The following is a 115343-nucleotide window of genomic DNA, read 5'->3' as shown; positions in this document are numbered from 1 at the left end:
AAGATGCGATCCCGGCCTGCTGGGCCTGGCTGGACTGCCCGGCCACCCTTTCGGGGTGACCGGGCAGGCTCCGTGGCAGGCGCCCCGCTCAGCCGTCGTGCCTGGGTGAGTGGCCGCGCCCGGCCAGGTCGCCGGAGAGCAGCAGGTCCGCCGGAACCGTGTCCGGGATGGTCAGCTCCGGCTCGTCGCCGCCGGCCGTGCGCAGGTCGAGGCCGGCCGGGCGCGGAGCCGGGGCGATCGTCGCGCCGGTCGAGGTCCGCGGCCGGCCATCCCCGGCCGTGGCGAGCGGGCCGGTCGTCGCGCCGACCAGCACGGCGTCGGTCGTCGCGCTGACCAGCACGGCGTCGGCCGCCGCGCCGACCAGGGTGGCGTCGGCCGCCGCGGTGGCCTCGGCGCGGGCGTCGAGACCGCTGCTGCGGCGCATGCGCAGCTCGGGCAGCAGCCAGGCGGTCAGGAACCCCAGGAACGCGATCGGCACCGCGACCAGGAAGACGACCTGCAGCGAGTCGGTGTAGGTCTGGATGAAGCCGGTGCGCAGGGCCTCGGGCAGGCCGGCGATGAGCTTGGGGCTCACATCCGAGCCGGTGACCCCGCCCGGCAGCGGGGTGCCGCCGGTCAGGTGCGCCAGCTTGCCGGCGAGCACGTTCGCGAAGATCGTGCCGAACACCGCGGTGCCGAACGAGCCGCCGATCGAGCGGAAGAACGTCGAGCCCGACGTCGCGGCGCCCAGGTCCCGCGGGTCCACCGCGTTCTGCACCGACAGGGTGAGGACCGGCATGACCAGGCCCATCCCGGCGCCGAAGACGAACATCGACAGGCTCAGCCGCAGGGTCGAGACGTCCGGGGTGAGCAGCGAGAACAGCGCCGTGCCGATCGTCATCAGGCCGGTTCCGAGGATCGGGAAGACCTTGTACCGGCCGAAGGCGGAGATCAGGCGCCCGGTCGTCATCGAGGCGATCATCAGGCCGAGGCTCATCGGCAGCATCTGCAGGCCGGACACGGTCGGGTCGATGCCCTTGACGACCTGCAGGAACAGCGGCAGGAAGATGATCGAGCCGAACATCGCGAAGCCGCACACGAAGCTCATCAGGCTGGCGACGTTGAACACCCTGAGCTTGAACAGCCGCGGCGGCAGCACCGGCTCGGCCGCCCGCCGCTCGACCAGCGCGAACAGCCCGAGCAGCGCGACGCCGCCGACCGCGAGGCCGATGCTCGTCGCCGAGCTCCACGCGATCGAGGAGCCGCCGAGGCTGGTGAACAGGACCAGGCAGGTCGTGGYGGCCGCGAGGACGGCGACGCCCAGGTAGTCGATCGAGGCCTTCGCCCGGTTGCGGATCGCGGGCAGCACCGCGGTGACGACGGCGAACGCGGCCACGCCGATCGGAACGTTGATGTAGAAGATCCAGTGCCACGACAGGTGGTCGACGAACAGGCCGCCCAGCAGCGGGCCGAGCACCGACGAGACGGCGAACAGCGCGCTGAACACGCCCTGGTAGCGGCCGCGCTCACGGGGCGAGACCATGTCGCTGATGATCGTCATCGCGCCGACCACGAGGCCGCCGCCGCCCAGGCCCTGCAGCGCGCGGAACGCGATGACCTGCGTCATCGACTGGCTGAGGCCCGCGAGCATGGACGCGGCCACGAAGATCACGATGGCCGCCTGGAAGAAGCGCTTGCGGCCGTAGAGGTCGCCGAGCTTGCCCCAGATCGGTGTCGAGACCGTCGAGGCCAGCAGGTACGCGGTCACCACCCAGGACAGGTGCGAGGCGCCGCCCAGGTCGCCGACGATCGTCGGCAGCGCCGTCGACACGATCGTCTGGTCGAGCGAGGCCAGCAGCAGGCCGGTGCCGAGGGCGGCGACGATCAGCCAGATCCGGCGGCCGTTGTCGGCCGTACCGGCCGCCGTGCCGCTGGTGAGGTTCGAGGCCCGGTAGTCGGGCGTCGAGGTACGGCGGCCGTCCTTCGTCCGGGTTGCCCGAGTGGTCATGGCTCGGGCGGCGCTACGTGGCGAGTTCATCTGCGTGTCTCCAAAGGGTGCGCCTTCGGGCCTCTCGGGTCCGTCGCTCGCGACTCTCGTTTCGGGATAGCCCTGCGCGGTCGCCGGCCGCGGCGGCGGGATCAGGGGCCGCGTCGGGGCTGGACGCGGTGCCRGGCCGGTCGATCGTGCGTGCACTACAACTTTGCCTCTCCTACAAGTTTGCAGTCAACGCAAAAATTCCGAGACTGCAGAGATCTGGGTCACCTCCGCGTGGTGGCCTCCCCCACGGAGCCGGCGGCGGTGGCGCGACGTGCGGGAACACGCGGACACGGGAGACACCGGGGAGGGCGGAGCGGTCATGGCGGGACCGGCTGGGACACTTGACGACGATGGCGACCCCGCTTGACCAGTCGGTCACGACCGTGACGACGCACCCGGTCGTCGGTTCGACGACCCCTCCCGGCCGGCTGGGCCTCTGGGCGCGGCGACATGCCGTGTTCGGCGTGGTCGCCCTGGTGGCGCTCGTCGCCAGGGTGCTCGTCGTGGTCACCTACCGGCCGGCGCTGATGTACCTGGGCGACTCGGGCGCCTACCTGGACCAGGCGTGGCACGGCCTGTGGCCCGAGGACTGGCGGCCGTCCGGCTACCCGATGTTCCTGCGGCTGGTCGACGGCCAGGCCCACCTCACCCGGCTGGTGATCATCCAGCACGCGCTGACGTTCGCCGCCGGCATCGTGCTGTACGCGGTGGCCGTCCGGGTGACCAGGCGGCCATGGGTGGCCGCGTTGTGCGCCGTGCCCATGCTGCTGTCGCCCTGGGTGCTCGATCTCGGCCAGTTCGTGCTCGCGGAGACGCTGTTCAGCGTGCTCACGGGCGTCGGGCTCCTGCTGCTCGCGATGCCCGGCCGGCCGCGGGTGTGGGCCGCGGCGCTCGCCGGCGTGCTGCTCGGCGCGAGCCTCACCGTCCGGACCGTCGGCTACGGACCGCTCGTCGTCGCGTTCGCCGTCCTGGTCGTGACCGCGACGGCCGCCGCCGTCCGGGGCCGCCGCGAGCAGGGCACGGACAAGGTCCACGCGATCATGCGGGTACTCGCCGTGGTCCTCTCGTTCGTCGGCGCGGCGGCGGCGCCGATGTGCGCGTACAGCGGCTGGAGCCTCTCGCAGGGCAAGCACTTCAACGTCTCGGCGCACTCCGGGTACTTCCTGTACGGCCGGGTCGCGCCGTTCGCCGACTGCGCCGCGCTGCCCGCGGACCGTCCCGTGCTGCGTACCCTGTGCGACCCGCGGCCCGTGGCGGAGCGCACCCAGCCCGACACCTACCTGTGGCTGGCGAAGTCGCCGCTGCGCCAGGGCCACACCCGCATCCCCAAGGGCCGGGAGGAGCTCGCCGGCGAGTTCGCGAACGACATCGTCCGGGCGCAGCCATGGATGATGCTGCGGACGTCAGGCGACTACCTGGTGGGCTACTTCTCCCCGGTCCGGCACGAGAACGCCACGACGTCCCGCGCCGACACCTGGGAGCTGCCGGGCACGGCCACCAACGTCCTGCCGGAAAGCGATCCGCGCTCGGCCGACGGCTACTACGTCGTGACATCCCTGCGGACGGGGCTCGCGCAGCGGCTCGCCGACTACTCGCGGCTCGGCTACGCGCCGATGCCCCTCGTCGGCGCCGGCCTGGTCGCCGGGCTGCTCGCCGTCCCGGTGGCTCGCCGGCGCCGCCAGCCCGGCCCCCCGCCGATGTACTGGCTCGCGGGCGGCGGTGGTCTGTCGGTGCTCGCGATCAGCGCGCTGACCGCCGGCTTCGACTACCGCTATCTCTCGTCCGTCATCGGCGTCCTCGGCGCCGGCGCGGTCCTTGGCGCCGCGAGCCTCGCGCGCGCCCTGCGGCCCGCCCCCGGCCCAACCGCGCCCCTGATGGCCACCGCCGGTGCGGTTGGTGGGGCCGGTGCTGTCAGCGGTGCCGGCGGGAACGACGCCCGCGTGCCGGCACCGGCGGGTGCCGTCCCCGCGTTGGTCCTGGCGGTTCCGGCGCCCAGCCCCTCCGAACCGGCCAGTGCCGGCTCGTCCGATGCCTCCGGCCCATCCGACGCCTCCGGCTCGTCCGATCCCCTCGGCCCGTCCGATGCCCCCGATGCCATCGAGCAGAGCCGGCCGGTGCGGTCGTCCGGGTCCCGATGAAAAGCGAACGACCGACATCCGGAAGGCTGACATATGGCGCCACGTCGGGCCTGGCGCGGTGACAGGGTGGTCCGGGGGGATGAGACGGGCGTCGTGGGCGGTTCGTGACGACAACGCTCCTGGCGACCGTGCCATGGCCTGGATCCGTGCTGGTTGGCGGGCGAGGCCGGTTGAGCCGGGTAGGCCGTGGTTCGTGGCGGCAATCGCGTAGCGATGGGAGGCCGAACGTGCGGGTGGCATTTCTCGGAATGGGCAAGATGGGGCGGCTGATGGCGGCCCGGGCGCTGACCGGCGGGCATGAGCTCACGGTCTGGAACCGGACGCCCGGCCGGGCCTCCGAGCTGGTCACGGCCGGCGCCCGCGAGGCCGGCTCCGTCGCGGACGCCGTCGCCGACGCCGACGTGGCCGTCCTGATGCTGTTCGGGCCGGAGTCGGCCGGCGAGGTGATGGAGTCGGTTCACGTCGCCGCGCCCGCCGGGCTGTTGGTGATCAACGCGACGACGGTCGGGCCGGAGTCGGCTCGCGAGCTGGGCCGGGCCGCGGCCGCCGCCGGGCTGCGGTACGTGGACGCGCCGGTCCTCGGCACCCTCGGACCGGCCCGGGAGGGCAAGCTGAAGATCCTCGTCGGCGCGAGCGAGGCCGACCTCGCCGCCGCCCGGCCGACCCTGGAGCTGTTCGGGGATCCGGAGCGGATCGTCCGGGTGGGCGAGGTGGGCGCGGGCAGTGCCCTGAAGCTCGTGGTCAACCTCAGCCTCGCCGAGGCGATGGCCGCCATCGCCGAGACCGTCGCGCTCGGCGTCGACCTGGGCCTCGACCGCGAGGTCGTGCTCGACGAGCTGGCCGGCGGGTTCCTGGGCGGAGTCCTCGGCTACAAGCGGTCGATGATCGACTCCGGGGACTTCACCCCGCCCGCGTTCACCGTCGAGGCCCTGGCGAAGGACGTCAGGCTGGCCGCGCGCGCGACCCCGCGTCACCTCGGCCTCGCCCAGGCGGTTCTCGGCCTCACCGCCGAGGCCGCCCGCCGCGGTCAGGGCGAGGAGGACTTCTCCGCGATCGCGGACCTCGCCCCGCTGCCGCCGGCCGCCGAGCCCGGCACCGCCGACCCGTCGCGCCGCCCCTACTCCGCGCCTCGCGGGTCGGCCGCCCAGACGTGACAGCCGAGTTGCTCCAGGGCATGACGGTTTGACGTAATCGCCTGGCTCCACCGGGTGCGTGCACGGTCGTCGAAGGTGGCCCGCTAACGTCTTCCTCGGGCGTATTGGCCGACGAAGGCCCGGCCGCCCGCGATGATCGGGATGCCAGGTGGGGACGGCGGGGAAGCGGCGGTCGGGGTACGACCACGACCACCGCGAGATCGATCACCGCGAGATCGACGACGGCGAGACCGGCGCCCGCGAGAAGACGCACGGCATCGGTGCCAGGGGTGCCCTCCGCGTCCGCATCGCCGTCCCGCGTCGTGGCGGGGTGGAGGCCATCGGTAGGCGTGTCGGTAGGCGCACCGGTTCTAGCGATGACCCAGGTCCGGGTGATGACGCCGGTCCGGGCGATGACCGGGATGCCGGTCGCTCGGCGACGCGGCGGTGGGTAGTGGTCGGAGTCGCCGGTGCGAGTCTGGTGTTCGCCGTGCTTGCGACGCTGACGGCATTCGCCATTCCGCCCTTCACCAGCGCCGACGAGGCCCAGCACACCTCCTACGCCCTGGAGATCGGCAGCGGGAGCCTGCCGATGATCGACACGCCGGTCCGCTCCCTCCTCCCCGGAATGCCGGGTATCCCCGCCGACTGCGTCGTCACCTCCGAACAGGCCAGGGCCGGCCTCGAAGCGGCCCGCGCGCGGTTGGCCCACGAGAGCGGCTCAGGACATGGATCAGCCGCCGCCCCCGGTGCCGGAACGCGGGAAGAGCCGCGCCCGGGCGAGACCGGCCGCCCCGCGACATCCAGCCCGCCACTGGTGGTGCCTGTGGTCGCTGAAACCGGTGCCACCCAACCAGGCCGCCCGACAAACGGCGGCACCGGAACGGCCTCCCAGCCGACGACCGGCGGCGCTGGAGCCGCCCCCGGGCCGGCCAGCGGCACCGGAACCGTCCCTCGGCCGACGGCCGGCGGTGCCAGGAGCGCACGGCCGCTGTCGGTGGCCGTCGAGATGGCGTCCGCCGGCGGAATGCCCGCCTGCGCCCACGGGCCGCGGGGAGTTCACAGCAACACCCAGCTGACCTACACGGCCAACCATCCGCCGTTGTTCTACGCCATCCAGTCGGTCCCGCTCACGACCGGCATTCACAGCGGCCACCCGATCGCCGGTTTCCACGCGGCCCGGCTTCTGAACGTCGGGTTCGGAATCGCGGCGCTCGCCGCGCTCGCCTGGCTGGTACGCGAGCTGGTACCCGCGCGCCCGGACCTGGCCGTCGGCGCGGCGGCGGTCATGGGCACGGTCGGAATGTTCGTCAACTCCTGCGGCCAGCTCTACAACGACGGATTATCCCTGGTGACGATCATCGCGAGTCTGGCGGCGACGGTCGCGCTGTTGCGGCGCGGCCCGTCCGCGACGCGCCTGCTCTGCCTGGCGGTAGCGGTGCTCGCGGCGGCGGCGACCCGAGCGAGCGGCCTGGTCGAGGCGGGGCTTCTCCTGCCGGTCGCCGGAATCGCCGTCGCCCTTCACACCCGCGGGAGGTGGCGCCGGCTTGGATTCGGGATCGCCACTGTGGCGGGCGGCGCGGCGGTCGTCTGCGCGGGAGTCGGCTGGTTCTACTGGAGAAACATCCAGCTTTACGGCGATCTCACGGCGAGCGGCCTGATCGCCAAGATGTTCCCGATATCGGAAAAGCCGATGACGGCCGACGAGATCCTGCACTCGCGCGTCTTCGCCTGGGCCATCTACCGGGGCTTCTACGGCCGGCCGCGCCTGCTGTCCGATGGCCGTGACCTGACGGACGGGCCGAAGCTGGTCCTGCTGGTGCTCGCCGCGGGCCTCACGCTGGCGGCGCTGCGCTGGGCCGCCCGCCAGTGCGTCGCCCTGTGGGCGCGCGCCACGCGGCTGCTCGCGGCCCGGCGGGCCCCGGCTGCCCGGTCACCCCAGCTCGTCCCGGCCGCCCAGCTACCCGCGCCGCTGCTCGCCCTGCCGCCCGCCCGCGAGGCGCCGGACGACAGCGCTCCTGGTCTGGCACCCGAGCCCGATCCGGGGTCCGATCCGCGGCCAGCACCCGAGCCTTGTCCGGCGCGCGAGTCCGCGCTACCTGGGACGCGAGACCTCACGGCGCGCCTTCTCCGCGTGGGCCGCCGCCGGGCGCCGGGCGTGGTCGCCTGGGTGCTGATCATGCTGCACGTCGCCGTCGCGGGCGCCACGCTGGTCGGCTATGTCGCCGCCGGCGGCGCGTGGTTCGCCCGTTACCTCCTGCCGGCCGTACCGGTCGCGACGCTGCTCCTCGCCGCCGCGCTCGCCGCGCTGCCAGGCGCGCGCCGCGGCCTGCCCACCGTCGTCGCGGTCGCCGCGCTCGCCGCCATGACCGCCGTCATGACGGGACGAGAGCTGGCGTTCAAGCTCCCAGCACTGCACCAGTACGACACGGTCAACCGCCTCCGGTCGGCGCTGATAGTGAGCGGAGTCCACGTACCCACGTTCACGCTCTGGACGCTGGGCCTGGCCGCGCTGACCGGCCTGGCCCTCCTCGCCGCCGCCATGTGGTCCCTCTCCACCGCCGTCGTCCCCACCTGGCCCGTCCCACGGCCACGGCTGAACCGTCGTCCGGCCCCCACCTCGGCCTCGGCCCCCGCCTCCGCCTTGGCCTCGCCCCCCGCTCGCCCGCCGATGCCCCGACCGGTCGTGGCCGCCGCCCCAGCCACCGCTGACCTGACCCCAAGTCCCTGACCCGTCGTCAGCGGACGTAGGCGGCGCCGCCGTCTACCGGGAGGATCGCGCCGGTGATGTAGGCGGCGGCGGGGCTGGCCAGGAAGACGGCGGCCTGGCCGATGTCGGATTCGGGGTCGCCGGTGCGGCGCAGCGGGATGGTGGCGAGGACGTCGGCCATGGCCGCGGGCTCGTCGGCGGCGAAGCGGTCCAGCGCGGGTGACGACGCGAACGGCATGATCGTGTTGACGCGGATGCCGTCGGGGCCCCATTCGGTGGCGGCGCCGCGCGAGATCGAGTTCAGCGCGGCCTTCGTCGCCGCGTAGACGGCGCGGTCGTGGGTCATCGGTGCGATCGAGGCGCCAGAGGAGATGTTGACGACCGAACCGCCGCCCCGCAGATGCGGATGGCACAGGCGCATCAGGCGGAGCGCGGCGAGCGGGCCCGACTCCCACCCGGCCGCGATCGTCTCGTCGCTGATGTCCAGCAGTGTCCCGTGTGGCACGATCATGGCGCTGTTGACAAGGATGTCGATGGTCCCGAACGCCTCGGCCGTCCGCTCCACGAGCCGGGTGAGGTCRGCGGGCACGGTGACGTCGCAGCGGATGGTCAGGGCCATGCCGCCGCGTGTCTCGATCTCCTCGCGAACCGCGTCGAGCGTCGTCTCGGTACGGCCGCAGACGACCACCCGCGCTCCAGCGCCAGCCAACGCGAGCGCGATGCCTCGGCCGACTCCCTGCCCCCCGCCGGTCACAACCGCGACCTTGCCCGCTAACGCGCCCGCGGGCCCRCTGCCTTCCGTCACCATGCTCACGCCTCTCAACATCCGGATCCGCCCCGACCAGATTCCAAGGAACACCGGGTACAGGCTCGAAGCGTCGTAGGACGACACGTCGGCCGCAAGGGGCGGACGGGCGGGGGCTGTTCATGATCTGGTGGGATCTTCGGAGCCCCAGTTCCTGAAAATCCACCAGATCATGAAGGCGGCGCCGAATGTGAAAGGGCCAAGTCCTTGTGCGCGCACATCCTCGTCAGGGAGTCAGGCCGCGTAGGAGGAGGGTCACACCGCCCACGAACTCCTCGTCGCGGGTGACGCCGGCCGCCGTGGCGGCGCTGTCCGCCAGAAACGGGAACTCCGGCGAGACGGCGGAGTTGGCGACGGTGGCCAGGGCGTCGAGGCCGGACGGGCCGCCGAGGTGTTCGAGCTGGATGGCGCCGATCGCGTAGGCCAGGAGGCTGCGCAACGCGATCACGCGCTTCTCGCCGTCGATGCCGGCACCGGCCAGGATGGCGAGCACCGTCTCCGACCAGCGCGTGATCGCCGTCGAACGGTACCGGCGGGTGAGGGCCAGGGGGACCGTCGACGGGTGGGTGCCCACCGCGTCGCGCAGCCGTCTGGCCATCACCGTGAGCTGCTCTCGCCAGGACGCGGCATCRCCCGGCCCAGGCGGATCCGTGTCGATCTCGCCGAGCACCGTCTCGACGACCAGTTCCTCCAGCTCGTCCCGGTCCTGGACGTACCGGTAGAGCCCCATCGTGCTCACGCCGAGCTGGGCGGCGACGGCCCGCATCGTCAGCCCGGCGAGTCCGTCCCGGTCGACGACGTCAAGAGCCGCCGACGCCAGCTGCAGATGGGTGAGCGAGGGGCGGCGCGGCATCGGGATCGTCCATCGGGTAGTCGGCTTCAACGGGTTGACAGCGTACAAGGTACGCCTACGCTGGTAAGCGTACCTCGTACGCCTACGATGGGAGTGAGTTCCTGATGTACACCCCGCGCAACCCGGTGCGGCCCGGTGCCGTGGTCACCGCCCGCGAGCTCGTGCCTGTCGCCGGCCCGCCGGTGCCGGTCCCCGACCCGGCTGGACGGCTCGTTCACCTGCAGTTCCGGCGGTTCGCCGGCTGCCCCATCTGCAACCTGCACCTTCGCTCGATCACCCGTCGGATCGCCGAGATCGAGGGCGCGGGGGTGCGGGAGGTCGTCGTCTTCCACTCGCTGGCGGCCGAACTCGCCCGCTACGCCGACGAGCTGCCCCTGACGCTGATCGCCGACCCGGAGAGGCGGCTCTACGCGGAGTTCGGCGTCGAGTCGGCCGCCCGCGCGCTGCTCGACCCGCGGGCGTGGGGCGGGGTCATTCGCGGGGTCGCCCGCAGCACCTGGGCGGTCCTGCGGCGCCGGGACCGGCCACCGGCGCGGCGCCAGCCGAACGGCCGCCTCGGCCTGCCCGGCGACTTCCTGATCGCGCCCGACGGCAAGGTGCTCGCCGCCAGGTACGGTGAGCACGCCTACGACCAGTGGTCCGTCGACGAGCTGCTCGCCCTGGCCACCGCCCCGCGCGAGCTGGCCCCGGCCGGCTGACGGCCCGCCCTCGCCGCCGTGGCTTCCTGTGACCACCGCGCCGCCCGCGGACCGCCGGGGTCTCATGAGGTCTCAGGGCTGGTCGAGCTGGCGGAGGCGGGTGGTGAGGAAGTCGCGCTCGACGGAGTTGTCGGTGAGGGCCAGGGCCTCCTCGTAGGCGAGGCGGGCCTTGCCCAAGCGGCCGAGCTGGCGCAGGAAGTCGGCCCGGGCGGCCGGGAGGTAGCCGTAGCCGACGAGCTGGGGCTCGGTGGCGAGGTCGTCCAGCGCGGCGAGGCCGGCGGCCGGCCCGTCCGCGAAACCGATCGCGACCGCCCGGTTCAGAGCGACGACCGGCGACGGCCAGCGCTCGGCCAGCAGGCCGTAGAGTCCGACGATCTCCCGCCAGTCGGTGTCGGCCCAGCTGGGCGAGCCGGAATGCACCGCCGCGATCGCGGCCATCAGCGGGTACCGGCCGGGCAGCCGCCCCGGGCCGTGGCCCGGCCCGCGCCGCCGCAGCCCCTGCCGAACCAGGGCGATGCCCTCGTCGATCGCGGCCCGGTCCCACTGGGCCCGGTCCTGCTCGGCGAGCAGCAGCAGCCGCCCGTCGGGGCCGACCCGGCCGGCCGCGCGGGCGTCGGTGAGCAGGATGAGGGCGAGCAGGGAGGCGACGTCCGGGTCGTCGGGCAGGAGCAGGCGCAGCATCCGGGCCAGGTCCAGCGCCCGCTCGACGAGGTCACGGCGGACCAGGTCCGCGCCGGCGGGCGCGGTGTGGCCGGTCGTGAAGAGCAGATGGACGACGGTGAGCACCGCGTCGACCCGCTCGGGCAGCTCGGCGGGCGGCGGCACCCGGTACGGGATCCGGGCTGCGGTGATCTTCTTCTTGGCGCGGGTGATCCGGGCGGCCATCGTCGGCTCGCTCACGAGGAACGCCCGGGCCACCTCGGCTGTCGTCAGCCCGCACAGCAGCCGCAGGGTCAGCGCCACCCGCGTTTCGGGCGCCAGCGCCGGGTGGCAGCAGGTGAAGATCAGCCGAAGACGGTCGTCGGCGGCACCCTCGACCACCGGCAGGTCGGTGAGGTCCAGCGCCGGCATCCCGGGACCTGGCCGTGCCCAGGTGCCAGGCCCGCAGGACGAGGCCGCCTCGTCCTCCGGGCCTGGCGCGGCCTCGTCCTCGATCAGCAGGGGCAGGCTGCGGCGCAGGGCCGCGTCCCGGCGGAGCAGGTCGATGGCGCGGCGCCGGGCGACCGTCGTCAGCCAGCCGCCCGGCCGCGCGGGAATCCCCTCGGCCGCCCAGGCCGTCAGCGCGCGGGCGTAGGCCTCCTGGACGCACTCCTCGGCGACGTCGAGGTCACGGGTGACCCGCACCGTCGCCGCGAGAACGTATGCCCACTCGCGCCGGTGCGCGTCGGCGACCGCGGCGGCCACCTCGGCTGAGCGCATCTCGGACCTCCGGAATCCCTCGGAACAGATCCGCGCCGACCGGACGCGTACGTGCTGGCGGGCGAACGCCGGCGGGGTGGCCCCGCTCGAGGTCGGTCTACTCGAAGGTCATGATCGGGCGGACCTCGACGCCGCCGTACGGTGCCGGGACCTCCTTCGCGATCGCGATCGCCTCGTCGAGGTCGGCGGCCTCGACGAGGTAGTAGCCGCCGAGAGCCTCCTTCGTCTCGGCGAACGGGCCGTCGGTGACGGTGAACCCGCCAGCGTGCTCGGAGCGGACCGACGTCGCCGTGCCGACCGGCTGGAGGGCGTTGCCGCCGCGCAGCGACGGCCCGTTCTTCTCCGAGAACGCCGCGTGCTCGCGCATCGCCCGGTCGGCGGCGGCCGCGCCACCGGTGACATAGCCGGCCTCGTCCTCGTAGATCAGGATCAGGTACTGCGCCATCGCGTGTCCCCTGTCGTCTCGCGGCCCGTATCTCGGGCCGCTCGCAGATCCGACGGACGGCTGCTGGCCGGATCGACACCGTCCGGGAAAAATTCTGCCCGACTTCGCGCAACCAGCCGATCATCACCGGCTCTGTGTCTGCTCCCGAACGCCGCGTGACGTTGGTTGTAACGCCTCGGGAGTCGATCAGTTACGTGAACGTCAGATTTTGGGATGCACGGAGATGTCGATCGTTAGCTTGTGTTAAGCAAGTATGTGCCRCCGACACGTCGGGCCTGCTCGGCGGCGTATGTCCACGGACCTGTCTCCGAAGGCACCGATGCCGGCCCGGAGGGGAGCAGCACCGACGATGACCCCGAGGCCGCCCTCACCACCGACCCCGGCCGCGTCCGGCGCCGACCCCACCAGGCCCKCCGCCGTCGACGACGACGCCATGGCGGCCGGCCGTGGGCGGCACTACGGCATGATCGCGCTGTCGAACACGACAGTGGGCGTGTTGATGGCGTCGATCGACGCGTCCATCGTGATCATCTCTCTGCCGGCGATCTTCCGGGGAATCGGTCTCGACCCGTTGGAGCCGGGCAACGTCAGCTACCTGCTTTGGATGCTGATGGGGTACATGGTCACGGTCGCGGTGCTGGTCGTCACGCTCGGGCGGCTCGGCGACATGTTCGGCCGGGTACGGATCTACAACGCCGGCTTCGCCGTCTTCACCGTCGCTTCCGCGGCGTTGGCGATCACTCCGTGGACGGGTTCGAAGGCCGCGATGTGGCTGATCGTGATGCGGATCATCCAGGGGATCGGCGGCGCGATGCTGATGGCCAACTCGACGGCGATCCTCACCGACGCGTTCCCCGCGAACCGTCGGGGCATGGCGCTCGGCATCAACCAGGTCGCCGCGCTCGCCGGCTCGTTCCTCGGCCTCGTCCTGGGCGGTGTGCTGTCGGAGTGGAACTGGCGGGCGATCTTCTGGGTGAACGTCCCGATCGGCCTGGCGGRCACGGTGTGGGCCTACGTCAGCCTGCGGGACAACGGTCGCCGTACCGCGTCGAAGATCGACTGGCTGGGCAACCTGACGTTCGCCGTCGGCCTGACCGCGCTGCTCGCCGCCGTCACCTACGGCATTCAGCCGTACGGCGGCCACATGATGGGCTGGACGAACCCCAAGGTGCTCACGGGGCTGATCGGCGGTGTGGCCGTGCTCTGGGCGTTCGCCGTCATCGAGACGAGGGTCGCCCACCCGATGTTCCGGCTGCAGCTGTTCCGGATCCGTTCCTTCGCGGCGGGCAACATCGCCCTGCTGTTGACGGCGATCGCCCGGGGCGGCCTGCAGTTCATGCTGATCATCTGGCTTCAGGGGATCTGGCTGCCGCTACACGGCTACGACTACGAACAGACACCGCTGTGGGCAGGCATCTACATGCTGCCGTTGACGATTGGCTTCCTCGTCGCGGGGCCGGTGTCCGGGGCGCTGTCCGACCGGTTCGGCGCCAGGGCCTTCTCCACGGGCGGGCTGGTGCTGTGCGCGTGCTCGCTCGCCGGTCTGCTCCTGATCCCGACGAACTTCCACTACGTGYCGTTCGCGTTGTTGCTGTTGCTGAACGGCGTCGGCTCCGGCCTGTTCACCGCGCCCAACTCGGCGGCGATCATGAACTCGGTACCGGCCGACCTGCGCGGGAGCGCGTCCGGCATGCGGTCGACGTTCATGAACTCCGGYAGCGTGCTGTCCATCGGCGTGTTCTTCTCGCTGATGATCGCGGGTCTCGCCTCGGTGCTACCGCGGACTCTGACCGACGGTCTCGCCTCGCACGGCGTGCCGGCGGACGTGGCGTCCCAGGTCGGCTCGCTGCCCCCGGTCGGGAGCCTGTTCGCCGCGTTCCTCGGCTACAACCCCATCGAGCACCTCGTCGGCCAGGACACGCTGGCGAACCTCTCACCGGGTGACGCCCAGGCGCTGACCGGCAAGGAGTTCTTCCCCTCCCTGATCACCGGCCCGTTCCACCACGGCCTGACGATCGTCTTCACGATGTCGATCGTCATGACGCTGATCGCCGCCGCCGCGTCCCTCCTGCGCGGTGGCCGCTATGTCCACGACGACGTGCCCGCCACACCCGTGTCGTCTGTGTCGTCCGTCCGGCCCGTGGAGGCCGCCGTCGGCGGCCCGGAGGTCGTCGCCGCCGCGGCCGAGTCAGCCACGCTGCCCGCCCCCGCTTCCAGCCCTTCGGGCGGCTAGCCCACCCGGCTCAGGACGCCACGGCGCGGCGGTGAGGCGGCGGTAGACCTTGGTGGTCAGCGTCGGGGACGCGGCGGCCCGATTGTGGATCTTGGTGGTCAGCGTCAGGACTCAGTGGCGCGGCGGTAGACCTCGGCGGTCAGCGCGGCGGTGCGGCGCCAGGTGTAGGTGCGGGCATGGTCGCGGCCCGCGCGGCGCGGATCGGTCGTCGGGCCAGCCGCGCCGGCCGCGGTCGCGCGCGAGGGGTGCGCCGAGCCGTCGGCCAGGCCGCGGTGACCGCCGTCGATCACGTCGAGCAGGGCGTCGGCCAGCCGGTCGGCGTCCGCGGGCGGGACGAGACGGACCGCGACGCCGACGACCGGGCCGGTCACCTCGCGTATCGCCGGGATGTCCGCGGCGATGACCGGCGTCCCGGCGGCGAGCGCCTCCAGCGGCGGCAGGCCGAAACCCTCATAGCGGGACGGGAAGCACAGCGCGACCGCCCCGGCGACCGCGGTGCGCAGGTCCGCCTCGTCCAGGTAGCCGGCGCTGACGATCGCCCCGGCGGGCAGCCCCGCGGTGTCGAGCGCCGCCCCCCAGCCCGGCGGGCCGGCCAGCACCAGCGGCGGAATGTCCGGGTAGGTGCCGTGCAGGCCGCGTAGCGCGGACAGCAGCGTCCGCAGGTTCTTGCGCGGCTCGGCGGTGCCGACGAACAGCAGGTAGCGCTCAGGGAGGCCGTGCGCCTCGAGCCAGCCTGGCTTGAGAGGGGTCGCGTCGAACCAGGCGTCGTCCACGCCGAGGGGAGTGGCGGTGACCCGGTCGCGGTCGATCCGGTAGGCCGCGATCACCTCCTCGGCTACCGACTGGCTCGGGGTGATCACCGCCGCCGCCCGGCGCAGCCCGCGCGGGACCAGCGAGGTGTAGCGGGCGGAGGCGGCGCTGACCGTGTCCGGGGTGCGCAGGTAGGACAGGTCATGGATGGTCAGCACACCGCGCGCGGCGCGCAGGGGCGGCAGCACGAAGTTCGTGCCGTGGACGACGTCGGCCCGCCCGGTGAGCAGCTCGACGGGCAGCCGCTCGCCGTTCGCCCAGATCTCCTGCAGGAGCCGGGCCGGCACCCGCCGCGCCGTGGGAGCGATGCCCGGCGGCAGAGCCTCGGCCAGGCCCGCGAGGCCTCGCCAGGTGAACGCCGTGGCGGCGAGCTCCAGCGGCCGCGCCGATGGGGCGAAGGTCGCTCTGCCGGGGGAGCGACCGTTCGCCGCGCGGGTGGCCAGCGCCGGCTCGGCCGGCTCGGTGGCCTCACCGGCTGAGCGCCGCTCGCTCGTGCCTCGGCCCGCTCCGGCGCTGGGTGTCACCGCGCCGCCGGGCCGGCCGGAGCCGCCACGGCTGGCGAGGTCGGCGGCACCTAGACCGAGGGCGATCGTCTCGGCGTTCAGGCCAAGGGTCTCGTCGCCGACCAGGTCGGCGAGCCCGACCAGCAGGCTCTCGACATAGCGCCCGACACCGGTCCGCCGGCCCAGCAACGGGGTGCCGTCGAGCACCACCCGCAGCGGCGACACCTGGCCGTTCGTCTTCAGGGCGCGTCAGCCTTCATAGAGGTGGTGGCGCGCGGCGATCGTGCGCCAGCGCTCGGCGAACGCCGCGTCGGAGAAGTGCTGGGCCTGGCCGACCGCCTCGGTGGCCAGCCGCGTGCGCAGCTCCTCCTCGGTGGCGAGCCGGCGGGTGAACGACATCAGCTGGTCGGGCTCCGTCCAGCGGAAGCCGTCGATGCTGTGCCGGACGATCTCGCGCTGGCCGGCGCGGTCGATGACGACCGGCACGCAGCCGCCGGCCATCGCCTCGACCGTCGTCATCCCGAAGTGCTCGGCAGTCCAGGGCTTACGCCGTTCGTCCTCGCCCCACCCGGTCGCCGACCAGAACACCGAGCCCGTGGACAGGAGCCGCTCGACGTCGCCGCGGGCCGCGTTCGGGTGCACCTCGACCGGCAGGCCGACCGCGGCTTTCTTGATCTGCTCGACGTAGGGCTTCTGCGAGTCCTCCATGCCGCCGACGACGTGCATCGTCCAGCCGGGCAGCGCCCCGCTGGCGTGCAGTTCGCCGAACCACTGGACCATCTCCAGCTGGCGCTTCGCGTGCCCGAGCCCGGGCGAGAAGAACCGCCCGACGGTGATGATGGACTTCTCCCGCCTGGCCGCCGGGTGCAGCCGGTCGACCTGGATCGGCGGGTAGAGGACGTCGGCCTCCTGCCGCCACAGCCGCCGGATCCAGCCGCGGGTGTAGTCGGAGTTGGCCATCACCGCGTCGTAGCGGTCGATCCAGGCCAGGTCGTGCGGGTCGCGCAGCAGCCAGGGGAAGCGCAGGGCCACCTTGGCGCGGGGGCTCTCGTCCGCGTCGGTCACCCGCGGCCGGCTGATGGCGATGCCGAGCTCGCGCACGTCGGCCGGGCCGGGGGTGAACGGCTCGCAGACCAGGGTGATCTCGGTGCCGGTCGGCGACTCGGGCAGCGGGATCTCGTGCGCGACGAACTCCGCGCCCACGTCGATCTTGGCGAGCGTCTCGCCGCCGGCGTCGAGGATCCGCAGCGACGTGCCGGTCGGAGCGCCGGGCCGGCCGAAGTCGCCGCGCAGCACACGCTCGCTGCCGGGGGAGATCGAGAGCACCGCGCTCCCGGACGACCAGCGCCACTGGCGCACCCGGCCGCCCTCCGGCGGATACCAGCCGATGCCGAAGTCGACCGCCGGGCGCACCCCCCGCAGCAGCGGCCCGGCGGAGCGCACCGCCGCCTTGCGCCACGCGGCCATGTCGTGGTCGAACGGCGTCGGGAAGAAGCACAGGTAGGCGGCCTTGCGCGACCGGGCCGGCACACGGCTCATGTAGGAGCCGTTGACGAACAGGTCGTACTCACCGGACCGGACCGACAGGTCCTCCTCGCCGCGGTCCGGGATCCGGACGTAGCGGCAGCCCGACAGGTCCAGGCCGAGGTGCGCGCCGAGATCAGCGAGATTGACGTCCGAGTGGCCGAGGATGTCAACCTCGACGCCATCCGCGGCCATCACCTGGGCGATCATGCCGTTATGGCGCTCGCCGCCGCCCATGGAGTGCCAGAACCGGTTGTAGACGGCCGCCCTCACGGCCCGGCCCGCCGGGATGCTCAGCGGCCAGGTCGCCGGGGCCTCACCCGCCGTCCCGGTGGCGGCGGTCCCCGGCGTCACAACGGCGGCGCTCGCGCCCTCGACCGCGCCGGTGGTCTCCGCCGGCTTCGTCGGGACGTCCTCGTCCTGGGCCACCTGGTGAGCGTCGGCCAGCTCGTCCCCGGCCGCGAACCGGGCCCGCAGCGGGACGGCGCCACCGCTGGAGACGGGCGCCAAGGCGCCGGACTCGGCGGCCAGGGGCGACCGCGCGGCCAGGCTGGGTACCGAGCGCTCCGGAATCGCCGGCTCCGGCAGCGTCCCGATCTGGAAACCCACGTGTCTGCGCTCGCCGGAGAAGCCGGAATACAGCATGAACGCCCGCTCGGTCGGTTGGTCCGGATGCACCGGCCCCGGTGGGTTCGGCGGTTCCTCGCCGTCCTCGCCGGAGCGGTCCGTGTCGTCCGCCAGGACGGTCTCGACGGGTTCGGCGGTCTCGACCGGTTCGAGGATCTCGGCCGGTTCGGCGGTCTCGACCGGTTCGAGATCCTCGACCGGTTCGGCGGTCTCAACCGGTTCGGCGGTCTCAACCGGTTCGGCGGTCTCAACCCGTTCGAGGATCTCGGCCGGTTCGGCGGCGCCGTTCCACGTCGCTGGTTCCGGCTCGCTCGCGGGAAGTTCGTCGGCGAGCTCGAAGACGCCTTCATCCATGGAGATGTCGACGTCCGAGAGGGCACCGGCGTTGTCGGCGAGGGCGGTCTCCTCGGCCCTGGTGAGGCCGTGCGCCGCCGCGTCGGCCAGGCCGCCGTCGGTGGGCTCGAAGGCGTCGCCGCCGACCGGGCCCGGAATCGCGTCGTCGAGCACGGCCCCCAGCGCGTCGCCGGGGAGATCCTCCCCGTAGCCGCCGCCCAGGCCACCGACGAAGCCGAGCCGCTCGTCGAACGAGTCGGGGGCCGGGAATGCCGGGATGTCGTCGAACGAGCCGGGCGCGGGGAATGCTGGACCGTCGTCGAGAACCGCACCGCTGTCGAAGACCCGGCCGTCATCGAACATCGGGCCGMCGAACGCGGCGGAACGGGGCGCGAGGGCGTCGTCGAAGACCCGGCCGTCGTCGAAGGCAAGCCCACCATCGGAGACGGGTCCGTGGGCTGGGGCGAACCCACCATCCGGGGCGAACTCGCTGTCCGGGGCCGTGGCGCTATCGGTGACGTCGGCGAGGACGTCCCCGAAGGGGGAGGTGTAGCCGTCGGCGACGGCCGGGATCTCGGTCCCGTCATCGCCGGAGGTCTCGTTGACGTTGTCCAGGCCAAGGCCGTCCGGGTCGACGCTGTCGAGGCCGTCCAACCCGAGGTTGGGCAATACGAGGCTGGGCAACCCGAGGCCGGCATTGCTGGGGCCGACGAGATCAGAGTCGACGCTGTCGGGGTCGAGGCCGTCCGACCACGGCGGTCGGCGGCCCAGCAGGTCGTCGGCCGTCGTCGATTCGGTGGTGAGGCCCACAGCCAGCTCCTCCGGCAGGTCGTCGGAGAGTGGGTCCCAGCGCGGCAGATCGTCGAGCGGCTCCCGCAGGTCCACATCGAGCACCGGATCGACGTCGATCACCTGGTCCGAGTCGAGGGCAGCGCCGTCGAGCACCTGACCCGCGCCGTCGAGCACCTGACCCGCGCCATCGAGCAGCGGGCCCGCGTCATCGTCCAGCTCGGGAGACAGGCCGGAGAACGCGATGCCGCGGTCACCAGCACGGTCGAGGTTGTGGCCATTCCGCGCGGCGGCCGTGCGCGTGCGCGGGTCGCCATCGGTGCCATCGCTGACGAAGGGGCCAGAGCCGAAGTACGACGGGCCGGTCAGACGGGCGTTCCGGCTGGGGACGTCGACCGGACGACCGGTGGCGCGGTCGATGACCTGCCCCTCCAACGCCTCGACGTCGCCATGACCCGTAAGCGACTCCAGGCCGGATGTGCCGAACGGTTCCACCGGTCCAGCCGGCTCCGGCTGCCCGGCCGGCTCCGGCTGCCCGGCCGGCTCCGGCGACGCAAGCGGCTCACGAGCCGATCGCGGCTGGGGCGACGACGCGGGCTCCAGCGGCTCCAGCGAGGACAGCGGCTCCGGGCGCGAGCGCGGCGGTGTCGGCCTGGTGCCCTCGTCCGGCCGGGTGGGAATGCCCAGCGGCGGCAGCGGCTCGAGCCCCGCCAGCGGGTCCAGCCTGCCCGGTCGGTCCAGTCTGCCTGGCGAGTCCAGCGAGTCCAGCGAGTCCAGCGAGTCCAGCGAGTCCAGCGGGTCGCGCGGTCCCGGGTAGGCGTTGCCGTCGGACGTGGCGGCTCGGTCCCGGAAGTCGAACGACGGGTCGAAGGACGAGCCAAGCGGCGCAGGCCGCGCGCTCTCGTCGTACCGGGTCGGAAGGTCCAGCGGGTCGGCCCGGCCCACTTCGTCCAGCGAGCCCAGCCGGCTCAGGCCGAGCGGGTCGAGCGGGTCGAAGTCGATGGGCGTCGGGGCGGGCGGCGGGCCGAACGAGTCCTGCCCCCGCGCCGACCACTCCTCACCGGACCAGCCGCCGCCCGGGAAGCCGCCGGCCCCCACCCGCGCACCGAAACCGTCGCCACCGGGGCGGGCCGTGCCACCGTCCGGGCCACCAGGGTCGGCTGTCTCGAAGGGGCTGTCCCCGTAGGTGTTCTCGTCGGGATGGTCTGTCATCGTGACACCAGCCAGTCCTGCAGCGCGCGGCGCCGTTCGCTCGCGGTGCGCCCGATCTCCCGGCGGCGCCCGACCATGCTCGGGAACAGCCGCAGGTAGGACGCGATCACCTTCAGTCGCAGCAGCGTGGGCCGCACTGCCGGCCGGCTGCGCGCCCGCCACCCCTGGCGCAGCGTCCGTATCGCGATGGACGCGGTGGTCAGGGGGTAGCGCGCCACCGCGGCCGCCGCGAGGGGCAGCGTGGCGTCCTTCGTCAGCATGAGCAGCCGGTTGCGATCGGTGTGGAAGACGAACAGCGGCGACCATTCGACGCTCGACGCCGAGTGCACGTGCCGCAGCACGGCGCCGGGGACGTAACGAATGCTGTACCCGCGGGAGCGGATCCGCCAGGAGAGATCCGTGTCCTCGTAGTAGAGGAAGAAGTCGTCGTCGAACCAACCCAGGTCGTGGCCGAGCTCCGCGCGCATGGCCATCCCGTTCCCGCAGGCCGTGAAGACCTCCTCCGGGTTGGAGAACTGGCCGGTGTCGACCTCCTGGTAGCCACGGTCGGCGCCGTAGCCGTCGCGCAGCACGATCCCGCCGACGTTGTTGATGACGTCGACGCGCGGCGCGGTGTCGTCGATCGTCACCGAGACGGCGTTCGGCTCGGTGCCAGTGACCGGCAGCGCGGCGAAGCGGGCGGCGCCGCCGTCGGCCGCCGCCCAGCCGGGGCCGCCGTCGGCCGGGCCCGAGTGCCCGTCCCAGCTGAGCATGACCGTCTTCGCGGCCTCGGCCGCCCAGGTGAGCCCGAGCGTGACCGTCCCGCTCTCAGGCACGGGCACGAGCATCTCGCCGTTGCCGCGCGTCCAGAAGAACGGCGCGGTCGGCGGCCCTTCGGCCCCGAAGGTGAGCTTCTCCCAGAGGACGTCGCGCAGCACGTCGCGGCCGTTGACCGTCACCGACGAGATCCGCGCGCCGAGCGAGCGCGAGTCGTGCGGGCCGGGGGAGAAGGTCGGGGTCTCCAGGCGCAGCCGGAGGAACCGCGGCAGGAACACCACCTTGCCGGTGACCGCGCCCAGCTTGTCCCCGCCGGGCTGGTCGAAGGGGGCCAGCAGGTTGGCCAGCCAGTCCGGCTCCGGGATGGCGTCGTTGTTCAGCAGCACCGCGTAGGTCGTGCTCACCTGGCGCAGTGCCAGGTTGTTGCCGCCCGCGAAGCCGAGGTTCCTCGACGACTCGATCACCCGTACCCAGGGGTAGCGCTCGGCGAGCATCGCCCGCGAGTGGTCGCTGGACGCGTTGTCGACGACCCAGGTCTGGAACCCGAAGCCGGTGACCTGCTTGGCGACCGCGTCCAGGCACGGTGGCAGCAGGTGGGCGCCGTTCCAGTTGACGATGACGATGGTCGCCAGCGGCCGCTCGCCCCAGCCGGAGCCMGACCCGCCCCCGTCGGGGTGCCCGGCGGCTGGCACCGCGCCGCCCGTGTCCTGGGCGTCGGAGATGCCGCCGACTCCCGGGGCACCAGGCGTGGCCTTGGTCAGCGAGCCCGGGGCCGCCACACCGGGTGCCGCCACACCGAGTGCCGCCATGGCGGGCGGCGCCGCGGCGGCGGCACTCGTCAGGTCGTTGCTGGTCAGGTTGGTGATGTGGCTCATGCCCGCGGCCTTGCCTCGTAGTCGACGTGGATCAGACCCTCGGCGTGCGAGCTGTTGATCCCGAACAGCTCGTGGAAGCGACGTGAGGTGATGGATATGCCGGTCGCCGCGTCGGCGACCTCGACCCGCACGGCGAACGCGCCGCGCAGCGCCGGCAGCGCGTCGACGGTGAAATCCAGGACGGTGAAGCCCTGGCCGACCGGGATGCCTCCCGCCGGGGTCTCCATCACCCAGATCGGGATCTCCTGCGGGCCGACGACGACGCAACGCGCGCTGATCCGTTCGGGTGCGCCCTCGGTGACCTCGATGCCCACGCTCACCGTCATCCGATCGCCGGGATCGTAGGAGATCTGCGGCGCCGCGCCGGGAGACGAGCTGAAACCGACGGTCTCCGGCCGGACCGTCGCCGCGCTGTAGGCGCCGGCCCCCTCGGTCGGTGAGCTGCCGAGCCGCTGGCGCAGCAGCTTCGTGCCGATGTCCGGCGCACCGTCGTGGATCACCTTGCCGGCCTCGAGCACGACGACCCGGTCGCACATGTTCTCGATGAGGTCGAGCGAGTGCGTGACGAACAGGATCGTGCGGCCCTGGTTCCGGAACTCGTCGATCTTGGCGAGGCACTTGCGCTGGAAGGCCTCGTCGCCGACGGCGAGGACCTCGTCCACGAGCAGGATGTCCGGGTCGACGTGCACGGCGACGGCGAAGCCGAGCCGGACGTACTGGCCGGACGAGTAGTGCTTCACCTCGTCGTCGATCTTGTGTGACAGCTCGGCGAAGTCGACGATCGAGTCGAACAGCTTGTCGATCTCCCGCTTGGACAGGCCGAGCAGGGAGGCGTTCAGGTAGACGTTGTCCCGGCCGGACAGCTCGCCGTTGAACCCTGCGCCGAGCTCCAGCAGCGAGGCGATCCGGCCCTGCACCTCGACCTTGCCGCTGGTCGGGCGCAGGATGCCGGCGAGCACCTTGAGCGTCGTCGACTTGCCGGAGCCGTTCGCGCCGGCGAGGCCCACGGTCTGGCCGCGAGCGATCTCGATGTTGATGTCGCGCAGCGCCCAGAAGTCCTCGCCGGCCAGGCCGCCGCGGCGGACGAACGCCTCCTTCAGGCTCGTCGCCCGCTTGTGGTACGAGACGAACCTCTTGCTCACGCTGGTAGCGCGGATCACGGTCGGGCCGGTCCCCGCCGCGGAGGCGCCGCCCCTCGCGCTCGTGCCCCCGGTCGGCAGCACCCCGGCGCTGACGCTGGCGGTCGCGCCACCGCCGGCGGGCCGGCCGAGCGCCGGCGTCGCGGCCGCGCCGGCGGGGAGGGGCGGGGAGGTCTGGCTCACTAGAGGTCCTCGGCGAAGTCGGCCTGCAGCTTGCGGAACACCCAGACGCCGAGCGCCAGCACGGCCAGGGAGATCGCCCCGGCCATGGCCAGACGTTCGAGGTAGTAGAGGTACCCCGGGTCGGCGAGGACCTGCAGCTGGGTGCCGTCGGGCTTGGTGGCGGTGGCGTCGACGTAGATGGCCCGCTGGAACGCYATGACCACCACGGCCATCGGGTTCAGCTCGTAGACCCAGGTGTACTCGTGCAGCTTCTGCTGGATCATCCCGAACGCGTAGACCATCGGGTTCAGCCAGATCCAGGCCATCAGGGCCACCTCGACCAGGTGCGGCACGTCCTTGAACCGCACCGACAGCGCCGAGACCAGCATCGACATCCCGATGGTGAACACCAACGCCACCGCACCGGCCGGGACGAGCAGCAGCAGCCCGCCTCCGATCAGCGGGTAGCCGAGCGCCAGCGTGAGCACCAGCAGCACCAGCAGCTGCAACACGAAGTGCACCGCGGCGAAGCCGACCGCGGACAGCGGTAGCACCTGCAGCGGGAAACGGACCTTCTTCACCAGGTTKGCGTTGCCGATGACGCTGCCGCAGGCGGTCGACACGCTGCCCGCGAACGCGTTCCAGATGAGCAGGCCGGACAGGAAGTAGATGCCGAACCGCGGCACACCCGACCTGAACACGACCTGGAAGACGAACGTGTACACCACCAGCAGCAGCAGCGGGTTCGCCAGGGACCAGGCGAAGCCGAGGGTCGAGCCCTTGTACTTGACCTTGATGTCCTTGCGGATCAGGTTGCGCAGCAGCTCCCAGCGGACCCTGCTCTGCGCGCGCGACCGCTTGGCCAGCGCTCCCGGGGCCCTGCCGGGACCAGCGGAGCCCGGTGCCCCCGCCGGACCGGTGGAGCCCGGCGTCTGCCGGGGGGTCTGCTGTGAGTTCCTCGCCGCGTGCCGCGGCCCGGCACCGGACCTGCGCGCCGGCGCCGGGCGCGGCGTCGGGGAGATCGGAGAGGCGGACGGTGGCACGGCCTGCGCCGACGGGGACGCCGCCTGCGAGGACATGGGCGACGACGACTGGTCGGGAGCCGTCGACGCGGACGGCGAGGTCGACGCGGACGCGGACGGCAACGATGACGCCGTCGCGTTCGTCGGCGTGGGCGGCAACGGTATCGGGGACGCTCCCGTCGCGCCGCCCGGGTCGGCGGCGGGGCCAGCACCTGCGAGCTGCACTCCTCGGCTCCTTCTCGACCCTGTACGACGCCGGACCCCGGGACGTCGCGGGACCGCCGCGCGCCTTGGCGCGGCCCCGGTTGTTGTCCCGATCGTGCCATGGTCCCGGTTAGGCCCACCGAGGCGGGTGAGGTCCGGATTCGGCAACGGTGGTGTCCTTACCCGTGCCGGGCCGCGGACCTTCCGGATCGCCTTCGCTGACCCGGTGGGAACCCGGCCACCATCGCCGCACAGGAGATGAGCACGGTGGGCCACAGCCACCCCACCGCCCGCGTCGCCGTTGACGCCGGTGCCCGCCACCCGGGAGGCGGTTCATAGTATCGGCCAGCCTGCTCCGGCACCGGTCGGCGCCTTGCCCCGCCCTGGCTGAAGGAGGCGCGACGGTGCAGTCCACTTCGCCTCCGGTGCGGTGGCCGGCTCCTCCCTCGCTACTTGTCGGAGGCGACCGCACGCGGTGGCGCGGACATCTGGGGCTTCCCTGGAGGTCGTTCGCCGTTTCCCCCGCCGTCGCACGGCCGACGGCGTTGGAACGGGGGTGACCGCGGTGTTCACCGACGCGAGGCTGGGGGACGCGTGGTCGCACCTCGACTCGGGCGGGGCGGACGTACTCGTCGTCGACGTCTTCGAGACGCTGCTGTGGCGCCTGGTACCGCGGCCCGCGCACGTGTTCCTGCTGCTCGGTGAGCGGCTCGCCGCCGCCGGCCGGCTGCCGGCCGGCATCACCCCCGGCCAGTTCGCGCACCTGAGGATCCTCGCCGAGCGGCAGGCCAGGCGCCGCGTGCTGGCCACCCGTGAGGGCGTGGCCGCCGCCGGGGACGGAGGCGGCCCCCCGCCGCGGCTGGACGAGATCTGGGCGCTGCTGCGGCCCGCGCTGCCCGGCGCCGGCGAGCTCGCCGCCCTGATGGAGGCGGAGGTCGCCGCGCTGCGGGCGGCCTGCCGGGTCGACCTCGCCGCCGTCGAGCTCGCCGAGCTCGCCGCTCTCAAACTGGGCCTGCCGGTCTACCTCGTCGCCGACACCTGCCTGTCAGCGGCGCAGCTGGAGCGCCTGCTGGCGCGCCCGGAGCTCGCGGGCATCCCGTTCGCCGGCCCGTTCACCTCGGCCGACATCGGTGTCGGGACGGCCGAGGGCCTGCTCGGCCATGTGCTCGCGGCGACCGGTGCCCCCACGTCCAGGCTGCTGTACCTGGCCGGCGACCCGACCGGCGAGCACCCCGATCCCGCGGGCTCGGAACCGGCAGCTGGTCGCGGTGCGCAGAACAGCCGCGGTGCGCAGGTCAGCCGCGGTGGGCAGGACGGCCGCGGTGGGCAGGACAGCCGTGGTGGGCAGGACAGCCGTGGTGGGCGGAACGTCACGACCATGCGCAGGGGCGGCCCCGCGCGCGACCTGCGCGCGACGTTCGCGATGGAGGGACTGCTCGACGAACCGGACGACGCGGCCCCCGTCGACCTCGAGTACGGCGACTTCGGGCTGACCGCCCTGCGCGCCCGCGTCCTGCACCAGGCCGACGCCGCCACGGTCCCCCGGGCACTGCGCCGCTTCTGGGACACCGGGGCGACCGTGTTCGGCCCGGTGTTCACCGGCTTCGCCGAATGGGTCGTCGAGCGCACCCGGGAGCTCGGCGCCGATGAGGCGTTCTGCCTGATGCGATCCGGCCGGTTCGTCGCGAGCCTGCTCGAGAGCCCGGGCCGCGACGCCGGCGTCGCGGCCAGGCCGCTGTGGGCGTCGCGTGAGGTGTGTGCCCTGGCGAACGTGTTCGAGGCCTCACCCCAGGAGCTGCGCGCCTTCCTGCGGCACGCCGGCACCGGCCCCGCGCACGCCGGTGCTGGCGGTCCGGCCCCCGGTACCGGGGGCGCTGTGGGCACCGTCGGGGCGCTGCTGCGCCGGCTACGGGTCGATCTCGCCGCCGTGCCGGGGATCTCCGCGCTCGCCGGCCGCCGGCTCGACGTGCCGGCCGGGCTGCTCGACGAGATCCTCGACGAGCTGCTGGAGACGCTCAGCCGCGACGACCGCGTCCGCGGCGAGATCGTGCTGGCCGCCGAGCGGCTGCGCGAACGATTCCTGCGCTACCTGGACGAACGGCTGCCCGAGCGTGGCCCGGCCGTACTGGTCGATCTTGGTTGGGACGGGACCACCCAGGCGCTGCTCGCCCGGCTGCTCACCGCCACCGGCCGCGAGGTCATCCCCGTGGGGCTCTACCTGGGGACCGGCCCCGCCGCTCTCGAGTACCAGCTCGCCGGCCACCGGATGGAGGGCTACCTCGTCTCCGGCGGCCAGCCGGCGCGCCTCGCCGGCCAGCTGCTGCGCGCCCCGGCGGTCGTCGAGCAGGTCGCCATGGCGGACACGGGCCGGCTCGCCTCGTTCGACGAGATGTCCACCCCGCTGCTGGGCCTTGCCCGGACCAGCCGTACGCAGCTGGCGCAGCGGGCCGCCGCCCAGGACGGTGCCCGCGCCTTTCAGCGGGAGTGGCTGCGCTACCGGCGGGCGGAGAGCCCGGACAGCCCCGACAGCGCGCTGCCGTCACTGGGCGGCGACAGCGCCCGGCTAGCGCTGCTACGCATGCTTGCCCGGTTCGTCGCCCGGCCGACGACGGCGGAGGCCGCGACCTTCGGTTCCTGGCGACACGACGGCGATGACGACGAGCCGATCGGCATCGAGGCGACGAGTACCCCGGCGGTCGGCTCGCTCGCCGACGCGGCCGGTGCGGCTGGTCTGGTCGGCGTGGCTGGCCCAGTCGGCGTGGCTAGCCCGGCCGGTGCGGCTGGCTCGGCCGACATGGCTGGTCCGGTCGGCGCGGTGCTGGCTGGCGCGGAGCCCGCCGAGCCCGCCGAGCAGGATGGCCGGGGTCTGTTGCCCGCCGAGCTGATCAGGCGGATGCCCTACCTGAGCCCGGTGGGCCTGGCGGAGCTGCCGCTGCGCGAGGCGACCTGGCCCGCGGCCGTCGCCGCCGTCGCGAACCGGCCGCTGGCGGTCGTCACCGAGCTCGCGGCCGCCGCGGGAATCGACCCGCGGGAACTGTCGGCGCCGGCCGCGGCCGGCCCCGTCGAGGTGTACGTCGACACCGGCGCGGACTTCGCCCGCGGCCCCAAGGCCACCGCGGTGCCCTACGCGGGCCGGGACGGGCTGTCGCTGGTGCGGCTGCGGGTCGTCGACGCCGTCGGCGTCCGCCGCGTCCGGATCGACCCCGCCGGCCGGCGGGGCCTGCTTCGGCTCGACTGGCTGACCCTCGCCTTTCACATCGTCGGCGCGGGCGAGCCCCGGCAGGTCACGATCACCGCGTTCGACGGGCCGGGTTCGCTTCCGGACGTGATGGGCCGCAGTATCCCTGCTGGGACGCCCGGCGACACCGGATTGGCTGACCGTAGGCGCGGCATTGTTCTCGGTCTGGTGGGGCTGAGAATACTGCAGCCCAACTTGGTGGAAATCCTCGACGACGACCCTCAACTCGTCTACAACCTGGATCTGCCCGACATGCCAGAGTTGGGCGGCACGTACGCAATTGACGTCGAGTTCGCTTYTGGTTGGATAGGGATCCGGGGGGACCCAGTGGCCGCTCCCGCGCCTGCCGCGGCAGGCCCGGTGTCGGGGCCGCAGCTGCCGCGCCGGGCCGCCCGCCGGGTGATGCGACAGCTGGGAGGCCTGCGGTGACAGCTGGAAGACTCCGGGTGGGCGACTCGCCTCGCGGGATCCGGCGGCAGGCCTGGACAGGTCGAGACGGCCGGCTGGGAGGCCCACGGTGAGCGACACGCCGAGCACTGCCCCGGCCGGGCTGTCGGGCAACGATGGGCGGGACGAGCAGCCCATCTCGCACACCGCCCGCCCCTACGTCCGCTCCGCCGCTTCCGCGAACACCGGCCCGCTGCGCACCCCCGGCGCTGGCGGTGCCGCGGGAGCTGGCGGTGCCGCCGATGCCGCCGGTGCCGCCGGTGCCGGTGAGGGTGCCCTGCGGGAGAGCTTCGCCGACCTGGCGGCCGCCGTCGCGGCCGAGCCCGGTTCAGCCGCTGAGCTCGCTGTATACGGCCAGGGCGGCCGTGGCGCGGTCGAGGGCTACGACCCGAGCGCCGCGAACCGTACGGGCGGCCAGCCGCTGCTGCTGCGATCGCTCATCGACCTGCGGGAGGTCTGGCTGCCGTTGCTGGGCGCGGCCAGCGTCCGCAGCGTCACCGTCCTCGGCGCCGAGAACGGCTCCACGACCGGCCTCGTCGTCGAGCTGCTGCGCGCCGGCGGGGGTGGCCGGCTGCTCATCGTCGACCCCGAGCCGGGTCGTGTACCGAGCGCCGGCCGCGGCCTGGACATCGACGTGGTTCGTGACCACGGCGCCGCCGGGCTCGACGGGCACACCCCGACCGACGCCTACCTGATCGACGGCGACGCGAACTACGCCACCGTCGCCGCCACGCTCGCCGCGGTCGACGACGCCGTCCACGAGTTCGGCCGGAACACGTTCCCGCTGGTCATCGTCCACGACGTCGGCTGGCCCACCGGCCGGCGCGACCAGTACCGGGCCCCCGACCGGCTGACCGACGCCGACCTCCAGCCCCACTCCTGGGACGTCGGTGTGACCCTCGACACGTCCGATGCCGTCCTCGGCCGCGGAATGCGCGGCGACGGCGCCTACGCGTGGGCGCTCGCCGAGGGCGGCCCGCGCAACGGGGTGCGCACCGCCGTCGAGGAGTTCGTCGCCGGCCACCCCGAGCTTCGGTTCTTCACCGTCGCGCCGATCCTCGGCCTCGGCGTCGTCGTCGACCGCCGCGCGCCGTTCGCGACCAGGGTCGCCGAGCTGCTGTCGCCCTGGGTGGCCAACCCGCTGCTGGCCCGGTTGGAGCGCAACCGGCTCGAGCTGTACCTGCGGGTGGTCGCGATGCGTGACGAGGGCATGGCCGCCGCCCGGCTGCATCAGCAGGAATGGGCGAAACTCGACGCCGAACGCATGCGGCTGGTCGCGCTCGACATGGAGAAGTCGGACCGGATCGCCCAGCTCGAGCGGGAGCTCGCCGCCGAACGGGCTATGGCCGCCGAGGCGCTGGGCGCCAGGCTGGAAGAACCGCGCCTGGTGGCTGCCGCCCGTTCCGCCGACTCCCGGCTGCGGGCAAGGCTCCGCCGCGGCCCCAGCCGCTACGAGCAGGCCAGGGCCCGGCTCGCCGAGGAGGAGCAGCGCCGCCTCGCCCAGCTCGCCGACCCGGACACGGCCGGCGCCCTTGAGCTGGGTGGCACGACGAGCAGGCTGGCCCTGCCACCCGGCGCCGGCGCGGCCGTCGACGGCTCGCCGGGCGGCGATCTCGGCACGAGCGGGGACGGCGGTCTTGACCGTGGGCCCCATGCGCTGCCCGCGCTTCCGGCAGGTTCGCCCGGCGGGCCGGCGGCCGGCGGCCCGGCCGCCGACATGGCCGCGAGCAGGGGCACAGACCCCGGCAGGGGCGTGGGTGCGGGCAGGGGCGCGGACCCCGGCAGGGGCGTGGGTGCGGCCAGGGGCGCGGACGCCGGAAGGGTCACCGAGGAGCGTCTGCGCGGCCGCCACCGGCCGCACCATCGCGTCGGCGAACCGGACATCGTGGCTGGCGGTCCGGGCCATCAGGAGCCCTCCCTGTGGACACCGGGGCAGCAGGCCTCGGCCGACCCGCCGCGCCGCGCCCGCGCCGCGCGGTCGGTGCCACCGCTTCCTCCGGTGCCGCCCCCGGGGGAGCCGCCCCCGCTGCCGGTACCGCTGGGCGCGGGTTCCGGCGCCGTCCTGCTGACCCCGTCGCCTTCGTCGCCTCCGCTTCCTCCGCTGCCCCCGTTGTCTCCTTCGCCCCTGTCCTTGCCCGACCCGTCCTCGACCGGCGGCGTGTCAGGCCCGCCGCGGGCGTCGTCGCCGCTTCTCCCACCACCGGCCAGCGGGGCCTCGGCTAGCGGGGCGTCGGCCAGCGGGGCGTTGATCGGCGGGGCGTCGACCAGCGGGGCGTCGACCAGCGGGGCACCGGCCAGCGGGGCACCGGCCAGCGGGGTGTCGGTCGGCGGGGTGTCGGTCGGCGGGGCAACGCCGAGCCTGGCGCCGCCGGTGACGCCGATCCAGTCTGGCCGGCCGATTCCCGCCGGCCAGCCCATCCCGCCCGGCTCGGCGGTCCACCCGCCGGACCCGGGCCGGCCCGCCGAACTCGGCGCGCCCGGTCAGCCGCCCCTGTTCGACCGCTCTGGCGTCCCCCGCCGCCGCCGCATGGCCGGCACCTCCGCCATCGATCGGCACGAGCCCCGCCACCGAGCCTCCGGCCGCAACCACAACCCCGAGCGCAACCAGAAGCCCGACCGGCCCTCCTGACCCATCGCCAGGTCCGGTCTCGGGGGATCGGCGAGGACTTGACAGGGCCTGCGAGCGCCAACGTTTCGCCTCACGGAAACTGGGTTAGAAGGGGTCTCTACCCGGTCGTTTCTTGTCGGCGGTGCTGAAGGCTGGCGGTGCTGGGCCGGTCGCTAGCCCACCGGTGTGGTGACCGTCCGCGTTTCGCGTCCGAGAAAAGTGTCAGAAGGGGCATAGGTCTTCCCTGCGCGGTCGCTTCTTGCCGTTGCCGCTGCCGTTGGGGCTGAGATTGGTCGGTCTGTCGACGCATATGGTGGCCCAGTTGCTGGTGTCTTCGTCGGGGAGCGTGCCTTCCTCGTCGTTTGCGGTGGTGTTGACTCGGTAGGTCCGAGCGGTTGGGCTTGTCCAGATGAAGATGCCTGGTTCGGGTTGGTTGAGTGTCCAGCCGCCTCGGTGTTTTGCGGAGTGGTGGTGGCGGCAAAGTAGGCCAAGGTTGTCGAGGGCGGTTGAGCCGCCTTTGGCGTGGGCGATGGTGTGGTCGAGGTCGCAGCGGGTGGCGGGCATTCCACAGCCGGGAAAGACGCATCGGGTATCTCGATGGCGGATGAGGCGGGCGAGTGCCGGGGTCGGGATCCGGCGGTGCCCCAGGTCCAGAACGGTGCCGTTATCCGGGTCAGTCAGGACGCGGCGCCAGTTCGCGTCGGCTGCCAGTCGGCGGCCGATGGTGGCCGGGATCGGGCCGTGGCCGACGAGTTCGGCGGGGTTGTCGTCCAGCCCGGCGAGGGTGCCGACGGCAGCACAGGTCGCATATGTACCTTCCTGTGCATGACGAACGTAGGCCCCGAGGGGGGCGGTAAGCCGGTCATCGATCTGTACGCGCGGCTGTCGTTCGCGGCGGACGGGTCGACGATCAACGTCGATGAGCAGGTCGAGATCGGGACCGAGGACATCAAGCGGCGCGGGGGTGTCCTCGGGCGGGTCTTTAGCCGGGACAACTCCAAGTCGGCGTGGAACCCGAAGGTGGTTCGGCCGGACTGGTTGGAGTTGATGGCCGGGCTGGAGTCCGGTGTTTCCGACGGTGTGTGGGTGCTGGACCTTACTCGGTTCACCCGTAAGCCGATCGAGGGTGAGCGGCTGATCGAGGCGGCGCAGTCGGGTGTTCTCGTCTGGTCCCAGTCGGTTGACTACAACCTGTTGACGGCGGACGGGCGCGCGGCGTTTCGCGACGCGATGAACAAGGCGGCGCACGAGTCCGACAAGACTTCCGAGCGTAGTCGCCGTGGGAAGCGTCGGAAGGCGCGCAGGGGCGTGTGGGTTTTCGGTTCGCGCGGTTACGCGATGCCGAGGTTCGCGCCGGTGCCGCCGGGCTGGGAACCGGGCGATCCGCGATCGATGGTCGAGGATGCGGTGATCGAGGCGGAGAAGGAGATTGTCCGCGAGTGCTATCGGCGGTTGCTCGCGGGCGAAACCAGTGTCTCGGCGCTTGCGGGTGAGTTGAACGAGCGGGGTGTTCCCACGGCGACGGRCGAGCTGTGGGAACGGACCACGCTTCGCCGGACGTTGATCCGCCCCGGACACGCCGGGTTGATCATGTTTGATGGTGTGGCCCATGGGCAGCGTAAGCATTTCGTTCCGACCGTGAGCGAGGACGAATGGAAGCGGCTTTGTGCGCTGCTCTCGGCGCGCGGCCCCGGGCGTCCACTCGGCAGGGTCCATGTTCTGTCTGGGCTCATACGGTGCGGCGAGTGCGGTCGGAAGATGTACGGAACGAAGAACCTGGGCGGGCAGTACCGGTGCAGGCAGCAGCCCGGTAATCATCGGAATCACTGCCCGGGAAATTCCATCGACGCGGGCGTGACGATGGCCGCTGTGGGGACGGCGGTGAAAGCCCGTCTGAGTGATCCGCGCTGGGCTGGGCTGATCGCCCAGCGGACCGCGACCGTGGGTGCGAAGCGGGCGGCACTTCGGACGGAACTCGAATACCTGGAGTCCGAAGCGGACAGCATCGCGGAGAAGTCAAAGCAGTGGGGTTCCAAGCGGGTCGACATAGCGCTGAAACCGATCCTCGCGCGCGTCGAGGAGATCACGGTCGAACTCGACGAGATCGCCGAGGATCAGGCGGTGGTGGTTCCGGCGGATATCGCCGCGCAGGAGTGGGACCGCGCGTATGAAGCCGACGATGTCGACGCTCTGCGAACGATGATTCGACTGGCGTTGCCGAGTCTGACGGTCCGGCGTGCGCTGCGGTGGGGTGACCATTCGGTGTCGCGGTTCGACTGGGACGGCACGGGCGCGGTGGACGTGGCGTTGACACCGTCCACGCGCGACGCGGTGTTGGCCGCCGTGCCGGCCAGCCCGCAGACCATCACCATGAACGAGATCGCTGCGACGGTCGGGCAGTCGCGGACCTCGGTGGACCGGTATCTGCGCGAGCTGCACGCCGAGGGTCTGGTGGTGAAGCGCAACGGCCGCAGCGCGGCCAACCGGTGGGCCCTCGTGTTCAGCCGTCCGCCGCAGGCCTGACGTCCCGGTAACCGTCTCAACGCACGCGGCCCCGTCTCCCTCCTCGGGAGACGGGGCCGCGTCGTTTCCGGCCGGGAGCCGGTCGTAGCGATGGCTACCGGTCGGGTGGTGCCGGGCGTTGTCGCCGCTCGCGGATGACCGTGATCAGGGTGACGATCGCGTCCGTCTGCTCGTCGGTCAGCGGTGGCATCGCGCGCACGGCCGCGCGGATCAAGGCACGGTCAGCGTCGCCGAGGACCACGGCGGAGGCGGCCGGGACTGGCGTGGGCAGGGTTTCGGGCGGGTCCTGGGCGTGTGGTGCGGGTGCATCAGGGCTCCTCGGGGACGTGGACGAACGGGCGGGGGACGGCGGGCGGCGGCTGGTGGTGGTGGGCGGCGGGGCGTGGTCCAAGCAGCCTCCAACGCGGATGTCCGGCCGGCACCGGACGAGCGCAGCGGGGGCAAGGCAAAACAGGCCCTACAACCAATACAACGCCCAGCCGCCACCGATCGTTCCAAACAGAGCTAAACAGCCGTAAACGAACGTCACCGGCGGGACGAGTGCCCGCTCGGCCAGCGGGCGGCGGGTGCGGCATGGGAGGTAACCGGTAACCGCCCCGCCCACTCGGCGCGGGGCCGTAGGGCCGGTTTCGGGGGTGCGGTGGCCACGGCCGTTACTGGTTACACGTCGGCATCGGTGCAGCTCGCCGGCGGTGGCGACGGTAACCACGCAGGTAACCGCCCGGTTACCCCCCAGCCCGGTGGTTACAGCGCTGCGCGTGCCGAGCGGTGTAGCGGGTAGCGGCGGCATCGGGGACGTCACGCCCGGTTGGGCCGGTTTCGAGCCTCGGACGAGTCGGGGCGCTACCCGCTACACACCGGCATCTGTGCAGGCCAGATGCCGTGCCGGGTGTCGCGGCGGGTGTAGCGGTGGCGCTACACCCGTGCCGGGCCGCTACAGGACTCCCGGCTGAACCGAGGGCGGGCGGGTGTCCGGCGCGCAGCACCGTACCGGCGTACCGGTTGCAGCCTGTTTCGTCGTCCGCGCGGAGCGTGTCATGGCCGTAGGACGGCGAAGGGAGCAGGMGGTGACGGTCGTGACGGTCGACGTGGAGGGCAGCGGCCTCGGGTCGGTACGGGTCGTACTCGGGCCGGTGGCGCTGCCACGCAAGGCAGGGGTGCTGTTGGATGCCGAGCCGTGGCCGGACTGGGTACCGGCGGGGGTGTATCCGGCGCACGCGGTGGCGGGACGACTGGCCCGCGCGGGCCGGTCGGTGGTGGCGGTGGCGTGTCCGGCGCTGGTGTCGCCTGCCCGGTCGATGCTCGCGCTCGGGGTCGGCCGGGCGCTGGCGGACCGGCGGGCGGCGGACGGGGCGGGGCCGGCGCCGGTGGTGGTCTGTGGGGTCCGGCCGCACTGTGCCTGGCACGTGGGCGTGGTGATCCTGCCGCATCCGGTGACGATCCACGCGCCCGGCGGGCCGCAGTACCGCGTGGTGTGGGAGATCCTCGACTGCGACCGCGCCCCGGACTGGGCGGCGGTTCTGCGGCCGGCGGGCGTGTGGCCGGTGGCGGCATGAGCCGGGCAAGGTCGACGTCGGTCGGGTCGGTCACGACGATCAAGCTGACACCGGGCATGACAGCGTCCGAGCTGGCGGAGCAGGCCGCACGGTTGCCGGATGGGGCGGTGTTCGTCGCCGGGTTCGGGGACGTCGGGGTGGTGCTCGCGTTCGGCCCGCCGGACGGGTCCGCCACTGAACGGGACCTGCTCGCGGCGGTCGTCGGGTCGCTCGCGCCCGAGGACTTCGCACCCGGACGGGCCGGTAGCGACCCCGCCGACGGGTAACGGTGCCGCAACGCCCTCCGTTACGGCACCCACCGGCGCTGACCTGCACCGATAGGACGTGTAGCGGGTAACGGCCCAGACCGCACCGGCCCGGAAACAGCCCGCTCACGGCCCCGGGAACCCCACCCGGCCGCTACCCGGGTGGCGGYCGGGGCCATCCGCCACCCGAGGCCCGAGGTCCGACAACCACGGTTGTCGGGCGAGACGCGGCGCAGCGTGACCCGGGGCAGGCTGCGGAATCCGACCCGCTTGCAGGAGTAAGCACCGTGCAAGCGCAGGTAGCGGGGGCGGGCACGGGGTGCAAGTGGGTTGCAGACCCGGCAGCACGGCGAGAACCCCTACGGAACGGACCGACCCGGCTACGATCGTGAACATCAGTGATCCGGCGGGAGCTGGAGGACACCGGATGACATCCCACCCTCGCGCGCAGCGCAGGCCACCGCCTACCACACCCGCACTGCTCGCCCTCGTCGACGAAGTCCAGCGACTGATCGACACACGCGGGCTGAACTACACCCTCCTTGCCGACCGGACGGGTTTCTCCCGCACACACGTGAAGAACCTCGCCGAGGGCAGGGTTCTGTCCGTCACCGGGTTCACCGCACTCGACACCGCCTTGGGCGCGCAACACGCCCTGTTGCGCATGCGCGACAAGGCTTTCACAGAGCGGGAAGCGGCCYGCCACGGCTACACCACCCACGACCCCGATGAAGAGACGACGGCGGTACCGGTACCGCCGTTGGTGCAAATCGGTGGCGACCCGTCGCCGCGCGGCCCGCTGGAGGTGGGAACGATGAACCGACGTGATCTGTTCGCGCTGCTCGGTGCCGGAACGGCACTGGGCGCGATTCCCGCGCTCACCCCGACGGACCGGCTTCTCCTGTTGGAAGGAACCGCGCGGGCAGACAGCATTCTTCCCGTCGTGGACGCACAGATCTCCGGACTCGCGAACGCCTACCGCACCACGCCACCCACCGCGCTGATCAGCCAGATTGACAGCGTCCAACGGCTGATCGACGGAATACAGGCGAACCTCACGCTCCGGCCCGCCGACAGCGCCCACCTGTGGCACGCGGCGACGATCACGGCCGGGCTTCGCGGATGGGTCCACAACAACGCAGGCGACACCGACGCGGCCCGTGTCTCCCTTGCCGAAGCGCACAAACGGGCGGATCTTCTCGACGATGACAACCTGATCGCGTGGACCCGCTACATGCAGGCCATCGTCGAGGACTACGCCGGAAACCCCGCCGGCGCACAGCAATACGCGAACGACGGTCTACGCCACGCCCGCACCGGCCCRCAACGCGCACTGCTGCTGAGCGATGCCCTTGCCCCGACAAAAGCAGGACTAGGAGACGGTGGCGGAGTCGACGCCGCCGTCGGCAAGGCGATGGACATCACCCACAGTCTCTCACCCACAGAACAGGGACCCGCGACAGGCAATACAATTATTGACGATCTAACCACCTATTCCCTGTCTTCAGCCTCAATGGCGGCGTCACTCGCCTACGCACGCCTAGGGCGTCCCGAGAAGGTGCGGGAAGTCGCCCGGCCGATTATCGATTCTAGGGAAAGTGACTATAAACCGTACATTCTTCTGGACGAGGCTCTCGCGGTCGCCCGCAGCGGGCAGTACGACCCGGAACGTATTGGGGCGCTCGTCGGGCAAGGACTCACCTTGGCACTTCCATTCCAGGCTGCCCACGTCGAGAGCCGCGTGAAGAAGATTCACCGCGCCGTAGAGCCGATCAAGAGCCATCCCGCCATCGGCGAACTCGTCGACACCACCCGCACATGGCGGGAACAGCAGCGCGCCCTACCCGCCTGACCCGCGCGGGCCGCTCGCCTTGACCCTGCCTCGGCGGTGCTAGCAATTGTTAGCACCCTGCAAGCGCAGCTCAGAGCCAATCTCGGCCGTGAGCGCCGCGTTCGCTAAGGTTGGCCGCCTGCATGATCGGTGTCTGTGCCCCGCCGTGGTCGTGGACGGGCCAGGAATACGACCATGGGAGGGCACAAGCCGCGATCATGCTAGGCGGTGGGACCGGCCAACCCGCCAGAGGCGGAGCAAGCAGCTCCTCGCCCTGACGCCACTTGACTATGATCCACATCTGCCGGCAAGCGAAGGAACGCAGCTCAGGCCGCTTGTATCCAGATCTTCACAAATGTGGCCCTTGACGCGGCGACGACCTGGATCTCGACCTTCACCAGCTCGCGGCGGTTGCCCAACAGCAGCGCGGCCAGGACGTCGGCTCGCCGGGCGTCGATCGGCCGTCTGACGCCGTCGGCTCGGGCATCCGCCCTGGCGATTCCATCGATCCGGTCGAAGATCGCGCGTGCGTCCGCCGCCGTCAACGTCGCCGAGAGCAGGCCCATGCCGTCCTCCAGCGCCTTGACGGCGACCCCGCGCTGAGCGTGGGCGTCCTTGTGCCGGCGCGCGGCGGCGTCCGGATCGATCCGAGCCACGATCCGGTGCAGTTTGYGGCGCCACTGCGATGGCGACTTCAACCGGGCACCGGCCAGCATCCGCGCCTCGACCGTGGCTCGCTGCCCGTCGGACAGCGCCTGGGTGACGTCATGCAGCGCGAGTAGCCGGGGGTGGTCCAGCTGGCCTGCGCTCAGCGCGTCGAGCGCGTCGGGGACCTGATGGGCGATGTCCCAGGCCTGCGCGAGCCGGGCGGAAGCGGTACGCGGGGACTGACCCAGCTCGGCGGCCAACTCGTCGGCGAGGAACTCCGAGTACGGCCCTGCGTCCTCGCCGCCGTCGGGAGGTGCGGGTCGAAGCCGGGCGAGCTGGACCTGCGCCCGGATCGTCAGCCCCTGCAGCCGGGACGCCAGCCGGACCAGTCCCACCACCAGGTCAAACGCCTCACGCTCGGCGCAGCCCGCCAACCCGGCCAGCACCGCGTCGAATGCGGCATCCACAACCTTCAGCCGCCCCGACGGCCCATCGTCAGGCCCAGCGGCCACTGCCTCGGCCTGGCTGCCACCGTCCCAGGAACCCCCCGGGCGGTCTGGGGAGCCTGAGTGGGCGGGGGAGTCCGCGTGGTTCAGAGAATCCGGGCGGCTCGGGGAGCCTGGGTGGGTGGCGAAGCCCGGGCGGTCTGGGGAGCCTGGGGGAGCGGAGGAACCCGGGCGGTTCAGAGAATTCGAGCGGTCCGGGGAGCCTGAGCGGGTGGCGAAGCCTGGGCGGCCTGGGGAGCCTGAGTGGGCGGGGGAGTCCGCGTGGTTCAGAGAATCCGGGCGGCTCGGGGAGCCTGGGTGGGTGGCGAAGCCCGGGCGGTCTGGGGAGCCTGAGGGAGCGGAGGAACCCGGGCGATCCGAGGAGCCCGAGCCGGTCGAGGCGGCGGGGCACGTCGGAGGGCCGGTGTTGGTGGGATCGGATGGGCCGGATGCGTCCGGGGCGGCGATGGCCGGCGCCTTGGCGGTGGTCGGACCGGCGGGGAGCCTGGACGCGCCAGGCGCATCGACCGAGCCCGACACGGAAGACGCCGCGGACAGCGCCTCGAGTCCTTCGTCCGCGTCGACGGGCGTCCGGGCATCGGCGGCGTTCGTGCGGCAAGGGTGTACCACCGATCGAGACGACGACCGTCGTGGCGGGACGCCGGACTGGGACGGCCTGGAACCGACGGGCCGAGAGGGGGATCCAGATCGAACACCTCGTCGCGGCGGGGCGGTATCCGCGGAAACCGCCGGTGCGTCGGGTGACGACAGAGCACGGCCGTCACGCATATCGAACATGTGTTCATCGTAGTCCGGAATGAGAGAAAAGCAACCGGCCCTGAATGCCGACAACGGACATCCGACCGCGTCGGACTCGTCATCCCGACTGCCCTCCCAACTTGGATGGAGGGGGTAACTGGAATGCACTCCCCGGTTCACCTATCCGGCGATCTTCGCGGTGTTCGGGGCCGCTCATCTGCCGCTCGATGAGCGGCAGATGAGCGGCCTCAACAGTCGAGCCGGCTACCATGACATGCCTTAAACGGGCGGTACCTGCCTGCATTGCGTAAGGGTGAGAAACTTCTATCTCCTCCCGCGAGGCCGGTGATATGGATGAGGTCGCGGCACTCGTGGCCATGGCGAACTATATCTTGAAACGGTCCGATCACTGGATCGCCGTCGCTATGGAATCGTGCACCGATAAGTTCCGGCTTGCCGGTGACCTGGTCATCACTATGGTCTCGCGCCTGGTCGGYGGTGCGTGCTGAACGCGGCCACCTCGGCCGATGCCKCGGCACGCTATTTCCGCGGGATCAGGATTCCGTAAGATCGCGATCTCCGCAAAATCGCGATAATTGGCCGGTATGCCAGCTGAACGGCGGCTCCGACCGGTCCTCTGGCCCTTGCCTCTGATCCGTGGCTGTTCTCCGGATCCGTGGCTGTGTCGTAGGTCTGTGGCTGTGTCGTAGGTCTGTGGCTGTGCTGTAGATCAGATGCTGCGTGACAGATCCGTGGCTGTTCTCCGGACCCGTGGCTGCTCCCTGATCCGTGGCCGCCGTAGGTCTGTGACTGCGTCGTAGATCCGTGGCCGCCCCGTGGAGGCGGTCGTCAGCAGACGGGGCGGTAGGGGGCCTCGGGGATGTAGTGCCGCCACTGGACGGGATCCAACTGGGCGGATCCGGTGCGGCAGGCGGTCGCCAGCAGCCTGGTGTCGTCGAGCGGGGTCAGCCGTGCGGTGTGGTCGGCGGCGGCGGTGAGGACCGACTGGCCGTCAGGGGTGAAGGCAAGGTCCTGGATCCAGTCGGCGTGGCCGGAAAGCCTGCCGACGGCGGCGGACCGCCCGCTCGTGGTGAGGTCCCAGAGATGGACCGTGTTGTCGCGGCCGGCGGTGGCGAGCATGCGGCCGTCGGGGCTGAAGGCCAGCGTGAGCACCCAGCGGGAATCCGCCTTGATCGTCTCAAGGAGGCGCGGGTGGCTCGGGTCGGTGACGTCCCACAGGCGCGCGGTGCCGTCATAGCCACCGGTGGCGAGCTGACGGCCGTCCGGGCTGAAGGCCACAGCCCAGACGTAGTCGGTATGACCGGACAGGGTGGCCAGCTCGCGGGGACGACGGGGGTCGCCGATCTCCCAGAGGCGGGCCGTGTGATCGGTGCTCGCCGTCGCCAGCAGCCGGCCGTCGGGGCTGAACGCGACCTGGCGTACCCAGCCGGTGTGGCCGGTCAGGACGCTCAGCTCCGTCGGGTGCCTCGGGTCTCGGACGTCCCAGATCCGGGCTGTGTCGTCGTAGCCGGACGATGCCAGCAGGCCGCCGTCCGGACTGAACGCGACGGACAGCACATAGCCCTCGTGGCCGGTCAGCGTCGCGATCTTCACCGGGCTGGCCGGCTTGCTCACGTCCCACAGACGCACGGTGCGGTCGTAGCCCGCCGTGGCGAGGAGGGTCCCGTCCGGGCTGAAGGCGGCGGCGGTGACCCAGCCGTCGTGCCCGCTCAGCACCGCTAGCGGCGCGGGTAGACCAGCCTGCCCGGGAGGAGCGGATGGCCCGGGAGACGCGGATGGCCCGGGAGACGCGGATGGCCCGGGAGACGCGGAAGGCGCGGGCCGCGCGAGCGACGGTGCCTCCCCGGACGGCGTTCTCTGAAGGGGCGTCTCCTGAAGGGCCGTCCCCTCGGTCTGACCGGTCAGTGCCGCGAGGTCCCAAAGACGGGTGGTGCCGTCGGCGGACGCGGTCGCGGCGAGCCGGCCGTCGAGGCTCACGGCGACGCCGAGCACCGACGCGGTATGCCCGGGAAGCGGGCTCGCCGCGGCGGCGGCGAACGAGGTGCGCAGACTCGCCCGGGCGGCCGGGGCCTGGTTGATCCGGAAGGCGGCGAGGCTCAGCGCGTCGGCCAGGCCGGCGTCGGTGGAACGGATCTCATCGGCGGACGTGGCGACCGCCGCGGCGAGCGCGGCCGGCGTCGGGCTTGACGCGGGTGCCCGCCCGAGGACCACCGGGATCAGGACCGCGATCAGTATCAGCGCGAGCAGCGGGGTGATCATCAGGGAGCCGTGGCGCAGCCGGTCTTGCCAGGTCCGCCCCGGCGGGCCGGGGTACCCGCCGAGGGCTTCACCACCGGTCGGGCCGTCGTCGCCGAAGGGTGCGCCGACGCCGCCCGGCCCGCCCGCCGCGTCCCCGGCGACCCCGCGCGTGCCAGAGGTTCCGGCGGCCCCAGCCCCAGTCCCAACGGCGGCCAGGGGTGGGTCGGCGTCCGTGGGCCCGTTGGTGCCAATGCCAGGTCCGGCACCGCCGCCCGCGGCCGCGCCCGGCGGCTGGCCGGGGATCGCGCCCGAGCGGATCGCCCGGCTCACCGCCGGGTCGGGGTGGGTCGGCGGGCCCATGCCGACCAGGCGCATGAAGAGCTCCTGGGCGGTTGGGCGCTCCGCGGGGTCCTTGCGCATCGCGTGCTCGACGATCGGGCGCAGCGCCGGGCCGAGGCCTTCCAGGTTCGGTTCCAGGTGCACGACCCGGTAGAGCTGGACCGGCGTCGGCCCGTCGCCGAAGGGCAGCACGCCGGTGCTCGCGTAGGTGACCAGTCCGCCCCAGGCGAAGACGTCCGCGGCGGCCGTCACCAGCCGGCCGTTGGCCTGCTCGGGGGCCATGAACGCCGGCGTGCCGATCCGCTGGATGTCGTGGCTCAGCACGCCGTGCGCGTCGGTGGCCCTGGCGATGCCGAAGTCGATGACGCGCGGGCCGAGGGAGGAGAGGATCACGTTCGACGGTTTGAGGTCGCGGTGTACCAACCCGGCGCCGTGGATCGCGGTCAGCGCGGCGGCGACGCTGACGGCCAGCCGTTCCAGGTCGCCGGTGCGCAGCGGGCCGCCGGCGAGCACGGCGTGAGTGAGCGTCAGCCCGTCGATGTACTCGGTGACCAGGTAGGGCGGCCCATCCGGCGGGTCGACGACCTCGAGCACCTCCGCGGTACAGAACCGGGCGACCCGGCGCGCTACGTCCGCCTCGCGCAGGAACCTCTCCCGGAACTCGGGCAGCCGGGCCAGGTCCGCCCGGATCATCTTGATCGCGACCAGCCGCAGGTCACCCTCGATGCCGTTCGGCCCGATCTTCGCCGCCCCGCCGATCGCCCCGCCGATCGTCGTGTCGTCGGCCGGATTGTCACCGGGCGCGGCATCGCTGAGCGCCGTCCCTCTGAGCGCCGTCCCTCTGAGCGCCGTCCCTCTGAGCGCCGCCCCGCTGAGCGCGGCACCGCCGGGTGGCCCGCCGCCGGGGGAGGCGGCGGGTATCGACCGGCCGTCGCGAAGCGGGCCGACGCCGAGGTAGACGGTGCCCATCCCGCCCTCGCCGAGCCGGCCGATCAGCTGGTAGCTGCCCAGCTCCTCGGGATCGTCGGCGGAAAGCGGGTCGGCGGCGACGGCGCCCAGCGGGTGCGTCGGATGCGTCGGAAGGGTGAGTCCCTGGGGGACCGTCAGCGCCTGCTGCGCTGGCAGGTTCGCGGCCGTGGGTGGGAAGGCGAGCGTCTGGTGCTGGTTGCGACGCACAGACCACCCCCGACCGAGCCGGTCGCCCTTCCCCGACAGGTCTTCAGTCTGCGGCCCCACCCGCGACGCCGTGGCGTCACAATCCAATTACCGTAAGTAGTTCCTGTTTGCGGGCCCTGCCGGGGGATCAGTCGCGGCGATGGCGATGGGCGCCGGGACGGCGGGGGATGGACATCGTCTGCTCCGCCTCGTTCGGCGGTTCGGGACCGAGACCGAACGGGGCGGCGGAGTCAGCAGGGCCGCCAGAGCCAGCGGAGCCACCAGAGCCAGCGGAACCGCCCGGGCCAGCAGGGCCGCCCGGGCCAGCAGGGCCGCCCGGGCCAGCAGGGCCGCCCGGGCCGGCGGGAGCGGTCGGGTGCGCACCGGTGCGGCCACCCGGGCCGCCGGTGAACCAGTCGTAGCCACCCGCCGCGCCGTCCACGCCGCCGGTCGCCGCGAGCGCCGGCGCCGGCGTGCCGCCCCGGCGCGCGTGGTCGTCGCGTTCGCCCGGGTCACGCGGCACCGGGCGGATCGCGAAGACCACCGACCAGACGATGATCGCCAGTAGTGCCAGCGCGCACAGGCCGATCACGATCTCGACCGCGAGCTCCGGCCACGGCGACCAGGCCGACAGGTTGGAGAACCCGGCGCGCGGTCCGCCGCCCGGGCCTTCCCACCAGCGGCGGAACAGCATCTGGCCGGCGATGCCCTGCATCACGAGCGCAGCGGCGAGCACCAGCGGCGGGGCGAACCGGGAGAACCGGCCCGTCGAGGCGGCGCCCGCGCCGACCGCGACGGCCAGCGCCGCGATCCCGGCGAACAGGTACCGGCCGGAGATGCCGCTGACGTAGTAGGTCCGGTGGAAGTGCAGCCCGGACTGCAGCGTCATCAGGGCGAACAGGCCCGCCGTTGGCCACACCATCAACAACAGGTCGACCCGTCGGGTCGCCCCCCGTGCCTGCGCGATCCCGACGGCGACGAGCACCGCGATCACCGCGGTGCCGATCCGGGCCGCCAGCTCCGGCACGTGCGCCTCGAACCAGCCGAAGTCGCCCCACCAGCGCAGGATCGTGCCGTTGACGAGCACGTCGGCGTACTCGCCCCAGCCCGACAGCTTGCTGCCGGGTGTGAATCCTGGCGTCGACGGCTGGAAGGAGTGGTAACGGGCGATGTTGACGACGAACCACCAGGCACCGAAGGCGAGCGCCGCGACCGCCCCGACCAGCAGCGGCCGCCAGGGGAAGCGCGCGGCGCCGGTCCGTACCGCCGGCCCGGCCGCGGCCTCGGCGAGCAGGAACGGGGTGGAGTCCCCACCGCCGCGCCGGCCGCCCGCGGCGGTGCCGAGCCCTGCCACGGCGGTGCCGACCCCTCCCGTGGCGGCGTCGCTGACGTGCGCGGCGGCGCCGCGATGGGCCGTGGCGGCGCCGGACCCGGCCGCGCCGGCATCGGGTGCCTGGGCACCGGCCTGGGCCAGGGCCTTGCGGGCGCGCCGCCAGGCCAGCAGGTAGGCCGCGATCGCCATCGGGACGAACACGACACCCAGCGACTTCGACAGCATCGTGAGGCCGAGGAACGCGCCGAGCCAGCAGGCTGTGCGCAGCGACGTGTCGCCGCGCAGCACGTAACACAGCGCGAGGGTCGTGAGCGCTCCGCCGAGCACCAGCAGCGCGTCGTTGTTCACGCTCGACCCGATGTGGGTGAGCATCGGAACCGCCAGCGGCGCCAGCGCGGCGACCCGGCCGGCGACGCGGCTCTCGGTAAGCCGGTCCGCGGCCGCCCAGGCCAGCAGCGGCAGTGGCGCGACCATCAGCACACTCATCAGCCGCAGCAGGCCGATGACAAGGTCGAACCGCAGGTCCTGGGGCGCGCCCGGCGGCAGTTTCACCAGCGCCGCGCCGGCCAGGTAGTAGAGCGGCGGATGCTGCAGCATCTGCTGCACGTCGGGTGCCGGCTGGCCGGGCCTGGCCAGCTCGCCCCACTCGGGCCGGTCCGTGCGCGCGGGGGCGTCCGCCTCCGTGAACGGCCCGACGGCGAGCTCGCGCGGCTTGTCCCGGGTGCCGTAGGGCGCGGCGGCGATGGAGCCGACCGTCTCGGGCGAGACAAGGRCATGCCCGGTGGGCGGCCAGCCCTTGCCCTCGGCCAGGCGCATCACGGCGTCGACGTGGTGCGGCTCGTCCGGTGCGTGGTACTGCGGCACCAGCGCCGACCAGGTGCCCAGCAGCAGGGCGAACGCGGCCGTGATCAGCCAGACGGGCGCCGGTACGGACCGCAGCACCCGCCACGGCCGGAACCGCACCTCAGGCGGCAGGAGCTGGCGGGCGTCGGCGACGGCCGGATGCCGGCCTTCCACAACAGTGGGCACAGTGAAAGACCCCCCGGGCGATGGACGCCTGTCATCGTAGGGGCTCACTGGCGCGCCGCCAGCAACGGATATACCTGATCGGCCCAATTCGCGCCGCCCGGACGGAGCGAACCAGAGACTAGGACCAGGTGTCGGCGGTGCCGACGCCCTTCGCGGGCGAGCCGGCGACGATCGCCTTGGCCGGGACGTCCCGGGTCACCACGGCTCCGGCGGCGACGATGGCGCCCTCACCGATGGTCACACCCTTCAGCACGATCGCCCCGGCGCCGATCCAGACGTGGTCCTCGATCACGACCGGCGCGCTCTGCGGCTGCTGCACGCCGTCGACGACGATCGGGTGGAAGTCGTTGTCCATGATCTGGGTGTTCCACGAGATCGTGCAGTGCTCGCCGATGGACACCCGTTCGCGGACCAGGATCTTCGCGAAGCCGTTGATGTTCACCCCGTGGCCCAGCTGTAGCAGCCCGGAGTCGACGACCACCCGCACACCGCGCTGCAGCGAGACGACGCCCTCGCAGCGCAGCCGCCCTTCGGGATGCACCCGCACGACGGACGAGTCGTGCTTGGTGGACAGGCCGAACGAGCCGAGGCCGACCCGCATCACCCCGCCGGGGGCGAACTCGAAACGCTCGTGGCCCTCGATGATCGTGCGCGAGCCAGTCCAGATCGGCTTGCCATAGGCCAGCGGATAGCGCAGCCCGGCGACGAACGCCAGCGCGGACGTCTCTCCGCCCCCGTGCAGGGCACGGACATGCTGGACATACTCGCGGAGATCACTCCTGAACGCACCCACGGCAAACCAGACTAGGCGCCGCCGCGCCGCCCGCCCGCACCGGGGCCAAAGCCGGTCACGCCCGATGACGGGCGCACGGCAGTCGTCGCATAACGTGTCCACAGCCTGCCCACTGTCTGGGTCTGCGCCACAACGTGTCACCCTGAACGGCGCAGAGGCCATCGGCGGCGTCACCAGGTCCGCCCGCGCGCCCGGTGGCCGAGGCCGCTCAGTTCCGCACGCGACCGGGAGTCAGACCGACGTGAGTGTCAGCGCCATCCGCCAGCCCCACCCCTCGGACGCGTCCATGCTCACCGCGCCCGGCGACGACGAGCAGGCCTCGGTCCAGCGAGACGCGCCGTACGTGACGATCGTGCTGCCGTGTTTCAACGAGCAGGACCACGTCGTCATGGAGCTTGAGCGGATCACCAGGGCGATGGACGCCAGCCGCTACAGCTACGAGCTGCTGGTGATCGACGACAAATCGACCGACAACACGCTCGCGGTGCTCTACGAGGTGGCGTCCCGTTACCCGCGGATGCGGCTGATGCCGTTCCGGCGTAACGGCGGCTCCGGCACCGCCCGCCGGATCGGCACGCGGGACGCCCGCGGTCAGATCGTCGTGTGGACCGACGCCGACATGACCTACCCGAACGAGCGGATCCCCGAGTTCATCAAGTACCTCGACGACCACCAGGACGTCGACCAGGTGGTCGGGGCCCGGCTCACCGAGGAGGGCACCCACAAGTGGGCCCGGGTGCCGGCTAAGTGGTTCATCCGCATGGTCGCGCAGCGGCTGTCCGGGATGAGGATTCCCGACCTGAACTCGGGTCTGCGCGCGTTCCGCCGTGAGGTGTCGCTGCCCTACCTGCGGCTGCTGCCGCCCGGGTTCTCCTGCGTCACCACGATCACGATGGCGTTCCTGTCCAACCAGCACCCGGTGGACTACATCCCGATCGACTACGCGAAGCGGTCCGGGAAGTCGAAGTTCCACCCGTTCCGGGACGCGCGCCGATACATCCTGCAGGTCCTGCGGATGGTCATGTACTTCGACCCGATCAAGGTCCTCATGCCGGTGGCGCTGTGGATCATGGGCCTTGGCTTCGTGAAGCTGATCTACGACGTCATCCGATACAACTTCCACGTCACGACGTCGACGATGCTGGCGATCCTGGTCGGCTTCCAGATCGCGGTTCTCGCGCTGATCGGCGACCTGGTCGCCCGCTCCCGTGGCAGCTCCTGATCCGTCGACGGCCACCGGAACCGGGATCGGAACCAGAACCGTGATCGGGACCGGCGGCAGGGGCGGGAACGGGAGCGGGGGCGGCGCGCCCACCGGCCGCCGGCCGCGTGTCGCGATCGTCGGGCCGACCCATCCGTACAAGGGCGGGATCGCGCAGCACACCACGGAACTCGCCCACCGGCTGGCCGCACGTGGTCACGACGTGTGGATCGAGTCGTGGAGCGAGCAGTACCCCGCCCGGCTCTACCCCGGCCAGCAGCGCGTCGACGTGCCCGAGATGGAGCCGTTCCCGGCCACGGGCTACCCGCTGTCGTGGCGGCGGCCCGACGGCTGGGCGCGGCTCGGCCGCCGGCTGCGGGCCACCGCCGACGTGGTCATCGTCGTCGTGGTCACCCCCATCCAGGCTCCCGCCTATCTGGGCATCCTCGCGGGCCTGGGCCGCTCCCGGCCGCGGGCGGGCACTCGCGGCGGCACCCGTGCCAGCCGGGGCGGACGCCCGCCCGGCGCGTCCGCCGGCCCGGCCCGGCCGTTCGTGCTCGCGCTCTGCCACAACGTGCTGCCGCACGAGCGCCGGCCGGTCGACGAGCCGTTGATCAGGGCCGTGCTGCGCCGTGCCGACGCCGTTCTCGTCCATACCGACGCCGAGGCGGCCCGGGCGGCGGCACTGACCGGGGCACCCGTGCACGTCGCCGCGATGGCCCCCCACCTGTGGGCCGCGCCGACCCGCCGAATGCGCCCGGAAGCCGACGGAACCGTGGACACCGACGCGACCGCGAACACCGTGAACGCCGCCGGGACCGAGGGTGCCGCCGGGACCGAGGGCGTGGCCGGGACAGGCGGTGCCGCGCTGGCCGCCGGTGACCGGGCACCTCGGCGGCGGTTGCTGTTCTTCGGGCTGGTACGTCCCTACAAGGGGCTGGACGTGCTGCTGCGGGCCCTCGCGGCGGGGCCGCCGGACGTCGCGCTCACGGTCGCGGGCGAGTTCTGGGGCGGGGCGGACGAGACCAGGGCGCTCATCGCCGAACTCGGGCTCGCCCACCGGGTCGAGCTGCGTCCCGGCTATGTCGACGCGGCCGACGTGCCGGCGCTGTTCGACGCCGCGGACGCGCTGGTGCTGCCCTATCGCGCCGGTACCGCGTCGCAGAACGTCGATCTCGCGYACCTGCATGGCCTGCCGGTCGTCGCGACGTCGGTCGRCACCCTGCCCGCGGCCGTCGCCGACGGGGTGGACGGCCTGCTGGTCCCGCCGCGGGACCCGGAGGCGCTGGCCGCGGCGCTGCGCCGCCTCTACGAGCCCGGGATGCTCGCGGCGCTGGCCGCCAAGGTGTGCCCGCCGGACACCGCCGGTGGCTGGGAGCGGTACCTCGACGTGCTTGCCGGCGCCGCCCTGGGCGAGACCGCGCCAGGCGAGACCGCGCCAGGCAAGGCGGCGTCGGGCGAGACCACGTGGGGCGAGGTCATTGAGCACAATAAGTAAGCGTTAGAGAGCTGTCCGTACTCTCACGCACTGTGAGAGCGACGACACGCACTGCGCCGATACGTCAGACGAGATCCCGCCGAACGAGGGCACGTCGCACCGAGGCGCGCGGGCGCCAGCTGCGCTACTCCGAGATCGAGCCCCGATCGCTCGACGAGTTCACCCGCCGCCGCAAGGCCCGCAAGCTGATCGCGGTGCTGGCGCACTTCCTCGGCCGTGACCAGACCGTGCCGCGGGCGTTCGCCGGGCTGCGGGTGCTCGACGTGGGCTGCTCCGCCGGCTTCATCTGCGACGAGCTCGCCGCCGCCGGCGCCGAGGTGACCGGCGTCGACATCGACATCGCCGGCCTGCGCCGCGCCAGGGCACGGTTCGCCAGGCGTGCCCGGTTCGTCCAGGCTGACGGGCTCTCCCTGCCGCTGGCGGACGGCGCCGTCGACGTGGTCGTCGCGAACCACATCTACGAGCACGTCGCCGACGCCGACGCGCTCGCCGCCGAGGTACGCCGCGTCCTCGCGCCGGACGGCGTCGCCTACCTGGGCCTCGGCAACCGGCTGGGCGTCATGGAGCCACACCACGGCCTGCCGCTGCTGTCCTGGCTGCCCCCGAGGCTGGCTGACAGGTACCTGCGGGCCACCGGCCGCGGCGAGCACTACTACGAGCGCTACCGCACGCGCGCCGGCCTGCGCCGGATGCTCGCGGCCACCGGGCTGCGGGCCTGGGACTACACGGTGCCGGTCCTGCTCGCGCCCGAGGCCTTCCACGCCGAGGCCGACGTGCCGCGCCTGMCGCCGCTGCCGGGCCCGCTGCGCCGCCTGCCCCTGCCGGGAACGCTGGTGGGCCGGCTGCCGGTGACCGCGCGGGCGTGGGTCGCGCGCGCCGCGCTGCCGCTCGCCCCGACCTACCTGTGGGTCGCCACGCCGAGCCCGCGCCGCCCCGCGGGCCCGCCGCTGCCCATCCCGCCGAGCCTGGTCGGCGCCGCCTTCCCGACCGACTGGCTGTTCAGGGACCTGAGGCCCGGCTGGACCCTCGGCGCCGCGGCGACCGACCGCCAGTCCGTGGAGACCCCGGGGACAGGCTGGCACCGGAGATGAGATCCACCGTGGACCGCCGCACGGCCTCGCGACAGGCACCACGACACGCATGGGTGGGGTTGGTCGCCGACTCGCCGGAATGACCCGGCACGTGCGCCGGTGGGGGCGAAGGGCAGACTGGAGCCATGAGTTCGCTGCGCGACGACGCCTTGGCGTACTTCGGGCACCAGGTGCACGTGATGCGCCGCCGGGAGGTCTCCACCCTGCTGCGCTGGGCCGGCGACCTGCGCGGGYGCACCCTGCTCGACGTCGCCGGCGGCGACGGTTACTGGGCCGGCCAGGCCATCCGACGCGGCGCGCGGGCCGTCTGCCTGGACCTCGCGCGGCGCAAGCTCGAGTTCGGCGGGCGGCTACGCGGCCATCCGGGGCTGATCGAGGGCGACGCGCTCGCGCTGCCGTTCGCCGACGGCTCCTTCGACGTCGTCATGTCCGTCTGCGCGATCGAGCACTTCGACGACGGCGCCGCCGCGCTCGCCGAGATGGCCCGGGTGCTGCGCCCCGGCGGCGATCTCGTGATGTCCGCTGACGCGCTGACCAGGGCCGAACGCTGGCCGGCGATGCTCGCGCGGCACCGGGAGCGCTACCACGTCAAGCACACCTATCCGGCGGACGTGCTGTCCAAGCTGCTGGACGCCGCCGGCCTGGACGTCGTCAACCAGACGCATATGTTCCGTTCCGAGCGAGCCGAGCGGTTCTACCTGACGCTGTCGAGCAAGGGTGGCCGGGCCGGCTGGAACGCCGCGGCCCCGCTGTCCCCGCTGGTCGCGTGGGACGACCGGCGCAGCTCCGACGACGGCGGCAGCGTGGTGCTCACGCACGCCCGCCGCCGGTGAAGACGCAGCGGGCACTGGCCGTCCTGCTCACCGTGGGGCTGTTCGGCCTGGTGATCTTTGGTATGGGAGCCCTGTTCGCGTTGTTCGACCACCGCGTCTGGGGCTACGTCGCCGGCGCCGTCGCCTGCGTGGTGATGGTCGGCGCCGCCATCAACGGCTCCCGTCGGTCCGAGGGCACCGGCGGGTCTGGTCGGTCCTCCGGACGCGCCGGCGGGCCCGGACGCGCCGGCGGGCCCGGACGCGCCGGCGGGCCCGGACGGCCGGGGGGAACCGGCCGGCCGGGCCGCTCCGGGCGTCGCTGAGAGGGGGCCGGACCCGTGCGGGTGGGTTTCCTGGTCGAACAGATGCTCGCGCCGGTGCCGGGCGGCACCGGCCGTTACACGGCCGAGCTGGCCGCCGCGCTGGCACGCACCGCCGCCCCGGGCGACGGCGTCATCAGCTGGTGCGCGCTGCGTCCCGAACACCGGCCTACGGGCCTGCCCGCGCGTCTCGGCGGTGCCGCCGTCGGCCGGCTCACCGGCGGTCGGATCCCCGGTGCGCAGGCGGTGCCGACGGTCGACGCGGCGATTCCCGGCGTGCTCGGCCCGTTGCGGTTCCCGCTGGGGCGCAGAGCGCTGGCGGCGGCCTGGGGACGGGGTGTCGGTCCGGCGCCGACCGGTGTCGACGTCGTGCACGCCCCGACGCTGCTGCTGCCGCCGAGGCGGAACGGCGCGGCGCTCGTGGTCACGATCCACGACGCCGTCCCCTGGACCCACCCCCGCACGCTCACGCCGCACGGCGCCCGCTGGCACCAGGAGATGGGCCAGCGCGCGGCCCGTACCGCCGACGCGATCGTCGTTCCCACCCTCGCCGTCGCCGAGGACCTGCGCCCCTTCCTGCGGGTGCCCGACGGCCGGATGCACGTCATCGGCGAGGGCGCCGMCGACGCGGTCCTGCGCCTCGGCCCGGATGCCGACGGGCGGGCGCGCCGGCTCGGCCTGCCGGACGGTGGCTACCTGCTGACGTTGGCCACCCTGGAGCCGCGCAAGGGCCTGGAGGTGGCGCTCGCGGCCCTGGGGATGCTCACCGGCCCCGCGGCCCGGCTACCGCTGTTGCATGTCGGACAGTCAGGCTGGGGCGGGCTGGACGCGGACGTGGAGGCTTCGAAGCTCGGTGTGCCGGCAGGGCGGTTCCGCTCGCTCGGCCGGATCGACGACGCCGACCTCGCAGTGGTGCTGTCGCGCGCCACCGTGCTGGTCATGCCGTCGCGGTCCGAGGGCTTCGGCCTGCCCGTCCTCGAGGCGATGGCGCACGGGGTGCCGGTCGTCATCTCGGACGTGCCCGCGCTCGTCGAGGTCGCGGGCCCGGCGGGGATCGTCGTGCCGGTCGACGACCCGCGGGCGCTCGCCGCCGCGGTGATCCGGATCGCCGTCGATTTCGCGCTGCGCGCGCGGCTGTCGGACTTCGGACGCGAGCGGGCTCGGCACTTTAACTGGATTGAGGCAGCGCGGGCGAGCTGGGCCCTCTACCGTCGAGTCAGCGGTTCCCCCGGCCATGTCCGTCGCCGCTGACGGGCGGGCGTAGTGTTGCCCCGGTCGCATGCACCGTCCAAGAATTCGAGGGACATCCCTCGGCATGGGCGGCGCGGACGGCGGTAGAAGTGGGCTGACGGGGCGTGATGAGGTGCTGCGCGCTCCCCAGAGATCTGACCCGATTCGGACAGACGAGAGACAGGCAAGCACGTCTCGGTGGAGGGAGCGCCGTGGGACCCCGGGTGCTCGTCGACGCCACCTCGGTTCCAGCGGACCGTGGCGGTGTCGGGCGCTATGTCGATGGGCTGGTAGCGGCTCTTGGCGCGGCCGGCGCCGATCTGGCGCTGGTGTGTCAACGGTCGGACGAAGAAAGATACAGCCGGATGGCACCAGACGCCACCGTTCTGTCCGGGCCCGCCGCCATCGCGCACCGGCCGGCTCGGCTCGCCTGGGAACAGACCGGCCTCCCGCTGGTGGCCGAGCAGGTCGCCGCGGACGTGATCCACTCGCCGCACTACACGATGCCGCTGCGCGCGCAGCGGCCGGTGTGCGTGACGATCCACGACGTCACGTTCTTCACCGAGCCGGAGATGCACACCGCCGTCAAGGGGACGTTCTTCCGCTCGGCGATGCGCACCGCGGTCCGCAAGGCCGACCGGATCATCGTGCCGTCCAAGGCCACCCGTGACGAGCTGGTCCGCGTCCTCGACGGCGAGTCGACCACGACCGACGTCGCCTACCACGGCGTCGACACGGCTACCTTCCACCCGCCGACGGACGAGGACAAGCACCGGGTGCGCATGCGCCTCGGCCTCGGCGGCCGCCGCTACGTCGCCTTCCTCGGCATGCTCGAGCCGCGCAAGAACGTGCCGAACCTCGTCCGCGCCTGGGCCGAGGCCGTGCACTGGCGCGACGAGCCGCCGGCCCTGGTGCTCGCGGGCGGCTCCGGCTGGGACGACGAGGTGGACGCCGCCATCGCCGCCGTGCCGAGCCACCTGCGTGTGCTGCGGCCCGGCTACCTGCGCTTCTCCGACCTGCCCGGGTACCTGGGCGGCTCGGAGCTGGTCGCGTACCCGTCGCACGGCGAGGGGTTCGGCCTGCCGGTGCTGGAGGCGATGGCCTGTGGCGCCCCGGTGCTCACCACCCCCCGGCTCTCGCTGCCGGAGGTCGGCGGCGACGCGGTCGCGTACACCCAGCCCGACGTCGACTCGATCGCCCGTGAGCTGGGCGCGCTGCTCGACGACGCCGACCGGCGAGCCCAGCTCGCCGCCGCCGGCCTCGCCCGCGCCCGCGAGTTCACCTGGGCGGCCTGCGCCGACGCCCACCTGACCAGCTACGCCCGCGCCGCCGCGGACGCCTGAGGCTGGCTTTGGCCCTGGGCGCCAGTCGTCGGAATCCGGTGGGCCCTCCCGGCGCCTGGGCGCTGACCCAGGCGGTCGGTGGGGAGCCGGGCGCGCTAACGTCGTTCCGGCGGGGTGGCAGATCAGGAAGAGGCTTGTAAGTGAGCGCTGAGCCGGAGATTCGGGTCGTCGTTGTGACCTTCCGGTCCGGTGAGGTCATTGGCGCCTTCCTGGACACGTTGGCGAAGGCGACGGCGCGTAGCTACGAGGTCGTCGTCGTCGACAACTCGCCCGAGCTGGACGAGGCCACCGCCGCGGCCGCCAGGCGGCCCGAGGCGCGGCTGGTCCGGCCGGGCCGCAACCTCGGCTACGGCGCCGCCGCGAACCGCGGCGCCGCTGGCGCCCGCGGGGACTGGATCGTCGTCGCCAACGCGGACATCTCGTTCACTCCCGGCTCACTGGACGAGCTGGTCGACGCCGCCGCCCGCTGGCCGCGCGGTGGCGCGTTCGGCCCGGGCATCGTCAACCCGGACGGCGCGCTCTATCCCTCCGCGCGTGACCTGCCCTCGCTCGGCCGTGGCGCCGGGCACGCGCTGTTCGGCTGGTTCTGGCCGACGAACCCGTGGACGGCCTCCTACCGGCGTGAGCGCGGCGCCCCGAAGGAGATGACCACCGGCTGGCTGTCCGGCTCGGTCCAGCTGCTGCGCCGGGAGGCGTTCGAGGCGGTCGCCGGCTTCGACGAGTCGTACTTCATGTTCATGGAGGACGTGGATCTCGACCGCCGGCTCGGGCTCGCCGGCTGGAGCAGCGTCTACGTRCCGAGCGCGGTCGTCGAGCACCTGGGCGGGCATTCCACGACGCGCTCGTCGCGCCGGATGGTCGTCGCCCACCACCGCAGCATGGTGCGCTACCTGTGCCGCCAGTACTCAGGGCCGGCGTACCTGCCGTTGCGGGTGCTGCTCACGCTGGGGCTGGGCGCTCGGCTCGTGCTCGCGCTGACGTTCGCGAARGACAGCGCCGGCGCCCGGGCCACCCGTTCCGCCGAGCTGCTGGCCACCAGTACCCGCCCACGCTGACCCGCGGGTGGCGCCCCGCGCCGTGGGACGGCGTGGAGGCCCTTTCGTGGTTTCTTGACGGATTGGCCAGTTCCCGTCGTACGGGTCTTCCAGGGGCGGCCCCGGAGTTCAGGCGATCTCCGCCCTGTTGTCCGAGCGTGGTCAGGAAGAGTCTTCTGGTGATGATGGTCCGGACCCCGGGTTCGTGCTGTGGGTGGTAAACCGCATACGGCTACGGGGTTTCGTTTTGAGGGCGATCGGGTCCACTTGGACGGGCGGCCTCATCCCCCCGCTGGGAGTCTGGAAAACTGGCGGCCATGGACGCAGTGATGCTGGTGGGGGGCAAGGGCACCCGGCTTCGGCCGTTGACGATGTCTGCCCCCAAGCCGATGCTTCCGGTCGCCGGGGTGCCCGTCACCGCCCACATGCTCGCCCGCGCGCGCGACGCCGGGATCGACCGCGTCGTGCTCGCCACGTCGTACAAGGCCGAGGTCTTCGAGGAGTACTTCGGCGACGGGTCGGCGCACGGCCTGGAGCTGGCGTACGTGACCGAGACCGAGCCGCTGGGTACCGGCGGAGCGATCCGCAACGTCGCCGGCTTCCTGCACGGTGGCCCGGACGACCCGGTGGTCATCTTCAACGGTGACATCCTGTCCGGGCTCGACATCCGGGCGCTCGTCGCCCGGCACACCGACAGCGGCGCCGCGGTCACCCTGCACCTCACCGAGGTGGAGGACCCGCGTGCGTTCGGCGTCGTGCCGACCGACGAGCACGGCCGGGTGACGGAGTTCCTGGAGAAGACCCCCGAGCCGCCGACCAACCTGATCAACGCCGGCTGCTACGTGTTCCGCCGCTCGGTGATCGACGACATCCCCGCTGGACGGCCGGTGTCGGTCGAACGGGAGACCTTCCCCGGCCTGCTTACGGCCGGGGTGCCGATCATGGCCTACCCGGACAGCACCTACTGGCTGGACCTGGGCACCCCGGCCGCCTTCGTCCGCGGCTCACGCGACCTGGTGCAGGGCCGGATCGCGTCCTCTGCCCTGCCCGGGCCGGTCGGCGAGGCGCTGGTGCTGGCCGGGGCGACCGTCGCCGCCGACGCGAAGCTGTGCGGGGGCGCCACCATCGGCGCGGGCGCCACGGTGGGCGGCGGGGCGACCGTGGACGGCGCGGTGCTCTTCGACGGCGCGACCGTCGGCGGCGGCGCGGTGGTCCGCGACTCGGTGGTCGGCCGGGACGCGGTGATCGGTGACGGCGTCGTGCTGGACGGCGTCGTCGTCGGCGACGGCGCCCGCATCGAGCCGGGCAACGAGCTGCGCGCCGGCGTGCGGGTCTTCCCCGGCAGCGTCCTGCCGCCCGGCTGCGTCCGCTTCAGCTCCGACCAGGCCTAAGGAGAAGGGCGGGTAGGCGCTCAGCGCCCGCCCATCGCGGCGACGTCCAGGATCTAGCGGGGGTCGAGGCGGAAGACGCGCAGCACGCGGCCGCCGTCGAGCGTGGGGTCGTTCATCTTCGCGTAGGCCGCGTAACCGGGCCAGAAGGTGGTCAGCCGGGGCCAGATCTCGTCCCGCTCGGCACCGTCGACGAGCCGGGCCCGCAGCTCGCGCCGCTTCCCTCGGTGCGTCACGGCGACGTCCGGGTGGGCCAGCAGGTTCGCCGTCCAGGCGGGATGGCCCGACCGGCCGTAGTTGCTGCCGACCAGCCAGTAGCCCTCACCGTCGGGCATGGTCGCCAGCGGTGTGCGCCGCGGCTGGCCGGTGCGGGCGCCGGTGTGCTCCAGCATCACCATCGGCAGCATCATCTGCCCGATCATCAACCGCCCGCCGCTGACCTTGTGCAGCGCCCGGTCGAGCGGGGGCACGATCGACGGTCCGAACCGCTGAAACATCGGATGCAGTGAGAACCGCTGCGCAAGCCGCCCTGCCCGGGTCTCGGGCCCGATCTTCATAGCGCGAATCGTAACGACTCGGGTCCGTCTGGCGACCGGCCAACGGCCCGCCCCGCCAGTCGGCCTCGGGACAGGCACCACATGCGGGACCGGGGCGCCTCGCCACGCCCGCCAGCGGGCCACGATTCGATGATCGACCGCCTTGGGGGACACGGCTCGGCGTACAGCGGCGGCTCCCGTTGTCGGCCGGTACTAGCCTTTCGAGACGTGAAGGTGACGGCTCTGGCTGGTGGCATCGGCGGCGCGCGGTTCCTGCGCGGGGTGCGGGCGGCGCTCGCGGACGCGGAAGTGACCGTCGTCGGCAACACCGGCGACGACATCATCCTGCATCGACTGAACATCAGCCCCGATCTCGACACGGTGATGTACACCCTCGGCGGGGGCATCTCCGCCGAACGGGGCTGGGGCCGTGAGGACGAGACCTTCACCGTGCGGGCCGAGCTCGCCGAGTACGGCGTCGGCCCCGCCTGGTTCGGCCTCGGCGACCGGGACCTCGCCACCCATCTGGTCCGCACCCAGATGCTGGCCGCCGGCTTCTCGCTCTCCGACGTCACCGCGGCGCTCTGCCAGCGCTGGCGGCCCGGCGTCCGACTGATCCCCATGAGCGATGACCGGGTGGAGACGCACGTCGTCATCTCCGACGAGGCGGGCCGGCGGGCCATCCACTTCCAGGAGTGGTGGCTGCGGCTGCGCGCCGAGGTGCCGGCCGAGGCGATCGTCTCGGTGGGGGCCGCGGACGCGAAGCCGGCGCCCGGCGTGCTCGACGCGCTGGCCGAGGCGGACGTCGTGCTGCTGCCGCCGTCGAACCCCGTGGTCTCGATCGGTGCGATCCTGTCGGTGCCCGGCATCCGGGACGCGCTGCGGGAGACGCCGGCTCCGGTCGTCGGGGTGTCGCCGATCATCGGTGGAAGCCCCGTGCGCGGGATGGCGGACGCCTGCCTGCGCGCGATCGGCGTCGAGACGTCCGCCGAGGCCGTCGGCCGGCACTACGGAGCCCGCCGGGCCGGCGAGGGCGCCCCACCCGGCTCCGCCGAGGGCCTGCTCGACGGCTGGCTGGTCGACACGGTCGACGCCGGCGTGACCGTGCCGGGGATGCGGGTGGCGGCGCACCCGCTGCTCATGAGCGACCTGGACGCGACGGTCGCGATCGTGCGCGCCGCCCTGGAGCTGGCCGGTGTCTGACGAAACGGTGGGCGCGGTGTCCCGAGCCGGGGCCGTCGACCCGGAGCGGGGCGAACTGCGGATCATCCCGGTGCCGGGCATCGGCGAGATCCGCCCCGGTGACGACCTGGCGGAGGCGATCGCCACCGCGGCGGCCGCCGCCGGGATCGTTCTCGTCGACGGCGACGTGCTCGTCGTCACGTCCAAGATCGTCTCCAAGGCGGAGGGGCGGATCGTCCGGGTGACGGGTGACCGCGAGGCCGCCCGGCTCGCCGCTGTGGAGGCCGAGACCGTCCGCGACGTCGCCAGCCGCGGGTCCACGAGGATCGTCGAGACCAGCCACGGCTTCGTGCTGGCCGCGGCCGGCGTGGACGCCTCCAACATCGCCAAGGACAGCCTCGCCCTGCTGCCGCTCGACTCCGACGAGAGCGCGCGACGGCTGCGCGCCGGGCTCACCGCCCGCCTCGGCGCCGAGGTGGCCGTCGTCGTGAGTGACACCGCCGGCCGGCCCTGGCGGCGCGGCGTCGTCGACCAGGCGATCGGGCTGGCCGGGATGGCGGCGCTGCGCAGCCACATCGGCGACGTCGACGGCTACGGCAACGAACTCGGGATGACCGAGGTAGCCGAGGCTGACCAGCTCGCCGCGGCGGCGGAACTGGTCAAGGGCAAGCTCACCGGCACCCCGGTCGCGCTGGTGCGCGGCTTCGCGGCCGTGGCGGACGACGGGCGGGGTGTACGGGCGGTCGTTCGGCCGCCGGCCGAGGACCTGTTCCGCCTCGGCACCCTCGAGGCCCGGCGGGCGGCGCTGGCCGAGCGGCGCACGGTCCGGGCGTTCACCGACTCCCCGGTCGACCCGGCGGCGATCGAGCGGGCCGTCGCGGCGGCCGTGACGGCCCCGGCGCCGCACCACACCACGCCGTGGCGGTTCGTCGTCGTGACCGAGCGGCGGGCCGAGCTGCTCGCCGAGATGCGGGCCGCCTGGGCCGACGACCTGCGCCGCGACGGCTTCGACGAGGAGGCCGTCATCCGGCGGCTGCGGCGCGGGGACGTGCTGGCCGCCGCCCCGGTGCTGGTGGTGCCCCTGGTCACGGACGACGGCGCGCACGCCTACCCGGACGCCCGCCGCGCCGGGGCGGAGGAGCGGATGTTCACCGTCGCGGGCGGCGCCGGGGTGCAGAACTTCCTGGTGGCGTTGGCGACGGAGGGGCTCGGCTCGGCCTGGGTGTCGAGCACGATCTTCTGCGCGGACGTGGTTCGCCGGGTGCTGGACCTGCCGGCGGGGTGGTCTCCGCTCGGCRCCGTGGCCGTCGGCCACCCGGCCGCGCGGGCGGCTCCCCGGGCGCCGCGCGACACTGGAACCTTCCTCCTCCACCGCTGACATTTGACAGTTCGTAGGATTCGACCGTGGCTAAGAAGACCGCCGAGCGCAACGCCCGCCTTGAGGCGCTGCGCCGCGAGCAGAAGCGTAAGGAACGCCGGCGCGCCATCCTCATCTACGGCACGGCCGGCACCCTCGCGGTGGTGCTGCTTGCCGTGGTCCTCATCCTCACGATCTCGAGCAACCACAAGGCGGCGGCGTCCCACAAGGTGGGCTACGTCGCCGCACCGACCGCGGCGGCGACGGCCGCCAACTGCACGGGCGTGCTCAACCAGGCCCAGCAGGGCCAGACCCATGTGAAGCCCAACGAGACGGTCAACTACAAGCAGACTCCGCCGTCGTCCGGCAACCACGACGGCGACCCGCTGCCGGACGCGATCCGCTTCTACAACCCGGACTCCGGCATCCGCATCGAGCGGGCGGTGCACAACATGGAGCACGGCTTCGTGATCGGCTGGTACGACACCAAGCTGCCGAAAGACCAGATCACCCAGCTGAAGAACATCGCGGCCGCCGCCGGCAGCAAGTTCATCGCGGTCCCGTGGACCCGGTCGGACTTCGCCGACAACCGGCACTTCGTGCTCACCGCCTGGGACCGCACCCAGCGCTGCGGCACGGTCTCCTCGGACGCCGTCTTCGAGTTCGTGAAGAAGTACGCCGTCCCAGGGCTGGAAGGCGCCACCTGGGACTCACCGACGGCGCCCGAGTCCGGTGCGTCCGGCGGCACGCTCGACGTCACCGAGAACGGCCCGATCTCCCCTCTCGACGGCGCCAACACCAGCATCCCATCGGGGTCACCGACGACAGGCGGCACCAGCCCGTGACCTAGACGCTCCCGCGACTGTCAGAAGCGCCCCGCGATCCGACCTGGTCGCGGGGCGCTTCTGTTCGCGCCAACCGGGACAGGTCCGCTATGCGGCGAGCGCGGCGAGCAGGTAGCGGACCAGGGAGCTGGTCGGGCGGGTGGGTGCCGGGTTGGCGAGGCCGCCCTCGATCGTCGCGACGACGGCGTCGGCGGCGGTCTCCCGGTCCGGTGCCGGTACCAGATGGGTGACGGCGGCCAGCGCCAGTCCGTGCAGCCATTCGTGCAGCCGCTCGTGGTACTCCATCACCGGCGGCGCGTGCGGTGCCCRCTCGGCGACGCACGGGTGCAGGGTGCGGCGGCGCTCGACCGAGTCCAGCGCGGCGAACAGGCGGTCGGACGGCTCGCCCGGAAGCTCACCGACACGGTCGATCTCCCCGTCGAGCAGCCGGTTGAGCACCGCCGCGAACGCGTGGTCCTTCGTACGGAAATACCAGTACACGGAGCCCGGCTCGATGCCGGCGGCACGCGCGATCTCCGCCACCGATGTTCCGGCGAAGCCACGGGCGAGGAACTGTTCCTCAGCGACCGCGAGGAGCGCATCTATCCGTTCCTCGCGTGGGACCTCCTGGCGGTTTCGTGGCACCCGATCAGGGTAACGACAAGCGGCCTGGGCAGAGGCCGTATATGGAGGAGTGCCGCGTGCCTGTCCGTCCGGGCCTRCTCGAACAAACGTGGACGCTGGGGGTTGGCCGTGGGCGAAGGCTGGCGRCTCGGCCGGATTGGGCCAGTTGGAGAGCTTTGCCATTGCCGTCACAACCTCTTGATTCTTCTCCAAGAGACCTGTGAGAGTGGAGCTGAATCCAACAGTCATGTCGGCGCGGCTCCACCGATCTCCACTGGAACGATCCAGCCCAGTGCCTGCCAGGGGCCCCACCGATCCAGGCTGCTCCGTCGATCCGCCGCCGCGGGCCGACGGGCTCCCAGCACGGGCTCGGTGGGTGAGTTACAGCATCACGGTTCTTCGCGGCAGTGGGGCCGACGCCGGGTTCGCTGAAGGGATTGCCATGTCCGAGAGCCGTCACACCAGGACCAGTAGCTCCAGCACCTCCAGCGCCGCCAACAGCGGCGCGAAGAGCCTCAACTCCCTGTCGGCATCCATGAACCGTGTTCTGGCCGGTGCCCGCGCGCCCCAGGTGGCCGCGGAGCGCCAGGAACAGATCCACCGCGACCTGTCCGACGCCAGCGGCCGGCGCGCCGCGGCCCGCAGCGCCGCCGTGGCCGCGAGACGGCGGACCAACTTCGTGCTCGGCACCCTTGACGGCCTGCGCCGCGGAGCTGGCGCGGGCGCGGCCGCGAGAGCCCGCGGCGCGGGCCGCGGGCCGGGCTAGCGGGCCGGGCTAGCGGGCCGGGCTGGCGGGCCGGGCTGGCGGGCCGGGCTGGCGGGCCGGGCTGGCGGGCCGGGCTAGCGGGCCGGGCTGGCCGGGCTGGCCGGGCTGGCTCGGTTCTTCATCGCCGCGCCGCCGGTCGCGGATCTCCCCGGATCAGCTTTCCCCCGGATCCGGGATGGCCGGGGCGTGGGGGGTGGTTGAAGGGCGTGAGCGTGGGTTGCTCGCGTACCTGGTGGTCCGGGTCCTGTTCTCTGGCGCGGGCGCCGGTATGTGTTGCACAGTCCTGACCGCACCCGTCGCCCCGGCGGCGCCCGCCCGGCCACCTGCCGGTGCCGGGCGTGGCCGACCCGGGCGGGCCGTTCGATCACCAGGTGGACGCATTGACCAGCACCGGTTCCTCCCTCCGTCCCGACGGCCAGCCGGCCCTCCTCGCCGGCCCGCCTGAGCTGCCGCCGTCCGCGTCAGCGCTGCGCCGGGCGCTGCGCCGGGCGCGGGACGGGGCGACGCTGGACGTCACGGAGGCGGCGGTGCTGCTGGCGGCTCGGGGGGACGACCTGCGGGACCTGGCCGCCTCCGCGGCCCGGGTCCGTGACGCCGGGCTCGAGTCGGTCGGCCGACCCGGGGTGGTCACGTACTCACCGAAGGTGTTCATCCCGCTCACCCGGCTCTGCCGGGACCGCTGCCACTACTGCACGTTCGCGACGGTCCCGCACCGGCTTCCCGCCGCCTACCTGGAGATCGAGGAGGTTCTCGAGATCGCGCGCGCCGGCGCGGCGGCCGGCTGCGCCGAGGCGTTGTTCACGCTGGGCGACCGGCCTGAGGACCGCTGGCCGGCGGCCAAGGAGTGGCTCGACGAGCGGGGCTACGACTCCACTCTGGCCTACCTGCGGGCCGCCGCGGTGGCGGTGCTGGAGGAGACCGGCCTGCTGCCGCACCTGAACCCGGGGGTGCTCAGCTGGGCCGAGCTCGCCCGGCTCAAGGCGGTCGCCCCGTCGATGGGGATGATGCTCGAGACGACCGCCCGCCGGCTGTTCACCGAGCAGGGCGGGCCGCACTTCGGCTCCCCGGACAAGGACCCGGACGTCCGGCTGCGCGTGCTGGAGGACGCCGGGCGCCTCAACATCCCGTTCACCACCGGCCTGCTGCTCGRCATCGGCGAGAACAGGACCGAGCGGGCCGAGACGATCTTCGCGCTGCGCCGCGTCTCCCGGGCCTACGGCTCGATCCAGGAGGTGATCGTCCAGAACTTCCGGGCCAAGGACGACACCGCGATGCGCGACGACCCGGACGTGGGCGCCGAGGAGCTCGCCGCCGCGGTGGCCGTCACCCGGCTGGTGCTCGGCCCCGGCGCACGGGTGCAGGCCCCGCCGAACCTGGTCGACGCGGACGAGTGCGCGCTGCTGATCTCCGCCGGCATCGACGACTGGGGCGGCGTCTCGCCGGTCACCCCGGACCACGTGAATCCCGAGCGGCCGTGGCCGGCGCTCGACGTCCTGCGCGCGGCCACCGAGGCGGCCGGCTTCGAGCTGCGCCCCCGGCTGACCGTCTATCCGCCGTACCGGTCCGAGCCCTGGCTCGACCCGCGGCTGGCCGCGCATGTCGGGGCGCTCGCGGGGCCGGACGGGCTGCTCGCGCCGGGAGCCGCGCCCGTCGGCCTGCCCTGGCAGGAGCCGGACGGCGGCTTCGCCGACAGCAGCGGGCGGGCCGACCTGCACACGACGATCGACACCACCGGCCGGGAGGCCGACCGGCGGGCGGACTTCGACAGCGTCTACGGCGACTGGGCGACGCTTCGCGCCCAGGTCAGCGCGGCCGGCACGGGCGCGGACGGGGTCATCGGCACGGGCTCGCGCGCCGCCGCGGCACACGGTGGGGACGCGGCGTCATTGGAGATGTCCGCCGAGGCGGGGGTGCCGACCGGTCTGGGGGAGCCGGCCCTTCCGGCACCCCGGCGCGGTGACCAGGAGGTGCTCGCCGCGCTGCGCCACGCCGCCGCCGACCCCGCCGGAATCTCCGACGCGGAGGCGCTGGCGCTGTTCGGCGCGACCGGGCCGGAGCTGGAGGCGCTGTGCGCGCTCGCCGACGACCTGCGCCGCGACACCGTCGGTGACGACGTCACCTACGTCATCAACCGCAATATCAACTTCACCAACGTCTGCTACACGGGCTGCCGGTTCTGCGCGTTCGCGCAGCGCCGCGACGACGCCGACGCCTACACCCTGTCGTTCACCGAGGTCGGCACGCGCGCCACCGAGGCCTGGGAGATCGGCGCCACCGAGGTGTGCGTGCAGGGCGGCATCCACCCGGACCTGCCGGGGACGGCCTACTTCGACCTCGCCCGCGAGATCAAGCGGGCCGCGCCGGGGCTGCACCTGCACGCGTTCTCACCGATGGAGGTGATGAACGGCGTCAGCAGGACCGGCCTGTCGGTGGCCGACTGGCTGACCGCCGCCAAGGAGGCCGGCCTCGACACGATCCCCGGCACGGCGGCCGAGATCCTCGACGACGAGGTCCGCTGGGTGCTGACCAAGGGCAAGCTGCCCACCTCCGCCTGGGTCGACGTGGTGACGACGGCGCACCGGGTCGGGCTGCGCTCGTCGGCGACGATGATGTACGGCCACGTCGACTCTCCGGCGCACTGGGTGGCACACCTGCGGCTGCTGCGCTCGATCCAGGAGGACACCGGCGGGTTCACCGAGTTCGTCGCGCTGCCGTTCGTCCACCACAGCGCGCCGATCTACCTGGCCGGCGTCGCGCGCCCGGGGCCGACCGCGCAGGAGAACCGGGCCGTACATGCGATGGCGAGGATCCTGCTGCACGGCGCGATCTCCAACATCCAGTGCTCGTGGGTGAAGCTCGGCACCGAGGGCTGCCGGGCCGTGCTCGCGGGCGGCGTGAACGACATCGGCGGCACGTTGATGGAGGAGACGATCAGCCGGATGGCCGGCTCCCAGCACGGCTCCCGGCGCTCCATCGAGGAGCTCGAGGRGGTCGCGGCACTGGCCGGCCGCCCGGCGCGGCAGCGGACCACCACCTATGGGGAGGTCCCGCGGGAGCGACTGGACGCGGCCAGGGCGGAACCCCACCGCACCGCGCTGCCTCTCGTCTTCTGAGTCTGCCTCTCGTCTTCCGAGTTCGCGGAGGCCGGCCCGGGCCCACTGGGTGTAACCGTCGACGTGCGACAGGTAGACCACTGCCATACGCATCACCTGCCGTAGGCATCAGTCCTGACCAGGGTGGGGCGGTGTCGCCGTTCGGCGGCACCCCGTCTGGTGACGGCGCTGTGGCGCTGCTGCAGCCCGGCCATGTCACCGACCTGGTGTCAGGCCTGCCACGGCTATGGGCATGGGCCCCTGTCCAGCGTGGGGAGGGCGCTCAGCGCCCGACGGCGCGAGCGTCCAGCGAAGCGCGCCCCATGGGCGACCCACTGGAATCACTACATCCCGTAACTGGCTGCCGGCTACGCCTTGTGGTTGCAAGGTGGTCCGGGAGGGTACGCGCTTGTTGTCCCCCAGTGTGCGGAGTCCGCTTCCGCAGCGTATGTGGGGGACTACGGCTCGACGATAGCCGGGCGATCCTGAGCGGGTCGCTACTGCTGCGCGTAACGGGGGGCCTCCATGAGGGGACCCTCCGTCACGACGCCCAGTGACTGTGAGCTATGGTCAGGTCGCTGGTTGTAGAAGATGTTGCGCCGGTAGGGTTGACGCAAGTCGACTTCGGCACGTGTAATTACCGGCGTGTCATTCYCCCCGCCGACGGGGCCGTTTTGGTAATGGCGACCCCTGTCGGTGTGGACACCAGTTACCTGCGCGCCGGCGCCCGGGGGGTGACCGACCGCACCGCGACGGGTCTGGAGGGGTCCCTGATGGAACACACCGACGCGGGTGTCCGCGCGACGCCGCCTGTGGGCCTGCGGACGCGCGCCGACGAGCACGCGCCCGGCCGGGTCTTCGCCGATGCCACACGTCCCGTCGACCACCTGGCGGATGGCCGCGACGCCGCGGCCGGGCCGCCGACGCCGCCGCCGCTCGTGCAGCGGCCCAGCGTTCCCGGCATGCCGCGCCCGCCAGTGCCCAGGGCGCCAGCGGACTCGCGCGCCCGCGCCGAGCTGCGCGTGCCCGCTGACCTGGCGGCCTACGCCGCCCGGGTCGCGCCCGAGCCCCTGGACATCCCGCTTACGCCGGGCGGCGTGCCTCAGCCCGCCGCGGCTGGTCTCGCTCAGACCACCCCCCAGTGCGCGGACGAGGCCGCCGTACCCAGAGCCGCGTCCGGGGCCGACGCCCTCGACGCGGACAACGAGCACGCGGACGACGGGGACGACGTGGACGACGACGCCGACATCGAGGACGACGAGGACGGCGACGGCGAGTTGGTCGCGGTGGGGGTGACGGGTGATGGCCAGGGCCATGACCCGTTCGCCGCCGGCGACGCCAGCCGTCCGCCGCTCGCCGAGGTGATCGACATCGGGCTGGGTGACCTGCTCGGTGAGGTCATGGACTGGCAGGAGCGCGCGCTGTGCGCCCAGACCGACCCGGAGGCGTTCTTCCCGGAGAAGGGCGGCTCGACGAGGGAGGCCAAGCGCATCTGCTCCGGCTGCGAGGTCCGCACCGAGTGCCTGGAGTACGCGCTCGCCAACGATGAGCGGTTCGGCATCTGGGGCGGCATGTCCGAGCGCGAACGGCGCAAGCAGCGCCGCCGGGCCGTCTAGCGCGGTCGCGGGCGCCCGGTGGAGACCGCGGTGGGCCAGACGGGCTCAACCGAACCTCCGCCGGGCGCGGCCAGCGAGGGCGATTCGTCGCCATCGCGCCGAACCGCACGCACGGGTGGCTTGGGACCGTCGACCGGTTTGGGCGATATGGCGAGCACGGGTGTCCAGGCCGGCTCGGCGGGCTTGGGGGAGTCTTCCGGCGGCATGGGCACCTCGCCGTCGCCGGTCGTCGTGGCGGTCGTGACGTTGCCCGCCTCCTCCAGAGGACGCGGCGTCGTCATTCCCGTGCGGGGCGAGCCGTCCCAGGAACCCGTTCCGGCCGCCGCGCTCGCGGCCGTCGCCGGCCAGATCCGCCCGGTGGACCGGATCGTCCCTGTCCCGGTCGCCGGTCCCTCGCCCGCCGGCGCGATCGATCGAGCCCTGCGTCAGGCCGGTGCGGCACCACCGGACGGTGGGTTCGTCTGGCTGCTCGACGGGTCCACCCGGCCGGAGCCGGACGCGCTCGACCGCCTGCTCGCCTGCGCGGCGCTCGACCCGGGCGCCGCGGTACTCGGCCCGGTCGGCGTCACCGTGGACCGGACCGGGCGGCGCCGGCCCGCGCCGGGCGACACCCTCGCGGTCCGCGACGTGCTGGCCGTCGAGCGGGCCGGCGCGCTGGTCCGCGCGGACGCCTGGCGACTGCTCGACGGGCCGAACCCGCTCGCCGGCCGGGCCGACGACCTCGATCTGTGCTGGCGCGCCTGGCGCGCCGGGCTGCGCGTCGTCGCGGTCCCATCGGCCCGCCTCCTTCCCGCCATGGCCGCCCCGCCCCGGGGCGGCGCCGGTGCCGAGCCCGAAGGCCTCCGCGGCGGCGCATCGGCCCGCGCGCGGGCCGATCACGTCGAGCGGGCGGACGCCCTGCGGGTCCGGCTCGCGCAGTCCGGCGCGCTGGGCGTCCCCACCGCCGTGGTCGGCCTGGTCCTCGCCGGCGCCGGCCGGGCCGCGCTCGCGCTCGCGCGCGGCCAGGGGCACGCGGCGGCGACCGAGGCGCTCGTGCTCGCGAGCGTGCTCGCCGACCCGGCACGGCTGTGGCGGCTGGCCGGGCGCTGCCGCCAGACACGCCAGGTGCCCGCCCGCGCGTTGCGCGGGCTACTACCTCACCCCGGTCTCCCGCCGGTCGATGTAACTGGCCCGGCTGACGTCGCCGCTGCTGCTGATGTCGCCGCCGCGTCCGATGTCACCCCACCTGCTGGCATCACGCCGCCTACGGACGTGACGCCGCCTACGGACGTGACGCCGCCTACGGACGTCACCGCTCGGGCTGAGGCCACTTCGACCATTGGCGGAGACCCGCGGCCGCGGGCGGCCGCCCGCGTGCCCCGCCCGCCCGCCCGTGCGTCCAGCCAGCCGGCGTTTCTGTTCATGCTGCTGGGTGTGGCCGCGGGCTGGGCGCTCACCGGGATGGGCCGGATCGGCGGCCGGGGCGTCCCGCTGCCACCCGGGGCGGCCGATCTGTGGGCGGCGGTGTGGTCCGGCTGGATCGGCCCGGCCGGCGGGCTGCCCGGCGGGCCGGGCCCCGCACCCTCGTGGACCCCGCTGCTCGCCACGCTGTCGTCGGCCCTGGGCGGGCGTCCCGAGCTGGCCGCGCGCGTCCTGCTGGTCGCCGCTCCGGCCCTCGCAGGGCTCGCCGCCTATCGTGCGGCCCGAGCGATAGGCGCGCTGACGCCGTGGGCGCGACTCGGCCTGGCGGCCTGCTACGCGTTCGCGCCACCGGTCACGACGGCCGCGCTGGCCGGCAACCTGGCGGTGCTGGGCGCCGCCGTGACGGCTCCGCTCATTCTCGGGGGTGCCGTCCGGCTGTTCGCCACGCTCCCAGGAGCCGCGACAGGGCCCGTCCGGGGCATCCGCGAGACGGCTGACGGCTGGTCGCGTGTGTGGGAGCTCGCCGCGGCGCTGGTCGTGGGCGTCGCCTGCTCGCCGAGGCTCCTGCTGGTCGCCGCCGTCGGACTCGTCGCGGGCGCGCTCGTCGCCCGCCCGCGCGCCGCCGGCGCTACCGCAGGCACAGGCGCTTCCGGCGTCGCCGGCGGCCGCGGCCTGACGGGCGCGGGCACGCGTCACGGTCGGCGGCGGGCCGGGCGCGTCGCGGTCGTCGTCGCGGCTGGCTGCGCGCCGCTGCTGCCCGCCCTGTGGGTGGGAGCGCGCGCCGGGAAGGCCGGCGTGCTGTCCGTGCTGGTCGACGAGCCGTCGCCGCGCGGCGGTGACGGGTACGCGGTCGTCGCGTTCGTGCTCACCTGTGTGCTGGCCGCGTCCGTCGGCGGCCGCGCCGCGCGGCCCGCGATCGGCGCCTGTTGGCTGGTCGCCGCCGCCGGCTGGGTCACCGGCCAGGACGCGCTCACCGCCGCCGCGCTGCTGGGGGCTGTCGGGGCCGCCTGGGCGGCATCACTGGGCTCACGTACCGGGCGAGCGGACGCGGGTGCCGGCGGCGCGGCGCCGGCCAGGCGGCTCACGGACAGCCGCGCGGTGGCGCTCACCGGGCTCGTCATCCTCGCGCCGGCCCTGCTGTTCGCGCGGGCCGCGGGCGCGCTTGGCACCCCGCCCGATCCGGCCGGCTGGGCCGACGCGAGCCCGCTCGGCGACGTCGACGACACCGTGGTCGCCGCCCAGCCGGGCGCGGGCCGCACCCTCGTGCTGCGCCCGTCGGCCGGCGGCGTGACATACACGCTGACCGGCGGTCACGGCCCGACGATCGTCGACGCGGCGGGCGGCTCGTCCCGGCCCGCGGCCCAGTTCCTGGCCTTCGCCGTGGCGGACCTGACCGTGGGTGGTGGCTGGGGCGCCGCGGCGCTCCCGGCACTCGGCGCCGGAGCCGTGTTCGTTCCGGCGGATGGTGCCCGGCCCGGCGACGCGGCCCAGGTCCCGGCCGACGCGACCAGCCGGCTCACCGGCGCGCTCGACGCCTCCGACAACCTCGAGCGTGACCAGACCAGGCTCGACGGCTATTACTGGCGGCTCACGCCGGGCCTCGGCGCCGCCGCGGAGGCGCGGTTGCTGCCCCCCGGGCTCGCCGGCGCGGCCCGTTCCGGCCCCGCCGGCCAATCGGGCCGCTCAGGGACGGGCAGTGTCGCGGCGGTCCGCGCCGCGGCCGTCGGTCGGGTGACGATGGGTCCTGGCACGGCGCTCGCGGCCTCCGGTCCCGAGACGCGCACGAGCGCGCCGGTGACGTCCTTCGAGACGTCGTCCGACGGCCGGTTGCCCGCGGGACCGGCCGGGCGGCTGCTGGTGCTGGCGGAACCGACGGACCCCGGCTGGCGGGCGACCCTGGCGGGTCACCCTCTCACCCCTGTGGCCGCCTGGGGCTGGGCGCAGGCGTTCGAGGTGCCCGGGGGCCCGGGGGGCGAGGTCCAGGTGCGCTACGACCACACGCCGCACCGCGCGCTGGTCGTCGTCGAGGCGGCGATCGTCGGCGCCCTGGCACTGGCCGCGGCGTCGACCTGGGCCGGGACCTGGTGGCGGCGGCGGCGCCGAGGCGGCGCGACGGTCTGGTCGGCGGGCGGATGAGCGGCGACGGGACGCGCCGACGCCGGTGGGGGCCGATGCCCGCGACGGTCACGGCCTCGGTGGCGGGGACGGCGGCGATCGTGACCGCGGCGGTGCTGGTACCCGGCAGGCTGCCGATGCTGGCGCCGCCAGGAGAGCCGGTCGCCGCCGGGACCGTCTACCGGGTGGGCGCCCCGCCGAGCAGCCGCGCCCTGGTCTGCCCCGACCTCGGCTCAGCCGGCCGGGCGCCGACCCGGATCGACATCGCCCGTTCCGACACCCGCGGCCAGGTCGCCGCGACCCTCGTCACCGACGGTGAGGGTGGCGAGGGCAGCGGCGCTCCTGGCGGCGAGGACGGCGGTTCGCCCGACCAAGCGGCGGGCGAGGGGACGGCGGGCAGCGACGCCGCGGGCACGGACGGGCCGTCGGCGTGGCGCCCGCCGTCGACGGCGGTGCTGCGCGGCGACGCGCGCCGAGGCCACCTGGAGGTGCCCGGCGCCCAGCCACCGCCGGTCGCGGCCCCGCCCCCCGCTCCGTCGGACCTCTCCGGGCTCGCCAGCCTGTCGCCGGAGACCCGCCAGGCGCTGTCCGCCCTGAAGTCGCGGGCGGACGCGAAGGCGCTGGCCGCGCTCGCGGCGCTGCCGCCCGGGGAGCAGGCCGGGCTCGCCAGGCTCGCCGCGGCCCCGGCGCCGCAGCCTCCGCCCGGCCTCGCGGCGCTCGCCGAGCTGTCGGCGGCCGACCGGGCCGGGCTGACGCGGCTCGCGGTCTCCTCCGGCCGGCCGGTGGCGCTGCGGGGAAGCACCGTGGCGAACCTGTCGGCGACGGTGACGGCGCCCGGCGGCGCGGCGGGGCCGGTGCGGGACCTGTGCGGGCCGTCCGCCGGCTGGACCTGGTTCGCCGGCCCGGCGACCGGGGCCGGTCACGATCCGCTTCTCTTCCTGGCGAATCCCGGCTCGGCGCCGGCCCGGCTCGCGGTCCACGCGCTCGCGCCCGGCAGGGCGCCGACCGTCACCGAGGTCGTGGTGCCTCCCGGTGAGACCGCGAGCCGGCGCCTCGCGGCCGTCGCGCCCGAGGCCGCGGCGGCCGTGGTCGGCGTCGAGGTCAGGGCCGGTCGGGTGTCGCCCTGGCTGGTCGACCGGCCGAGCGACGGCGGCGCCTGGGACCTCGTCCCGGTCCCCGGCACGGCCGCGCCGGGCCGGGCTGTGCTGGTCGGCCCCGTGCTGGCCCCGCCGGGAGCCGGTGGGGCCGCCGCCGAGCTGGTCGTCGCGGCTCCGGCCGCGGACGCACGGGTCCGCGTCCGCCTGGTGACGTCCAGCGGCTGGCCCACCAGTCCGGCCGGCCTCGACGCCGTGGCGGTGCCCGGAGGCGAGGCGACGTCGATCCCGCTGACGCTGCCCCGCGGTGAGTCCGTCGGTGTGCTGGTCGAGACGGCGGGCCCGGCCCCGGTCGTCGCCGGCCTGCGGCTGCCGTCCGGCGCTCCGGACCGTGTCCGCGCGGCCGGCGGCTCGGGCTCGGGCGCCGATGCTGGCGGCGGCGCGGACGCGGATGGTGGGGTCTGGGTCGCCGGCACACCGGTGCCGGCGGATGGGCAGGCGCCCGGTGCCGCCGCGTCCGCCACCGCTCGTTCCTCGCCCGCGGACCACTCGCCGGTGCCGTATCTGGACGTCCCGCCCGTCCCGCCGGGCGCCGCCGGCGAGCTGCTGCTCGCGGCGCCGGCCGGCCCGGCGACGGCGCGGCTCGACGGCCGCACGGTGGTGGTTCCCGGCGGAGGCACGGCCGCCGTCGCTCTCCCGGCCGGCTACTCCGGCGGCGTCCTGTCCGTCTCCGGGGGCCCCGTCGGAGTGACGGAGCTGCTCGGGAAACCGGCCGGACCGCCAGCTGGCACGGACGCCGCGGACGGCGAGACCGGCGCCGACGGCCCGCGCCTGCGCACCGTCAGCTCGGTGCTACCGCTCGTCCCCGCGGATCCCGTCGGCCCCGCCGTCCTGGTCGCGGACCCGTCGGCCGCGCGGTAGGCGACCGACGCCCGGCGCGCCGGCGGAAGGTGGCTCGAGCGAGGTCGTCAGGCCGGCCGAGGGGCTGGCCGGCTGCCGGGGCGGGCGGCGAAGACACGGCCGGTGCCGCGCAGCGTGACCGTGGCCGGCGCGGTGAGCACCGCCGCCTGCCCGCGGGTCAGGCGGATCGACGTGCCCGCGGCGGCCGGGTCGTCGCCGGTCCCGCTTCCCGCCTGCCCGGCCTCCGACGCGGGCTCGACCGTGGATCCGGCCGCCGCCGCGGCGTCGCTCGTGGTCCTGACGTCCACCGTGCCGTCGACGGCGAGCAGCACCATCGGGCGGTTCAACGTGACCTCGCCGCCGGCGCAGATGGCCTCGGCGAGCACGAAGTCGTCGACGGGCACCGGCCAGTAGCGCACCAGCCCACCCGCGCCGGCCCGCAGGATCTTCGCGGTGAGGACGGGCGCGGCCGAGGGCGTCGGGTCGAGCAGGCGCAGCAGCTCGTCGACGTCGATGTGCTTGGGGGTGAGGCCGCCGCGCAGCACGTTGTCCGACGTCGCCATGATCTCGATGCCGACGCCGTGGACATAGGCGTGCAGCAGCTTCGCCGGCTGGAACAGCGCCTCACCCGGGTTGAGGGTGACGTCGTTGAGCAGCAGCGCCGCGGCGATGCCGACGTCTCCGGGGTGGGCGGCGGCGAGCCGGCCGACCAGGTCCGCCGCCCGGGCGACGTCCTTGTCACCATCGTCGCGGGCCGCCACGGTTGACGCCGCGCGGGTGAGCTCACCGGCCAGCGCCCGGCCGCGCTCACGGGGCAGGGTCAGCAGGGTGCGCAGGACGGCGGCCGCGCCGCGGGCGGGGTCGGCGTCGAGCGGCCGGAACGCGGCCGAGAGCTCCGCGACGCCGAACGCCCTGATGACGGCGAGCGTCCGCGCTGGCGCGCGGATCCCGGCCAGCGCCCGGAACGGGGTGAGCGCGACGATCAGTTCGGGCTTGTGGTTGGGGTCGCGGTAGCGGCGCCGCGGCGCGTCCAGCGGGATGCCGGCCCGCTGCTCCGCGTCGAAGCCGGCGCGGGCCTGCCCCCGGTCCGGGTGGACCTGGAGGGAGAGCGCCTTCTCGGCGGCCAGCACCTTGAGCAGGAACGGCAGCGCGCCGATCAGCTCGGCGGCCGGGCGGCGGCGGCCGGCGTCGTCGACCTCCGCCGGGGCGACCGGATGGGTCCCGAGCCACAGCTCGGCGGCCGGCTGCCCCGTGGGCGCCTCACCGAGCAGGTCGTAGATCGCGTCTGGCGAGCCCCACGCGTAGTGCTGCACCTGCCCGTACACCGGCAGCAGGCGCGCCACCGCCGCCACGGCGCCCTGGGCGTGGGCGTCTGCGCTCATCGTGCTGGCTCTCCCGGAGGTCGGGTCGCGGCCGCGCCGCCAAATGCGGGCGGATCCGCCGTCATCGTAGGTCGCCCCCACCTGACCGCGACTACTCCTCTTCGCCCCAGCCGTGGCCTTCGGGGTCGATGACGGCCGGGTCGACACCGAGCATGTCCGCCACCTCGTGGATGATCGCGTCGAGGACGAGCTCGGCGAGGTCCTCGGTGTCGACGGCGCGGGCCTCCAGGGGGCGGCGGTAGACCACGATGCGCCGAGGTGTCGCGGACCGGCCGCGGCCGGTGCCTGGCTGGTAGAGGGCGAGGGGGACGACGTCGTCGGAGACGCCCACGGGCGGCACGTCCTCGACCGCGAACTCCACCCCGGCGAGCTGGTCGGACCAGCGAAGGTCGAGGTGCTCGACCGCGTCGAGCACGAGGTCGTCGAACCGCTCCCCGCGGGTCGAGTACGCCGGCACGTCCGGGGGGAACAGGGTCCCGCGCATTCCGCGGCCGCGCCGGTCCCGCCGGCGGCGTGCGGGGATCGCCCGCCGCATGGGCGTCGGGAAGGGCGCGGCGGGCAGCGGCCCGGGCGCCGGCGCTTCGTCCACCACCGGCCCAGCGTAACGCCGCGCGCCCCGCTGTCGGTCTTTGGGCGTTTTCCCGGTGCGCGCGGGTGAGGTGGCGAGGCGACGTGACCGCGAGGGAGTCGAGGACTCCGGGTGATCGGTTAAATACCTTAAGCTATTGCCCGAAGTTGCTGTTGGGCAACGGAAAGTGATGGATCGGGTCAGGTTAAGTCACAGTCGCGCCGTCTGGGGCGCGACACGGCGGGCGGTTGTGGCCGCCGCCCGTTCCGGGGTCTACCGTCCGGAACGTGAAGCCCCGGCGCTGCTCCCGCTCGGCCTGTTCCGCGGTCGCGGTTGCCACACTCACCTACGCTTACGCGGAGTCCACCGCGGTGCTCGGGCCGCTGTCGCCGTACGTGGAACCACACTCGTACGACCTGTGCGGCCCACACGCCGACCGGCTGACCGTGCCGCGGGGCTGGGCGGTCGTGCGCATCGATCCGGAACCCCCGCGCAACCCGGCCACCGACGACCTGGAAGCACTCGCGGACGTCGTCCGCGAGGTCGCCCGGCCCGGCCCGCTGCCCGGGGAGACGCCGGGGTATGGCCCGGTTCCGGGGTACGGCCCGGTGCCCGGCCACGGCCCGGTGCAGGCCGGGACCGAGGAGCCGCCGCGGGATGACCCCGGCGGGGGCCGTCGCGGTCATCTGCGAGCCGTGCGCACCTCCTAGACGCTCCTGGACGGCGGGGTCGCCCGTCCGGCGGAGAGCGGCGGAGAGCGGGCGATCCGGCTGATCGTCCCGCGCGACGAGGGCCCGTGGCCGTGGTCGGTCTGTGGGTGCCTGGGGTGCCTGGCGGAGGGGCCGGGCGCGCCCGATAGGGTCGGTCGCGTTGCAGACAGAGACAACCAGCCGCGGCGGAGCGCCGACCGTGAGACAGCGCCGACCGTGAGACGGGGTGCGGAAGGTGGAGGGCAATGGGGCTTGACCTCGCCCGGATCTTCAAGGCGTATGACGTGCGCGGAGTCGTGCCGTCCGAGTTCGACGCCGACATCGCTCGCGCCACCGGCGCGGCGTTCGTCCGGCTGACCGGCGCCACCGAGATCGTCATAGCCCACGACATGCGGGACTCGTCCGTCCCGTTGTCCAGCGCGTTCGCCGACGGCGCGACCGGCCAGGGCGCCGACGTCGTGCTCGCCGGTCTCGGCTCGACGGATCTGCTGTACTTCGCCGCCGGTTCGCTGAACATCCCCGGCGCGATGTTCACGGCGTCGCACAACCCGGCGAAGTACAACGGCATCAAGATGTGCCGTGCGGGAGCCGCGCCCATCGGCCAGGAGACCGGTCTCGCCGAGATCCGCGACATGGTCGCCAACGGCGGCCCCGAGCCCACCGGGCGCAGGGGCACGGTGCGCGAGGTCGACCTGCGGGACGCCTACGTCGCCCACCTGCGCGGCCTCGTCGATCTTTCCGGCATCCGGCCGTTGAAGGTGGCCGTGGACGCGGGCAACGGCATGGGCGGGTTCACCGTCCCCGCCGCCTTCGCCGGCCTGCCCGTCGAGCTGGTCCCGCTGTACTTCGAGCTGGACGGCAGCTTCCCGAACCACGAGGCGAACCCGATCGAGCCGGAGAACCTGCGCGACCTGCAGGCCGCCGTCCGGGACAGTGGCGCCGACATCGGCCTCGCCTTCGACGGCGACGCCGACCGTTGCTTCGTCGTCGACGAGCGCGGCGAGCTGGTGTCCCCGTCGACGATCACCGGCCTGGTCGCGGAGCGGGAGCTCGCCCGCGACCCGGGCGGCACGATCATCTACAACGTGATCGTCAGCCGGGGCGTCCCCGAGCTGGTCACCAGGCTGGGCGGCACCCCGGTGCGCACCCGCGTCGGGCACTCGTTCATCAAGGCCGAGATGGCCAGGACCGGCGCCGTCTTCGGCGGCGAGCACTCCGGGCACTTCTACTTCCGCGACTTCTGGCGGGCCGACTCGGGCATGCTCGCCGCGTTGCATGTGCTCGCCGCGCTTGGCGGCCAGGATCGGCCACTGTCGGCGCTGCTGGACGGCTACGCCCGCTACGCCGCGTCCGGTGAGATCAACTCCGAGGTCGCCGACGCGACGGCGTCGATGACGGCGATCGAGGCCGCCTACGCGGACAAGGCGACCGACATCGACCGCCTGGATGGACTGACGATGTCGTTCGCGGACGGCTCCTGGTTCAACCTGCGGCCGTCCAACACCGAACCGCTGCTGCGCCTCAACGTCGAGGCGGAGGATGATGGCACCATGAGCCGGCTCCGGGACGAAGTCCTGGCCAGCATCCGTGGTGGAAGGGACTAGTTGCCAAGATGAGCCTCGATCCGCTGCTGTTGGAGATTCTCGCGTGCCCGTGCCCGCAGCACGCGCCGCTGCGCCAGGACACCCTGGCGGGTGCCCCGGTGCTCGTCTGCACCGCCTGCAACCTTGCGTTCCCGGTGCGTGACGACATTCCGGTGATGCTGCTCGACGAGGCGACGCCCTTCCCGGAACCCGCCGCGCCAGCCTCGTCCTGACATGCGCGGCGAGGCCGGGTTCGCCGGCCCGGAGAGGTCCCCGGATTGCCGGGGACACGAGAGCGGTTGACGACCAACGTGTACGTCGACGAGCGTGTCCTGGACGAGTCGGAACGACTGGCCGCCGCCGACCCTGGCGGGCTACTGCGGGAGCTGGCGACCGGTGGCCGCCAGATCCGTGAGACCTGGCGGCTCGCCGAGGAGGCGGGCGCCGGCCGGTTGGGCGCCGACGGGCGCCCGCGGGCCGTGCTGGTCGTCGGCACGGGCGCGGCGGCAGGGGCGGCCGACGTGCTCGTCGCCGCGGCCGGGGCGACCAGCCCGGTCCCCGTGATCGGTCATCACGACCACGGGCTGCCCGGCTGGGTGGGTGTCGCCGATGTGGTGCTCGCGGTCTCCGGTTCGGGACGGTCACCGCTGACGCTGAACGCCGTCGAGGACGCCGACCGGCGCGGCTGCCGGGTCCTGGCCGTCGGCCCGGCCGACACGCCGCTGCACTACCTCGCCGAGCGGGCCAGAGCTTCTTTCGTCGCGATCGACGGTGCCAGGCCGGAACGGGCGAGCCTCTGGGCGCTGGCCACCCCGCTGCTGGTGGCCGGTGCCGCCCTCGGCGTCTGCCGTGACGTGGCCGCGGGCGTCGAGGCGGCGGCGGCCCGGCTGGAGGAGATCGCCACCCGCAGCCGCCCGTCCAGCGAGTCGTTCGTCAACCCGGCGAAGCTGCTCGCCCTGGAGCTCGCCGGCACGCTGCCGATGATCTGGGGCACGTCGCCGGCGACGGCCGCGGCGGCCAGCCGCGCCGCGACCCAGCTCGCCGTCACCGCGAAGTACCCGGTGCTGCATGGTGGTCTGCCGCACCCGGCGATCTACCAGATCGCCGCCTTCGACGGCGTGTTCGGCGCGCGCGCGGCCGCCGCGACGGGCGGAGACGACGAGCTCGACGACTTCTTCCGTGACCGGGCCGACGATCAGCTCACCACCCGGCTGCGGCTGATCCTGCTGCGTGACCCGGGCAACGAGCACCCGGACGTGAGCCGGCGGGCCGACGCGAGCGTCAGGGTCGCCGCGGAGCGCGGCGTCGGCGTCACCGAGCTCTCTGCGGCCGGCTCCCACCCGGTGGAGCGGCTGGCGTCCCTGGTTGGCCTGCTCGACTACGCCTCGGTGTACCTGGCGATGCTGATCGGCATTGACCCGAGCCTCGAACCCGCGATCCACGACCTCGACCGCATTCACTGACTCGACGCATTCACTGACGGTTCCGCTGGGCTGTCCACCAGGGGAGCGACGTGGTTCGAGCAGGGATTGCGAGGGCGCGTCGCGCTCGGCCGCGGGGGGCCTCAGGAAAAACGTGATGTCGGCCCCCTACGTCGGGGCTACCTCGACCCGTCCGAGGTTGGCGTCTTTCCCCTCGGCGGCTTTCCGGACTGGGTTCGGGTTCGTCAGCGGGAGCGAATCGCCGGGCCCTGCCGGACGGGCAGGGCCCGGCGAGCCCGGGCCAGCGTGTGGGACGACTGGGGGCGGGTCACCGAGGGCCCGGTTCCCCCTGACCGCCGTTGTCGCCGCCTTGGCCCGGGTTCTGTTCGAAGGGGTTCTGGCCGTCGCCGGGCTGACCCGGGAGCTGGGGCGTGACCGTGGGCTGGCCGGGGAGCGGCTGGCCGTCCGGGCCGAGGGTGATCCCGGGGGTGACGGTGGGCGCCGGCACCTTGTCCGGGTTCTGCAGGCCGCTCTTCGTGCCCTGCGCGGTCTTCGGGTCGGCCTTCGGTAGTGCCAGGACCGGTACGTCCTGCAGCGCCGGCTTCAGTGTGCGGCTGAAGATGAGCGCGGGCAGGTCGCCACCAAACACCTCCGGCCAGGTCTGTCCGTTCGCCTGGACGTTCCGCAGCGCGTACTGGGCAGTGCTGCCCCGCGGGTCGCCGACCGCCACCGCGGAGGACATMTGCGGGGTGAAGCCGATGAACCAGGCGCTGGTGAAGTCGTCGTTCGTTCCCGTCTTGCCGGCCACGGGCCGACCGATCGCCGCCTTCGTACCGGTGCCTTTGGTGACGACGCCGGCAAGCACGCTGGCGACGGTGTCGGCGATCTCCTTGCTGATGGCCTGTGTGCAGTTCGGTGCCGGCGCGATGTCCACGTTCTTGTTGGACGAGTCGGTCGCCGACGTCACGAACCTGGGCGTGCAGTACTTCCCGCCGGCGGCGAACGTCGCGTAGGCGCTGGACATGACGAGCGGAGAGATCTTCATCTGCTGGCTGAGCGTCAGGCCACCGAAGGTCGGGTTGAGGATGATCTTTGCGTCTGTGTATGTCGAGTCCGGGATGCCAAGGCGCTTCGCCAGCTCCGCGGTCGGCAGGACGCCGACCTTCGCCAGCAGCTGGATGAAGTAGGTGTTGACCGACTTCCAGGTCGCCTGGCTCATGTCGAAGGTGCCGGCCTCGTTCGCTTCGGCGTTCGAGTAGCCCTTTCTCGCGCACTCGTCGTCGCCGTCCACTTCGCGGCCCCCGAGCGGGAACTCGTCGACTATGACGCAGGCCGGCGAGTAGAACTGGGTCCCCAGGCCATAGCCCTCCTCGAGCGCCTTGGCCATCGTGAACGCCTTGAAGGTCGATCCGGGCTCGAAGCTGGCGTGTGTCGCAAGATTGATCTTGGTCTGGAACTTGGAGGCGTCGTCACCGAATTTCCGGTTGACGGCCATCGCGAGGATGTTGCCCGTGCCGGGCTGGACGATGACCTCGGTGGCCGAGACCCGGTTCCCCTCGCCGACGGTGGCGTCGACAGCGGCCTGCGCCGCCGCCTGGACCTTCGGGTCCAGGGTGGTGTGGATCTGCAGGCCGCCCTCGTAGACCTGGCGATCGCGATCGTCCTGGGTCGCGCCGAGCGCCTTGCTCGCGAGGAGCTGCGTACGGACGTAGTCACAGAAGAACGGCGCGGTCACGGACGCCTCGGCGCAGGAGTCGACGGAGCTGCCGCTGGTGATGTTCAGCGTGATCGGCATCTGCTTGGCGCCGTCGGCCTGCGTCGCCGAGACGAACTTCGACGTGACCATCCGGTCGAGGACGTCGTTGCGCCGATCCAGCGCGTCCTTGGGATTGAGCACGGGGTTGTAGCGCGACGGGCTCTGTACCAGGYCCGCGAGCAGCGCCGCCTGGACCAGCGTCAGCTGGGAGACGTTGACGCCGAAGTAGTGCTGCGCGGCGGTGCCGATGCCGTAGGCGCCGTCGCCGAAGTAGGCGATGTTGAGATAGCGGACGAGGATCTCGTCCTTCGACAGCTCCTTCTCCAGCGTGGTCGCGTAGCGCAGCTCCTGGAGCTTGCGGGACACGGAGGTGTCGATCGCCGCCGCGCGCTCCTCGGGGGTGCGCGCGTTCTGGAGCAGCACGTTCTTGACGTACTGCTGGGTCAGCGTCGAGGCGCCCTGCTGCACGTCGCCGGACTCGCTGTTGCGCAGCAGCGCTCGCAGCATGCCCTTCGAGTCGTATCCGCCGTGCTCGTAGAACCGGGAGTCCTCGATCGCGACGATCGCCTGCCGCATGACCTGCGGGATCTCCTCGGGCTTGGCGAGGACCCGGTTCTGCTCGCCGTGGAGCGTGGCGATCACGCTTCCGTCGGCCGCGAGGATCTGCGAGTTCTGCGCCAGCGGCGGCGTCAGCAGCTCGGACGGCAGACCCAGGAAGTGGTCGGCCGACGCCTTCGCGAACAGCCCGGCACCGGCGACCACGGGCAGCGCGAACAGCGCCATGACCAGGCCGAGCGACAACGAGAGGATCACGCCCCGCTTGGCGAACCACGACCGGCTCCGGCGCGGTGGCGCCGGCGGGCCCGAATCCTCGAGCAGGCTACGCAGGCTGCTCGGCCTGCCCGCCGCGCCCGGGGCGCCGCTCCGGGCCGCCACCAGGGCGGCCCAGCCGTCTCGCGCGGTCCGCGCCTTCGGCCCGGTGTCGCCGTTCTGGGCGGAGTGGCCTCCGCGCCGCCGCGCCGGCGTGGCGCCCGCGGCGCGTCGCGCGGCCCGTCCAGTCGGCGTGACCGGAGTCTGCGTGTCCCGTCCGGCAGCCGTGGCCGTCACCCCCAGCAGGAGATCAGTGACGTCGGCCCGGCCGGGCGAGGCCGGGGACGTGTCGGTGGACCTGTCAAGCATGCGCGAGCCGCCGGAAGGTCGCCGTACGGCGCCCGGTCTGGTGGCCGCCGCCCGGTCCGGCCTCGTCGGCTGGCCAGGTCCACGGCCGGCCGGCGCGTGGGTGGGCTGGCGCCCGCTGACCGGTCCGTGCCCGCGCAAATGGTTCGTCGCGAGCAAGGACAACCGTACCGGACGGCCCTGTCGACTACGGAAGGCTGAGACTGTGTCACTGTAAGTACTTAGCTATGGGTCATAAGGTTGCTCGCCTGATGGTCCCCCATTGCCGCCGGGATGTTCGGTGTGCCCGCCCGAGATCCGGGGCCGTCGCGGACGTGCGCGCCCGGCCGCCGCTGGGCGTGGGTCCGTTGACGTGGTCGGCGGTCGCTGCCTCAGGGGAGGTCGAGGAGGCGGCGGGCCTTCTGGGCCTCGAAGTCGAGGGCGGCCACCGGCGGGGGCGTGTTGATGCGGCGGGTGAGCTCGCCGAGGCGGCGGACGTCGGCCGCGACGGCGGGCTCGGCCAGCACCCGCACCGCGAACGCCAGATCGCTGGGGCTGATCTGGTAGCGGCGCTCCAGCTCGTCGGCGTAGGCGGCGGCGAGCAACTCGCGTTCGCCGTACTCGCGGTGCCCGCCCGGCGACCGGGCGGCCGTCACCAGCCCGAGCGACTCCCGGTAGCGCAGCATCCGCGGCGTCGTCTCCAGCACGTCGGCGGCCTTGGTGATCGGCAGCCGCTGCTCCGGCCGCAGCCGGACGCGCGCCCGCAGCCGGTCGAGCACCTCCCGGACGAACCGTTCCTCTCGCACCTGGGCCTCCATGAAGGCCCGTCGCGGCCCGGCCAGCCACGAAGCTGCCTGATTGGCGCCAGCTCTGGGGGCGATCACGGGGGAAGCGTAGCCGGAGCGAGCCTTCGTTGGCACGGAAGCTTACAGCTCTCTGTCAGTTTCATTGACAGCCCTCGTCCGCGGGTTGGATCGTCGTTCTCGGTACGGCGCCGCGCCACAACTCACCGTGCCCAGCCGTGCCAGCCGTGCCGGCGTGGCCGGCGCCGTACCTGACCCAGCCACACCTGGGTCGAGACCGAGAGGCGGCAGCACCATGACCGTGACCACCTCCATCCCCGCGGCGCCGGCGGCCGGCCTGCCCAGGCACGACGTCGCCGACCTCTCGCTGGCCGAGCAGGGCGTCGCCCGCGTCGAGTGGGCCGACCGGGCCATGCCGGTGCTGCGCCAGGTGCGCGCCCGCTTCGCCCGCGAGCGGCCCTTCGCCGGTGTCAGGATCGCCGCCTGCATGCACGTCACCACCGAGACCGCGAACCTGATGCGCGCACTGGTCGCGGGTGGCGCCGAGGTGGTGCTGTGCGCGTCCAACCCGCTGTCGACCCAGGACGACACGGCCGCGGCGCTGGTCGCCGAGTACGGCGTGTCGACGTACGCCCGCAACGGGGTCGATCGCGACGGGTACTACGCGCACATCGACGCCGCCCTCGACCTCGCCCCGCACTACGTCTTCGACGACGGCTGCGACCTGGTCAACACCCTGCACACCGCCCGCCAGGACGTGCTCGACGGCGTGCTCGCGGGCTGCGAGGAGACCACGACCGGGGTGATCCGGCTGCGGCGGATGGCGGCCGAGGGCGCCCTGCGCTTCCCGGTGGTCGCGGTCAACGACACCGACACCAAGCACATGTTCGACAACCGCTACGGCACCGGTCAGTCCACCCTGGACGCCATCTTCCGGGCCACGAACACGCTGCTCGCGGGCAGGACGGTGGTCGTCGCCGGCTATGGCTACTGCGGCCGGGGCGTGGCGTCGCGGTCCAAGGGGATGGGCGCCAACGTGGTCGTCACCGAGATCGACCCGACCAAGGCGCTCGACGCGGCGATGGACGGCTTCCGGGTGCTGCCGATGACGAAGGCGGCGGCGGTGGGCGACGTGTTCATCACGGTCACCGGCAACCGGGACGTCATCCGGCCCGAGCACATCGAGCTGATGYGCGACGGGGCGATCCTGGCCAACTCCGGGCACTTCGACGTGGAGATCGACATTATTGGGCTGGCCGCGCTCGCCACCCATGGGCCGCGCCGCGTCCGGCCGAGCACCGACGAGTACGTGCTCGCCGACGGCCGGCGGGTGCTGCTGCTCGCGGAGGGAAGGCTGGTCAACCTCGGCGCGGCGGAGGGCCACCCGGCGGCGGTGATGGACATGTCGTTCGCCGACCAGGCGCTGACCGCCGAGTGGCTGACCAAGGCCGCGCGGTCGCTCGCGCCGGGCGTCCACGACGTCCCAGTGGAGATCGACAAGCGGGTCGCCAGCCTCAAGATCGAGACGATGGGTCTCGAGATCGACAGGCTCACGCCGACCCAGGCCGAGTATCTGAACTCGTGGCGGCACGGTTCCTGAGGCCCGCGCTCTTCCGCGCCGACCTGTCCGCGGGGTCCCGCCGACTGGTTACCGGCCGCGGAAGGGCCGGGCGCGCGCCGGAGCTCTCGTCTGGCCAATCGACGACCGGAGGTTCTGACATCAACTGGTCAGATTTTTTGGGCTTCCCTGGTCAAGTGGCGCCAAAACTCTGCCACGACGATGTCAGTTTTTCGGGCCCGCCTCAGCGGTAGAAACCGATACCGACGGGCGGCGGCCCCGGCATGCCAGGCATCGGCTGACCGCCGGTCGGCTGAGGCCCGACGTAGGCGGGCGGCGGGGGCGGGGCGAGGACCTCGGGCGTCAGCAGGTGCCCCGGGTAGTAGTGGAGCGGCACGCCCGGGATCTCGCCCGGGCCGTACCGCGCCCGGGAGACCGCGCGCAGCCGACGGTAGGACCGGCGGGTCCGCTCGGCCAGCACCGCCGACAGATATGCCCACCCGGGAGTGCCCGACGGGGGCGGCGGCGTGACGACGGCGCGGACCTGGGCGACGAGGTCCGCGCCGATCCGCTCCTGGGCCTCGGGGGACAGCTCGTGCATCCGGCCGAGGAACCCGCGCACGGTGCCGGTCAGGTCGTCGTCGAGGCCGGTGAGGTCCAGCCTGGCGACCCAGCCCGCGAGCGGCGCCGGCACCGCGGGCACCACCCCGGCCATCGACGGCACCCCTTCATGGATCACCACGGTGCCGGCGAACAGGTCACCGAGCCGCTTGGAGCGGCGGGAGAACAGCATCGCCACGACCGCGGGCAGCCCGAACAGGCCTCCCGGCCGCTCGACGACCGCCCCGATGAGCCCGCGGACGAACGCGTGGCGGAAGCGGACCGGCCCGCCGTCGTCGCGCACGACGCGCAGCTTCATCAGCATCTTGCCGCAGGTCCGGCCACGCAGGAACGTCTCGAAGATCACCGGGTAGCCGAGCATCGTCGCGACGTAGACGACGAGGAAGATCGCGATCGCGAGGGCCTCGTCCTCCGGATTGACCGTCACCACCGTGGCCACCAGTACGCCGTAGAGCACGACCAGCTGGATGAACAGGTCGACGAGCCCGGCGATCATGCGCGAGCCGAGCTGGGCCGGCCGCAGGTCGATGGCGACCGCCTCGCCGGTGACGACCTGGCTCATCCGGCCGCGCCCCGCGCGCCCCGGTGCTCGCCCATGGTGGGGTTCCCTCCGCTCCGCCGGCCGCCGTCATCGCTGACCGGCGTCCGTACATCGTCGTCCATCGACGCCACCCGCCACCCCCTGGGTCGCTTTCTCGACCGGCGTCGCGGCCCTGGCCGGTCGCCGCCGCCGGCGGGTCGGGTCGGYGACGGGGGTCGCCAGGAGCCGCGAGCGGTCTGACAGTATTTCGGTGCTCGGGTGAGTGCGCGCGGACGGATGTGGCTGTGGCGGTGCCGTGACCGTGGAGCACGGACGGTCAAGGATCGTGGGTGGCTGACGTCTCACGCGGCGCGGCGGCTGGGAAGAGTGGGCAGACTGATGGACCTGGACGCGTACGTCGCCGTCCACCGRCCGGAGTGGTTCCGGCTGCGCTACCTCGTCGACCAGGCGAACCGGCCTCGCAAGATGCCGAGCGAGGAGCTGGAGGAGCTGGTMGAGCTCTATCAGCGAGTCGCCACCCAGCTGTCGGTGATCAGGAGCCGTTCGCGCGACCAGGCCATGGTCGACGACCTGTCCGCGCTGGTGATCCGCGCCCGCGCGGCCGTCACCGGTACCGCCGACCCCGGCTGGCACGTGGTCGCCCGGTACTTCACCATCACCTTCCCCGCGGCGGTCTACGCGCGCCGGTGGTGGGCCATCGCGACGACCGTCCTCTGCCTGCTGTTCGCCCTGGCATGCGCGCTGTGGGTCGTCTACGACCAGACGGCACAGGCACGGCTGGTCCCGTCGGACGAGGTGGCCCAGCTGTGCCGTCACGACTTCGCGTCCTACTACAGCGAGAATCCGGCGGGATCGTTCGCGAGCCAGATCTGGACGAACAACGCGTGGGTGTCCGCGCAGGCGATCGCGCTCGGGGCGCTGCTCGGCGTGCCGACGCTGGTCGTCCTGCTGGAGAACTCGCTGAACCTCGGCGTCGTCGGCGGCTACATGTCGAGCTGCGGAGAGAGCCACCAGTTCTTCTCGTTGATCCTGCCGCACGGGATGCTTGAGCTGACCGTCGTCTTCGTCGCTGGAGCGGTCGGCCTGCGGCTCGGCTGGTCGATCATCGCGCCGGGCGGTCGGCGCCGTTCGGAGGCGCTCGCGGCGGAGGGCCGCGCCGCCGTGTCGATCGCGATCGGGCTCGCCGTCGCGCTCGCGCTCTCCGGCGTCATCGAGGCGTTCGTGACGCCGTCCGGCCTGCCGACCGCGATCCGGATCGGCATCGGCGTGCTGGCCTGGGGACTGTTCGTGGCCTATATCTGGATCTACGGCTCCCGCGCCGCCTCCCACGGCGAAAAGGGCGACCTGGAGGCCTCCCTCCGAGAGGACCTCGCCCCCGTCACCTAGCCCGGTGGCCCGGGCCTCAGCCGCCGCCTGTTCGTTCGCCGCCTGTTCGTTCGAAGACCAGGGCGGCGACGGCGGGGAGGGGAAGGTCCACCGTGCCGTCGGCCGTCGGGATGAGTGCCGGGGCCGGGGCCGCCGGAGCGCCCCGGCCGCCGTAGATCGCGGCGTCGGTGCTCAGCCGGAGGTGCCAGGGGGCGCCCGACAGCGATGGGTGACGCAGCAGGTAACTCGGGAACGAGGCGTTGTTCAGGCTGACGACGACGAGAAGCTCCTCGCTCCGGGTCTCGCCGGCGATCGGGCCGGACCAGCGACGAAAGGCGATCACCCGGGCCGGGTCGTTCGTGTGCAGGATCTCGACGTCGCGGGACCTCGCGGCGGACGAGGCGAGCCGGAGTCGGGCCAGGTCGCGGTGGGCGGCGAACAGGCCCGCGCCGGTTGTCTCGCGCAGCCCGTGGAGATCCTCCTTGTCCTCGGTGAAATGGTTGTAGGTGTACGCCTTGGTCGCACCGACCTCGTCGCCCATGAGGAACATCGGCGTGCCCGGGGCGAGCAGGGACAGCGCCGTGACGCAGCGGATTCTCGCCTCGGCGTACCAGCGGGTCTCGCCGACGAGCGGCGCGTCGTTCACCGAGACCAGGATGTTGCGTTCCGAGTGCTCCGAGTTTCCCGCCTCGTCATGGCTTTCCGGGTAGACGACAGTCCGGTCCGCCGAGCCGGCCAGCGCCCCGGCGAAAAGGCCCATCGCCAACGGGCCGGCCAGGTCCCTGCCGGCGGTGTCGAGGAGCCGCGCGTACTCCGGCCCCTCGCCCTTGTCGCCGATCAGGTGGTGGTAGAAGTCCACGTACCAGCGAGCGTCGAAACCGAGGCCGCCCGCGGGCGCCGGGCGGGTCACCGCGTCCCGGCCGGAATGGTCCTCGGCGATGAGGATGACGTCCCCGGCGACGGTCTTCAGCGTCTGGCAGAGCTCGCGCAGGAACTTGCGGCCGGCGACGTTCGCCGCCGCGGCCGTCCGGCCGTCCGCGTGCAGCGCGTTGTACAGGTGGATCGACGTCGTCTGGTCCAGCCGGAAGCCGTCGACGTGGAACTCCTCGAGGAGCGCGACAGCGCTCGCGACGAACAGCGCGCGTACCTGTTCCTCGCGGTAGCGGGGTGCGTAGCCGGAGGACAGATTGTCGACGTAGCCGCCGTCCGGAAAGTCGGCGTGGTCGGCGTCCGAGCCCTCGTACCAGTAGTACCCGTTGTGGCTTGGCGTCGTGGTGTCGTACATCCACGCGGCCCGCTCGGCGTCCTGCGTGTAGTGGTTGAAGACGAGGTCCACGAGGACCGCGATGCCGCGTCGGTGGCAGGCGCGGACGAAGCCGGCGAGCCCGTCGCGGCCGCCGGCGCTCTTCTCCACGGCGAGGAAATGCGAGGTGCCGTATCCCCAGGACCGGGTGCCGCTGAACTCGAGCACCGGCAGCAGCTCGACGGCGTTGACGCCAAGGTCGGCGAGGTAGTCGACGAAGGCGACCGCGTCGGCGAAGGTGCCCGCCCGCGTCTCCCCGAAGCCGAGGGCGCCGACGTGCAACTCATAGATGACCAGGTCCTCGACCCGGCGCGGCACGGGGCTGGCCGGGTCGAACTCGTCGGCCCAGAAGTCCGCCGGCTGGGGCCGCGGGTCGACGACCACCGAGCAGCTGACGGTTCCGTCCAGATCGGCCGCCGTCCCGTCGTAGTGCGCCCCGCGCGGGTTGACGTCGCCGCCTCCGCACTGCTGACGGGAGTACATGTCCGTGCGCCAGGCGACCGAGCCGTCCTCCCGGGTGACCCGGTAGAGGTAACGCCGTCCCGCCCAGCCGGCGAAGCCCGCCGCCGAGGCCTCCCACACCCCGTCCGGCCCCGGCCGCATCGGTAGGCGGGCGATGGCCGCGTCCTCGCCGTGGCCGTCGTCAGCGATATAGCCGCTCTCGCCGCCGAACGCGACCTCGACGGCCCTGGCGTGCGGCGCCCAGACCCGGAACAGGATCCGCTCCGCGTCCGCCGCCGTGCCCGTGCTTTCGCTTTCGCCCTTACCCTCGCCTTCGCCGTCGCTCGCGCCGTCGCTCGCGCTGTCGCTCCCGTTCTCGCTGTCGACGTCCCCGGCGGTGTCGTCCCGGACGTCATCGGCGGGGGCGGGGGCGGCGACCGGAACGGCACCGAGGAAGTGATGACTGCTCAGCGTGAAGGTCGTGCTCATCTCGGCCGGGACGTCCGGCCCGAGGTCGAGCGAAAGGACCTGGTCTGTGGAAGCCGGGTCCGCTACTTCACCGGGGATTCCCCAGAATTGCGACCCGTCGTCGCGCACCAGCCATACGCCCCAGCGGAAGGTGGTAGGCGTGTGGACATCGAGAGTCACACGGGCCCGGAACGCCATGCAGCCGTCCGGGCCGATGGTCGCCGTCATCGGTGCCGAGGCCCACGCGTCGCTCGGCCGGCCGTCCGCGTCCCAGCTCCCGACCAACCGCGCCCCTGCCGCGATCCGACGGCGCACGCCGGTGCGGTACTCGATGTCGACGCGGGTCATCGGACGGTCGCGTCACGTGCGCGATCGTGTGCGCGGTCGCGGTCAGCGACAGATACGTGGCCCATGGCCATCAGCGTAGGTCGTCACGATTCGCGGCCCTTTAAGGCCCTTCGTGGCGCCTCATCGATGGGCGAGGGCCACTACGGAGCATTAGCCCCGAACGACGTCCTCGACAGTGGTCGCTGTGGCCGCGCGGCGGAGCCACTGGTCGAGCTGCGTGGTGTCGACGCTGGCGAGGATCCGCTCGCGGATCGCGTCGGGCACGGGTACGCCGCGACTCTCGAGTACGAGCAGCACCGACTTCGCCTCGCCGCGGGCTTCGCCGCGGGCGTCGATCTCGTTGTACTCCTCGTTGTGATACCGCCGGCCGAGAGCTGTCGTCATCAGAAACGCCTTCCATCGTGCCCGGGCCGCCRCGGGCAGGCTACCCACCGTCTCATCATCGTAAAAGATCTTCACGCCCGGTTCCAGCGCGTCCAGTGCGGCCAGCAGCGCCGGGAACATCTCGTCGATGCGGGTGTCATGGAGGTGGCACATGGCCGAGAGCAGCACCCGCGCGGGCCGGGTCGCCGCCAGCTCCTCGTCGACGATCATCGGTACGTCCGCGGGGGTGAAGAAGAAGGGGCGTAGCCACGCGCCGCTTCGGGTGTCGCGGGCGACCAGGTCGCGGTACCAGTTGGCGACCGCCGGGTCCGGGACGAAGACCACCAGCGATGCCTTGAGCGGAAACTCGGACTCCATCTGCCCTACGTATGGCTTCCAGGATCCGAGCTTGTCCGGGTCCCGGCCGCGTTGGACCTCGTAGACGGCGGCACGCAGCGGCGCGTCGTCGGGTCCGCAGTACAGCACCATCGCGTCCGCCTGGTAGGTCCGCGGGCGGACGTTCGGGTCGTACAGCCGTGCGTGGTCGAAGGCGGGGGCATCGTCGCCGAGCAGGTCGTTCTGCACCCAGTCGGGCAGGGACGGGTCGAGCCGGAGCAGCTCGAGCGGCGTCTCGTGGGCGGAGGTGGGCATATCGCCACCATGCCTGATGGGTCCGGCAGGTCCGGTTCGTGTGGTGCACCCCCCGAATTCACGGAGCGTCAACGCCGCCAGGGACAACCGCTCTGATCAGCGCTTCCGTCCGATTTGTCCGTCAGGGCTGGGCTGGCCAACGATCGGCGTCGGGGACCGGTCTCGGGCGCGGACGCGGATGTCGCCGGTCAGGAGTCCTGGCAACAGTGTGTCCCGTATCTCGGCCAGTTTTCTGTTCTGGCGGGCCATGCCGTCTACAAGCTCAAGCAGAGGGCGAACCGCCGAGGTGAAATCCGCGATGGCGGAGTCACTGAAGTCAGGGACCCGCGTGGACAGGGCCGCGGTTCTGTTCAGGCCGGGGATGGCCGAGTCGCCGACGCGCTCTTCCAGGTGTGCGCTTCTCAGGAGAAAATACGCGAACTCGGGGGTCACCTTCGCGTGGCGCGGTGCCGCGTAGAACGCCGTGTCAATGACCCAGCATGGCGCCGGGGACCATGAGACGGTGCCCGCGTTGGTTCCCTTGCGCCCGACGACCGCTCCGGGATCTCTGCTGAGTGCTCGGTCGTGCCAGCCGACCTGGCCGGTGCATCCGAATACGGGCACCTCGCCCGGGCGACGTTCTGGCTCCCGCAGCGCCTTGCCATAGACGAGGTCCACGAACGTGCCGAGCTCGCCGTCACGGCCAGGTTCAGGGGCAAGCGCGTCGAATTTCACGTCGGCGAGCTCCGCGGCCGTGCTGGCCGTCKCCAGGTTGGCGGATACCTTGTCGTCCAGTGCTCGGAATATGTCCGCCACGGCGTCCTGCTCGGGGCGCGGGGGTACGGCGACGGGAAATCTCTCTATCATTCCCTTCGTTATCGCCTGGCGTGTTCCTCCGGCGCTCAGCGAGAGTATGAATCTCTTGTATTCGGGTCTGGCCAGATATTTCTGGAGGAAAACCGGGTTCAGGCGTTCGGTGGTTCTGATGATGACGACATGCTGGCTGACGAACGCGGGTAGCGAGTCGTCTCCGGCGACACAGCATCGAGCGATCGAGTCGCCGGTGATATTGAGGAGGACGTCGCCGGCGCGCACCGCCACACCCCGCAGGGCCCGCGCCGCCTCCTCGTCGATTCGTGCCACGCCGTCGAGTACGAGTCGATGGTCCAGAACGTTCTGGGAACGAATGAACGCCGCCCCGCTGGTGGCGTATACCTCCTTGCCTCCTCTCGGGGTCGCGCCCGACCCGATCTTCGTGGTCAGCTCTCCGAGCGGTTGAACCGGCCACACGGAGCCGTTCGCCACGGCCTCAGGCATCGAGGCGTTCCAGATGGGCGCGGACTTCCTTCTCCAGACGGGCGGACTCGGCGAAGTGGGCGAGAAGCTCCTGGGTGAGGCGGTCGATCTTCTCCGCGATCGGCCCGTCGCCCGACGTGTCGACCTCGGTGGTGCCGACGTAGCGGCCGGGGGCGAGGACGTGGTCGTGGGCGCGGATGTCGTCGGTCGACACGGAGCGGCAGAAGCCCGGGACGTCGGCGTAGGCCAGGCCCTTGTCCCGGGCGGAGTGGGTGCCGCGCCAGGCATGGTAGGTGTCGGCGATCCTCGCCAGGTCCTCGTCGGCGAGGACGCGCTCCGCACGGTCGACCATCATGCCCAGGCCGCGGGCGTCGATGAACAGGGTCTCGCCGCGGCGGTCGATGAGGGACCTGTCGCCCATCGAGGTCTTGTCCTTGGCGAAGAACCACAGGCAGGYGGGGATGGGGGTGGTACGGAACAGCCGTGGCGGCAGGGCCACCACGCAGGCGACCAGGTCGGCCTCGACGAGCGCGGCCCGGATCTGGCCCTCGCCGGACTGCTTCGACGACATCGACCCGTTCGCCATCACCACGCCGGCGACACCGTTCGTGGCGAGCTTCGAGACGATGTGCTGCATCCAGGCGAAGTTCGCGTTGCCGGCCGGCGGGACACCGTAGCGCCAGCGCGGGTCATCGGTGATCCGGGCCCAGTCGGACATGTTGAACGGCGGGTTCGCGAGAATGAAGTCCGCGCGCAGGTCCGGGTGGCGATCGACGCGAAGCGTGTCGTCCCATTTCTCGCTCAGGTCGCCCGCGATGCCGTGTATGGCGAGGTTCATCTTCGCCAGCCGCCAGGTGCGCTCGTTGTTCTCCTGGCCGTAGACCGAGATGTCGTCACGGCGTCCCTGGTGTTCGTCGATGAACTTCTCGGCCTGGACGAACATGCCGCCCGACCCGCAGCACGGGTCGTAGACCCGCCCCTGATAGGGCTCCATGATCTCGACCATCAGCCGGACGACACTCGCCGGCGTGTAGAACTCGCCGCCGCGTTTGCCCTCGGCCCGGGCGAACTTCTCCAGGAAGTACTCGTAGACCTCGCCAAGCACGTCACGCGCCGACCGGCTGGCGGCGTCGTCGTCGTCGGCGGCGGCGGCGCCGTGCTGGGCCGGGACGGTGGGCCGGTGGCCGGTGAAGCGGGCGTCGCCGAGCAGATCGACCAGTTCGCCCAGGCGGCGCTGGTCGACACCCGGGCCCGTGAAGATCTTTGGGAGGACGCCGGCCAGTGCCTCGTTCTCGCGCATGACCGCGTCCATGGCGGCGTCGAGGAGCCGGCCGATGCCTGTGTCCCCGGCGCTCGCCGCCAGCTCGTCCCACCGCGCCCGCCGAGGAACCCAGAAGACCCCCTGCCCCGTGTACTCGTCCTTGTCGTCGACCACGTCGCCGAGGAGCCGCTCGCCCCGAGCCCCCGGGACGCCCTCGGCTGGCGCGTGCGCACGGATCGCCTCGCGGCGTTCGGCGAAGGCGTCCGAGACGTACTTGAGGAAGACGAGGCCGAGGACGAAGTCCTTGTACTGGGCGGCGTCCACGGAGCCACGCAGTTTGTCCGCCGCCTTCCACAGCGTCTCGCGCAGCTCGGCCATGGTCGGCGGGCCGGCCGCGGTTTTCCTCCTCGGGGACATGGCGCTCCTTGGCGGTACAACATCAATTCGGCTGGGCTGAGTTGCCGAGGGACCCGCGACGCGGGTCCGCCAGACCCGACCCGCGCGCCCCCGCCGACCGGACCCGACCGGACCCGACCCGACCCGACCCCGCCCCGCCCCGCTCGCTCGCCGATCGTCCCGCCGTCGGCGGCTGCCCGAGCGGGGACGTTCGACGATGAGCTACAGGCGGCCGAGGGCCTTCAGGGACAGGTAGGTGTCGGTGACGGCGGGAGCGTAGCGGTCGGGCCCGGCGTCGACGACCTCGACGCCGCGGCTGCGCAGCTCCTCGGTGAGCTGGCGGCGGCGCAGCAGGGTCTGCTCGGCCGACGCCGCCGCGTAGACGTCGCGGACGTCGCCGCGGCCGGCGGCGAGCTCGGCGAGCCTCGGGTCGCGCAGGGCGGCGACCAGCACGGTGTGCCTGGCGGCCAGGGCCGGCAGCGCGGGCAACAGCGACTCCTCGATCACCGCCGGCACCAGATCGCTGAAGATGACGACCAGCGCGCGCCGGCGGGTCATGCGCAGCACCGTCGAGACGATGCCCTCGTGGTCGGCCTCGACGAGCGCCGGCTCCAGCGTCGCCATCGCCTCGCTCATCCGCGACAGCAGGTTCGCCTCGCTCGACTCCGGCAGCACCAGGCGTGCCTCGCTGTCGTGCGCGACGAGCCCGACGCGGTCGCCGGCGCGCAGCGCGACGGCCGTCAGCAGCAGCGCGGCGTCGAGCGCGTGGTCGAGCCGAGGGGCGTCGCCGACCCTGCCGGCCGAGGTGCGGGCCGTGTCGAGCACGCAGACGACCCGCCGGTCGCGTTCCGGGCGGAACGTCCTCACGACCACCGAGCCGCGCCGGGCGGTGCCGCGCCAGTCGATGTTGCGGACGTCGTCGCCGATCACGTAGTCGCGCAGGCTGTCGAACTCGGAGCCCGCGCCGCCGCCGCGGATGGCGACCTGGCCCTCGACCTCGCGCAGCCGGGCGAGCGCCGACGGCAGGTGCCGGCGGGAGTGGAACGGCGGCAGCACCCGCACGCGCCACGGGCAGTAGTGGCGGCCCTGCCGCCCGGCCAGGCCCAGCGGGCCGAGCGAGCGAACGGTGATCCGGAACGGCTCCCGGTCACCGCGCCGCGTCGGGTAGAGGGTCGCCTCCAGGAAGCGCCGCTCGCCGGCCGGGATGGTGACGCTGTAGGTCAGCGGCCGCGCGCCGGCCGACGGCGGCCAGGCGTCCCGGATCCTGGCCCGCACCGCCCGGGTGCCGTTGTTGCTGACGGTGAGCACCAGCGGCACCGGCTGTCCGAGCCGCGCGCCGCGCGGCCCGCTCCGGGAGAACTCCAGCGCTCGGACCGAGCCGGCGAGCGCCAGGTCGAGCAGCACCAGCCCGACGATCAGCAGGTCGACGATCAGGATCACAAGGCCGGGGACGGGCGCGAGCGCCACCGCCACCGCGCCGAGGAACGCGCACGCCGCCGCCCGCCCGGTTATCGCCATCCGCTGCTCAGCGGGGGACGGGGACGGTCGCGAGCACCTGTTCGAGCACCACGTCCGCGGTGACGCCGTCCAGCTCGGCCTCCGGTCGCAGGCTGATCCGGTGCCGCAGCGTCGCGCGGGCGAGCGCCTTCACGTCGTCCGGGGTGGCGTAGCCGCGGCCGGACAGCCACGCCCACGCCTTCGACGTCGCGAGCAGCGCCGTCGCGCCTCGCGGCGACACCCCGAGCAGGACCGACGGCGCGGAGCGGGTCGCCCGGGCGAGGTCGACGACGTACGCCAGCACCTCGGGATGGACCTGCACGGCGCGGGCACTGGCCCGAGCGATGGCGAGCTCGGCCGGGCCGGCGACCGCCGTCACGCCCGCGGCGTCGAGGTCGCCAGGGTCGAAGCCCGCCGCGTGGTGGGCGAGCACCCGGACCTCGTCGTCGCGGGACGGCAGCGGCAGCGTCACCTTGACCAGGAACCGGTCGAGCTGGGCCTCGGGCAGCGGGTAGGTGCCCTCGTGCTCGACCGGGTTCTGCGTGGCCAGCACGGCGAACGGGCTGGGCAGCGGGCGGGGCTTGCCGTCGACGCTGACCTGGCGCTCCTCCATGACCTCCAGCAGCGCCGCCTGGGTCTTCGGCGGGGTGCGGTTGATCTCGTCGGCGAGCAGCAGGTTGGTGAAGACCGGGCCCTCGCGGAAGGCGAACTCGGAGCTGCGGTTGTCGTAGAACAGCGAGCCGGTGACGTCGCCGGGCATCAGGTCGGGGGTGAACTGCAGTCTCTTGGTCTCCAGCGCGAGCGCCCTGGCCAGGGTGCGCACCAGCAGGGTCTTCGCCACGCCGGGAACGCCCTCCAGCAGCGCGTGGCCGCGGCAGAGCAGCGCCACGACCAGGCCGCTGACGGCGGCGTCCTGGCCGATGACGGCCTTCCCCACCTCGGAACGCAGCCGGACCAGTGCCGCCCTCGCGGCCTCCTGTTCCTGCGCGGACGGCATGCCGGCGTGCGCCGCCGGCGTGTGCGCCGGCCACGCCGTGGGCGGCGGCACCGGAGGCTGCCGCGGCACCGGAGGCGGCGGTGGCGGTGGCGGTGGTGGCGGTGGGACGGTCAACGCCGGGCCCGCGGCCGGCGCGGGCGTGCCTGGAGCGGGCGCGGCCGGCCATGGCGCCGGCGCCGGGGGTGGCTGTTCCGACGGCGGGGGCGTCGAGGACCGGGCGGCCGGCGGCGGGGGCCCGAGCGGCGTCCGGGTCACGTCGCGCCCGACGATGGTGACCTCACCGGCCGCCTCGTCCTCGATCGCCGGGTCCTCGGGCGGCACCGTCGTTCCGGGCGGCACCGTCGTTCCGGGCGGCCTAGGGGCGCCAGGGTAGCCCTGGCCGCCGGCCGCGCCGGGTTCCGGCGCCGGAACACCGGGGACATAGGCGCCGGGATGCGGAGTTGTCACCTTCCACCCACCTGCCGATCAAGCTTGTCGAGTGCCTTGGCGAGCCGAAGCAACGCGGCGTCGTCCAGCGGTTCTGGTTGCTGGGGGCCCGGCGCGACGGGCCAGCCGGCGCTGGGAGCCGGCCAGGCCCCCGGCGCCCGCATGACCGCGGCCGGCGGCGCGGCCTGGGGCGCGGGCGACCAGCCCGAACCGTACAGGAGCGCCCAGATCTTCATCGGCGGGCGACCGGTCCGCTCGGCGACCGAGGCCACGAGGGCCGCGGGGTCCGGCCCGCCGATCTCCTTCGCCACGGCGCCGGCCCGCACCGTGCCACCGGCGCCGGCCGCGCCGTGCGGTGGCAGGCCCAGCCGGTCGGCGAGCCGGGCGCGCAGGCCCGCGCGCAACGCCTCGGCGGCGAGGCCACGCGCCCTGGCCGCCGCGTACAGCCGGCCGCGGCCCTCCGTGGTCTCGGAGGCACGCACGACGACGGGCAGCGGTTCCGGCACCGGTGGGCCGAGCCGCCGTCCGCGCCAGAGCGCCAACAGGACGAGCGCGACGAGAATCTGCAGGCAGGTCAGCCAGAAGGCGGGCCCCAGCAGGTCCCCGATGCCGCCGCGGTCGGCCGGGTCCGTGAGAACCTGTTCCTGGATCACCCAGTCCAGGTGGGAGTGACGGGCCAGCAGGCCGAGGGCGAGCGCGGCGTTGCCCTCGCGGTCGAGATCGGCGTTGGTGAGGAAACCCGCCCCGCCGAGCAGCACCAGCCGCCCGGCCCAGTTCGGCGCCGTCACCACGGCCAGCGGCGCGCCGCCCCCGGATGACGCGTAGCAGAACGTGGCCGTGAGGTTGGCCGCCGCCGGGCCTGGAGCCTCGACGGGCCGGTCGTAGTGGGCCGAGCCGGAGATCGTCGTGCGGCCCGCCGTACGTGCCTCGGCGAGGTCGCAGGCCGGGGTCTTCGCGCCGGGCAGGGTGACCGCGCCGACGGTGTCGACGGGCACGTCCAGCGCGGACAGCACGTCGCCGTCGGCTCCCACCAGCACCACGTCGGCGCCGTCCTCGGCGACTTGGCGCAGGTTGCCGAGGGTGTAGCTGTCGAGCCGACCAGGTCTGATCACGACCATCGTCAGGTCGGCGGCGTCTCCCGGGGTGCCCAGTGCCGCCAGCACGTCGTCGCGGGCGGTGACGTCGACCCCGCGGTGGCGCAGGATCTCGGCGAGCGCCATCGTGCCGGCCGGCGCCGGCGACCTGGTGTCGAGGGAGTCCTTGTTGCCGTTCGACGGGGCGCCGATCACCACGGCGAGCAGGGAGTAGACGACGACGACCACGCCGAGGACAGCGAGCGCGATCGTCACCCGTCGCCGCGTGGCCGGGCGCGGCCCGCTCCGCTGGAACGTCGAGCCGGTCGGCCCAGGCCCGCCCGGCCCACCCGTGCCAGGCGTCCCGCCCAGCTGGCCCGGCTGGGCCTGGGGCGGCGCGGGGGCGGTCGGGGCGGTCACGCGGGCACCGCGTGGGTGGGGCCGGAGGGACGGTTGTCGTGGGCCGGCCGGCGGACGTCCGCGAGCGCGTCGTCGGCCCGCGCGACAGCCTGGTACGACTCGGGGCTGGCCGGCCGGCCGCCGTACCAGATGTCGCTGAACTCGGCCACGGCGACGCGTAGCTCGTCGATACCGGTCGTCGTGACCGCCGTCATCTCCATGACCAGCTCACCGGCGGTGCGGCTGGCCCTCGGGTCGAGGACACCCTTCTCCTCCAGCATCCGCACCACGGCGCGCAGCCGGGAGCGCACCGCCTCGGCGTAGCGGCCGGCGGCCGCGTGCCCCTCCGCCTCGGCGCGAAGCGCGCGTGCGGACAGCGCGCTCGCGAGGTCGGTGTCCCGCGAGCGGTCTCTGGCCGAGCGGCGGACCGGGCCGAGCCACAGCCGCAGCACCACCGCCAGCACGACCAGCACCAGCAGCACGGCGAAGATGCCCAGCCCGGTGTAGTTCCCACCGCCGCGCTGGTTGACGTGGGGGTCGAGCCAGCCGAAGAGCTGGCCCAGCTTGTCGTTGATCCAGTCGACGGCCCGGTGCAGCCAGTTCGGCGAGTGGCGCCCGTCCTGACGGCCGTAGATGTCGCGGGAGAGCTCGCGGCGTGCCTCGTCCTGGGCGCCCTCCCGGGTGACCGCGCCACCGAGCGTCGCCATCAGGACCACCCGCCGTGGGGCGGCCAGCCGCCATGGCCCGGCGGCGCCGGTGGTCGGGCTCCGGCCGGCGGGAACCCGGGAACCGGTACGCCAGGAACCGGCACACCAGGAACTGGTGCACCAGGAACCGGGATGCCGGCGGCCGGGAAGCCGGCCGTGGGGAAGCCCGCGCCGGGCGGGGGGGCCGCCGCGGCGACGGCGTCGGTGGCGCCGGTGGCCGCGGCCCGCGCGAGGGTGACGTCGAGGGCCTCCCGGCGGATCCGCCGGTCGATGTAGAGGATCGCGATGACACCGGCGAGCACCGGGGTGACGATCGTGACGATCAGAAGGCTCCCCAGGGCCTGGACGACGAGGCCGGTGGTGCTTGGACGCCCGGACGATTCGGTGAGCGACGACGGTGTGGGCGTGAACAGGGCGACCGGCACGCTCACGACGAGCACCAGCGTTCCGGCGATGACCCCAGCGAGCAGCAGGATGCCGAAGGTCCGCCACCAGGCGCCCCGGATCAGGTAACGCGACCGGCGCAGCGCGCCCGTGACCGTCCCGCCCTCCAGCGCGTACACCGGGGTCGCGAAGCAGAACAACACCCCCAGCCAGACCGACACCACGCCGAGCGTGACCAGGCCGAGGACCATCAGCAGGGTGAGCAGCAGGGCCAGCCTCATCAGCCCCGGCAACCGGGGCACGGCCCGGCGGACCGCCGCCCCGAGCCCGATCCGGGACCTGCCGGCGGGCCCGGGGCCGAGGCTCGCCTCGGCGACGACGACCGCGAGCACTCCGGCCAGCAGGATCACCAGCATGAAGTCGAGCCCGCGCAGCACGACCTGCAGCAGCGCGTAGAAGGCGAACGACGCGTCCTGGGCGGCGAGCGTCACGATCGCGCCCACGGTCTCGAACACGGCTCCGGTGACCAGGGTGAGCCCGAGCGTGGCGCCCGGGTTCGTCCGCATCGTCACGAACGCGCCGTCGAGGATCTCGCTGACGCTCAGCGGGCGCAACGGGACCACGCTCGCCGCGGCGTCGACCGGTCTTCCAGCCGGCCGGCGGAAGGCGCCACGGTGGCCGTCGCCGCCCGCGCCGCCGGCGCCCGCGAGCTCGGAACCGGGAGCCGACCAGCCGGCGGCCGAGGCCCCGGGAGCCTGCCGTCCCTGCCCGCCCGGGCTGGGTGCGGGTGCCGGGCCCCATCCTCCTGCTCCCGGCGCCGGGCCGGTCGGCACAGCGGGCCCCCACTGACCAGGCCCCCAAGGGCCAAGCGGGGGCTGGCCGGGGCCGTAAGGGGGTGGCACAGGCCGGCCGGGACCGTACGGGGGCGGCGGCGGATACGGGCCGGTGACCGGCCCATCTACGGCCATGCGCGCTCCCGTCGTCCCGGATGATCGGGCTCATCCTTTCAGAGCCGGGCTGGAGCGGTACGGGCGCCGTCGGGCGGCCGACGCCGGTGGACACTCCGTGCCCGTCCCGGGCGGGCGGCCCGGAGATCGCCACCGGCGCGCGTTGTCCACAGGGCAAGCGCCGGGGCTGGCGTGGGCGAGGTCGCTGCCCGATGCTGCGCGGGTGACCGGATCACGGCGCCGTGGCGAGTGGGCGCACCAGGCCACTCGCGGGCCGGCGCGCACGGCGCTCGGCACCCTGGCCGACCTGGTGCTGCCGCGGGCCTGCGCCGGCTGCGGGCGTGCCGGCGCCGCGGTGTGCACGGCCTGCGACGTGGCGCTGGCCGGTCCCCCGATTCTCGCCGCCCCGGGTAGTGCGGCCACCCCGGGGCGGCGAGGCCCGCCGCCCTGCGTCGCGGCCGCCCGCTACGCGGGCCCGGCCGGTTCACTGGTGATCGCGTACAAGGAGCGAGGCCGCCTGGATCTCACCGGTCCGCTCGGCGGTGCCCTGGCCCGCGCGGTCAGCGCGGCCCTCGCCGTCACGCGCCCGGTTGGCGGGCCGGGCGGCGCAACGGTCCTGCTCGTACCGGTGCCGGCGAGCAGGGCGGCGTTGCGCCAGCGAGGGTTCGACCATGTCGGCAGGGTGGCGGCGGCCGCTGCCCGGGTGGCGACCCGCGCCGGCACGCCGACGTGGGTCGCGCCGCTGTTGCGCCCCGTCCGCCGGACGGCTGACCAGGCTGGGCTCGGGGCGCGCGAGCGGGCCGTGAACGTCGCCGGGGCGTTCGCGGCGCGGCCGGCCGCGGCGGCCCGGGTGGCGGCGGCCCGCGGGGTCGACGTCGTGGTGGTGGACGACGTGGCGACCACGGGCGCCACGCTCGCCGAGGCGGTACGGGCGCTTCGCCAGGTCGGGGTGCCGGTGCTGGCGGCGGCCGTCATCGCGGCGGCCGGCGGCACACCGGCACGCCGACGTGTCCGATTGCCCACCACGCGGGTACCGGATGGGTGAAACTAGATGGCCTACCGGTGAACGGGCGGGTCGTCCGACCACCCGCGCTCCGGTGGGCGGGCGCCGACATTCGCCACACCAGGCGAGACCACACGAGGGGAGTGGACCGGCAGGCAGGACCGATCCAGAACACAAATGGCGACAGGCGCGCGTTATTTCCTGAGATGGGGGACAGCCAGTACGACGAAGACGAGATCCGGTTCGGTCGGGCCCGCTCGGGCCCGTGCCAGCACCGGAGCGCCGGGCTCCGTCCCGGATGCGGCGCCAAGCCGCCGCATCGCGGACGGGACACCCGGCTGGCGAACGGGAGGTGGATCGCGTGGACATCGTGGTCAAGGGCCGGCACACGGCGGTTCCAGAACGGTTCCGTACGCACGTCCAGAGCAAGCTCGCGAAGCTCGAACGGTACGACGGCAAGGTCATCCGGGTCGACGTCGAGCTGTCCAGGGAGCGCAACCCCCGCATGTCGGACGTCCGCGAGCGGGTCGAGCTCACTCTTTACAGCCGTGGTCCGGTGATCCGCGCCGAGGCCGCCGCCGCCGACCCCTACTCCGCGCTGGACGGGGCGACGAACAAGCTCGCCGAACGGCTGCGCCGCGCGGCCGAGCGCCGCGCCGACCACCAGCACGGTAACCACGGTCAGGGCCACGGGCGCGCCTATGTCGGGCCGCCGCCGACGGTCCACGGGGACCTGGAGCCCGCCGCGCCGGAGCAGAACGGGCGCCGGGCGGCGTCCGCCCCGCCTGGTCAAGGCCCGGCTACGCCCGAGACACCGGCACCTTCCGGCGGCATGGTCACCCCGGCCGATGTCGCGGCCGCCGTGGGCAGGCGCGGTACGGCCGGCACCGGCCAGCGATCCGCGGGTACCTCGAACGGCGCCCGGCCCGCCGACAGTGAGCACGAACGCGAGCTCGAGGGCATCGACGTGGACCGTTACGAGCAGCCGGACCGCTCGCCCATGGTCGTGCGCACCAAGACGCACCGGGCGGCGCCGATGACACTGGACGACGCGCTGTCGAACATGGAACTCGTCGGTCACGACTTCTACCTCTTCCAGGACCAGGTGACCGGGCGGGCGAGTGTCGTGTACCGCCGGCGAGGCTACGACTACGGCGTCATCCACCTGATCGACCCGGACGACCCGGCGGCGGCCTCGGACGAGGAGCGTGAGCCCATGGGAGCGACGTCGTAGGAGGCCCCACGCACACCCGCGGTGGGCCGGCCAGGCCGGCCCACCGCGACGGCCCTCTGGAAAGCCCTGTCGGGCTTCCCAGAGGGCCGTTTCGTGTCTGGCCGCCCTGAAAACGGAGGTCCCCACCGGTCTCAGGAGTCCCGCCAGTCCGGTGACCACCGCGTATCACAGCGCTCCCTGCCGATCCCCCTACAGGCCCCGGATGTGGCCGAAACTGGAAATTGGTGCCTTGTCCGGTGTTGGCTGATCGGTGGGGAAGGTGGATCGGTGCGGGAAAGTCCCGCCGACGTGGGATCATCGGCGTCGGGTGGCGGGGCGCCGCGGGCCGACGGGAGGGTTCGGCCCGGTCTGGCCGTCGGACTGGTGCGTGGGCGGGCAGCGTCCGCGTCAGGGTCCGGCCGCGCCGCCGCCCGCGATGTCGGGGCAGTGGTTTAGGGAGGCCAGATGACGGTGGACGAGCAGCGCTCGCCCGAGACGCCGCGGGCGCCATCGGAGGAGAACCCGATCCGGGTGCTGATCGTCGACGATCATGCGCTGTTTCGCCGCGGGCTGGAGATGGTGCTCGCGCAGGAGCCGGATATCGAGGTCGTCGGCGAGGCCGCTGACGGTACCGAGGCGGTGACGATGGCCAGCGAGATGGCTCCGGACATCGTCCTGATGGACGTACGGATGCCGCGCCGAGGGGGAATCGACGCGACCAGCGTCATCAAGCAGGCGGTGCCCAGCGCGAAAATCGTCATGCTGACGATCAGYGACGAGGAGGCCGACCTCTACGACGCCATCAAGGCCGGCGCGATGGGCTACCTGCTCAAGGAGATCTCGATCGACGAGGTCGCGGCCGACATCCGCGCCGTGTACAACGGRCAGAGCCTGATCAGCCCGTCGATGGCGTCGAAGCTGCTCAGCGAGTTCGCCTCGATGATCAAGAACAAGGACGACCGGCCGCAGCTGCCCACCCCTCGCCTGACCGACCGGGAGATGGAGGTGCTCCGGCTCGTCGCGAAGGGCATGAACAACCGCGACATCGCCAAGCAGCTCTTCATCAGCGAGAACACGGTCAAGAACCACATCCGCAACATCCTGGAGAAGCTCCAGCTGCACTCGCGGATGGAGGCCGTCGTCTACGCCGTCCGCGAGAAGCTCCTCGAGATCACCTGAGGCTGGCGCGCGGCGCCGGCCTCAGCGCGCTGGCAGCAGGACGCCGGCCCAGTGGCCGGTGAGGTCGCCGCCTCGGCGGTTGGGGAGGGGGCGGGGGACGGGGGCGACGGTGAACCCGGCCCTGACCGCCACCTGTCGCGACGCCTCATTGCCCGCCAACGCCATCCATCGGATCGTGGCCAGCCCCAGCCCGCCGAAGCCCCAGCGGCACAACACCCGCACCGCGTCCGTAGTGACGCCGCGCCCGCGCGCCGCCGGCGCGCACCAGTAGCCGACCTCGGCGTCCCCGCCCGGCGCGACGCCCGGCAGCCCGTCGGCGTCGCGCATGTCGCCCAGGCTGACCGAGGCGAGCAGGTCGCCGGTGGTCGCGTCGACGACGGCGAGATACGCGCCCGTGCCGGTGCGCCACGCGGCCTGGGTCCTCGCCCCGACGAACCCGGTCGCGTCCTCGTGCCGGTAGGGCACCGGCACGCTGGTCCAGCGCTGGATCTCCGGGTCCTGGCAGGCGGCGAACACGGCGTCGGCGTCGTCTGGCCGCCAGGGGCGCAGGTGCAGCGCGCCGGCGGTGATCTCGACCGGCTCCAGCATGGACATGGAGAGTTCCTCCCGAAACAGGCGGACGGGCGCGGACCGGCCGGTGCGCACCGCCGCCGCCCGCGCCCCACACGATGGCAGGACGGTGGGTGTACGGCTTCCGCTTTCCGGCCGTCGATCTCGCGGCCGTTCCCGCTGTTCGGCGGGGACCGGCACCCAACACATCCCGGGAAGCCGGCGCCGGGAGTGTCGCGGGTTCCGATCGAGGGCCGTCGAAGGGCTAGCATCGTGGTGTCGGCCCGCTCGCCGACATGCCAGCCGGAGGAGCCTCGCCCGTGGTACTAGACAAGATCCTGCGCGCCGGCGAAGGACGGATCCTGCGCAAGCTCCATGCCATCGCCGAGCAGGTGAACCTCATCGAGGACGACTTCGTCGGCCTCTCGGACGCCGAGCTGCGCGGCATGACCGACGAGTTCCGCCAGCGCCTCGCCGACGGCGAGGAGACGCTCGACTCGCTGCTGCCGGAGGCGTTCGCCACGGTGCGCGAGGCGGCCCGGCGCACCCTCGGCCAGCGGCACTTCGACGTGCAGATCATGGGCGGGGCCGCGCTTCATCTCGGCAACATCTCCGAGATGAAGACCGGTGAGGGAAAGACGCTGGTCTCCACGCTGCCGGCATATCTGAACGCGCTCGCCGGCGAGGGCGTGCACGTGATCACGGTGAACGACTACCTGGCCCAGCGCGACGCCGAGAACATGGGCCGTGTCCACCGCTTCCTCGGTCTCTCGATCGGCGTGATCCACCCGCAGATGCCGCCGTCGGCGCGTCGCGAGCAGTACGCCTGCGACATCACCTACGGCACGAACAACGAGTTCGGCTTCGACTACCTGCGCGACAACATGGCGTGGAGCGGCGAGGAGCTGGTCCAGCGCGGCCACAACTTCGCCATCATCGACGAGGCCGACTCGATCCTCATCGACGAGGCGCGTACCCCGCTCATCATCAGCGGCCCGGCGGACCAGCCGACCCGTTGGTACACGGAGTTCGCGCGGATCGCCCCGCTGCTCATCCGCGACGTCGACTACGAGGTCGAGGAGGGCAAGCGGACCGTCGCCATCACCGAGTCCGGGGTCGAGAAGGTCGAGGACCAGCTCGGCATCGAGAACCTCTACGAGTCGGTGAACACCCCGCTGGTCGGMTACCTGAACAACTCCCTGAAGGCCAAGGAGCTTTACAAGCTGGACAAGGACTACATCGTCACCGACGGTGAGGTCCTGATCGTCGACGAGTTCACCGGCCGCGTCCTGCACGGCCGGCGCTACAGCGAGGGCATGCACCAGGCGATCGAGGCCAAGGAAAAGGTCGAGATCAAGCAGGAGAACCAGACCCTCGCGACGATCACGCTGCAGAACTACTTCCGGCTGTACGAGAAGCTGTCCGGGATGACCGGTACGGCCATGACCGAGGCCGCGGAGTTCCACCAGACCTACAAGCTGGGTGTGGTGCCGATCCCGACCAACAAGCCGATGATCCGGGCCGACCAGCCCGACGTCGTCTACAAGACCGAGGTCGCGAAGTTCTCCGCCGTCGTCGACGACATCGTCGCCCGGCACAAGAAGGGCCAGCCGGTCCTCGTCGGCACCACCAGCGTCGAGAAGTCCGAGTACCTGTCCAAACAGMTCACGAAAGAAGGCGTCAAGCACGAGGTGCTCAACGCCAAGCACCACGAGCGTGAGGCGCTGATCATCGCGGAGGCCGGCCGGCGTGGCGCCGTCACGGTCGCGACGAACATGGCCGGCCGCGGTACGGACATCATGCTGGGCGGCAACCCCGAGTTCATCGCCCAGGGGGAGCTGCGTTCTCGCGGGCTGTCCCCGCTCGAGACGCCCGAGGACTACGAGGCCGCCTGGCCGGAAGCCCTGGAGAAGGCCAGGTCGTCGGTCGCCACCGAGCACGACGAGGTCCGCGAGCTCGGTGGGCTGTACGTGCTCGGCACGGAGCGGCACGAGTCCCGCCGGATCGACAACCAGCTGCGCGGCCGTGCCGGGCGTCAGGGCGACAGCGGCGAGTCCCGGTTCTACCTCTCCCTCGGCGACGACCTGATGCGGCTGTTCAACGCGTCCACGGTCGAGGGGATCATGGACCGGCTCCAGATCCCCGAGGACGTGCCGATCGAGTCGAAGATCGTCACCCGCGCGATCCGGTCGGCCCAGACACAGGTCGAGGGCCAGAACTTCGAGATCCGCAAGAACGTCCTCAAGTACGACGAGGTCATGAACAAGCAGCGCACCGTCATCTACGAGGAGCGCCGCAAGGTTCTCGAGGGCGCCGACCTGCACGAGCAGGTCCGCCACTTCGTCGACGACACGATCGCCRGCTACGTGCAGGGCGCCACCGCCGAGGGCTTCGCGGAGGAGTGGGACCTCGACACGCTGTGGACCGGCCTCGGACAGCTCTACCCGGTCGGCGTCGAGGCYCCGGCCGCCGACGACCGCGACGGCCTGAGCACGGACATGCTCCTCGAGGACATCCAGACCGACGCGCAGGACGCCTACGACCGGCGGGAGTCCGAGCTCGGCGTCGGCCCCGACGGCGAGCCGGTGATGCGTGAGCTCGAGCGGCGGGTCGTGCTCGCCGTGCTCGACAAGAAGTGGCGCGAGCATCTCTACGAGATGGACTACCTGCAGGAGGGCATCGGCCTGCGGGCGATGGGTCAGCGTGACCCGCTGGTGGAGTACCAGCGCGAGGGCTACTCGATGTTCCAGACCATGATGGAAGGGATCAAGGAGGAGTCCGTCCGGCTGCTGTTCAACGTCGAGGTCCAGGTCGCGGGCCGCGACGAGGGGMCGGAGGGCCAGCAGGCGGCGGGGACCGCTCCCACGCTGGGCGCGCCGACGCCGCTGACCGCGGTGAACCCGCCGGCCGCCGAGCGCGACGTGCCGCCGGCCGCGCAGACAGCCCCGCTGGCGCGGGGCGGTGCGCGTCCCACCCGCAGGACGCAAGGGGGGGCCCAGGCTCCGGCCCGTCCGGCCGCGCCCACCCCGCCGGTGCAAGCGGCTCCCACACCTCCGCCGGTGTTCGTCAAGGGTCTGGAACCTCGCCGGCCGAGCGGGGGCCTGCAGTACTCGGCGCCGTCGGTCGACGGCGGCCCGGAGTCGGCGACGGCCTACGGGCGCGATGGGGCCGCTGGCGGGGCCGCGGCGGCCGGCGGTCTGGGTGGCGAGCCGAAGGGCCCCGCCCGCAACGCGCCGTGCCCGTGCGGATCCGGCCGCAAGTACAAGCGCTGCCACGGCGACCCGGCCCGCCGAGGCTAGCCAGCCGTCTCGCCTTCAGATCGGCTGACCGCCCCCCTCCGGGCGGTCAGCCGATCTGGAGGCTGGTCACCTGCCAGCGACCACCGGTCGACTCCATCCGCAGCGCGAGGGCGGCCACCCGGTCGCCGCGGTTGACGACCGCCACGATCTCGGCGACGCCCGGCCTCGGTTCACCGATCCTGATGCTGCGGACGGAGCCGCGGCCCGGGTAGCGGCCGCCGAGCTTTTCCAGCGMGGCCTGCAGCCGCGGGGTGGCCCAGCCAGCCAGGTGCGAGACCGGCCGCACGCCGGAGAGTACCTCGACGATCGCCCGGACGACGATGGTCGCGGCCGGGGCCGGACTCTCCAGGAAACGGCTGTCACGGACCTGCGGCGGGATCCGGAGCGGCGCGTGGCGCGTCGCCGGGTGCGCCGTCACGTTCGGCCGCCCGGAGACGGTGCGCAGCGAGACGTCCTCCGCCGCTCGGGAATGACCACGCGCACCCGTGCCGGCCGCCGGCGGGGGCGGGGGCGGGGGAAGCCGGACGCCGCCGGGCCCGCGGTGGGGGGCGGCGCCGTGCCGCGTGCCTCGCCCGTGGGAGGAGCCGGCGGTGCCGGGGCCGCGCCGCCCACCGGTCTGGAGGGTGCGCCGGCCGGCATGGGCCCGCGGCGCCTCACCGTCACCCGCCCGCCGCGGCTTGTCCGCGCCGTCGCCGCGCGGCGCGTCGTCCCGGGTGTTCCGCTCGTCCCGGGTGTTCCGCGCGGCATCGCCGTCGCTGGTGCCTCGCGTCGCGCCTTCGCGGGCGCCGCGCGTCGCCTCGGGTCGGGCGCTGTGCGCCTCGTCGTCATAGGGCGGCTCGGTCATGAACGCCGGGTGCCCGCGCAACGCCGCGGGCGAGGGCGGCTCGGGTACGTCGGGCTGCCCCGCGCGAGCGTCGGGAAGGGTCATGTGCGCGCCTCCGGGAGCGGGCCGGTGTGGGCGGGGTCAGGGCCCGGAGGGCGGCTGTAGCCGCTGGCCGGGGAGGAGCAGGTTCGGGTCTGAACCGATCACGTCCTGGTTGGCCGCCCACCACCGTGGCCATTCGGCCGCGATCTGGGCGTCGGTCGCGTTCGGGCCGAGGTGGCGGGCGGCGATCGTCCACAGGGAGTCGCCGCGGTGGACGACCACCTCCGTCCGCGAGCCGTCGTCGGACGGCCCGCCGATCCCACGAGGCGCCGAACCCCCCAGCGGATCGAGGCCCGGCGAGGGCGAGCTCGAAGGAGAAGGAGTGGGCGACGAAAGCGGCGGCGACAGGTCGGGCCAGCCGGACGCGGGCATCGCGGCCGGTCGCAGGACGGAGGCGGGCGGCTCGCTTGTGGGCATCGTCGGCGTCCAGGGCGCTGGGCTGGTGGACGGCGTCGGCGAGGCCGCCGGCGTCCACGTCGGGTCGGCCGTCGGGGCCGGCGAGGACGGGAGCGTGGTGGGGGAGGACGAGGAGGCCGCCGACGCGCTGGCGGAAGGCGACGGGGCGCCGGGGGCAGGGGCGCCCGTCTCGGGAGTGGCGGTGGGCGAGACGCCTTGGTCTCGGGGAGTGAGCACGACGATCGGGGTGCCTTCGGGCAGCCCGGCCCGCGGCCCGGCCCCGTCCGGGGAGGTCGACGCCGGGACGGTGGGCGAAACGGAAGGCTGATCGGAGGCGGCCGGCGCGCTGGGAGCCGGGCTGGGGGTGAGCGACGCCGGCCCGGCCGGCGTCGCGGCCGGATCGGCTGATGGCGTCGGATTGGCTGACAGCGTCGGATTGGCCGGCGCCGCTGGTGCGGTGGTCGTGACCGGTGCCGGAACGGCCGGCGCCGACGTGGCTGGTGCGGCCGCTGTGGTGGGGGCTGGCACGGCTGGTGCTGGTGCTGGTACGGCTGGCGGTGGTGCCGGTGCGGGTGGTGGGGCGGCGGGCGTGGTGGGGGCCGGCGCCGCCGGCCGGGTTGTCGGGGGCCGCGTCGTGGGCGCGGGTGGGTTTCGGGTGGGTGGGCGCGGCGCCTGGCTCGCCGGTGCCGGTGCCGGTGCCGGCGCGGAACCGCTTGGCGGGGAGAGGTCGGGCCAGTTCGTGCCAGGTGCCGAGGTGGTGACCGGGGGCGAGAGGTCCGGCCACGAGCCGGACGTCCCGGTCCCGGATGAGGCCGGTCCCTGGGCGATGGGTGGGGAGAGGTCGGGCCAGGCCTGGGTCTGGGAGGCGGCCGGTGAGTTCTGGGGCACGCTCGCCGACGCGGGCGTCGCGGCGATCAGCCCGCTGGCGCTGCTCGCGACGATCGTCAGGCCGAGGCTGACCTCGAGCAGGCGGTGCATCGCGCGCGGCAGCATCCAGCGCGACAGCTGCCCGGCGCCGCGCCCGGCCGCCCCGGGCAGCGCCGCGAGCGAACCGATGACGACGCCGAGGCACAGCCACAGCAGGCAGGCCCAGGCGGCCGCTGCCACCGCCGTGACCAGAGCCTGCTCCGGGGCGTCGGAGAACCAGCGCGGGACGTCAGAGAGGCCGGACGGCAGGTCGGCGAGGCCCGGGCCGGCGACGATCAGGACCGCGGCGACGCTGCCCGCCAACGCGATCGGGAAGACGGCCCGCACCACGTGCCGGATCGATCTCATCGCGCCTCGCTTCGCGCTGTGGGCCGTCGCGCGGCCGCCCTGTGGGCAGCGAACACGGTAGGTCCGCCTCGGATGATTCGGGGGGTCGTCCCCCCGAACTGGCACGCACCTGCCTGCCCGCCGTCCACGGCGCCGCCTTGGGAGAGGCGGTCTCCGCGGTGGCGGGTCACCGGGGGATCACCCAGGGCGGTGCGCAAGCCGCTTCGTCGAAGTCGGTTCCGTCGGAGTCGCCTGTAATCGGTCCCCGTTCGCTGCGACCCCTTTCCGGATGGCCCCGGCGGTGCGGAGTACTTCGTTTGCTTCTGTTTGCCTGTGTAACCCTCTGGCGGCAAAGTGTCAATCCTGGTTGTCTGACCAGATACCGGCCGATGACCCTCGGCCCGCGCTGGCTCGTCTGGTGGTCGACGGGCGCGTCCGTCCGTCGGATGGCCGGCTGCCTGGGGTGACGTCGCCGGTCCGTATTGTCGGGACGGCCAAGGGGGGTGTCAGGTTGCGTTGGGAGGCGTTGTTCGCGGATCTTGAGGCGCAGTGGGACGCGGCCGAGGCCGCCGAGCTGTCCGCCGAGATCGCGGACCGGAGCCGTCGGGAGATCGGCTACCTGAGACTCGTCGACCGGCTGCGCCCGGCCGTCGGGCATCGGCTGCGCTTCGACATCACCGGCCAGCCAGGGCCGGAGCGAGGCGTGATCACCGGTCGGCTGCTCGCGCTGGGGGCGGACTGGCTGCTCGCCGAGGACGTCGCCGGGGGCGAGGCCCTGGTCCCGTTCTCGTCCCTGCTGGCGGTGCGTGGGCTGCGCGGCGCGGCGGCGCACCCGGGACACGAGGGCAGGGTCGGTGCCAGTCTCGACCTGCGGCACGTGCTGCGCGGAGTCGCCAGGGACCGGTCCAGCTGTCTGGTCGTGCTGAGTGACGGCCGGACGGTCAGTGGAACGATCGACCGGGTGGGTGTCGACTTCGTCGACCTCGCCGAGCACGCTCCCGGCGAGTTCCGCCGGCCACGCGCCGTCGAGGCCTGCACCGTTCCGCTGGCCGCGATCGTTCTGCTCCGCAGAAACTGACCCGAGCCGAAAGGCGCCTGTGCTGAGTCAGTCCTCCGGCACAGGCTCGTGGCGGGCCAGCGGGTTGGCGAGCACGAATGCCCTTGTCTGCTCATAGGCGCGCTGGATGTAGGCCTCCAGCTCGGTGCGCTCCACCCGCCACTGGCCGCGCCCGCCGATCTTGATGGCCGGCAGCTCGCCGCTACGGACGAGCGCATAGGTCTGCGACGCCGAGATGTTGAGAATCTCCGCGACGTCGCTGAGCTGCAGGAACCGTTCGTTCATCGAGCTGCCCTCCATCCCTCCGCCGCCCGTCCGGCAGTCGTCCGGCTCCTGATGGGGTGAAGGGTTCAGGGGAGGCCGGCCGGTGTCTACGACGTGTGTACCAGTTTTTCGCGCTGGGATGCGCCCGGATGCCTTCGGTTGTGGATAACTGACCTCGATCGCCCTCGGTCGTGCCCCGACACTGGAGAGATGGCGACGGTCCGCACCCGTTCGCATACTTCTTGTGTTCAAACGGTCGGGACTTCGCGGCGTCGACGAGCGCGAATTACGAACTGCCGCTCCAAGGGCATCGTGTCGGCCCTCTGAAGCGTCCAACTCGGTGTCCCGTGGGAGATCCCCACAAGTGCCACGACGGGGTTCCTGCCCGATTGCGAAGCAAACGGGGAGGTTCGGGTCCATAGGCGCGTACGCTGTGCAACGCCGCATGTCCGTACGCGTCGCCCCCCGAGCGCACGGCGCGACGAATCGACCATGCCCTGCCCGGTCGCCTCGTCAACCGGGCCGGGACCCCGTCGTGGGAACCGCCGCCATCCAGGGCGCACGCCCGCGGGTGACCGAGCACGATGAGGAGATCACCGGTGACCGACCTGGCGCCCGCGTTCGGCCCTGGGTCCCTGCCGGATGGGCGAGGCTCATCCGGCAGGTCGGCGGACCCGATCATCCCGCCGTCGCCGCCGGCCCGCCGGCTCGGCCGCCGCGGCTGGCGTGACACCCGACTCCTTTTCGGCGTGCTGCTCGTGCTGGTATCCGTGGTGATAGGCGCCCGGCTGTTCGCCACGGCCGACCGGACGGCCGCCTGGGTGGCCGCGAAGGCGAACCTGCCCGCCGGTCACGTCGTCACCGCGGCGGACCTCGTCACCGTGCGCGCGCAGCTCGACGATGACACGGCGGCCCGCTACTACCCGGGACGGCGGTCGAAGGAGGTCATCGGCGGCACGCTCGCCCGCCCCGTCGGTAAGGGCGAGCTCCTCAGCGGCGCCGACTTCGCCGGCCCGGACGCCGGGGCGACCCGGATCGTGCCCGTGGTGGTCAAGGCCGGCCGGGTGCCTCCCCTGACCCCCGGCGACCACGTCGACGTGTACGTCTACCAGCCGTCGGGCGCCGTCGACGGGACCGACGCCTCCGGCGGATCCGGCACCTCCGGCGGAGCCGCCAGCCCGAGCGACGTGGGTTCCCCGGCGGCCGGCGGCGCCGGCGCCGAGGTCCTGGTCCTGCACGACGTCGAGTTCCTCGGCGAGCAGCGGATCGCGACGGGTGACCGGTCCCTGACGTTGCGGGTGTCCGTGGACGCGGCCATCCGGGCGGTCGCGGCATCGCAGAGCGAACGTGTCGACGTCGTGAAGCTGCAGCGTGACGGCCGCGGCCAGGTGGGCGACGCGGGGCCGACGGCGGCCCAGGGGTACGGCCGGTGAGCCTGCCGATCCTGACCGCCGTCACGGACTCGGTCGTCGAGGCCGGGCTGGTCTCGGCCTTCGACCGCCATGACCTCGGCGTCACCGTCGTCCGCCGCTGTGTCGACCTGCCGGACCTGATCGCCGCCGCGACGACGGGGGCGGCGCGGGCCGCGCTGCTGTCGGCCGACCTGCGCCGCCTCGATCGGGAGTCGCTCGCCCGGCTCGCGCAGGCGGGCGTGGCCGTGGTCGGCCTGATCTCGCCCGGCGACGAGCCGGGCGACCGGCGGCTGCGCCAGCTCGGCGTCGTCGCCGTGATCGCGACCGACGCGACCGCCCAGATGGTGGCCGCCGCCGTCGTGGAGGCCGCCAAGGCCCTGACCACCCGTCCGGCCATCGGCCCGGTGTCGATCAGCCACGGCTTCAGCGACCCGGTCGTGGGCTACGGCGCCATGCCGCCCGCCCTCGAGGAGGCGGGCGAGCTCGACGACGAGCGTGCGCGGTCGCCGGTCGCTCAGGGACGGGTGATCGCCGTCTGGGGCCCGACCGGCGCCCCCGGGAGGACGACGGTCGCGTTGAGCCTCGCGGCGGAGCTCGCCGACCTCGGTTCGTCCACGCTGCTTGTCGACGCGGACTCCTACGGCGGGTCCATCGGCCAGCTCGTCGGCCTGCTCGAGGAGGCTCCTGGCATCGCCGCCGCCGCGCGGGCCGCCAACCAGGGCACGCTCGACGTGCCGCGGCTCGCCGTGCTGTGCCGCGATCTCGGCGGCGGCCTGCGGGTGCTGCCGGGCATCGCCAGGCCGTCGCGCTGGCCGGAGCTGCGGCCGTCCGCGCTCGAGAACGTGCTGGACCTGTCCCGGCGGCTCGCCCAGTTCGTCATCGTCGACTGCGGGTTCTGCCTGGAGGCCGACGAGGAGCTGAGCTTCGACACCTCGGCCCCGCGACGCAACGGCGCGACGCTCACGGTGCTCGCCGAGGCCGACACGGTCGTGGCGGTGACGTCGGCCGAGCCCGTTGGTCTGGTCCGGTTCGTCCGCGGGCTCGCGGACCTGCGCGAGCTGGTCCCCGGCGTCGAGCCGCTCGTCGTCGTCAACCGGCTGCGCGCCTCGGTGGCCGGCGGCGATCCCCGCCGCGAGATCGCCAGGGCGCTCAACCGGCACACCGGCGCCCAGCCCATCGCCCTGATCCCCTACGACCTGGCGTCGTTCGACGCGGCGCAGGCGGCCGGCCAGCTGTTGCGCGACATCGCCCCCGCGTCACCCGCGCGGGCGGCGATCCGCGATCTCGCGACCCGCCTGACCGGCCGGACACCCCGCGGCCAGCGCCGCCGCCTGCCCGCCCGCCGCTGAAGGCGGCGGCCAGCGGTCAAGGCCGGAGTTCAGGCGTCCGCTCACGCGGTGCGCCGCTTCCGAGGCGTGCCCTCGCGAGACGCCGGCGCACCCGTCTCAGCCGGCGAGACCGGGCTCCTCGCGGACCGTGAGGCCGGGCTCCTCGCGGACGGCCGGGCGCCGTACCGGCCCGGTTCGGCGGGTGGGGGCGGTCGCCAGGCGGGCCGGACCGGCGACGGGGGGCGCGGTCGCCGGCACCGTCGGCCTTCTCGGCCTGGTCGGCCTGGTCGGCTTCGTCGGGTCGAGCGTCACCGCGGCCGCCTTCTCCGGCACGGTCACGCCACCGGCCGCGCCGGCCTCGGCGGCGGCGCCGGCCGCCCGGTCGGCGAACACGGCGGCGCAGGTGCGCAGCGCGGTCTCGAACACCTCGGCCCGCCGGGTGACGTCCATGACGTTGCCGCCCATCACCTCAAGGTCCTCCCTGCCGGGGGACAGCGCGCACACGCTGGTGCCGGTCGTCTCGGCCAGCACGATCTCCCTGGCGAGCCGGCGGGTGGCGGCGCGGCGCAACTGGCGTTCGGCGATGGCGACGGGATGCCGCGGCCGATCGCAGTCGAACGCGCACGCCGGCGCCAGCACGAGGATCTCGTCGAGCCCCGCGTCCACGCACAGGTCCAGCGACGTCGGCGAGCGGGTTCCGCCGTCGACGAAGCGTCGCCCGCCGATCGTGACGGGTGCGTACCAGCCGGGAATGGCGCAGGACGCCATCACGGCCTGGGGAGCGGCGACCTCGGGCGCGCCGTTCGCGCCGAACAGCACGCGCGTGCCGGTGTCGAAGTCCATCGCGACGACCCGCAGCCGTCGCGGCCAGCCGGTGGCGCTCGCGGCGTGCTGCGCGGCGGCGCTCGCGACCAGGTCGCCGACCGCGGCGATCGTGCCGCGGCCCTGTGGCAGGAGCGCGGCCAGCGCCACCAGCGGCGTCGTCCGGCGGGGGTGCAGCACCGCGCTGGTCAGCAGGCGAGGGGATCCCATCCGCATGCGCGGTGGCGGCGGCAGCGACACCCCGAGATCCCGGTAGTCCAGGACGGGCGTGCCCGGCTCGTACAGCCCTCGCTCGGAGTCAGCCATGGCGTCGACTCCCACGCCGAGGCTGAGGAGCGCCGCGACCACCGAGCCGGCCGATGTGCCCACGATGACGTCAAAGGACCGGGCATCGTCGCCGGTCTGCGCCTGGTAGGCCCGTAGGGCACCAATCATCCAGGCAGAGCCGAGTACCCCACCAGCGCCGAGGACCAACCCTCGGCGTGGGGCTCGTTTGCGTGGCATCGTCACCACCTCCCAGCGCGGCGACCGAAGCCCGCGCGACCGGCCTCGCGGCCGCCGACGGCGTCCGGCCGTTGGCGGGGCGCCTGTGGCGTGGCATGTCCGCGGCGGTCTGGCGGCGGCTCGCGACGGCCCCGGTCGGCGGTGACCGGGCCGTGCGGGTCGCGCGGGCACGGTCGCGTCCGCGTGGGCCGTTCACAAGGGTGTTCTCGGACCGACCGCGTGGCGGCGGAGGCCCGCCGGGGTCCGGCCGAAGTCACCGAGGTTCCGGTCCACGGTCCGCATTGACCGTTCGTACTGCTCGGTACGTGGGCTCCCTGCCCGGAACCAGCCGGGTCGGGTGCCCCGCGCCCGACGGCGAGGGTGCCTTGCGCCCTCGCCCTACTCGGGCTCGTCGGGTTCCGGGAAGGTGGTCTCCAGGACCCCCCAGGAACGCAGCCGGTCGGCGAACTCCTGTGGGGTGGTGTCGTGCAGCAGGGCAAGCGCGCGCAGGTCTCCATCCCGGATGGAGAGGACGTGGCCCGCGTAGTCGTCGCGCTGCCGTTGGATCTGGGCGACCCACCTGCGCACGAGGGCGGAGGTGTCGGGCGGGGCCTGGGCCAGCTTCTCGAGGTTCAGCACGGTCCTGGGCCGTCGCTCGCGTGGAGGCAGCTGATCCTCGTTCGGCAGCAGCGCCGAGACCGGTACTCCGTAGAAACCGGCCAGCTCCGAGAGCTGATGCACGCTGATCATCCGGTCGCCGCGCTCGTAGGAGCCGACCGCGGCGGTCTTCCAACGACCGCGCGACTTCTGCTCCACACCTTGCAGCGAAAGACCTTGCTGAATACGGATTGCCCTCAGGCGAGAACCAACGGCCTTCGCGTACTCCCGGCTCACCCGACTCACCCCCAGCCTCGAACGAGCATCCGGACCCTCCGTAACGTCACGATGACCCCTCTCGATCGTCAGGCTCGCCGTCGGAATCGGGCGGGATCACCGGGCGCGGCAACGTTTGTAACGTTGCCGAAAGAGTCCGTTTACCATGTTACCTAGATCAAAAATACGCTAGGTATCGATCTTGCGCTGAATACCGGACAAACCGCCATCAAAAGGGACAGTTTTGACTACCGGTTGCCATCGGTGTGCCCCCTCGCTGGCGAGTGGTGGCTCCCCCGTGGCTCGCGAGCGGGTCGAGGGGAACCCCGCTGGGCTGGCGGCGGCGACTGCCTCCGTCACTGCTTGTGCACTGCTCGTGTCGATGCCCGCGAATCGCTCCGCGTAACCCCCCGTCACGCGCAGCTATCAGCCCCCGTTCACAGGTTCGCGACGGAAGGGGCAGACTGGCGGGGTGCGTGTCTACCTGCCGTCAACGCTGACGGCCGCGCGGTCGGTGCTCGATGAGCGCGCCGTGCCTGCCGGACTGGGGTTCGCGGTCACCCCCGCCGTTCGTGAGTGGTATGCCTGGTCGGACGCGGAGGAGATGGAGTACGCGGCGCTGCTCGCCGCGGCTCGCGCCTGCCTCCGCCTCCTCGACGCCGATCTCGCGGCGCCCAGGCGCCGAGTGGTGTTCGCCGTCGACATCGACGAGGCTGGAGTCCGGGTCCGCGACGACCTCGACCGGGGCGTCGTCGAGGTCGTCGCGCCCGTGCCGCTGTCCGGCGTCCGCGCCGTGCATGTGGACGACGCCGACGCCGAGCCCGCCGTGGCCGCCGCCGCCGACGCCGTCATGGCGGCCGACCTGGGCAGCGAGGACTCCGCGTTCATCGTGGACGGCGCGGACGGCCACGAGCTCCTCTGGTACGCCACCCAGGAGATCGCCGACCTGTTCTGACGCTGGGGCCGGCGTTGTCCCAGGTTGGCGAGGTGGCTGGGCGATGTGTCCGGCCTGTGTCACTCGGCGGGTCGCTGTCCGGTCTGGGGCGGCTGGCGCGCTATTGTCCCGTGCCAGACGAGCACGTCTCGGACAACGCGGCGCGGTACCGGAGTCGGTCACCATGGCGTGTTGCCCGAACAGGCGATTTTCCTCAACAGACGATCACCGCCTCGCCTGCGCGCGCCCGCGCGCGGGCTTGGGCCGGTGGTCGGTCGTCCGTAGCTCCAGGTCCGCCGGCCTGTGACGATTTCGCTCTCGTCGTCGCTCGCCGCGGTCCCCCGCTGATCGCTGTCCGCGTTCGACCGCCCGCGCCCGGGATCCGCGCGCGGGAGGGAGGCTGGTTCCCGTGCTCTACCTCGCCGGGCAGATCCTGGCGTTCATGCTGGTGGCGCTGGTTCTCGGTGCCGCGCTGGCGTGGGTCTTCCTGATCGGGCCGATCCGGCGGCAGCGGCCGGCGCTCGCCGGCGTGGGCGCCGCCGCGGCGATGCCCGCCTCCAGGCGTGCCAGAGGCCCGGCGATGCTCGCCGCGGCCACCAACGTGTCGGTTCTCGGCGGCGGCGGGCGTGCCCGGACGGCGGAGCCGGGCCGGACCGCCCGTGAGCAGGTGCCGACCGGCCAGGGTGAAGACCGGGCCGGTGAGACCCCTGGCACCGCCGAGGCCGAGATCGCCCTGGGCGAGATCGCCGAGAGCGGCGCCGCCGGGGACGAGACCGGCCACGCCGAGACCGCCTACGCCGAGACCGCCTACGCCGAGACCGCCTACGCCGAGACCGCCTACGCCGAGACCGCCTACGCCGAGACCGCCTACGCC

General features: G+C 73.2%; 77 protein-coding genes and 3 pseudogenes. 43 read left to right on the top strand and 37 right to left on the bottom strand.

Annotated features, from left to right (window positions below; translation table 11 throughout):
* Positions 1-88 precede the first annotated feature (88 nt).
* The gene (locus BL253_RS06090; protein ID WP_241834570.1) at positions 89-2017 is read right to left on the bottom strand and encodes an MDR family MFS transporter; all 1929 of its coding nucleotides are present in this window, start codon (positions 2015-2017) and stop codon (positions 89-91) included.
* Positions 2018-2367: 350 nt separating this feature from the next.
* On the opposite strand from BL253_RS06090, the gene BL253_RS06085 reads away from it, so the two are divergent.
* From BL253_RS06085 to BL253_RS42830, 3 genes are all read left to right on the top strand, one after another.
* Positions 2368-4155 carry a hypothetical protein gene (locus BL253_RS06085; RefSeq protein WP_241834569.1) on the top strand — a complete coding sequence of 596 codons (1788 nt, stop codon included), beginning with the start codon at positions 2368-2370 and terminating at the stop codon, positions 4153-4155.
* A gap of 227 nt (positions 4156-4382) precedes the next feature.
* The gene (locus tag BL253_RS06080) at positions 4383-5309 is read left to right on the top strand and encodes an NAD(P)-dependent oxidoreductase (protein WP_076814302.1); all 927 of its coding nucleotides are present in this window, start codon (positions 4383-4385) and stop codon (positions 5307-5309) included.
* Between the two features lie 469 nt (positions 5310-5778).
* The gene (locus tag BL253_RS42830) at positions 5779-8019 is read left to right on the top strand and encodes a hypothetical protein (RefSeq protein WP_198946188.1); all 2241 of its coding nucleotides are present in this window, start codon (positions 5779-5781) and stop codon (positions 8017-8019) included.
* A gap of 7 nt (positions 8020-8026) precedes the next feature.
* Here the strand turns inward: BL253_RS42830 and BL253_RS06070 are convergent, their stop codons facing one another.
* Both BL253_RS06070 and BL253_RS06065 read right to left on the bottom strand, forming a co-directional pair.
* Entirely contained in the window at positions 8027-8806 is a 780-nt protein-coding gene (locus BL253_RS06070; RefSeq protein ID WP_076814379.1) for an SDR family NAD(P)-dependent oxidoreductase, read from the bottom strand.
* A 223-nt stretch (positions 8807-9029) separates the two neighbouring features.
* Complete coding sequence (locus BL253_RS06065; protein WP_076814298.1) at positions 9030-9656, bottom strand: TetR/AcrR family transcriptional regulator; 627 nt, start codon at positions 9654-9656, stop codon at positions 9030-9032.
* A 104-nt stretch (positions 9657-9760) separates the two neighbouring features.
* Between BL253_RS06065 and BL253_RS06060 the strand changes: the two genes are divergently transcribed.
* On the top strand, positions 9761-10354 hold the full coding sequence (locus BL253_RS06060) for a peroxiredoxin-like family protein (RefSeq protein WP_076814296.1): 594 nt from the start codon (positions 9761-9763) through the stop codon (positions 10352-10354).
* 72 nt (positions 10355-10426) lie between these two features.
* On the opposite strand, the gene BL253_RS06055 is transcribed toward BL253_RS06060, so the two are convergent.
* Together BL253_RS06055 and BL253_RS06050 are read right to left on the bottom strand one after the other, a co-directional pair.
* Positions 10427-11773: an RNA polymerase sigma factor gene (locus tag BL253_RS06055; RefSeq protein WP_076814295.1), complete on the bottom strand. Its 1347-nt coding sequence runs from the start codon at positions 11771-11773 to the stop codon at positions 10427-10429.
* 97 nt (positions 11774-11870) lie between these two features.
* A complete protein-coding gene (locus BL253_RS06050; protein ID WP_076814293.1) occupies positions 11871-12218 on the bottom strand; it encodes a YciI family protein in 348 nt (115 codons plus the stop codon).
* A 349-nt stretch (positions 12219-12567) separates the two neighbouring features.
* Here BL253_RS06050 and BL253_RS06045 point away from each other — a divergent pair, with 349 nt between their 5' ends.
* On the top strand, positions 12568-14451 hold the full coding sequence (locus BL253_RS06045; RefSeq protein ID WP_076814292.1) for an MFS transporter: 1884 nt from the start codon (positions 12568-12570) through the stop codon (positions 14449-14451).
* Between the two features lie 104 nt (positions 14452-14555).
* Here BL253_RS06045 and BL253_RS06040 read toward each other — a convergent pair whose 3' ends face one another.
* The 5 genes from BL253_RS06040 to BL253_RS06020 form a co-directional block, all read right to left on the bottom strand.
* Positions 14556-15980: a glycosyltransferase family 4 protein gene (locus BL253_RS06040; RefSeq protein WP_420801626.1), complete on the bottom strand. Its 1425-nt coding sequence runs from the start codon at positions 15978-15980 to the stop codon at positions 14556-14558.
* Between the two features lie 33 nt (positions 15981-16013).
* Positions 16014-17525: a glycosyltransferase gene (locus tag BL253_RS06035; protein WP_096335927.1), complete on the bottom strand. Its 1512-nt coding sequence runs from the start codon at positions 17523-17525 to the stop codon at positions 16014-16016.
* A gap of 2720 nt (positions 17526-20245) precedes the next feature.
* Positions 20246-21880, bottom strand: a complete 1635-nt coding sequence (locus BL253_RS06030) for a glycosyltransferase family 2 protein (RefSeq protein ID WP_241834567.1) — start codon at positions 21878-21880, stop codon at positions 20246-20248.
* Positions 21877-23202, bottom strand: coding sequence for an ABC transporter ATP-binding protein (locus BL253_RS06025; RefSeq protein ID WP_198946187.1), 1326 nt, complete (start codon positions 23200-23202; stop codon positions 21877-21879). The genes BL253_RS06030 and BL253_RS06025 overlap by 4 nt, the downstream gene beginning before the upstream one ends.
* Positions 23202-24428, bottom strand: coding sequence for an ABC transporter permease (locus BL253_RS06020; protein WP_476644105.1), 1227 nt, complete (start codon positions 24426-24428; stop codon positions 23202-23204). The genes BL253_RS06025 and BL253_RS06020 overlap by 1 nt, the downstream gene beginning before the upstream one ends.
* Before the next feature lie 544 nt (positions 24429-24972).
* On the opposite strand from BL253_RS06020, the gene BL253_RS06015 reads away from it, so the two are divergent.
* Positions 24973-28074, top strand: coding sequence for a haloacid dehalogenase (locus BL253_RS06015; protein WP_076814373.1), 3102 nt, complete (start codon positions 24973-24975; stop codon positions 28072-28074).
* A gap of 88 nt (positions 28075-28162) precedes the next feature.
* Positions 28163-30721 carry a hypothetical protein gene (locus BL253_RS42200; protein WP_076814290.1) on the top strand — a complete coding sequence of 853 codons (2559 nt, stop codon included), beginning with the start codon at positions 28163-28165 and terminating at the stop codon, positions 30719-30721.
* A gap of 201 nt (positions 30722-30922) precedes the next feature.
* On the opposite strand, the pseudogene BL253_RS43495 reads toward BL253_RS42200, so the two are convergent.
* Positions 30923-31498: pseudogene (locus BL253_RS43495) on the bottom strand (HNH endonuclease signature motif containing protein); the annotation flags it as partial.
* A gap of 27 nt (positions 31499-31525) precedes the next feature.
* On the opposite strand from BL253_RS43495, the gene BL253_RS06000 reads away from it, so the two are divergent.
* The 4 genes from BL253_RS06000 (at position 31526) to BL253_RS05985 (ending at position 36876) form a co-directional block, all read left to right on the top strand.
* Complete coding sequence (locus BL253_RS06000; protein ID WP_241834575.1) at positions 31526-33223, top strand: recombinase family protein; 1698 nt, start codon at positions 31526-31528, stop codon at positions 33221-33223.
* Between the two features lie 1067 nt (positions 33224-34290).
* Positions 34291-34779, top strand: a complete 489-nt coding sequence (locus BL253_RS05995; protein WP_076814286.1) for a hypothetical protein — start codon at positions 34291-34293, stop codon at positions 34777-34779.
* A complete protein-coding gene (locus BL253_RS42195) occupies positions 34776-35045 on the top strand; it encodes a hypothetical protein (RefSeq protein WP_158230332.1) in 270 nt (89 codons plus the stop codon). The genes BL253_RS05995 and BL253_RS42195 overlap by 4 nt, the downstream gene beginning before the upstream one ends.
* Before the next feature lie 406 nt (positions 35046-35451).
* Positions 35452-36876 (top strand): hypothetical protein, encoded by a 1425-nt coding sequence (locus tag BL253_RS05985; RefSeq protein ID WP_076814283.1) that lies wholly within the window; start codon positions 35452-35454, stop codon positions 36874-36876.
* Between the two features lie 305 nt (positions 36877-37181).
* Here the strand turns inward: BL253_RS05985 and BL253_RS05980 are convergent, their stop codons facing one another.
* From BL253_RS05980 to BL253_RS05965, 4 genes are all read right to left on the bottom strand, one after another.
* Positions 37182-37970 (bottom strand): DUF222 domain-containing protein, encoded by a 789-nt coding sequence (locus tag BL253_RS05980; RefSeq protein ID WP_241834566.1) that lies wholly within the window; start codon positions 37968-37970, stop codon positions 37182-37184.
* 1626 nt (positions 37971-39596) lie between these two features.
* Positions 39597-42404: a protein kinase domain-containing protein gene (locus BL253_RS05975; RefSeq protein WP_420801625.1), complete on the bottom strand. Its 2808-nt coding sequence runs from the start codon at positions 42402-42404 to the stop codon at positions 39597-39599.
* 244 nt (positions 42405-42648) lie between these two features.
* Positions 42649-44862 (bottom strand): DUF2142 domain-containing protein, encoded by a 2214-nt coding sequence (locus BL253_RS05970; protein WP_081438043.1) that lies wholly within the window; start codon positions 44860-44862, stop codon positions 42649-42651.
* Positions 44863-44980: 118 nt separating this feature from the next.
* A complete protein-coding gene (locus BL253_RS05965) occupies positions 44981-45655 on the bottom strand; it encodes an acyltransferase (protein ID WP_076814281.1) in 675 nt (224 codons plus the stop codon).
* 241 nt (positions 45656-45896) lie between these two features.
* Here BL253_RS05965 and BL253_RS05960 point away from each other — a divergent pair, with 241 nt between their 5' ends.
* From BL253_RS05960 to manB, 9 genes and pseudogenes are all read left to right on the top strand, one after another.
* On the top strand, positions 45897-46877 hold the full coding sequence (locus BL253_RS05960) for a glycosyltransferase family 2 protein (protein ID WP_198946186.1): 981 nt from the start codon (positions 45897-45899) through the stop codon (positions 46875-46877).
* A gap of 115 nt (positions 46878-46992) precedes the next feature.
* Positions 46993-48354 carry a glycosyltransferase gene (locus BL253_RS05955; protein WP_241834574.1) on the top strand — a complete coding sequence of 454 codons (1362 nt, stop codon included), beginning with the start codon at positions 46993-46995 and terminating at the stop codon, positions 48352-48354.
* Between the two features lie 32 nt (positions 48355-48386).
* Positions 48387-49445 carry a class I SAM-dependent methyltransferase gene (locus BL253_RS05950; protein ID WP_081438042.1) on the top strand — a complete coding sequence of 353 codons (1059 nt, stop codon included), beginning with the start codon at positions 48387-48389 and terminating at the stop codon, positions 49443-49445.
* Positions 49446-49570: 125 nt separating this feature from the next.
* Positions 49571-50278, top strand: a complete 708-nt coding sequence (locus tag BL253_RS05945) for a class I SAM-dependent methyltransferase (protein ID WP_076814279.1) — start codon at positions 49571-49573, stop codon at positions 50276-50278.
* Positions 50275-50580, top strand: a complete 306-nt coding sequence (locus tag BL253_RS40140; protein WP_076814277.1) for a hypothetical protein — start codon at positions 50275-50277, stop codon at positions 50578-50580. The genes BL253_RS05945 and BL253_RS40140 overlap by 4 nt, the downstream gene beginning before the upstream one ends.
* 15 nt (positions 50581-50595) lie before the next feature.
* Positions 50596-51841: pseudogene (locus BL253_RS05935) on the top strand (glycosyltransferase family 4 protein).
* Between the two features lie 178 nt (positions 51842-52019).
* Positions 52020-53150: a glycosyltransferase family 4 protein gene (locus BL253_RS05930; protein ID WP_076814276.1), complete on the top strand. Its 1131-nt coding sequence runs from the start codon at positions 52020-52022 to the stop codon at positions 53148-53150.
* 140 nt (positions 53151-53290) lie between these two features.
* Positions 53291-54205: a glycosyltransferase gene (locus tag BL253_RS05925; RefSeq protein ID WP_076814275.1), complete on the top strand. Its 915-nt coding sequence runs from the start codon at positions 53291-53293 to the stop codon at positions 54203-54205.
* A 308-nt stretch (positions 54206-54513) separates the two neighbouring features.
* Positions 54514-55575, top strand: coding sequence for a mannose-1-phosphate guanylyltransferase (gene manB / locus BL253_RS05920; RefSeq protein ID WP_241834564.1), 1062 nt, complete (start codon positions 54514-54516; stop codon positions 55573-55575).
* Between the two features lie 53 nt (positions 55576-55628).
* Here manB and BL253_RS05915 read toward each other — a convergent pair whose 3' ends face one another.
* Positions 55629-56129, bottom strand: coding sequence for a nitroreductase family deazaflavin-dependent oxidoreductase (locus BL253_RS05915; RefSeq protein ID WP_076814271.1), 501 nt, complete (start codon positions 56127-56129; stop codon positions 55629-55631).
* Between the two features lie 207 nt (positions 56130-56336).
* Here BL253_RS05915 and cofD point away from each other — a divergent pair, with 207 nt between their 5' ends.
* From cofD to BL253_RS05900, 3 genes are read left to right on the top strand one after another with little or no spacing between them, the layout of a single operon-like run.
* Complete coding sequence (gene cofD / locus BL253_RS05910) at positions 56337-57311, top strand: 2-phospho-L-lactate transferase (RefSeq protein WP_076814269.1); 975 nt, start codon at positions 56337-56339, stop codon at positions 57309-57311.
* A complete protein-coding gene (locus BL253_RS05905) occupies positions 57304-58668 on the top strand; it encodes a coenzyme F420-0:L-glutamate ligase (protein WP_241834563.1) in 1365 nt (454 codons plus the stop codon). The genes cofD and BL253_RS05905 overlap by 8 nt, the downstream gene beginning before the upstream one ends.
* Positions 58669-58694: 26 nt before the next feature.
* Entirely contained in the window at positions 58695-59492 is a 798-nt protein-coding gene (locus tag BL253_RS05900; RefSeq protein WP_076814267.1) for a DUF3105 domain-containing protein, read from the top strand.
* An 87-nt stretch (positions 59493-59579) separates the two neighbouring features.
* On the opposite strand, the gene BL253_RS05895 is transcribed toward BL253_RS05900, so the two are convergent.
* Positions 59580-60116 (bottom strand): TetR/AcrR family transcriptional regulator, encoded by a 537-nt coding sequence (locus BL253_RS05895; protein WP_076814266.1) that lies wholly within the window; start codon positions 60114-60116, stop codon positions 59580-59582.
* Between the two features lie 421 nt (positions 60117-60537).
* Here BL253_RS05895 and BL253_RS05890 point away from each other — a divergent pair, with 421 nt between their 5' ends.
* The 5 genes from BL253_RS05890 (at position 60538) to BL253_RS05865 (ending at position 71100) form a co-directional block, all read left to right on the top strand.
* Positions 60538-60861 carry a hypothetical protein gene (locus tag BL253_RS05890; RefSeq protein ID WP_198946185.1) on the top strand — a complete coding sequence of 108 codons (324 nt, stop codon included), beginning with the start codon at positions 60538-60540 and terminating at the stop codon, positions 60859-60861.
* 380 nt (positions 60862-61241) lie between these two features.
* Positions 61242-63974 carry a bifunctional FO biosynthesis protein CofGH gene (locus BL253_RS05885; RefSeq protein WP_076814365.1) on the top strand — a complete coding sequence of 911 codons (2733 nt, stop codon included), beginning with the start codon at positions 61242-61244 and terminating at the stop codon, positions 63972-63974.
* Between the two features lie 1379 nt (positions 63975-65353).
* Positions 65354-65569, top strand: coding sequence for a WhiB family transcriptional regulator (locus tag BL253_RS45095; protein WP_198946189.1), 216 nt, complete (start codon positions 65354-65356; stop codon positions 65567-65569).
* Between the two features lie 204 nt (positions 65570-65773).
* Positions 65774-69106, top strand: a complete 3333-nt coding sequence (locus BL253_RS05870; protein ID WP_158230331.1) for a glycosyltransferase family 2 protein — start codon at positions 65774-65776, stop codon at positions 69104-69106.
* A 35-nt stretch (positions 69107-69141) separates the two neighbouring features.
* Positions 69142-71100: a DUF5719 family protein gene (locus BL253_RS05865; RefSeq protein WP_241834562.1), complete on the top strand. Its 1959-nt coding sequence runs from the start codon at positions 69142-69144 to the stop codon at positions 71098-71100.
* A 47-nt stretch (positions 71101-71147) separates the two neighbouring features.
* Here the strand turns inward: BL253_RS05865 and manA are convergent, their stop codons facing one another.
* Positions 71148-72461, bottom strand: a complete 1314-nt coding sequence (manA, locus tag BL253_RS05860; protein WP_076814360.1) for a mannose-6-phosphate isomerase, class I — start codon at positions 72459-72461, stop codon at positions 71148-71150.
* A 91-nt stretch (positions 72462-72552) separates the two neighbouring features.
* Complete coding sequence (locus tag BL253_RS05855; RefSeq protein ID WP_241834561.1) at positions 72553-73053, bottom strand: metallopeptidase family protein; 501 nt, start codon at positions 73051-73053, stop codon at positions 72553-72555.
* Between the two features lie 263 nt (positions 73054-73316).
* Between BL253_RS05855 and BL253_RS05850 the strand changes: the two genes are divergently transcribed.
* From BL253_RS05850 to BL253_RS05835, 4 genes are all read left to right on the top strand, one after another.
* The gene (locus BL253_RS05850) at positions 73317-73739 is read left to right on the top strand and encodes a DUF3499 domain-containing protein (protein WP_076814259.1); all 423 of its coding nucleotides are present in this window, start codon (positions 73317-73319) and stop codon (positions 73737-73739) included.
* Positions 73740-73984: 245 nt separating this feature from the next.
* Positions 73985-75343, top strand: a complete 1359-nt coding sequence (locus tag BL253_RS05845) for a phosphomannomutase/phosphoglucomutase (protein ID WP_076814257.1) — start codon at positions 73985-73987, stop codon at positions 75341-75343.
* 8 nt (positions 75344-75351) lie between these two features.
* Positions 75352-75555 (top strand): Trm112 family protein, encoded by a 204-nt coding sequence (locus tag BL253_RS05840; RefSeq protein ID WP_071050758.1) that lies wholly within the window; start codon positions 75352-75354, stop codon positions 75553-75555.
* 78 nt (positions 75556-75633) lie between these two features.
* Positions 75634-76785: an SIS domain-containing protein gene (locus BL253_RS05835; RefSeq protein ID WP_076814255.1), complete on the top strand. Its 1152-nt coding sequence runs from the start codon at positions 75634-75636 to the stop codon at positions 76783-76785.
* Between the two features lie 286 nt (positions 76786-77071).
* Here the strand turns inward: BL253_RS05835 and BL253_RS05830 are convergent, their stop codons facing one another.
* The gene (locus BL253_RS05830; protein ID WP_076814253.1) at positions 77072-79678 is read right to left on the bottom strand and encodes a transglycosylase domain-containing protein; all 2607 of its coding nucleotides are present in this window, start codon (positions 79676-79678) and stop codon (positions 77072-77074) included.
* A 368-nt stretch (positions 79679-80046) separates the two neighbouring features.
* A complete protein-coding gene (locus tag BL253_RS05825; RefSeq protein WP_081438040.1) occupies positions 80047-80460 on the bottom strand; it encodes a MerR family transcriptional regulator in 414 nt (137 codons plus the stop codon).
* Between the two features lie 292 nt (positions 80461-80752).
* On the opposite strand from BL253_RS05825, the gene ahcY reads away from it, so the two are divergent.
* The gene (gene ahcY / locus BL253_RS05820) at positions 80753-82057 is read left to right on the top strand and encodes an adenosylhomocysteinase (RefSeq protein ID WP_076814252.1); all 1305 of its coding nucleotides are present in this window, start codon (positions 80753-80755) and stop codon (positions 82055-82057) included.
* A gap of 202 nt (positions 82058-82259) precedes the next feature.
* On the opposite strand, the gene BL253_RS05815 is transcribed toward ahcY, so the two are convergent.
* Positions 82260-83198: an RDD family protein gene (locus tag BL253_RS05815; RefSeq protein ID WP_076814250.1), complete on the bottom strand. Its 939-nt coding sequence runs from the start codon at positions 83196-83198 to the stop codon at positions 82260-82262.
* Between the two features lie 357 nt (positions 83199-83555).
* Between BL253_RS05815 and BL253_RS05810 the strand changes: the two genes are divergently transcribed.
* Positions 83556-84563, top strand: coding sequence for a stage II sporulation protein M (locus BL253_RS05810; protein WP_076814248.1), 1008 nt, complete (start codon positions 83556-83558; stop codon positions 84561-84563).
* Positions 84564-84579: 16 nt separating this feature from the next.
* Here BL253_RS05810 and BL253_RS05805 read toward each other — a convergent pair whose 3' ends face one another.
* The 9 genes from BL253_RS05805 to BL253_RS42820 all read right to left on the bottom strand — a co-directional run bounded on the left by BL253_RS05805 (position 84580) and on the right by BL253_RS42820 (position 97364).
* The gene (locus BL253_RS05805) at positions 84580-87102 is read right to left on the bottom strand and encodes an alpha-amylase family glycosyl hydrolase (RefSeq protein WP_076814246.1); all 2523 of its coding nucleotides are present in this window, start codon (positions 87100-87102) and stop codon (positions 84580-84582) included.
* Between the two features lie 150 nt (positions 87103-87252).
* A complete protein-coding gene (locus BL253_RS05800) occupies positions 87253-88116 on the bottom strand; it encodes a hypothetical protein (RefSeq protein ID WP_076814245.1) in 864 nt (287 codons plus the stop codon).
* A gap of 96 nt (positions 88117-88212) precedes the next feature.
* On the bottom strand, positions 88213-89412 hold the full coding sequence (locus BL253_RS05795) for a restriction endonuclease subunit S (RefSeq protein WP_076814243.1): 1200 nt from the start codon (positions 89410-89412) through the stop codon (positions 88213-88215).
* Positions 89405-91069, bottom strand: a complete 1665-nt coding sequence (locus BL253_RS05790) for a class I SAM-dependent DNA methyltransferase (RefSeq protein ID WP_076814240.1) — start codon at positions 91067-91069, stop codon at positions 89405-89407. The genes BL253_RS05795 and BL253_RS05790 overlap by 8 nt, the downstream gene beginning before the upstream one ends.
* A gap of 201 nt (positions 91070-91270) precedes the next feature.
* On the bottom strand, positions 91271-92566 hold the full coding sequence (locus BL253_RS05785; RefSeq protein WP_076814239.1) for a DUF58 domain-containing protein: 1296 nt from the start codon (positions 92564-92566) through the stop codon (positions 91271-91273).
* A gap of 7 nt (positions 92567-92573) precedes the next feature.
* Positions 92574-93542 (bottom strand): AAA family ATPase, encoded by a 969-nt coding sequence (locus BL253_RS05780; RefSeq protein WP_081438039.1) that lies wholly within the window; start codon positions 93540-93542, stop codon positions 92574-92576.
* A gap of 443 nt (positions 93543-93985) precedes the next feature.
* Positions 93986-95461, bottom strand: coding sequence for a DUF4350 domain-containing protein (locus tag BL253_RS05775; protein WP_241834560.1), 1476 nt, complete (start codon positions 95459-95461; stop codon positions 93986-93988).
* A complete protein-coding gene (locus BL253_RS05770) occupies positions 95458-96147 on the bottom strand; it encodes a DUF4129 domain-containing protein (protein WP_076814235.1) in 690 nt (229 codons plus the stop codon). The genes BL253_RS05775 and BL253_RS05770 overlap by 4 nt, the downstream gene beginning before the upstream one ends.
* On the bottom strand, positions 96147-97364 hold the full coding sequence (locus BL253_RS42820; protein ID WP_198946183.1) for a hypothetical protein: 1218 nt from the start codon (positions 97362-97364) through the stop codon (positions 96147-96149). The genes BL253_RS05770 and BL253_RS42820 overlap by 1 nt, the downstream gene beginning before the upstream one ends.
* 337 nt (positions 97365-97701) lie before the next feature.
* Here BL253_RS42820 and BL253_RS05760 point away from each other — a divergent pair, with 337 nt between their 5' ends.
* The 3 genes from BL253_RS05760 (at position 97702) to BL253_RS05750 (ending at position 100873) form a co-directional block, all read left to right on the top strand.
* Positions 97702-98523, top strand: a complete 822-nt coding sequence (locus tag BL253_RS05760) for a ComF family protein (protein WP_241834559.1) — start codon at positions 97702-97704, stop codon at positions 98521-98523.
* Between the two features lie 319 nt (positions 98524-98842).
* The gene (gene hpf, locus BL253_RS05755) at positions 98843-99715 is read left to right on the top strand and encodes a ribosome hibernation-promoting factor, HPF/YfiA family (protein WP_076814232.1); all 873 of its coding nucleotides are present in this window, start codon (positions 98843-98845) and stop codon (positions 99713-99715) included.
* Between the two features lie 444 nt (positions 99716-100159).
* A complete protein-coding gene (locus BL253_RS05750) occupies positions 100160-100873 on the top strand; it encodes a response regulator (protein WP_071050342.1) in 714 nt (237 codons plus the stop codon).
* A 21-nt stretch (positions 100874-100894) separates the two neighbouring features.
* Here the strand turns inward: BL253_RS05750 and BL253_RS05745 are convergent, their stop codons facing one another.
* Positions 100895-101467, bottom strand: a complete 573-nt coding sequence (locus BL253_RS05745) for a GNAT family N-acetyltransferase (RefSeq protein ID WP_076814230.1) — start codon at positions 101465-101467, stop codon at positions 100895-100897.
* A gap of 275 nt (positions 101468-101742) precedes the next feature.
* Between BL253_RS05745 and secA the strand changes: the two genes are divergently transcribed.
* Positions 101743-104721 carry a preprotein translocase subunit SecA gene (secA, locus tag BL253_RS05740; protein ID WP_076814228.1) on the top strand — a complete coding sequence of 993 codons (2979 nt, stop codon included), beginning with the start codon at positions 101743-101745 and terminating at the stop codon, positions 104719-104721.
* A 46-nt stretch (positions 104722-104767) separates the two neighbouring features.
* Here the strand turns inward: secA and BL253_RS05735 are convergent, their stop codons facing one another.
* Complete coding sequence (locus tag BL253_RS05735) at positions 104768-105649, bottom strand: Rv3235 family protein (RefSeq protein WP_076814227.1); 882 nt, start codon at positions 105647-105649, stop codon at positions 104768-104770.
* 36 nt (positions 105650-105685) lie between these two features.
* Positions 105686-107317 (bottom strand): LysM peptidoglycan-binding domain-containing protein, encoded by a 1632-nt coding sequence (locus tag BL253_RS40955; RefSeq protein ID WP_131831449.1) that lies wholly within the window; start codon positions 107315-107317, stop codon positions 105686-105688.
* Between the two features lie 490 nt (positions 107318-107807).
* On the opposite strand from BL253_RS40955, the gene BL253_RS05715 reads away from it, so the two are divergent.
* Complete coding sequence (locus BL253_RS05715; protein WP_076814352.1) at positions 107808-108374, top strand: hypothetical protein; 567 nt, start codon at positions 107808-107810, stop codon at positions 108372-108374.
* 27 nt (positions 108375-108401) lie between these two features.
* Here BL253_RS05715 and BL253_RS05710 read toward each other — a convergent pair whose 3' ends face one another.
* Complete coding sequence (locus tag BL253_RS05710) at positions 108402-108638, bottom strand: helix-turn-helix domain-containing protein (RefSeq protein ID WP_071050365.1); 237 nt, start codon at positions 108636-108638, stop codon at positions 108402-108404.
* A 578-nt stretch (positions 108639-109216) separates the two neighbouring features.
* On the opposite strand from BL253_RS05710, the gene BL253_RS05705 reads away from it, so the two are divergent.
* Positions 109217-110050, top strand: coding sequence for an SAF domain-containing protein (locus BL253_RS05705; protein WP_081438035.1), 834 nt, complete (start codon positions 109217-109219; stop codon positions 110048-110050).
* On the top strand, positions 110047-111378 hold the full coding sequence (locus BL253_RS05700) for a CpaE/TadZ family protein (protein ID WP_076814219.1): 1332 nt from the start codon (positions 110047-110049) through the stop codon (positions 111376-111378). Before BL253_RS05705 ends, BL253_RS05700 begins: the two co-directional genes overlap by 4 nt.
* 96 nt (positions 111379-111474) lie before the next feature.
* Here the strand turns inward: BL253_RS05700 and BL253_RS05695 are convergent, their stop codons facing one another.
* Both BL253_RS05695 and BL253_RS05690 read right to left on the bottom strand, forming a co-directional pair.
* Positions 111475-112683 (bottom strand): patatin-like phospholipase family protein, encoded by a 1209-nt coding sequence (locus BL253_RS05695; protein ID WP_076814348.1) that lies wholly within the window; start codon positions 112681-112683, stop codon positions 111475-111477.
* A 378-nt stretch (positions 112684-113061) separates the two neighbouring features.
* Complete coding sequence (locus BL253_RS05690) at positions 113062-113556, bottom strand: transcriptional regulator (protein ID WP_076814218.1); 495 nt, start codon at positions 113554-113556, stop codon at positions 113062-113064.
* A 451-nt stretch (positions 113557-114007) separates the two neighbouring features.
* On the opposite strand from BL253_RS05690, the gene BL253_RS05685 reads away from it, so the two are divergent.
* Both BL253_RS05685 and BL253_RS41770 read left to right on the top strand, forming a co-directional pair.
* Positions 114008-114490, top strand: coding sequence for a DUF6912 family protein (locus BL253_RS05685; protein ID WP_076814216.1), 483 nt, complete (start codon positions 114008-114010; stop codon positions 114488-114490).
* A 388-nt stretch (positions 114491-114878) separates the two neighbouring features.
* A pseudogene (locus BL253_RS41770) lies at positions 114879-115343 on the top strand (hypothetical protein); the annotation flags it as partial.

Source organism: Pseudofrankia asymbiotica (genome assembly GCF_001983105.1).
Lineage (GTDB): Bacteria > Actinomycetota > Actinomycetes > Frankiales > Frankiaceae > Pseudofrankia > Pseudofrankia asymbiotica.
This window is presented reverse-complemented; position numbering and strand designations above follow the sequence as displayed.

Bases quoted from the DNA above. Each gene is read 5' to 3' on its own strand.
- BL253_RS45095 (WP_198946189.1), top strand. From the start codon at position 65,354: ATGGACTGGCAGGAGCGCGCGCTGTGCGCCCAGACCGACCCGGAGGCG.
- BL253_RS05695 (WP_076814348.1), bottom strand. From the start codon at position 112,683: ATGCCACGCAAACGAGCCCCACGCCGAGGGTTGGTCCTCGGCGCTGGT.
- BL253_RS05870 (WP_158230331.1), top strand. From the start codon at position 65,774: ATGGGCACCTCGCCGTCGCCGGTCGTCGTGGCGGTCGTGACGTTGCCC.
- BL253_RS06085 (WP_241834569.1), top strand. From the start codon at position 2,368: ATGGCGACCCCGCTTGACCAGTCGGTCACGACCGTGACGACGCACCCG.
- BL253_RS05890 (WP_198946185.1), top strand. From the start codon at position 60,538: ATGTCCGAGAGCCGTCACACCAGGACCAGTAGCTCCAGCACCTCCAGC.
- manA (WP_076814360.1), bottom strand. From the start codon at position 72,461: ATGAGCGCAGACGCCCACGCCCAGGGCGCCGTGGCGGCGGTGGCGCGC.
- BL253_RS05805 (WP_076814246.1), bottom strand. From the start codon at position 87,102: ATGACCCGCGTCGACATCGAGTACCGCACCGGCGTGCGCCGTCGGATC.
- BL253_RS05785 (WP_076814239.1), bottom strand. From the start codon at position 92,566: ATGGCGATAACCGGGCGGGCGGCGGCGTGCGCGTTCCTCGGCGCGGTG.
- BL253_RS05815 (WP_076814250.1), bottom strand. From the start codon at position 83,198: ATGAGCCAGGTCGTCACCGGCGAGGCGGTCGCCATCGACCTGCGGCCG.
- BL253_RS05840 (WP_071050758.1), top strand. From the start codon at position 75,352: ATGAGCCTCGATCCGCTGCTGTTGGAGATTCTCGCGTGCCCGTGCCCG.
- BL253_RS06060 (WP_076814296.1), top strand. From the start codon at position 9,761: ATGTACACCCCGCGCAACCCGGTGCGGCCCGGTGCCGTGGTCACCGCC.
- BL253_RS06035 (WP_096335927.1), bottom strand. From the start codon at position 17,525: ATGGGCGGCGGCGAGCGCCATAACGGCATGATCGCCCAGGTGATGGCC.
- BL253_RS06055 (WP_076814295.1), bottom strand. From the start codon at position 11,773: ATGCGCTCAGCCGAGGTGGCCGCCGCGGTCGCCGACGCGCACCGGCGC.
- BL253_RS06050 (WP_076814293.1), bottom strand. From the start codon at position 12,218: ATGGCGCAGTACCTGATCCTGATCTACGAGGACGAGGCCGGCTATGTC.
- BL253_RS05710 (WP_071050365.1), bottom strand. From the start codon at position 108,638: ATGAACGAACGGTTCCTGCAGCTCAGCGACGTCGCGGAGATTCTCAAC.
- BL253_RS05770 (WP_076814235.1), bottom strand. From the start codon at position 96,147: ATGGCGACGCTCGGTGGCGCGGTCACCCGGGAGGGCGCCCAGGACGAG.
- BL253_RS42195 (WP_158230332.1), top strand. From the start codon at position 34,776: ATGAGCCGGGCAAGGTCGACGTCGGTCGGGTCGGTCACGACGATCAAG.
- BL253_RS05845 (WP_076814257.1), top strand. From the start codon at position 73,985: ATGGGGCTTGACCTCGCCCGGATCTTCAAGGCGTATGACGTGCGCGGA.
- BL253_RS05865 (WP_241834562.1), top strand. From the start codon at position 69,142: ATGCCCGCGACGGTCACGGCCTCGGTGGCGGGGACGGCGGCGATCGTG.
- manB (WP_241834564.1), top strand. From the start codon at position 54,514: ATGCTGGTGGGGGGCAAGGGCACCCGGCTTCGGCCGTTGACGATGTCT.
- BL253_RS05915 (WP_076814271.1), bottom strand. From the start codon at position 56,129: ATGAAGATCGGGCCCGAGACCCGGGCAGGGCGGCTTGCGCAGCGGTTC.
- BL253_RS05780 (WP_081438039.1), bottom strand. From the start codon at position 93,542: ATGCCGTCCGCGCAGGAACAGGAGGCCGCGAGGGCGGCACTGGTCCGG.
- BL253_RS40955 (WP_131831449.1), bottom strand. From the start codon at position 107,317: ATGAGATCGATCCGGCACGTGGTGCGGGCCGTCTTCCCGATCGCGTTG.
- BL253_RS05745 (WP_076814230.1), bottom strand. From the start codon at position 101,467: ATGTCCATGCTGGAGCCGGTCGAGATCACCGCCGGCGCGCTGCACCTG.